Annotated in this window: 102 protein-coding genes and 2 pseudogenes (1 of these 104 cut by a window edge); 74 read left to right on the top strand and 30 right to left on the bottom strand. The window is 72.6% G+C overall.

The window, feature by feature from the left end; translation table 11 throughout:
* Both HUT12_RS07785 and recG read left to right on the top strand, forming a co-directional pair.
* Positions 1–1,333: the 3' portion of a DAK2 domain-containing protein gene (locus HUT12_RS07785; protein WP_176092950.1), read on the top strand. It extends 350 nt beyond the left edge of the window; 1,333 of the gene's 1,683 nt are visible here — the last part of the coding sequence; its start codon lies beyond the left edge, outside the window; its stop codon occupies positions 1,331–1,333.
* Positions 1,330–3,540, top strand: coding sequence for an ATP-dependent DNA helicase RecG (recG, locus tag HUT12_RS07790; protein WP_131054987.1), 2,211 nt, complete (start codon positions 1,330–1,332; stop codon positions 3,538–3,540). Before HUT12_RS07785 ends, recG begins: the two co-directional genes overlap by 4 nt.
* A gap of 291 nt (positions 3,541–3,831) precedes the next feature.
* On the opposite strand, the gene HUT12_RS07795 is transcribed toward recG, so the two are convergent.
* A complete protein-coding gene (locus HUT12_RS07795; protein ID WP_236145900.1) occupies positions 3,832–5,370 on the bottom strand; it encodes a cell wall anchor protein in 1,539 nt (512 codons plus the stop codon).
* 302 nt (positions 5,371–5,672) lie between these two features.
* Between HUT12_RS07795 and rsmD the strand changes: the two genes are divergently transcribed.
* The 8 genes from rsmD to mutM all read left to right on the top strand — a co-directional run bounded on the left by rsmD (position 5,673) and on the right by mutM (position 11,114).
* Positions 5,673–6,236: a 16S rRNA (guanine(966)-N(2))-methyltransferase RsmD gene (rsmD, locus tag HUT12_RS07800; protein ID WP_176092951.1), complete on the top strand. Its 564-nt coding sequence runs from the start codon at positions 5,673–5,675 to the stop codon at positions 6,234–6,236.
* The gene (gene coaD / locus HUT12_RS07805) at positions 6,233–6,715 is read left to right on the top strand and encodes a pantetheine-phosphate adenylyltransferase (protein ID WP_131054985.1); all 483 of its coding nucleotides are present in this window, start codon (positions 6,233–6,235) and stop codon (positions 6,713–6,715) included. The genes rsmD and coaD overlap by 4 nt, the downstream gene beginning before the upstream one ends.
* A 191-nt stretch (positions 6,716–6,906) precedes the next feature.
* Positions 6,907–7,404: a hypothetical protein gene (locus HUT12_RS07810; protein WP_131054984.1), complete on the top strand. Its 498-nt coding sequence runs from the start codon at positions 6,907–6,909 to the stop codon at positions 7,402–7,404.
* A gap of 207 nt (positions 7,405–7,611) precedes the next feature.
* The gene (locus HUT12_RS07815; protein ID WP_176092952.1) at positions 7,612–8,175 is read left to right on the top strand and encodes a DUF177 domain-containing protein; all 564 of its coding nucleotides are present in this window, start codon (positions 7,612–7,614) and stop codon (positions 8,173–8,175) included.
* 5 nt (positions 8,176–8,180) lie between these two features.
* The gene (rpmF, locus tag HUT12_RS07820; protein ID WP_091435485.1) at positions 8,181–8,354 is read left to right on the top strand and encodes a 50S ribosomal protein L32; all 174 of its coding nucleotides are present in this window, start codon (positions 8,181–8,183) and stop codon (positions 8,352–8,354) included.
* Positions 8,355–8,483: 129 nt separating this feature from the next.
* On the top strand, positions 8,484–9,437 hold the full coding sequence (locus tag HUT12_RS07825) for a phosphate acyltransferase PlsX (RefSeq protein ID WP_131054718.1): 954 nt from the start codon (positions 8,484–8,486) through the stop codon (positions 9,435–9,437).
* Positions 9,434–10,264, top strand: a complete 831-nt coding sequence (gene rnc / locus HUT12_RS07830) for a ribonuclease III (protein ID WP_176092954.1) — start codon at positions 9,434–9,436, stop codon at positions 10,262–10,264. Before HUT12_RS07825 ends, rnc begins: the two co-directional genes overlap by 4 nt.
* Positions 10,257–11,114 carry a bifunctional DNA-formamidopyrimidine glycosylase/DNA-(apurinic or apyrimidinic site) lyase gene (mutM, locus tag HUT12_RS07835; protein WP_176092955.1) on the top strand — a complete coding sequence of 286 codons (858 nt, stop codon included), beginning with the start codon at positions 10,257–10,259 and terminating at the stop codon, positions 11,112–11,114. The genes rnc and mutM overlap by 8 nt, the downstream gene beginning before the upstream one ends.
* A gap of 29 nt (positions 11,115–11,143) precedes the next feature.
* Here the strand turns inward: mutM and HUT12_RS07840 are convergent, their stop codons facing one another.
* The gene (locus HUT12_RS07840; RefSeq protein WP_254876745.1) at positions 11,144–12,043 is read right to left on the bottom strand and encodes an endo alpha-1,4 polygalactosaminidase; all 900 of its coding nucleotides are present in this window, start codon (positions 12,041–12,043) and stop codon (positions 11,144–11,146) included.
* A gap of 68 nt (positions 12,044–12,111) precedes the next feature.
* Positions 12,112–13,578, bottom strand: a complete 1,467-nt coding sequence (locus HUT12_RS07845) for a CAP domain-containing protein (protein WP_254876746.1) — start codon at positions 13,576–13,578, stop codon at positions 12,112–12,114.
* 371 nt (positions 13,579–13,949) lie between these two features.
* On the opposite strand from HUT12_RS07845, the gene HUT12_RS07850 reads away from it, so the two are divergent.
* The 3 genes from HUT12_RS07850 to HUT12_RS07860 all read left to right on the top strand — a co-directional run bounded on the left by HUT12_RS07850 (position 13,950) and on the right by HUT12_RS07860 (position 18,582).
* The gene (locus tag HUT12_RS07850; protein WP_092373577.1) at positions 13,950–14,144 is read left to right on the top strand and encodes a hypothetical protein; all 195 of its coding nucleotides are present in this window, start codon (positions 13,950–13,952) and stop codon (positions 14,142–14,144) included.
* A 203-nt stretch (positions 14,145–14,347) separates the two neighbouring features.
* Positions 14,348–17,962 carry a chromosome segregation protein SMC gene (gene smc, locus HUT12_RS07855; protein ID WP_176092957.1) on the top strand — a complete coding sequence of 1,205 codons (3,615 nt, stop codon included), beginning with the start codon at positions 14,348–14,350 and terminating at the stop codon, positions 17,960–17,962.
* Complete coding sequence (locus tag HUT12_RS07860) at positions 17,962–18,582, top strand: HAD family hydrolase (protein ID WP_131056682.1); 621 nt, start codon at positions 17,962–17,964, stop codon at positions 18,580–18,582. Before smc ends, HUT12_RS07860 begins: the two co-directional genes overlap by 1 nt.
* A 111-nt stretch (positions 18,583–18,693) precedes the next feature.
* Here the strand turns inward: HUT12_RS07860 and HUT12_RS07865 are convergent, their stop codons facing one another.
* A complete protein-coding gene (locus tag HUT12_RS07865; protein WP_176092958.1) occupies positions 18,694–20,400 on the bottom strand; it encodes an alkaline phosphatase D family protein in 1,707 nt (568 codons plus the stop codon).
* Positions 20,401–20,549: 149 nt separating this feature from the next.
* On the opposite strand from HUT12_RS07865, the gene ftsY reads away from it, so the two are divergent.
* The 6 genes from ftsY (at position 20,550) to ffh (ending at position 28,644) form a co-directional block, all read left to right on the top strand.
* Positions 20,550–21,737, top strand: coding sequence for a signal recognition particle-docking protein FtsY (gene ftsY, locus HUT12_RS07870; protein ID WP_176092959.1), 1,188 nt, complete (start codon positions 20,550–20,552; stop codon positions 21,735–21,737).
* A 6-nt stretch (positions 21,738–21,743) separates the two neighbouring features.
* The gene (locus HUT12_RS07875; RefSeq protein WP_176092960.1) at positions 21,744–22,607 is read left to right on the top strand and encodes an aminoglycoside phosphotransferase family protein; all 864 of its coding nucleotides are present in this window, start codon (positions 21,744–21,746) and stop codon (positions 22,605–22,607) included.
* Between the two features lie 180 nt (positions 22,608–22,787).
* A complete protein-coding gene (locus HUT12_RS07880) occupies positions 22,788–24,155 on the top strand; it encodes an ammonium transporter (RefSeq protein ID WP_131052229.1) in 1,368 nt (455 codons plus the stop codon).
* Positions 24,156–24,180: 25 nt separating this feature from the next.
* Complete coding sequence (locus tag HUT12_RS07885) at positions 24,181–24,519, top strand: P-II family nitrogen regulator (RefSeq protein WP_176092961.1); 339 nt, start codon at positions 24,181–24,183, stop codon at positions 24,517–24,519.
* 10 nt (positions 24,520–24,529) lie between these two features.
* Entirely contained in the window at positions 24,530–26,938 is a 2,409-nt protein-coding gene (locus tag HUT12_RS07890; protein WP_176092962.1) for a [protein-PII] uridylyltransferase, read from the top strand.
* 161 nt (positions 26,939–27,099) lie between these two features.
* Positions 27,100–28,644 carry a signal recognition particle protein gene (gene ffh / locus HUT12_RS07895; RefSeq protein WP_131052227.1) on the top strand — a complete coding sequence of 515 codons (1,545 nt, stop codon included), beginning with the start codon at positions 27,100–27,102 and terminating at the stop codon, positions 28,642–28,644.
* Here the strand turns inward: ffh and HUT12_RS07900 are convergent.
* The 4 genes from HUT12_RS07900 to HUT12_RS07915 all read right to left on the bottom strand — a co-directional run bounded on the left by HUT12_RS07900 (position 28,613) and on the right by HUT12_RS07915 (position 34,246).
* Complete coding sequence (locus HUT12_RS07900) at positions 28,613–29,977, bottom strand: hypothetical protein (RefSeq protein WP_176092963.1); 1,365 nt, start codon at positions 29,975–29,977, stop codon at positions 28,613–28,615. The two genes, ffh and HUT12_RS07900, sit on opposite strands and share 32 nt — an antisense overlap.
* Positions 29,967–31,748 (bottom strand): hypothetical protein, encoded by a 1,782-nt coding sequence (locus HUT12_RS07905; RefSeq protein WP_176092964.1) that lies wholly within the window; start codon positions 31,746–31,748, stop codon positions 29,967–29,969. Before HUT12_RS07905 ends, HUT12_RS07900 begins: the two co-directional genes overlap by 11 nt.
* Positions 31,745–33,649 (bottom strand): NB-ARC domain-containing protein, encoded by a 1,905-nt coding sequence (locus HUT12_RS07910; RefSeq protein WP_176092965.1) that lies wholly within the window; start codon positions 33,647–33,649, stop codon positions 31,745–31,747. Before HUT12_RS07910 ends, HUT12_RS07905 begins: the two co-directional genes overlap by 4 nt.
* A 270-nt stretch (positions 33,650–33,919) precedes the next feature.
* On the bottom strand, positions 33,920–34,246 hold the full coding sequence (locus HUT12_RS07915) for a hypothetical protein (protein WP_131052223.1): 327 nt from the start codon (positions 34,244–34,246) through the stop codon (positions 33,920–33,922).
* Positions 34,247–34,502: 256 nt separating this feature from the next.
* On the opposite strand from HUT12_RS07915, the gene HUT12_RS07920 reads away from it, so the two are divergent.
* The 13 genes from HUT12_RS07920 to HUT12_RS07980 all read left to right on the top strand — a co-directional run bounded on the left by HUT12_RS07920 (position 34,503) and on the right by HUT12_RS07980 (position 43,987).
* Positions 34,503–35,582 (top strand): amidohydrolase family protein, encoded by a 1,080-nt coding sequence (locus tag HUT12_RS07920; protein ID WP_176092966.1) that lies wholly within the window; start codon positions 34,503–34,505, stop codon positions 35,580–35,582.
* A 147-nt stretch (positions 35,583–35,729) separates the two neighbouring features.
* Positions 35,730–37,136 (top strand): proline--tRNA ligase, encoded by a 1,407-nt coding sequence (gene proS, locus HUT12_RS07925; protein ID WP_131052221.1) that lies wholly within the window; start codon positions 35,730–35,732, stop codon positions 37,134–37,136.
* 16 nt (positions 37,137–37,152) lie between these two features.
* Positions 37,153–37,800 carry a DUF402 domain-containing protein gene (locus HUT12_RS07930; RefSeq protein WP_176092967.1) on the top strand — a complete coding sequence of 216 codons (648 nt, stop codon included), beginning with the start codon at positions 37,153–37,155 and terminating at the stop codon, positions 37,798–37,800.
* A 254-nt stretch (positions 37,801–38,054) separates the two neighbouring features.
* Positions 38,055–38,519: a 30S ribosomal protein S16 gene (gene rpsP, locus HUT12_RS07935; RefSeq protein ID WP_131052219.1), complete on the top strand. Its 465-nt coding sequence runs from the start codon at positions 38,055–38,057 to the stop codon at positions 38,517–38,519.
* Position 38,520: 1 nt separating this feature from the next.
* The gene (locus HUT12_RS07940) at positions 38,521–38,754 is read left to right on the top strand and encodes an RNA-binding protein (RefSeq protein ID WP_013732101.1); all 234 of its coding nucleotides are present in this window, start codon (positions 38,521–38,523) and stop codon (positions 38,752–38,754) included.
* 2 nt (positions 38,755–38,756) lie between these two features.
* Positions 38,757–39,320, top strand: a complete 564-nt coding sequence (gene rimM / locus HUT12_RS07945; protein WP_176095687.1) for a ribosome maturation factor RimM — start codon at positions 38,757–38,759, stop codon at positions 39,318–39,320.
* A gap of 17 nt (positions 39,321–39,337) precedes the next feature.
* A complete protein-coding gene (gene trmD / locus HUT12_RS07950; RefSeq protein WP_176092968.1) occupies positions 39,338–40,111 on the top strand; it encodes a tRNA (guanosine(37)-N1)-methyltransferase TrmD in 774 nt (257 codons plus the stop codon).
* A gap of 143 nt (positions 40,112–40,254) precedes the next feature.
* Positions 40,255–40,611, top strand: coding sequence for a 50S ribosomal protein L19 (rplS, locus tag HUT12_RS07955; protein WP_131052231.1), 357 nt, complete (start codon positions 40,255–40,257; stop codon positions 40,609–40,611).
* A gap of 183 nt (positions 40,612–40,794) precedes the next feature.
* A complete protein-coding gene (gene lepB / locus HUT12_RS07960) occupies positions 40,795–41,679 on the top strand; it encodes a signal peptidase I (protein ID WP_131052216.1) in 885 nt (294 codons plus the stop codon).
* On the top strand, positions 41,676–42,311 hold the full coding sequence (gene lepB, locus HUT12_RS07965; protein WP_131052215.1) for a signal peptidase I: 636 nt from the start codon (positions 41,676–41,678) through the stop codon (positions 42,309–42,311). Before lepB (HUT12_RS07960) ends, lepB (HUT12_RS07965) begins: the two co-directional genes overlap by 4 nt.
* A gap of 61 nt (positions 42,312–42,372) precedes the next feature.
* Positions 42,373–42,861, top strand: a complete 489-nt coding sequence (locus tag HUT12_RS07970) for an NUDIX hydrolase (RefSeq protein WP_176092969.1) — start codon at positions 42,373–42,375, stop codon at positions 42,859–42,861.
* The gene (locus tag HUT12_RS07975) at positions 42,855–43,667 is read left to right on the top strand and encodes a ribonuclease HII (protein WP_176092970.1); all 813 of its coding nucleotides are present in this window, start codon (positions 42,855–42,857) and stop codon (positions 43,665–43,667) included. The genes HUT12_RS07970 and HUT12_RS07975 overlap by 7 nt, the downstream gene beginning before the upstream one ends.
* A complete protein-coding gene (locus tag HUT12_RS07980) occupies positions 43,664–43,987 on the top strand; it encodes a DUF2469 domain-containing protein (protein WP_007075222.1) in 324 nt (107 codons plus the stop codon). Before HUT12_RS07975 ends, HUT12_RS07980 begins: the two co-directional genes overlap by 4 nt.
* On the opposite strand, the gene HUT12_RS07985 is transcribed toward HUT12_RS07980, so the two are convergent.
* A complete protein-coding gene (locus tag HUT12_RS07985) occupies positions 43,923–44,531 on the bottom strand; it encodes a hypothetical protein (protein ID WP_254876747.1) in 609 nt (202 codons plus the stop codon). The two genes, HUT12_RS07980 and HUT12_RS07985, sit on opposite strands and share 65 nt — an antisense overlap.
* A gap of 512 nt (positions 44,532–45,043) precedes the next feature.
* On the opposite strand from HUT12_RS07985, the gene HUT12_RS07990 reads away from it, so the two are divergent.
* Positions 45,044–45,778, top strand: a complete 735-nt coding sequence (locus HUT12_RS07990) for a M23 family metallopeptidase (protein WP_176095688.1) — start codon at positions 45,044–45,046, stop codon at positions 45,776–45,778.
* Here the strand turns inward: HUT12_RS07990 and HUT12_RS07995 are convergent.
* The 5 genes from HUT12_RS07995 to HUT12_RS08015 form a co-directional block, all read right to left on the bottom strand.
* On the bottom strand, positions 45,666–46,847 hold the full coding sequence (locus HUT12_RS07995; RefSeq protein ID WP_176092971.1) for an aminotransferase class V-fold PLP-dependent enzyme: 1,182 nt from the start codon (positions 46,845–46,847) through the stop codon (positions 45,666–45,668). The genes HUT12_RS07990 and HUT12_RS07995 overlap by 113 nt on opposite strands.
* A gap of 44 nt (positions 46,848–46,891) precedes the next feature.
* Positions 46,892–48,154: a tyrosine recombinase XerC gene (locus tag HUT12_RS08000; RefSeq protein WP_176092972.1), complete on the bottom strand. Its 1,263-nt coding sequence runs from the start codon at positions 48,152–48,154 to the stop codon at positions 46,892–46,894.
* Positions 48,155–48,180: 26 nt separating this feature from the next.
* The gene (gene dprA / locus HUT12_RS08005; RefSeq protein WP_176092973.1) at positions 48,181–49,362 is read right to left on the bottom strand and encodes a DNA-processing protein DprA; all 1,182 of its coding nucleotides are present in this window, start codon (positions 49,360–49,362) and stop codon (positions 48,181–48,183) included.
* Positions 49,359–50,876 carry a YifB family Mg chelatase-like AAA ATPase gene (locus HUT12_RS08010; RefSeq protein ID WP_176092974.1) on the bottom strand — a complete coding sequence of 506 codons (1,518 nt, stop codon included), beginning with the start codon at positions 50,874–50,876 and terminating at the stop codon, positions 49,359–49,361. Before HUT12_RS08010 ends, dprA begins: the two co-directional genes overlap by 4 nt.
* Positions 50,877–51,045: 169 nt before the next feature.
* Positions 51,046–51,405: a YraN family protein gene (locus HUT12_RS08015; RefSeq protein WP_131057206.1), complete on the bottom strand. Its 360-nt coding sequence runs from the start codon at positions 51,403–51,405 to the stop codon at positions 51,046–51,048.
* Positions 51,406–51,597: 192 nt separating this feature from the next.
* Here HUT12_RS08015 and HUT12_RS08020 point away from each other — a divergent pair, with 192 nt between their 5' ends.
* The 8 genes from HUT12_RS08020 to HUT12_RS08055 all read left to right on the top strand — a co-directional run bounded on the left by HUT12_RS08020 (position 51,598) and on the right by HUT12_RS08055 (position 60,724).
* Positions 51,598–52,665: a hypothetical protein gene (locus tag HUT12_RS08020; RefSeq protein ID WP_176092975.1), complete on the top strand. Its 1,068-nt coding sequence runs from the start codon at positions 51,598–51,600 to the stop codon at positions 52,663–52,665.
* Between the two features lie 335 nt (positions 52,666–53,000).
* Positions 53,001–53,915 (top strand): 30S ribosomal protein S2, encoded by a 915-nt coding sequence (gene rpsB / locus HUT12_RS08025; RefSeq protein WP_176092976.1) that lies wholly within the window; start codon positions 53,001–53,003, stop codon positions 53,913–53,915.
* A 136-nt stretch (positions 53,916–54,051) separates the two neighbouring features.
* Entirely contained in the window at positions 54,052–54,879 is an 828-nt protein-coding gene (gene tsf / locus HUT12_RS08030; RefSeq protein WP_176092977.1) for a translation elongation factor Ts, read from the top strand.
* Positions 54,880–55,029: 150 nt separating this feature from the next.
* Positions 55,030–55,797 (top strand): UMP kinase, encoded by a 768-nt coding sequence (pyrH, locus tag HUT12_RS08035; RefSeq protein ID WP_217705962.1) that lies wholly within the window; start codon positions 55,030–55,032, stop codon positions 55,795–55,797.
* An 84-nt stretch (positions 55,798–55,881) separates the two neighbouring features.
* Positions 55,882–56,439, top strand: coding sequence for a ribosome recycling factor (frr, locus tag HUT12_RS08040; RefSeq protein WP_131057263.1), 558 nt, complete (start codon positions 55,882–55,884; stop codon positions 56,437–56,439).
* A gap of 295 nt (positions 56,440–56,734) precedes the next feature.
* On the top strand, positions 56,735–58,126 hold the full coding sequence (locus HUT12_RS08045; protein WP_176092978.1) for a phosphatidate cytidylyltransferase: 1,392 nt from the start codon (positions 56,735–56,737) through the stop codon (positions 58,124–58,126).
* A gap of 104 nt (positions 58,127–58,230) precedes the next feature.
* Positions 58,231–59,382, top strand: coding sequence for a 23S rRNA (adenine(2503)-C(2))-methyltransferase RlmN (rlmN, locus tag HUT12_RS08050; RefSeq protein ID WP_131057527.1), 1,152 nt, complete (start codon positions 58,231–58,233; stop codon positions 59,380–59,382).
* A gap of 31 nt (positions 59,383–59,413) precedes the next feature.
* Positions 59,414–60,724 carry a DivIVA domain-containing protein gene (locus HUT12_RS08055; RefSeq protein WP_176092979.1) on the top strand — a complete coding sequence of 437 codons (1,311 nt, stop codon included), beginning with the start codon at positions 59,414–59,416 and terminating at the stop codon, positions 60,722–60,724.
* A gap of 93 nt (positions 60,725–60,817) precedes the next feature.
* Here HUT12_RS08055 and HUT12_RS08060 read toward each other — a convergent pair whose 3' ends face one another.
* Positions 60,818–61,039: a DUF2631 domain-containing protein gene (locus tag HUT12_RS08060; protein ID WP_131052788.1), complete on the bottom strand. Its 222-nt coding sequence runs from the start codon at positions 61,037–61,039 to the stop codon at positions 60,818–60,820.
* A gap of 227 nt (positions 61,040–61,266) precedes the next feature.
* Between HUT12_RS08060 and HUT12_RS08065 the strand changes: the two genes are divergently transcribed.
* On the top strand, positions 61,267–62,844 hold the full coding sequence (locus HUT12_RS08065; RefSeq protein ID WP_176092980.1) for a Rieske 2Fe-2S domain-containing protein: 1,578 nt from the start codon (positions 61,267–61,269) through the stop codon (positions 62,842–62,844).
* Positions 62,845–62,996: 152 nt separating this feature from the next.
* Positions 62,997–63,944 (top strand): pyridoxamine 5'-phosphate oxidase family protein, encoded by a 948-nt coding sequence (locus HUT12_RS08070; RefSeq protein ID WP_176092981.1) that lies wholly within the window; start codon positions 62,997–62,999, stop codon positions 63,942–63,944.
* A 102-nt stretch (positions 63,945–64,046) separates the two neighbouring features.
* Here HUT12_RS08070 and HUT12_RS08075 read toward each other — a convergent pair whose 3' ends face one another.
* The gene (locus HUT12_RS08075) at positions 64,047–65,642 is read right to left on the bottom strand and encodes an NAD(P)/FAD-dependent oxidoreductase (protein WP_176092982.1); all 1,596 of its coding nucleotides are present in this window, start codon (positions 65,640–65,642) and stop codon (positions 64,047–64,049) included.
* Positions 65,643–65,685: 43 nt separating this feature from the next.
* Positions 65,686–66,552 carry a YhjD/YihY/BrkB family envelope integrity protein gene (locus HUT12_RS08080; RefSeq protein WP_131052784.1) on the bottom strand — a complete coding sequence of 289 codons (867 nt, stop codon included), beginning with the start codon at positions 66,550–66,552 and terminating at the stop codon, positions 65,686–65,688.
* A gap of 94 nt (positions 66,553–66,646) precedes the next feature.
* Here HUT12_RS08080 and HUT12_RS08085 point away from each other — a divergent pair, with 94 nt between their 5' ends.
* The 5 genes from HUT12_RS08085 to ispG all read left to right on the top strand — a co-directional run bounded on the left by HUT12_RS08085 (position 66,647) and on the right by ispG (position 72,242).
* Complete coding sequence (locus tag HUT12_RS08085; RefSeq protein WP_131052783.1) at positions 66,647–67,201, top strand: GNAT family N-acetyltransferase; 555 nt, start codon at positions 66,647–66,649, stop codon at positions 67,199–67,201.
* A gap of 15 nt (positions 67,202–67,216) precedes the next feature.
* The gene (locus HUT12_RS08090) at positions 67,217–67,933 is read left to right on the top strand and encodes an endonuclease V (protein WP_176092983.1); all 717 of its coding nucleotides are present in this window, start codon (positions 67,217–67,219) and stop codon (positions 67,931–67,933) included.
* A 665-nt stretch (positions 67,934–68,598) separates the two neighbouring features.
* Positions 68,599–69,810, top strand: coding sequence for a 1-deoxy-D-xylulose-5-phosphate reductoisomerase (dxr, locus tag HUT12_RS08095; RefSeq protein ID WP_176092984.1), 1,212 nt, complete (start codon positions 68,599–68,601; stop codon positions 69,808–69,810).
* Entirely contained in the window at positions 69,810–71,060 is a 1,251-nt protein-coding gene (locus tag HUT12_RS08100; RefSeq protein ID WP_176092985.1) for an RIP metalloprotease, read from the top strand. The genes dxr and HUT12_RS08100 overlap by 1 nt, the downstream gene beginning before the upstream one ends.
* A gap of 9 nt (positions 71,061–71,069) precedes the next feature.
* The gene (gene ispG, locus HUT12_RS08105) at positions 71,070–72,242 is read left to right on the top strand and encodes a flavodoxin-dependent (E)-4-hydroxy-3-methylbut-2-enyl-diphosphate synthase (RefSeq protein WP_131052779.1); all 1,173 of its coding nucleotides are present in this window, start codon (positions 71,070–71,072) and stop codon (positions 72,240–72,242) included.
* A gap of 435 nt (positions 72,243–72,677) precedes the next feature.
* On the opposite strand, the gene HUT12_RS08110 is transcribed toward ispG, so the two are convergent.
* Positions 72,678–73,256 carry a PadR family transcriptional regulator gene (locus HUT12_RS08110; protein ID WP_176092986.1) on the bottom strand — a complete coding sequence of 193 codons (579 nt, stop codon included), beginning with the start codon at positions 73,254–73,256 and terminating at the stop codon, positions 72,678–72,680.
* 185 nt (positions 73,257–73,441) lie between these two features.
* On the opposite strand from HUT12_RS08110, the gene HUT12_RS08115 reads away from it, so the two are divergent.
* Complete coding sequence (locus HUT12_RS08115) at positions 73,442–74,281, top strand: DUF4081 domain-containing GNAT family N-acetyltransferase (RefSeq protein ID WP_176092987.1); 840 nt, start codon at positions 73,442–73,444, stop codon at positions 74,279–74,281.
* A gap of 124 nt (positions 74,282–74,405) precedes the next feature.
* On the top strand, positions 74,406–78,059 hold the full coding sequence (locus tag HUT12_RS08120; protein ID WP_176092988.1) for an ABC transporter ATP-binding protein: 3,654 nt from the start codon (positions 74,406–74,408) through the stop codon (positions 78,057–78,059).
* 45 nt (positions 78,060–78,104) lie between these two features.
* Here the strand turns inward: HUT12_RS08120 and HUT12_RS08125 are convergent, their stop codons facing one another.
* The 3 genes from HUT12_RS08125 to HUT12_RS08135 form a co-directional block, all read right to left on the bottom strand.
* Complete coding sequence (locus HUT12_RS08125) at positions 78,105–79,172, bottom strand: NADH:flavin oxidoreductase/NADH oxidase (RefSeq protein WP_176092989.1); 1,068 nt, start codon at positions 79,170–79,172, stop codon at positions 78,105–78,107.
* Positions 79,173–79,244: 72 nt separating this feature from the next.
* Complete coding sequence (locus HUT12_RS08130; RefSeq protein ID WP_254876748.1) at positions 79,245–80,036, bottom strand: DUF998 domain-containing protein; 792 nt, start codon at positions 80,034–80,036, stop codon at positions 79,245–79,247.
* Positions 80,029–80,994 (bottom strand): glutathione S-transferase family protein, encoded by a 966-nt coding sequence (locus tag HUT12_RS08135; protein WP_176092990.1) that lies wholly within the window; start codon positions 80,992–80,994, stop codon positions 80,029–80,031. The genes HUT12_RS08130 and HUT12_RS08135 overlap by 8 nt, the downstream gene beginning before the upstream one ends.
* A gap of 106 nt (positions 80,995–81,100) precedes the next feature.
* Between HUT12_RS08135 and pcaF the strand changes: the two genes are divergently transcribed.
* The 8 genes from pcaF to HUT12_RS08175 all read left to right on the top strand — a co-directional run bounded on the left by pcaF (position 81,101) and on the right by HUT12_RS08175 (position 93,733).
* Complete coding sequence (gene pcaF / locus HUT12_RS08140; protein ID WP_176092991.1) at positions 81,101–82,303, top strand: 3-oxoadipyl-CoA thiolase; 1,203 nt, start codon at positions 81,101–81,103, stop codon at positions 82,301–82,303.
* Between the two features lie 100 nt (positions 82,304–82,403).
* Positions 82,404–83,222 carry an SAM-dependent methyltransferase gene (locus HUT12_RS08145; protein WP_176095691.1) on the top strand — a complete coding sequence of 273 codons (819 nt, stop codon included), beginning with the start codon at positions 82,404–82,406 and terminating at the stop codon, positions 83,220–83,222.
* A 4-nt stretch (positions 83,223–83,226) separates the two neighbouring features.
* A complete protein-coding gene (locus tag HUT12_RS08150) occupies positions 83,227–85,407 on the top strand; it encodes a bifunctional diguanylate cyclase/phosphodiesterase (RefSeq protein WP_176092992.1) in 2,181 nt (726 codons plus the stop codon).
* Positions 85,398–85,898 (top strand): DUF456 domain-containing protein, encoded by a 501-nt coding sequence (locus HUT12_RS08155; RefSeq protein ID WP_131054620.1) that lies wholly within the window; start codon positions 85,398–85,400, stop codon positions 85,896–85,898. The genes HUT12_RS08150 and HUT12_RS08155 overlap by 10 nt, the downstream gene beginning before the upstream one ends.
* Before the next feature lie 355 nt (positions 85,899–86,253).
* A complete protein-coding gene (locus HUT12_RS08160; protein WP_176092993.1) occupies positions 86,254–87,618 on the top strand; it encodes a glutamine synthetase family protein in 1,365 nt (454 codons plus the stop codon).
* A gap of 169 nt (positions 87,619–87,787) precedes the next feature.
* Complete coding sequence (locus HUT12_RS08165; protein ID WP_176092994.1) at positions 87,788–89,149, top strand: aldehyde dehydrogenase; 1,362 nt, start codon at positions 87,788–87,790, stop codon at positions 89,147–89,149.
* A 3-nt stretch (positions 89,150–89,152) separates the two neighbouring features.
* Complete coding sequence (locus HUT12_RS08170) at positions 89,153–89,917, top strand: 3-oxoacyl-ACP reductase (protein ID WP_176092995.1); 765 nt, start codon at positions 89,153–89,155, stop codon at positions 89,915–89,917.
* Positions 89,918–90,091: 174 nt separating this feature from the next.
* Positions 90,092–93,733: a SpoIIE family protein phosphatase gene (locus HUT12_RS08175; RefSeq protein WP_176092996.1), complete on the top strand. Its 3,642-nt coding sequence runs from the start codon at positions 90,092–90,094 to the stop codon at positions 93,731–93,733.
* A gap of 18 nt (positions 93,734–93,751) precedes the next feature.
* On the opposite strand, the gene HUT12_RS08180 is transcribed toward HUT12_RS08175, so the two are convergent.
* Positions 93,752–94,066, bottom strand: coding sequence for an STAS domain-containing protein (locus tag HUT12_RS08180; protein ID WP_176092997.1), 315 nt, complete (start codon positions 94,064–94,066; stop codon positions 93,752–93,754).
* A 94-nt stretch (positions 94,067–94,160) separates the two neighbouring features.
* On the opposite strand from HUT12_RS08180, the gene map reads away from it, so the two are divergent.
* Complete coding sequence (map, locus tag HUT12_RS08185) at positions 94,161–95,018, top strand: type I methionyl aminopeptidase (protein WP_131056193.1); 858 nt, start codon at positions 94,161–94,163, stop codon at positions 95,016–95,018.
* Positions 95,015–95,731 carry a VIT1/CCC1 transporter family protein gene (locus HUT12_RS08190; protein WP_176092998.1) on the top strand — a complete coding sequence of 239 codons (717 nt, stop codon included), beginning with the start codon at positions 95,015–95,017 and terminating at the stop codon, positions 95,729–95,731. Before map ends, HUT12_RS08190 begins: the two co-directional genes overlap by 4 nt.
* A 12-nt stretch (positions 95,732–95,743) precedes the next feature.
* Here the strand turns inward: HUT12_RS08190 and HUT12_RS08195 are convergent, their stop codons facing one another.
* The 7 genes from HUT12_RS08195 to HUT12_RS08225 all read right to left on the bottom strand — a co-directional run bounded on the left by HUT12_RS08195 (position 95,744) and on the right by HUT12_RS08225 (position 102,298).
* Positions 95,744–96,463 carry a nucleotidyltransferase domain-containing protein gene (locus HUT12_RS08195; protein ID WP_176092999.1) on the bottom strand — a complete coding sequence of 240 codons (720 nt, stop codon included), beginning with the start codon at positions 96,461–96,463 and terminating at the stop codon, positions 95,744–95,746.
* 66 nt (positions 96,464–96,529) lie between these two features.
* Complete coding sequence (locus HUT12_RS08200; protein WP_131057647.1) at positions 96,530–97,048, bottom strand: nitroreductase family deazaflavin-dependent oxidoreductase; 519 nt, start codon at positions 97,046–97,048, stop codon at positions 96,530–96,532.
* A 62-nt stretch (positions 97,049–97,110) separates the two neighbouring features.
* On the bottom strand, positions 97,111–99,858 hold the full coding sequence (locus HUT12_RS08205; protein WP_254876749.1) for an FtsX-like permease family protein: 2,748 nt from the start codon (positions 99,856–99,858) through the stop codon (positions 97,111–97,113).
* Entirely contained in the window at positions 99,855–100,580 is a 726-nt protein-coding gene (locus tag HUT12_RS08210) for an ABC transporter ATP-binding protein (protein ID WP_217706066.1), read from the bottom strand. Before HUT12_RS08210 ends, HUT12_RS08205 begins: the two co-directional genes overlap by 4 nt.
* Before the next feature lie 80 nt (positions 100,581–100,660).
* Positions 100,661–101,242, bottom strand: a complete 582-nt coding sequence (locus HUT12_RS08215; RefSeq protein ID WP_131057331.1) for a PadR family transcriptional regulator — start codon at positions 101,240–101,242, stop codon at positions 100,661–100,663.
* A gap of 85 nt (positions 101,243–101,327) precedes the next feature.
* Positions 101,328–101,789, bottom strand: coding sequence for a ferritin-like domain-containing protein (locus HUT12_RS08220; RefSeq protein WP_176093000.1), 462 nt, complete (start codon positions 101,787–101,789; stop codon positions 101,328–101,330).
* Positions 101,786–102,298, bottom strand: a complete 513-nt coding sequence (locus HUT12_RS08225; RefSeq protein ID WP_176093001.1) for a hypothetical protein — start codon at positions 102,296–102,298, stop codon at positions 101,786–101,788. The genes HUT12_RS08220 and HUT12_RS08225 overlap by 4 nt, the downstream gene beginning before the upstream one ends.
* A gap of 174 nt (positions 102,299–102,472) precedes the next feature.
* Here HUT12_RS08225 and rimP point away from each other — a divergent pair, with 174 nt between their 5' ends.
* From rimP to HUT12_RS08275, 11 genes and pseudogenes are all read left to right on the top strand, one after another.
* Positions 102,473–103,141 carry a ribosome maturation factor RimP gene (gene rimP, locus HUT12_RS08230; RefSeq protein ID WP_176093002.1) on the top strand — a complete coding sequence of 223 codons (669 nt, stop codon included), beginning with the start codon at positions 102,473–102,475 and terminating at the stop codon, positions 103,139–103,141.
* Positions 103,138–104,181 carry a transcription termination factor NusA gene (gene nusA / locus HUT12_RS08235; RefSeq protein WP_131057434.1) on the top strand — a complete coding sequence of 348 codons (1,044 nt, stop codon included), beginning with the start codon at positions 103,138–103,140 and terminating at the stop codon, positions 104,179–104,181. The genes rimP and nusA overlap by 4 nt, the downstream gene beginning before the upstream one ends.
* 16 nt (positions 104,182–104,197) lie before the next feature.
* On the top strand, positions 104,198–104,527 hold the full coding sequence (locus tag HUT12_RS08240; protein WP_131057432.1) for a YlxR family protein: 330 nt from the start codon (positions 104,198–104,200) through the stop codon (positions 104,525–104,527).
* Positions 104,528–104,620: 93 nt separating this feature from the next.
* Positions 104,621–104,761 (top strand): annotated as a pseudogene (locus tag HUT12_RS33345) (translation initiation factor IF-2 N-terminal domain-containing protein); the annotation flags it as partial.
* A 744-nt stretch (positions 104,762–105,505) separates the two neighbouring features.
* A pseudogene (infB, locus tag HUT12_RS08245) lies at positions 105,506–107,620 on the top strand (translation initiation factor IF-2); the annotation flags it as partial.
* 90 nt (positions 107,621–107,710) lie between these two features.
* The gene (locus HUT12_RS08250; RefSeq protein ID WP_131055781.1) at positions 107,711–108,004 is read left to right on the top strand and encodes a DUF503 domain-containing protein; all 294 of its coding nucleotides are present in this window, start codon (positions 107,711–107,713) and stop codon (positions 108,002–108,004) included.
* 142 nt (positions 108,005–108,146) lie between these two features.
* Positions 108,147–108,644, top strand: a complete 498-nt coding sequence (gene rbfA / locus HUT12_RS08255; protein WP_131055783.1) for a 30S ribosome-binding factor RbfA — start codon at positions 108,147–108,149, stop codon at positions 108,642–108,644.
* Between the two features lie 182 nt (positions 108,645–108,826).
* On the top strand, positions 108,827–109,822 hold the full coding sequence (locus HUT12_RS08260; protein ID WP_236145942.1) for a bifunctional oligoribonuclease/PAP phosphatase NrnA: 996 nt from the start codon (positions 108,827–108,829) through the stop codon (positions 109,820–109,822).
* Positions 109,823–109,887: 65 nt separating this feature from the next.
* Complete coding sequence (locus tag HUT12_RS08265; RefSeq protein WP_131055785.1) at positions 109,888–110,295, top strand: hypothetical protein; 408 nt, start codon at positions 109,888–109,890, stop codon at positions 110,293–110,295.
* A complete protein-coding gene (locus HUT12_RS08270; RefSeq protein ID WP_176095694.1) occupies positions 110,295–110,504 on the top strand; it encodes a DUF6186 family protein in 210 nt (69 codons plus the stop codon). The genes HUT12_RS08265 and HUT12_RS08270 overlap by 1 nt, the downstream gene beginning before the upstream one ends.
* Positions 110,505–111,065: 561 nt before the next feature.
* Positions 111,066–112,415 (top strand): MATE family efflux transporter, encoded by a 1,350-nt coding sequence (locus tag HUT12_RS08275; RefSeq protein ID WP_176093005.1) that lies wholly within the window; start codon positions 111,066–111,068, stop codon positions 112,413–112,415.
* 7 nt (positions 112,416–112,422) lie between these two features.
* On the opposite strand, the gene HUT12_RS08280 is transcribed toward HUT12_RS08275, so the two are convergent.
* Entirely contained in the window at positions 112,423–112,665 is a 243-nt protein-coding gene (locus HUT12_RS08280; protein ID WP_236145931.1) for a hypothetical protein, read from the bottom strand.
* A gap of 220 nt (positions 112,666–112,885) precedes the next feature.
* Between HUT12_RS08280 and truB the strand changes: the two genes are divergently transcribed.
* The 3 genes from truB to rpsO all read left to right on the top strand — a co-directional run bounded on the left by truB (position 112,886) and on the right by rpsO (position 115,192).
* Positions 112,886–113,770 (top strand): tRNA pseudouridine(55) synthase TruB, encoded by an 885-nt coding sequence (gene truB, locus HUT12_RS08285; protein WP_176093006.1) that lies wholly within the window; start codon positions 112,886–112,888, stop codon positions 113,768–113,770.
* Between the two features lie 52 nt (positions 113,771–113,822).
* Positions 113,823–114,752 carry a bifunctional riboflavin kinase/FAD synthetase gene (locus tag HUT12_RS08290; protein WP_176093007.1) on the top strand — a complete coding sequence of 310 codons (930 nt, stop codon included), beginning with the start codon at positions 113,823–113,825 and terminating at the stop codon, positions 114,750–114,752.
* A 170-nt stretch (positions 114,753–114,922) separates the two neighbouring features.
* Positions 114,923–115,192 (top strand): 30S ribosomal protein S15, encoded by a 270-nt coding sequence (rpsO, locus tag HUT12_RS08295; RefSeq protein ID WP_117226670.1) that lies wholly within the window; start codon positions 114,923–114,925, stop codon positions 115,190–115,192.
* Positions 115,193–115,343: the final 151 nt, after the last annotated feature.

Below are 115,343 nucleotides of genomic sequence, written 5' to 3' on the forward strand. Positions count from 1 at the left end.
CGTCGCCCTGCGTGCGGCGAGCGACGCGGCGTACGCGGCGGTGGCCCGGCCGGAGGAGGGCACCCTGCTGACGGTGGCGTCCGCCGCCGCGGACGCCGCCGAACGGGCCGCCGACGGCGAACTGCCCACCGTGACGCGAGCCGCCGCGTCCGGCGCGGCCACGGCCCTGGCCCGTACGCCCGAGCAACTGCCGGCGCTGGCCCGGGCCGGTGTGGTCGACGCCGGTGGGCGGGGGTTCTGCCTGCTGCTGGACGCACTGGTCGAGGTGGTCACCGGGGCGCGTCCGGTGACCTGCACGCCGACTCCCCGGCAGGTGCGGCCGCCGGCCGCCGCGCGGGAGACCACGTCCACCGGGTACGCCTACGAGGTGCAGTTCCTCCTCGACGCCGACGCCGAGGCGGTCCGCCGGATGCGCGACGAGTTGGACGCGCTCGGCGACTCCCTGGTGGTGGTCGGTGACGGCAGCCCGACCGGCGGCACCTGGCAGGTGCACGTGCACGTCGACGACATCGGGGCGGCGATCGAGGCGGGCGTGGTGGCCGGCCGCCCGTACCAGATCTCGGTGACCCGCTTCGCCGACCAGCGCGCCCCCGGGGCGGCCCCGGCAGCCGACCGGGGCCCGGCAGCCGACCGGGGCCCGGCAGCCGACTCAAATCGGGCGACCGGGCCGGGACCGGCCTCCGCCGGCCGGGGTGCCGTGGTGGTGGCCACCGGGCCCGGTATCGCCGCGCTGCTCGCCGGTGAGGGGGCGGTGGTGGTGCCCGGCAACCCGTCCACCGGTGAACTGCTCGACGCGGTCCGGGCGACCGGGGCGGTACGGGTCGTGGTGCTGCCCAACGACCCGAACGCGCAGGCGGTGGCGAACCAGGTCGCCGTGGAGGCGTACCGGTCGGGTGTGAAGGTCAGCGTGGTGCCCACCCGGTCGCCGGTGCAGGCGCTCGCCGCGCTCGCCGTCCGTGACCCGGGGCGGCGCTTCGAGGACGACGTGATCGCGATGGCCGAGGCCGCCGGGGCCTGCCGGCACGCGGAGGTGTGCCGGGCCGGGCGGGACGCCCTCACCGTCGCCGGCCCCTGCCGCGCCGGTGACGTACTCGCCCTGGTGGAGGGGGAGGTGCACCTGATCGGCACCGATCTGGTGGAGACCAGCGTCGCCCTGGTCGACCGGATGCTCGGCGGCGGCGGCGAACTGGTCACCCTCCTCGTCGGCGCGGACGCGCCGGACGGGCTGGCCGAGGCGGTGCGTACGCACATCGTCGGCCGGTGGCCCTTCGTGGAGGTGCACACGTATCCGGGCGGACAACCGCACTATCCCCTGCTGGTAGGTGTCGAATGACCTCGGACGCGACCACCGTGGACACGCCGCTCACGAAGCTCGTCGGTGACAAGACCGCCAAGGCGCTCGCCGGTCACCTCGACCTGCACACCGCCGGTGACCTGCTCTACCACTTCCCGCGTCGGTACGACGAGCGCGGCGAGCACACCGACATCCGTACGCTCGACGTGGGGGAGCAGGTCACCGTGCTGGCCCAGGTGCAGCGCACCGCGGTGCGCCCGATGCGCCAGCGCCGGGGCAACCTGCTGGAGGTGACCGTCGGCGACGGTTCCGGCGGCACGCTCACCCTCACCTTCTTCGGCAACCAGGCCTGGCGGGAGCGGGAGCTGCGCCCCGGCCGGTGGGGCATGTTCGCCGGCAAGGTCACCGAGTTCCGTGGCAAACGGCAGCTCAACGGACCCGAGTACGTGCTGCTCGGCGACCAGACCGACGGGGAGGCGGCGGCCAACGAGCAGGTGGAGGAGTTCGCCGGTGCGCTGATCCCGGTCTACCCGGCGGCTGCCGCCGTACCGACCTGGGTGATCACCCGCTGCGTACGGGTCGTGCTGGACACGGTCGAGCCGCCGGAGGACCCGCTGCCCGCCACCGTGCGGGCCACCCGCAACCTGATCGGTCTCGGCACCGCCCTGCGTGAGATCCACCGCCCGTCCAGCCGCGAGGACCTGTACCGCGCCCGGCACCGGTTGAAGTGGGACGAGGCGTTCGCCGTGCAGCTGACCCTGGTCCGCCGCAAGCAGCGGGCCGCCGCCTCACCGGCCCGGGCCCGTCCGGCACGGCAGGGCGGGCTGCTCGACGCGTTCGACGCCCGACTGCCGTACGAACTCACCGGCGGCCAGCGCGACGTCGGCGCGGAGATCGCGGCCGACCTGGCCACCGACCACCCGATGCACCGCCTGTTGCAGGGCGAGGTCGGCTCCGGCAAGACGGTGGTGGCGTTGCGGGCCATGCTCCAGGTGGTGGACGCGGGCGGGCAGGCCGCGCTGCTGGCCCCGACCGAGGTGCTCGCCGCCCAGCATCACCGGGGCATGCTCGACCTGCTCGGCCCGCTCGCGCAGGCGGGACAACTCGGTGCCGCCGAGGACGCCACCCGGGTGGAGCTGGTCACCGGCTCGCTCGGCGCGGCGGCCCGGCGGCGGGCACTGGCCGAGGTGTCCAGCGGGGCGGCGGGCATCGTGCTCGGCACCCACGCCCTGCTCTACGAGGGCGTCGACTTCGCCGACCTGGGCCTGGTGGTGGTCGACGAGCAGCACCGGTTCGGTGTCGAGCAGCGGGACGCGTTGCGGGCCAAGGCCGACCAGCCGCCGCACGTACTGGTGATGACCGCCACGCCGATCCCCCGGACAGTGGCCATGACGGTCTACGGCGACCTGGAGATCTCCACGCTGTCCCAGCTCCCGCAGGGCCGTTCGCCGATCGCGTCGCACGTCGTGCCGGCCGCCGACAAGCCCGCCTTTCTCGACCGGGCCTGGCGTCGACTGCGCGAGGAGGTCGCCGCCGGCCACCAGGCGTACGTGGTGTGTCCCCGGATCGGGGAGGCGGATGCGAAGTCCGGCGGCGACGAGGAGCCGCCGGAACTGGACGACAACGGCCGGCGTCCGCCGCTGGCGGTGACCGAGGTCGCCCCGCTGCTTGCCGAGGGACCCCTGCACGGGGTACGCATCGGGGTCCTGCACGGTCGGCTGCCCGCCGACGAGAAGGACGCCGTGATGCGCTCCTTCGCCGCCGGGAACCTGGACGTCCTGGTGGCCACGACCGTCGTCGAGGTCGGGGTGAACGTGCCCAACGCGACGATGATGGTGGTGCTGGACGCCGACCGGTTCGGCGTCTCCCAGCTGCACCAGCTCCGGGGCCGGGTGGGCCGGGGCAGCGCTCCCGGGCTCTGCCTGCTGGTCACCGAGGCCACCGAGGGCAGCAGCGCCCGGGAGCGGTTGGACGCGGTCGCCTCCACCACCGACGGATTCAAGCTCGCCGAGCTCGACCTGGAGCAGCGACGGGAGGGCGACGTGCTGGGCGCCACGCAGTCCGGCCGCCGTTCGCACCTGCGGCTGCTGTCGCTGCTGCGCGACGCGGATCTGATCCGGGACGCGCGGGCGGAGGCGATCGAGATGGTCGAGGAGGACCCCGACCTGGCGCGGCATCCGGCCCTGGCCGCCTCGGTCGCCGCCCTGGTCGACGCCGACCGCGCCGAGTACCTCGAAAAGGGCTGATCGCGTGCGTTGATCGCGTGCGTTGACCACCTGCGCTGACCGCGTGCGCCGAGGACCTGCCTTGATCACGCTCGATCCAGGATCGAGTGGCCTCGGCGCGACGTGGAAGGCACTCGATCCTGGATCGAGCACGATCACCGGGCCGCGACGGGGGCCGCGAGCGGACGGACGTGCCTACGCCGAGGGCGTGCCTACGCCGAGGGCGCGCCGACCGGGTGGTCGACGCGCCCTCGGGACTCACATCTCGTCGGGGTCCCGCCTCAGTCGCGGGAGGGACCCCTCAGACTCGGCTCAGGCGGTGAAGTGGATCCGACGCCGCCGGGCCATCACGAACAGCACCGCGCCGACCGCCAGCAGGGCGATCGCGCCTGCGGCGATGCCGCCGGCCGCCGCACCGGTCACCGGCAGGCCCGGGGGCTCCTCGCCGCCGCCGCCACCGCCGCAGTCCTCGGGGGCGTAGACGACCTCGAGCTCCAGGTCGAGCTCGGGCAGGACGACCAGTGCGGTCTCCTCGTCACCGGCCTTGAAGCTGACCTTCTCCGACGTGCCCGGCGCGACGGTCCGCGTCTCGGTCTTGTCGCCGTAGGTGAACTCCACCTTGACCGGCACGCCACCCTCCGGGTTCGAGGCGGTCAGCGCGAAGGTCTCGCAGTCGGCGTCGGTGGTGACGGTCGGCAGCGGGCAGTCCTCGGGACGCTGCCACGTGTACGTGCCGCCCTCGATCACCTTGCCGTCGACCAGGACCTCGATCGCGCCGGCGTTCTCGGCGGGCACCACGGTCTCGTTGTCGGCCTTGCCCGGCTCGACGGTGACCTTCTTGGACCAGCCGTTCTCGCCGCGCACCTCGAACTCGACGGCGTACCGGGAGAGCGTGCCGTCGTTGCTCAGCGACACGGTCACCGTGCCGTCGCAGGCGGAGGCGAAGGTGGAGGCGGGGGTGGTGCAGTTCTTGCTGCCGCCGTTGTACCAGCCCTGCGGGCCGGACGAGCGGTTGCCGGGGGCACCCTTCTCGCCGAGCTTCTTGTCACCGTAGCGCTTGCCGTTCTCGACCAGCGGGTCGATGACCTCGTCCACGCCGCCCCAGATCAGGTCGACCTGGGTGTGGCAGTCCGGGACGCCGACGTTCAGCGCGATCTCGGTCTGGGTGCCGCCGAGGAAGTCACTGGCCGGCGCGCCGTAGACGTACTGCGGGGTGGCGAACTTCGGGCGCGGCGCGAAGTACGACACCAGCGTGAAGTACTGCTTCGCGTCACCGCAGAGCGGCAGGTCGCCCTCCAGCTTCACGGTCGCGGTGCCCTTCGGGCCGTCGAACGTGTGGCTGTACTTGGCGTCGCTGGCGTCGACGCACTTCGGCGCGGGGGCGCACGCAGCGTCGGCGGCCAGGTTGATGCTGCCCTTGTTGGTCTGCTCGCGCCGGTTGTCCCAGCGGCCCTCGACGACGAGCTCGGCGGTCGCGGTCTCGCCCGGCACCCGCTGCACGGCCTCGACGAAGCCGCCCTTCGGGATCGCGACGCCCTGCAGGTCGACGGCCTCGGCGCCCGGCACGAGCACCTGGACCTTCGTCGACGGGGTGGTCGTCACCTTCTTGATGGTGGCGGCGGACCTGCGCTCGCTGTTGACCACCTTCCACGTGATCACCCGCTCGCCGCTGAGCTGGTCGCAGACGGCGGTGGCGGTGATGGTGGTGTGGTGTGCACTGGCCGGGGTGGCCACTGCCGCTGCTCCGGTCATGCCGATGAGGGCGGCTGCCAGGACAGCCAGCGGTCGCCGGAGCGACAGCTTGGGTCGGATCACGCGTACTCCCGGGGTGAAGAAGCGTTTGGTCGTCACGGATGGACGGACGGCGCCGGCGGAGGCTGCCGCGCCGGAGGAAGGTGCCACCCGTGTCGATGGCCGGCGATGATAGGTGGCCGGCACCGGGGCAGACCCTAGCGAGATCGTGTGGAACGGGACAGTCCTCAGCGAGGGCTAAGAATGATGTTATTAATGTGAGATCATTGATATACGGCCAGTGATCGATCGAGGGCTTTTCGCGTCCGGATCGGACGGTCGGCGCGCCTCCGAGGCCGCGTACTCGTCGCGAGGGTCATCGTGTCCTCGCGTAGCGTCAGGGGCATGAGCAGGAGCGAAGGGTGACCCGGATCGTGGCCGGGAGCCTCGGCGGCCGGCGGATCGCCGCGCCGCCGGGTGCCGGCACCCGGCCGACCTCGGACCGGGTCCGGGAGGCGTTGTTCAGCGCGGTGCAGGCGGAGGTCGACCTCGGCGGGGCGCGCTTCGCCGACCTGTACGCCGGCTCCGGCGCGGTGGGCCTGGAGGCGCTGTCCCGGGGGGCCGCGCACGTGTTGCTGGTCGAGTCCGACGCGCGTGCCGCGCGGGTGATCCGGGAGAACATCGCGGTGCTGCGGGCGGGGCCTGCGGCGCGGCTGGTCACCGGCAAGGTCGCCACGGTGCTGGCCGGCGGGCCGGAGGGTGACCCGTACGACGTGGTCTTCGCCGACCCGCCGTACGCGCTGCCACACGAGAGCGTCACCACGATGCTCGCCGGGTTGGTCGACGGCGGCTGGCTCGCGCCGGACGCCCTGCTCGTGATCGAGCGGTCCAGTCGCGGCAACCCGGTCGAGTGGGTGGAAGGCGTCACTGGCCTGCGCAGTCGTCGGTACGGCGAGACCACCCTTTGGTACGGTCGCCGATCATGAGACGTGCGGTGTGTCCCGGCTCGTTCGACCCGGTCACCAACGGTCACCTCGACATCGTCGGTCGGGCCAGCCGGCTGTTCGACGAGGTGATCGTCGGTGTGCTCATCAACCAGTCGAAAACGGGCGTGTTCACCGTCGAGGAGCGGATCGAGATGCTCCGCGAGGTGACCGCCTCCTACGACAACGTCCGCGTGGAGTCCTTCCGTGGACTGCTGGTGGACTTCTGTCGGGCCCAGCGGGCGACGGTGTTGATCAAGGGCATCCGGGCGGTCAGCGACTTCGACTACGAGTTGCAGATGGCCCAGATGAACATCGGCCTCGCCGGGGTCGAGACGTTGTTCATGCCGACCAACCCGCTCTACTCCTTTCTCTCCTCCAGCCTGGTCAAGGACGTGGCCAAGTGGGGCGGCGACGTCAGCCCGCACGTGCCTGACCTGGTCCGCGAGGCGTTGAAGGCCCGCCTGACCCCACCTGCCTGACGCGTACGCGCCGTGCCCCGGCCGCCGTCGGCGTCCGTGCCACGGGGCCGCGAAGGGGCCGGGCGCGACGCGCCGGGGGAGGGGGTGGGGTGTCGCGGGGGTGTCGGGACGACATCATTGGATGAAGCGGGAACGTGGCCGCAGCCCGCATGATGTAGGTCGGCCCGACGAACGACAGGAGTGAGGTACCGGTGGACCCGCTCGACCGTATCGACGAAATGATCGCCATGGTGGAGCAGGCGCGCTCCGTGCCCATGTCGCGCAACAACTGCATGGTCGATCGGGGCGAGATGATCGCGGCCCTGGACGAACTGCGCGCCGAACTCCCCGCCGACCTGCGCCGCGCCGCCGCCCTGCTGGAGGAGCGGGACAAGATCATGGAGGCGGGCAAGCGGGAGGCGGACCGGATCATCAGCGAGGGTGAGGCGGAACACGCCCGCCTGGTCTCGGTGAACGAGATCACGGTCTCCGCCGAGCACGAGGGTGCCCGGATCATCGCCGAGGCGCGGGCCGAGGCGCAGCGCCTCCGCGAGGAGGTCGACGACTACGTCGACACCGCCCTGGCCAACTTCGAGCAGTTCCTCACCCGGGCGCTGGCCTCCATCGAACGCGGCCGGGACAAGATGCACGCGCTCCGCGAGATCGGCACCTTCGGCGGTGACGAGGCGGAGCGTCCACTGCCCTTCTGACCCCACGGTCGGTACCCGCCGGTGCGGGACTGCCGCCGCCGAGCCCGCCGCCGACGCGGCCCGGCGACCGGCGGTCGTCCGTCCCGGCAGGTGCCGCCGCTGGCATCCCCGCCGACGCCGGGGTAGCCCAGGCCGGCCCCGGTTCGACGGTGGGCCGCCGGTGCAGGTAACCTCGTTTGTCGGCCTCTCACCGGCCGGAGTCTGACTATGCCCAAGAACTCACCCATTTCACTCGACCCCAGGTCGCCGCTGGTCCTCGACACGAGGGAGCTACCGCGCCGGCCTGGTGCGTTGCGTACCGTCACACGGGTGGTCCCGGCACCGGCGGACCTCGGCGTGGAGTTGATCAGCGTGCCGGAGGGCGCGGACCTCGACCTCGATCTGCGGATGGAGTCGGTGTCCGAGGGCGTGCTCGTCTCGGGGACCGTCAGCGGTCAGGTCCGGGGCGAGTGCGGTCGCTGCCTGCGCGAGATCAACGACTCGGTGTCGGTGACGATCCAGGAGCTGTACGCGTACGAGAACAGCACCACGGACGTCACCACCGAGGATGACGAGGTAGGCCGGATGCAGGGAGACCTGATCGACCTGGAACCGGCGGTGCGGGACGCGGTGGTGCTCGCACTGCCGACCAACCCGCTCTGCCGCCAGGACTGCCCGGGCCTGTGCCCCGAATGTGGGGTACACCTGGACGATCTGCCGGCCGATCACAGCCACCAGCAGATCGACCCGCGTTGGGCGGGCCTGTCGCAACTGACCCGTACAGAGGAGTAAGAACCGTGGCCGTCCCCAAGCGCAAGATGTCGCGCAGCAACACCCGGTCCCGCCGGGCGAACTGGAAGGCCGCGGCGGTCGCGACCGTGGCCTGCCCGCAGTGCAAGTCCGCCAAGCTGCCGCACGCCGCCTGCTCCGTCTGCGGCACCTACAACGGCCGCCAGGTCCTCGAGGTCTGACCCGGACGCCGAGTGACGTCTCCGACCACGGGTCGGGCGACGCGCACACCCCGGCGATCGCCCGGCACTCCCGCCGACGCCGGCCGGCTCTCACCGGCCGGCGTCGCGACGGAGCCGGGCACCGCACGGATCGCCGTTGACCTCCTCGGCGGGGACGACGCTCCCGCCGTCGTGGTGGACGGCGCTCTGCGGGCGGTGCGCGCCGACCCTCACCTGCATCTGCTGCTCGTCGGCCCGACCGAGGTGGCCGGCGCGCTGATCCATGCCCTCGACCCGGCCGAACGCGCCCGGATCACCGTCCGGCCCGCACGGACCGCCGTCGACATGGCCGACGAGGTCGTCACCGCACGCACCGACTCCACCGTCCGTACGGCCGTCGCCGCCGTGCACGCCGGCCAGGCCGACGCGCTGGTCTCCGCCGGCTCCACCGGCGCGACCGTCGCCGCCGCCGCCCTCGGACTGGGTCGCTGGCCCGAGGTGCGACGCCCGGCGCTCGCCGCCGTCCTGCCCGCCGTCTCCGGACCGGTGGTGCTGCTCGACGTCGGTGGCTCGCTGGAACCCAACCCCGCCACGCTGGCCCGGCACGCCGTGCTCGGGGCCGCCTACGCCGCTGCCGCCCACGGTGTCGTCGCACCCCGGGTGGGTCTGCTCTCGGTGGGCACCGAGGCCGGCAAGGGCGACCGGGCCCGCCGGCTCACCGATCCCGTGCTCAGCACCGTGACCCTGCCCGCAGACGCCCGCTACGTCGGTCTCGTCGAGGGGTACGACGTCTGCGTCGGCACGCGTGCCGATGTGGTGGTCACCGACGGGTTCACCGGTAACGTGCTGCTCAAGGCCATCGAGGGCGCGTACGCGATGGCCGGTGGACCGCCGCCCGGCGGGGGTGCGCCCCGGGCGGCCGCCCTGCTCGGCGTGGGCGGGACGGTGGTCGTCTGTCACGGCGCCGCCCGTCCCGACGACATCTCCTCCGGCATCGCCCTCGCCGCCCACCTCTGGCGACGCGATGCCACCGACCGGGTCGCCGCGCTGCTCGCCGGCCACCGCACCGACCGCACCACCGACACCGAGGTACGCACATCATGAGCAACGACAAGCGGCGGAGGCCCTCCGTCGGCCATCTGGAAGCCGCCTTCGGCGTGACGCTGGACCCGGACCTGCTGGAGCGCGCCCTCACCCACCGCTCGTACGCGTACGAGAACGGTGGCCTGCCCACCAACGAGCGGCTGGAGTTCCTCGGCGACTCGGTGCTCGGCGTGGTGATCACCACCGCGCTCTTCCACAACCATCCGGACCTGCCCGAAGGGCAGTTGGCCAAGTTGCGGGCCAGCGTGGTGAACATGCGCGCCCTCGCCGAGGTGGCCCGTGGCCTGGGCCCGGACGGCCTCGGCCCGTACCTCCTGCTGGGCAAGGGCGAGGAGACCACCGGCGGGCGGGACAAGGCGAGCATCCTCGCGGACACCCTGGAGGCGCTGCTCGGCGCGATCTATCTCCAGTACGGGCTCGACACCGCCGGGATCGTGATCCACCGGCTGTTCGACCCGCTGATGGCCGAGTCGGCCGGCCGGGGTGCCGCGCTGGACTGGAAGACCAGCCTCCAGGAGTTGACCGCCGCGCTCGGGCTCGGGGTGCCGGAGTACCGCATCGAGGGCACCGGACCGGACCACCTCAAGACCTTCACCGCCTGGGTGGTGGTCGCCGGGAACCGGTACGGCGGTGCCGACGGACGCAGCAAGAAGGAGGCCGAGCAGCGGGCGGCCGAGTCCGCCTGGCGGATGTTGACCGCCGACGCCGACGCCGAGGCGGAGTCGGGCCCGGCCGAGGTGACCGCCGACCCGGCCGACGAGCAGGACGTGGTGACCGTCGACGGCCGGGCCGAGACCCTCGGCGAGGTCCAGGCGCACCGTGCCTGAACTGCCCGAGGTGGAGACGGTCCGGCAGGGCCTGGCCCGCTGGGTCACCGGCCGCCGGATCGACGTGGTCGAGGTTCGGCATCCTCGGGCGGTACGCCGGCACGAGCCGGGCGGCGTCCACTTCGCCGACGTCCTGGCCGGTCGGACCGTGCTCGACGTACGGCGGCGGGGAAAGTACCTGTGGCTCCCGCTGGACAGCGGTGACGCCGTGATCGGGCACCTCGGCATGTCCGGTCAACTGCTGCTGCAACCGGCGGGCACCGCCGACGAGGCGCACCTACGGGTGCGGTTCCGGTTCACCGACGACGGACCGGAGCTGCGCTTCGTCGACCAGCGGACGTTCGGCGGACTGTCGGTGAGCGAGGGCGGTGCCGGTCTGCCGGCCGAGATCGCGCACATCGCCCGGGACCCGATGGACCCGGAGTTCTCCGACGACGAGTTCGTGGCCGCGCTGCGGCGACGGCGTACCGAGGTCAAGCGCGCGTTGCTGGACCAGACACTGATCTCCGGCGTGGGCAACATCTATGCCGACGAGGCACTGTGGCGCGCGGGCCTGCACGGCGTCCGACCCACCGACGCGCTGACCGGTCCGGCCGCCCGGCGGCTGCTCGGCCACGTCCGGGACGTGCTCGCCGAGGCGATCACCGCCGGGGGGACCAGCTTCGACGCGCTCTACGTGAACGTCAACGGGGAGAGCGGCTACTTCGACCGGTCGCTGAACGCGTACGGCCGGGAGGGGCAGCCCTGTCACCGGTGCGGTGCGCCGATCCGGCGGGAGGCGTTCATGAACCGCTCGTCGTACAGCTGTCCCCGCTGCCAGCCACGTCCCCGGGGCGCGCTGCGCGGCTGACCGCCGGGCCGTCGGCGCGCGGGCAGGGCTCACGACGCCGGGCAGGGCAGCCGCCAGGCGTCCAGCGTGCGGTGCTTGCGGATGGAGGCGAAGCCGTAGCCGACGCTGGTGACGCAGAAGTCCGTGGTGTCGCCGGTGTACTCGACGTGGAACACCGGCTTGCCGGCGTCGACGAGGGGCAGCAGCTTCTCGCACCGTGCCAGCCGGACGCACTCCTCGTCGACTGCGAAGTCGAGGTCGGGCGCCAACGCGGCGACCTGCGGCAGGGCACCGAGCAGGCCGGGGGAGAGGTCGAGGGTGCGGGCCAGCGCCGCCACCTGGCGGTTGAACCGGAGCTGGTGGTCGAAGTCCAGCGGGAACCCGGAGCGCTGGGCGTACCCGTCGGCGTCGGCCAGCAGCACCGCCCCGAAGCCCTTGCCACGGCAGAGCCGGAACCGGTCGGCCAGCACCGGCCGCAGGACGTCCCACCGGCGTACGTCCAGCCAGGTGCGGTCGGTCCCGGTGGACGTGGCACCGCGTACCTCCGCCGGGTACCGGCTGGAGTCCGGATCGTCGGGGTGGACCGACCCGACGTGCACCTGGCAGACCAGACGGCTGTCGCGGGCGCGCAGCACGGCGGTCTGCGCCGCGGTGGTGGCGACCGGGTCGAGCACGAACACGTTCGCCGGGACCTCCGGGTCCAGCTCGCCGCGCAGTTGCCACTGCCACTGCCAGTGACGCGCCGAGGCCGCCGGCCAGCTCGTGGGCGCGCCGGGCGGCGGGAGCGGGGGTCGGCAGGCGACCGTGGCGACGAGCACCGTGAGCACCAGGCCGGCCGGGAGCACCCGGCGTACCCGCCGCGTCCGGCCCACCCCGATCCGCATCGCCGTCTCCGCACGTCGCGGGGCGGCGCCACACCGCCCGAGCAGGTACGCGTCGGCGTACCTCACCCGGTCAAACGAGGACAGACCCGATCAGGACTCGCAGTCCGGCCGCGACCGCCCCCGCCGCGACCGCCTCAGCGGGGTGCGGCGAAGACCTGCGTCCAGTACGGCCCGTTGCTGCTGGCCACCCCGACGCCGATCTCGGTGAAGGCGCAGTTCAGGATGTTCGCCCGGTGCCCCTCGCTGTTCATCCAGGCGTCCATCACCGCGGCCGGGGTGCGCTGGTTCCACGCCACGTTCTCGCCGTAGGTCCGCCAGGTGTAGTCGACCCGGTCGAGCCGGGTTCCGGGGTTGCTGCCGTCGCTGCCGGTGTGCGACATGTTCTGCGTGTCGGCCTGGTCCTGGCTGTGCCGCTGGGCGGCGGTCATCAGCTTGTCGTCGATGCTGAGCGCGCCACAGCCCTCCTTGGCCCGCTCGACGTTGACCAGCCGCACGACCTCCGCCGCCTGCGAGGTGGTGCCCGAGGAGGGGGTGGCACTGGGCGTACTGGCGCGGTTGGGGCTGCCCTGCCGGTCGGCGTTCTGCCGCGAGGGCGCGGTGGTGCGCGACGCCGCCGGGGTGGGGCTGCTGGTCCGGCTCGGTGACGGCGACGGTGACGCGGTGCTCGGCGAGACGCTCGGGCTCGGGCTGGGACTCGGGGAGTCGCTCGGGTCGAGCGCCAGGTCCGTCGTCTCGTCCGGCAGCGCCGGCGCGGAGGCGGGAGGGATGTCGGCGGCGGTGCGATCGGTCGGCGTGTCGTCACCGGGCAGTGCGAGTGCTGCCACGCCGATGCTCACCACGAGGGTCGCCGCCGCGGCGGCGCCGCCCAGCACCAACGGACGCCGCAACCGGCGTCGTGCGCCGCGCTCATCGGACCCGGCCGGCTCGTCCCGCTGGCCGGCGTCGTTCCGCTGGTCCGCCGGCAGGCCGTACCGTCCGTGGTCGCCGGTGCCGCCGTAGGGGCCGGCAGCCGTGCCGTATCCGCTCTCGACGGCCGGGTCGTCACGGTCCCCGGCCGTGCCGTATCCGCCTTCGACGGTCATGTCGTAGCGGCTCTGGTCGGCCGTCGCACCGTACCTGCCGTAGCGGTCCTGGTCCGGTCCGGTCGCAGAGCCCGACGCGGGCCCGGCCGGGGCGCTGTACCCCCGGACCTGGGTGTCCCAGTCGGCGCCGTGGTGGCCGGTCTCCGGCGCCGCGTGCCGGGCGGTCCGGTCGTGGTCGGCCGATGCGGGCCACCCGGGGATCCCCCGCCCGGCGGGCCCGTCCGGTGTCCCGCCACGGTCGGTCGGCTCGTAGTACCCGGTCTCCGGCTCGATGGCGTGGTGGTGCTGACCGGACCGCCAGTCGGCCTCACCCCCACGGGGCGAGTGCGGGGCCTCCGGTTGCCACTGCTCGGTCGGCTGGTCGTCGTACCACCGGTCGGTCGAACTTCCCGGTTCGTCACCGAACAGGTAGGCCGACCTCGGTGCGGGACGGTCGGTCAACCAGGCCGGGTCCTCGGTCGGGAGTTCCGGGCGACGAGGGTCGGCCTCCGGGTCACGCGGGTCGTTCCAGCCGTGCACGCCTGTCGCCTCCACGGGTCGGGTACCGGGCCGAGGTGACGCTACGTGTCGCTCATGGGGGCAGCAATCCGGCTAAGGAAGAGTTAAGAGGACCCTGTACATCCGGGTGAGGTAATCCACCGGACCGGCGCGTAGAGTCGAGGCGTCCGGACAGAGCGTGTCCGCGCCTGGGGGCAGCCGCCGGTGACCGGTCGGGCCGACGTCGAGATGATCTACGGCCTGCGGGAACTTGACGAATCAGGGGCTCCCGGCTCAATATGTATGTGTCGCCAGTCGCGCCCGGCCATGCCCAGAATTCGTGGGAGTGGTAGCCGCGTACACCAGGGCGCGCGTTGGCCGGCCTCTCCGGCAGCGCATATCAAGGAGTCAAAATGGCGAAGGCCCTCTATGGCCACGTAGGTGCGGCGCCCGACCGGCGCCTCCTCGACGAGGTCACCCGACTGCGTTCCAGGGTTCAGTCACTGGAGTTCGAGGTCACCCGACTGCGTGCCGAGAACGATCGGCTCGCGGCGGCTGCGGCGGAGGCGGACGATCTGCTCCGTCTGGCCGAGCCGGCACTGACCTGATCCACCTGGTCGCCACAACCGAATAGCTCCACCGCACAGCAGCGCGCCGACACGATGTGTGCCGGCGCGCATCTCTGCCCGGCCCCGGACGCCGGCAGGCGGGTCGCGTGGGGTGGGCCACCCGGTGCCGGGTTACTCTGCGGGTTGACCAGGGTCCGCGCAGCCGGGCGACGGTACGGCGGCCACCGGACGAGGATCGGGACGTGCATCTCAAGAGCCTGACGGTGAAGGGCTTCAAATCCTTCGCCTCCGCGACGACGCTCAAGCTGGAGCCGGGGATCACCTGTGTGGTGGGCCCCAACGGATCCGGCAAGTCCAACGTCGTCGACGCCATCGCCTGGGTGCTCGGCGAGCAGGGCGCGAAGGCGCTGCGGGGCGGCAAGATGGAGGACGTCATCTTCGCCGGCACCGCCGGTCGGGCCCCGCTCGGCCGGGCCGAGGTGACGCTGACCATCGACAACACCGACGGCGCCCTGCCGATCGAGTACACCGAGGTCTCCATCACCCGCCGGATGTTCCGCTCGGGCGAGAGCGAGTACGAGATCAACGGCGATTCCTGCCGGCTGCTCGACATCCAGGAACTGCTCTCCGACTCCGGCATCGGCCGCGAGATGCACATCATCGTCGGTCAGGGCCGCCTCGACGGCATGCTGCACGCCAAGCCGGAGGACCGGCGGGCCTTCATCGAGGAGGCCGCCGGCGTCCTCAAGCACCGCAAGCGCAAGGAAAAGGCGCTGCGCAAGCTCGACGCGATGCAGACCAATCTGAACCGGCTCACCGACCTCACCGCCGAACTACGCCGCCAGCTCAAGCCGCTCGGCCGGCAGGCCGAGGTGGCCCGGCGGGCCGCCGTGATCCAGGCCAACCTGCGGGACGCGCGGCTGCGGCTGCTCGCCGACGACCTGGCCACCCTGCGCACCACGCTGGACAAGGAGATCGCCGACGAGACGGCGCTGCGCCGACGACGCGAGCAGGTGGAGGCCGAACACGCCGAGGTGCAGTCCCGCCTCGGCGAGCTGGAAGAGGCGCTGGCCGAGGACGCGCCGCTGCTGGCCGCCGCACAGGACACCTGGTACAGGCTCTCCGCCCTCCAGGAGCGGTTCCGCTCGATCGAGCAACTCGCACTCGAACGGCTGCGGCACCTCAGCGCGACGCCCGACGACGAGCGCCCCGGTCGCGACCCGGAGCAGTTGGAGGCCGAGTCCGAGCGGATCCGCGAGCAGGAGGAGGACCTGCGGGCGGCGCTCACCGACGACCAGATCCGGCTCGCCGAGGCGGTCGAGCACCGGCAGGAACTGGAGCGGCAGCTCGCTGCGGCCGAGCGGGAGCTGGTCGCCGCGGCGAAGGCGATCGCCGACCGGCGGGAGGGGCTGGCCCGGCTCACCGGGCAGGTGAACTCCGCCCGTGCCCGGACCACCAGCGCCGGTGAGGAGATCGAACGACTCGCCACCGCGCACACCGACGCGCTGACCCGCGCCGAGCGGGCCCAGGCCGACCTGGACGCGGTCGCCGAGCAGTCCACCGAGGCGGACCGCGACAACGCCGACCTGGACACCCGGCACGCCGAGGCGGTCAGCGCCCAGGAGAAGGCACAGGCCACCGTCCGATCGCTCTCCGACGCCGAGCGGGCGGCGGAGAAGGACGCCGCCACCTGGAAGGCACGCGAGGAGGCCCTCGCCCTGGGCCTGCGTCGCAAGGACGGTGCCGGCGCGCTGCTGGCCCGTGCCGACCAGGTGCCCGGGCTGCTGGGCAGTCTCGCCGGCCTGCTCACGGTCGCTCCCGGTCACGAGGCCGCACTGGCCGCCGCGCTCGGTGGGCTCGCCGACGCGGTCGCGGTCAGCGGGGTGGACGAGGCCGTCGAGGCGATGCGCCTGCTGAAGATCTCCGACGCCGGGCGGGCCGGTCTGCTCGTCGGCAGCCCGGCCGGGCCGGGGATGTCCGGTTCGGTCGATGCGCTGCGTCCCAAACTGCCCGACCGCGCGCACTGGGCCCCCGACCTGGTGGACTGCGACGCGCAGATCCGTCCGGCGGTGCACCGGGCGCTGCGCGACGTGGTGCTGGTCGACGATCTGGCCGCTGCGGCCGAGGTGGTCACGGGCAACCCCGAGCTGCGCGCGGTCACCCGGGAGGGGGACGTCGTCGGGGCGTACGCGGCGGCCGGTGGCTCGGCCAAGGCGCCCAGCTACATCGAGGTGCAGGCAGCGGTCGAGGAGGCCCGGGCCAACCGGCTCGCCGCCGAGGGGGGCAGTGCCGACCTGCGTGAGCAACTCGTGCAGGCGCGGGCCGAGGTGGCCGCCGCCAAGGAGGTGGTGCAGCACGCCGCAGCCGCCAAGCGGGAGGCGGAGAGCCACCGCAACGCCGCCGCCCGACGCCTGGCCGAACTGGGGGCCGCCGCCCGGTCGGCCAAGGCGGAGACCGACCGGCTCGGTGAGTCCCGGTCGCGCGCCGAGGCGGCCCGCGAACGGGACCTGACCGCACTGGCCGAGTTGGAGGAGCGGCTGCGGCTGGCGGAGGCGACGCCGCTCGACGCCGAACCGTCCACCGAGGAACGCGACCAGCTCGCCGCGATGGTGCCGCAGGCCCGGCAGAACGAGATGGAGGTCCGGCTCGCGGTGCGTACCGCCGAGGAGCGGGTGGCCTCCATCGCCGGGCGGGCCGACTCGCTGCGCCGGCAGGCCGCCGCCGAGCGGGCCGCGCGGGAGCGGGCGGCGGCGCGACGGGCCGCGCGTACCCGGGGCGCGGGCATCGCCCGTGCGGTGGCCGGCGGCGCACGGGCGGCACTGACCCGGCTGACCACCAGCATCGCCCGGGCGGAGGAGCACCGCGACGCGGTGGCGCGCGAACGGGCCACCCGCGAGGCGGAACTCCAGGAGGTGCGGGCCGCCGCGAAACGGCTCGGCGGTGAACTGGACCGGCTGACCAGCCAGGTGCACCGGGACGAGGTGGCCCGCGCCGAGCAGCGGCTGCGCATCGAGCAGTTGGAGGCCAAGGCGGCCGAGGACTTCGGCCTGACCGTGGAGACCCTGGTCGCCGAGTACGGTCCGGAGCAGCCGGTGCCGCCGACCGAGGCGGAGGTGGCCGCCGCCGAACGGGACGGCCTGCCGGTGCCCGAGCCGGTGCGGTACGAGCGACCGGTGCAGGAGAAGCGGGCCGCCAAGGCGGAGCGGGAACTCACCCTCCTCGGCAAGGTCAATCCGCTCGCGTTGGAGGAGTTCGCCGCGCTGGAGGAACGGTTCAAGTTCCTCTCCGAGCAGTTGGAGGACCTCAAGGCGACCCGCCGTGACCTGCTCACCGTGGTCAAGGACGTGGACGACCGCATTCTGGAGGTCTTCGCCAGCGCCTTCGCCGACACCGCGCGGGAGTTCGAGCAGGTCTTCGAGGTGCTGTTCCCCGGCGGTGAGGGCCGGCTCATCCTCACCGAGCCGGACGACATGCTGACCACCGGCGTGGAGGTCGAGGCACGCCCGCCCGGTAAGAAGATCAAGCGGCTCTCGCTGCTCTCCGGCGGCGAGCGGTCGCTGACCGCGGTGGCGATGCTGGTGGCGATCTTCCGCGCCCGGCCCAGCCCGTTCTACATCATGGACGAGGTCGAGGCGGCGCTGGACGACGTCAACCTGGGTCGGCTCATCACGCTGATGGCCCAGTTGCGGGAGAAGAGCCAGCTCATCGTCATCACGCACCAGAAACGGACCATGGAGATCGCCGACGCGCTGTACGGCGTGACCATGCGCGGCGGGGTCACCCAGGTGATCAGTCAACGGCTCAACCGGGCCGACACCGACGACGAGCGGCACGACCGCGGCGAGGAGAACGGGTAGTGGCTCGGGAACGCGCGACGGCGCTCCTGCTGGACTTCGACGGAGTACTGCGGCGCTTCGACCCGGCGGTGGCCGCCGGGGTGGAGCGGGAGTACGGCCTCACCGAGGGGGTGCTCGGCGAGATCGCCATGCACTGGGAGCTGCTGCAACCGGTGCTGACCGGCCGGGTCAGCCACGCCGAGTGGGTGTCGAGTGTGGCCGACGCGCTGGCCGACTCGGCGGGTGGCCCGCAGCGGGCCCGGGCCGCCGTCGAGCAGTGGCAGCGGTACCGGGGCGAGGTGGTTCCGGCGGTGCTCGACTTCGTCCGCGAGGTGCGGGGTCAGGGCGTCCGCGTCGGGCTCGCCACCAACGCCACCGACCTGCTCGACGAGGACCTGGCGACGTTGGGGCTGACCGGCGAGCTGGACGTGGTGGTCAACTCCTCGGTGGTCGGGGTGCACAAGCCGGCCCGCGAGTACTTCCAGGCCGCCTGCGAGGCCCTGGAGACCGCGCCGGGCCGGGTGCTCTTCGTCGACGACGAGGACCGGGCGGTCAGCGGTGCCCGGGTGGCGGGCCTGTCGGCGCACCGCTGGAGCGGCCCGGAGGACCTGCGCTACCTGCGGGCGGCGTTGGCCGCCTGAGGGGGACCTGCGGGCACGTGACCGGTCGCCCGCTCCGCAGGTCGGCGCGCCGTCAGGATGTTAGGAGGGGACCCCTGCTCTACCGCAGGCGTTAACAGGGGGCCCTTCCTTTCACGGGGTGAGCCGCTGCCGGGCCACCTCGCGCAGGCTGCCGTCGCTGCTGGTGCCCTCGATCACCACTTCCGACCCACGGCCGGCGTTGGTCAGCGTCGACACCGCGTTGCCGAAGTACGGGCCGGCCAGCTTGCGCCACTTCACGAAGGACCGGCGCACCCCGGCCGTACGGGCCATCGCACGGGCCGCCCCGGCCGGACCGCGCGCCCAGCCCAGCCGCATCACCGGTCGCATCCCGGCGGGCACCTGGTTGTGGATCGGCGAGCAGGTCAGCTGGTGCACGGGGGTGCGTACGTCCGGGTCGGCGAAGCGGACCCGGGCCACGTACGAGTGGTGCACGTCGCCGGAGAGCACGCTGATCGACGCCGGTGGCGGGTACGCCGGTCCGGCGCCCTTGCGTTCGTCGGGACCGCCGGGTGTGCCGGTGCCGAGGCGGGCGAACAACTCGGCGAGGCCCTCGAAGGAGCGCCGGAACGCACCCCAGTGCTCCAGGTCGAGCGCGCGGCGCAGCTTCTCGGCCAGCCCGGCGACCCAGGGGCGGGACGAGTCGGCCAGCTTCTCGTTCCACGCCTCGACGTGGTGGATGCCGGGCGGCAGGAGCCACGGCAGCGAGGTGCCGACGACCAGGTGGTCGTAGCTGCCGTGGGCCTGGTCGACGAACCAGGACCACTCGGCGGCCGGCAGCATCGTCCGGCGGCCCGGCACCAGCACCCGGCTGCACCGGCTGTCCAGCATCACCAGCCGGGTGCGGCCCAGGTCGAGCGCGTAGCTCCACTGGTACTGCACGGCGCTCCAGCGCTCGGCGTCGTGCGACAGGTCGGCCTCGGTGTCGACCCGCGTGCCGAACTCGCGCAGCACCTCGGTGGCGTCTTCGGCCGCGCGGACCTTGGCGTAGACCGGGTCGGCGGCGATCTCGTCCGGGGAGAGGTTGCCCAGGTGCTGGTAGACCCAGTACGACGCCAGTCCGCTGGTGATCCGCTCGGGCCACCAGGGCTGGTCGCGCATGTCAGCCCGCCAGGAGGCCGAGGTGTTCCAGTCGTCGATGATCTCGTGGTCGTCGAAGATCATCACGCTCGGCACGGTGGAGAAGAGCCACCGGATCTCCGGGTCGCTCCACGACTCCAGATAGAGCTTGGTGTACTCGTCGTAGCTGACCACCTGGTCGCTGGGAGCGTCCTTGGGGCGCCGCCGCCGACGCCGCAGCAGCCGCTTGATGGTGGGCGAGGTCTCGTCGGCGTACACCTGGTCGCCGAGGAGCACCACCAGGTCGGGCAGGGCCGCCGGATCGGGGTCGTCCAACACCCGCCGGGTGTACGCGTCGAGCGCGTCCGGCGGGAGCCTGCGGGTGGTGGCGTGCTGGGTGGTCTCCCGGCACGACCCGAAGAGCAGCCGTACGGGCTGGTCCCGGTCGTCCTGGGCGCGGGTGCGGATCACGCTGGGCGGGAAGCGGCTCTCCGGCGGGGGCCAGGCCACCTCGTCGTCGATCAGCACCTCGTAGGTGGTGGCGCTGTCCGGCGTGAGCCCCTCCACGACCACCAGCGCGTAGTGGTGCTCGTACGCGGAGAAGGTGGCGGCCGTGCCGGAGGCGCCGCCCGCCGTGCGGACGGTGACCGTCGCGGGGGCCGTGGTCTCGACCCACACGGTGGCCCGGGTGCCGACGACCCGCCGGAGAAGCGGACCGATGAGCAGTCGGGCGGTGGGCATGGCGAACCTCCGAGGTGAGGGGGGACCTCTTCTTACTACCCCGCCGGCGGCCGTGGCATTGCTGGCTGGGCGAGCCTACCGCTCCTGCGGTGGATGACCGGGGGAGCGGTGGATGAGACGCCGTCGCGAGCATCTGACAGGATTTCGGCATGATGGATTACCTCCTCGTCGCACTCGCCCTGCTCGGCGTGCTGATCCTCGCCGGCGTGGGGCTGGTCGTGCCGCGGCTGCGCCGACGGCCGGAGCCGCCGCTGCCGCGTACGGAGGTCGACACCCGGGCCGAGGAGGACCTGGCCGGACCGCCGGTCGAGGCCCCGGAGTCCGATCTGTCCACCGGCGTCCTGGTGGAGCCCCCGGTCATCGAGGCGCCGGCCCCGACCGTCGAGGTGCCCGAGCCGACCGCCGGCCGGCTGGTCCGGCTGCGCTCCCGGCTGTCACGGTCGCAGAACGCCTTCGGCAAGGGCCTGCTCGGCCTGCTCAGCCGCGACCGGCTGGACGAGGACGTCTGGGAGGAGATCGAGGACAGCCTGATCACCGCCGACGTGGGTGTCGACGCCACCCGGGAGATCGTGGACCGGCTGCGGGAGCGCACCCGGGTGCTGGGCACCCGGTCGGTCGCCGAGCTGCGGACCCTGCTCGCCACCGAGCTGGTCAACGCGCTCGACCCGGCCCTGGACCGGGCCCTGCACACCACACCCAAGGAGGGTGTGCCTGCGGTCCTGCTCGTGGTCGGCGTCAACGGCGCGGGCAAGACCACCACCTGCGGCAAGATCGCCCGGGTGCTCATCGCCGACGGACGTACCGTGCTGCTCGGCGCGGCCGACACGTTCCGGGCCGCCGCCGCCGACCAGTTGGAGACCTGGGCCGGCCGGGTCGGCGCGGAGACCGTCCGCGGCCCGGAGGGGGCCGACCCGGCCAGCGTCGCCTTCGACGCCGTCCGGCGCGGCATCGACACCGGCGTGGACACCGTGCTCGTGGACACCGCCGGCCGCCTCCAGAACAAGATCGGCCTGATGGACGAGCTGGGCAAGGTCAAGCGGGTGGTGGAGAAGCACGGCCCGATCGACGAGACACTGCTGGTGCTCGACGCCACCACCGGCCAGAACGGCCTGGAGCAGGCCCGCGTCTTCACCGAGGTGGTCAACGTCACCGGCGTCGTGCTGACCAAGCTCGACGGCACGGCCAAGGGCGGCATCGTGATCGCGGTACAGCGCAAGCTCGGCATCCCGGTCAAGCTGGTCGGGCTCGGCGAGGGACCGGACGACCTGGCGCCGTTCGACCCCGCGCAGTTCGTCGACGCGTTGCTGGGTGCCGATTCCTCCGGTCCGACCGCGTAACCTCGGGTGACCAGAGACGATCGCGCGTACGCGGGCTGGCGCGACCCGAGCCACCCGTCGCAGCGCCTCGGGAGACCGTACGTGACTTCGCAGGAGATCCCGCTGCACGGCGGGAACGTGAGCACCGTGGTACGGGTGGGCGACACGGTCCGGCGCAACGCCGGACCGTGGACACCGGCTGTGCACGCCCTGCTGCGTCACCTGGAGTACGTCGGGTTCACCGGCGCGCCCCGCGCCCTCGGCATGGACGAGCGCAACCGTGAGGTGCTGTCGTACCTGGAGGGGGAGTGCGGGGAGTATCCGTTGGCCCCGCACTGGGTCACCGACGAGGCACTGGTCACCGTCGCCACCATGCTGCGGATGTTCCACGACGCGCAGTACGGTTTCGCCCCGCCTCCGCAGGCGGTGTGGCGCTCGTTCGGCCCGCCCCCGCCGGACACCGAGGTCATCTGCCACCACGACGCCGCGCCGCACAACGTGATCTGGCGGCCGGACGGCACCCTCGGGCTGATCGACTTCGACCTCGCCTCGCCCGGCGCGCGGATCTACGACGTGGCGTACGCGGCCTGGACCTGGGTGCCGATCTTCTCCGACCGGGACTCGATCACGCTCGGCTGGAAGCACCCGGACCGCCCGCGCCGGCTGCGGTTGTTCGCCGACGCGTACGGGTTGATCCCGCGTGACCGGCACCGGCTGATCCGGACCATCCGCAAGCGGATCGTGGACCACGTGGAGGGCATCCGCCGGATGGCCGCCGCCGGGGAACCGGCCTTCGTGCGGATCGTGCACAAGGGGCACCTGCGCCGGCCGATGCGGGACCTGCGCCTGCTCGACTACGAACGGCACGCCCTCGAGTACGCCCTGCGCTGATCCATCGGAGGATCGGGGTACGCCGGACGGCCGATCCACCCCCCGCCGTGTCACCGAGGCGTCCGGCGTTCTTCACACGTACGAAACAAGCCGTCACGGTTCGGAAACCACTCGGGGACCCTGGGCGAAACAGCCGACAATCAGGCTTCCGCGCAACCGGCGTACGGGCGATGCTGCGCGATGCCGGGAGGGAGGGAATACAACCCGAGAGGAGGCAGCGTGCCGGAGCTAGATTCTGGTGCCACCGCCTGGATTTTGACTTCTGCCGCGCTGGTGTTGCTCATGACGCCCGGCTTGGCGCTGTTCTACGGCGGCATGACGCGATCCAAGTCCGTGCTCAACATGATGATGATGAGCTTCGGAGCGATCGGCCTGGTCAGCCTGTTGTGGGTGTTCTACGGATACAGCATCGCATTCGGCGATGACATTGGCGGGATCACCGGAGATCTCTCCTACGTCGGCCTTCGCGGAATGCTGGAGAGCGGCACCGAGGGCGGCATTCCCGACCTCCTGTTCGCCGGTTTCCAGTTGATGTTCGCGGTGATCACCGTCGCGCTGATCAGCGGCGCGATCGCCGACCGGGCCAAGTTCGGCCCGTGGCTGCTCTTCGCCGGCCTCTGGGCGACCCTGGTCTACTTCCCGGTCGCGCACTGGGTGTGGGGCGGCGGCTGGATCGGCGAGCTGGGCGTACTCGACTTCGCCGGTGGCACCGCGGTGCACATCAACGCCGGTGCGGCGGCCCTGGCCCTGGCACTCGTGCTCGGCAGGCGGGTCGGCTGGCCCAAGGACAAGTTCAAGCCGCACAACCTGCCGATGGTGCTGCTCGGTGCGGCGCTGCTCTGGTTCGGCTGGTTCGGCTTCAACGCCGGCTCGGCGGGTGCGGCCGACGGCGCCGCCGCCGTCTCGCTGATCAACACGCAGGTCGCCACCGCTGCCGCGGTGCTCGGCTGGATCGTGGTGGAGTGGCTCCGCGACGGCAAGCCGACCACGCTCGGCGCGGCTTCCGGTGCGATCGCCGGCCTGGTCGGCATCACCCCCGCCTGCGCGTTCCTGGAGCCGCTGGGCGCGATCGCCCTCGGCCTCATCGCCGGTGCGGTCTGCGCGCTCGCCGTGGGTCTGAAGTACAAGCTCAAGTACGACGACTCGCTCGACGTGGTGGCCGTGCACATGGTCGGCGGCATCATCGGCTCGCTGCTCATCGGCTTCCTGGCCATCGAGGTGCTGGCCGGCGAGGGCAACGACGGTCTGCTCTACGGCGGCGGCATCAAGCTGCTCGGCCTGCAGACGATCGGTGTGGTCGCGGTGCTGGCGTACTCGTTCGTGGTCGCGTACATCATCGGCTTCGCGATCGAGAAGACCATCGGCTTCCGGCTCAGCGCGGAGGCCGAGGTCGAGGGCATCGACAACGCCGAGCACGCGGAGAGCGCGTACGAGTTCAGCTCCACCAGTGGCGGTGGCGGCGGGGCATTCGCCGCTGCGGGTATCGCTCCGTCGGCCAAGCCGAAGAGTGAGCCCACCGAAGCGGTAAGCGAAAAGGTCGCCGGCTAACGTTCTCGCAATGGAGGGGTTGGACATGAAGCTGGTGACCGCGGTCATCAAGCCGCACCAGTTGGACGCCGTCAAGGAAGCCCTGCACACGCTGGGCGTGGCCGGGCTGACCGTGAGCGAGGTCCAGGGCTACGGACGGCAGAAGGGCCACACCGAGGTCTACCGGGGTGCCGAGTACACGGTCGAGTTCCTGCCCAAGATCCGGGTCGAGGTGCTCACCGACGAGATCGACGTCGACAAGATCGTCGACGCGGTGGTCGGTGCCGCCCGGACGGGCAAGATCGGTGACGGCAAGGTCTGGGTGACCGGAGTCGAGGAGGTCGTCCGGGTCCGCACCGGTGAGCGCGGCCTCGACGCCCTGTAGGACACCGTTGATGACCTCGTCGACCGGGAGGACAGCCGTGGAGACCGACGGCGGAACGACACTCCCGGTCGACGAGGTCGTCGGCGTACCGGCCGGGATCGGCGCCGCCGCGCGCCGGGCCCGGGCCGACGCGTACGACGCCTGGCTGTCCCGGCTGCTGCCGGACCGACCGGGTGTCGCGCTGCTCGCGGTCGGGGGACTGGGCCGGCGGCAGTGCGCCCCGCACGGCGACCTCGACCTGGTGCTGGTGCACGCTGGGGTGCCCGGCGTCGACGAACTGGCCGCCTCGCTCTGGTACCCGATCTGGGACGCCGGGCTGCGGCTGGACCACTCGGTTCGCACCGTGGCCGAGGCGCTGTCGGTCGCCCAGGACGACGTGAAGGTGGCCCTCGGCCTGCTCGACGCCCGCCTCGTCGCCGGTGACCCGGAACTCGCCGACACGCTGGTCAGCAGCGCCGTCGACCACTGGCGGCGTACCGCCGTACGCCAACTGGCGCCGTTGCGGGAGAGCGCGGCGACCCGCTGGCAGGCCCACGGCGAGCTGGCGTTCCTGCTCGAAGGCGACCTCAAGGAGGCGGCCGGCGGCCTGCGTGACGTCGGCATCCTCAAGGCCATCGCGCTCGCCGGGATCACCGACGCCCTGCGGCCCGCCGTACACGCCGCCCACCTGCGCCTGCTGGACACCCGCGACGCGCTGCACCAGCAGCTCGGCCGGCGGGTCGACCGGCTGCTCGCCCAGGAACGGGCCGGCGTGGCCGCACTGCTGGGGCTCCGGCAGGCCCCGGTCGAGAGCGAGACACACCCGACTCCTGCCGACGCCACCGACGCCGCTCCGGTCTCGGACCGACGCGCGCAGGCCGAGGAGGGCGACGGTGACGCCCTGCTGCGCCGGGTGGCCGGCGACGCGCGCACCGTCAGCCACGCTCTCGACGACGCGTTCCGCGCCGCCGACCGGCTGCGTTCCGGCCGCCGCCGGGGTGCCGACGGCCGCCCGGCACGCCGGCCGGTCGCCCGGGACGTGGTCGAGCACGACGGGGAACTGGTGCTGGCCCGCACCGCCATCGGCGCCCGCCCCGACGCCAGCCTCTCACTGCGGGTGGCCGCCGCCGCAGCGGTCACCGGGCTGCCGATCGCGCGGGCCACCTGCGAGTGGCTGGCCGCGTACTGCCCGCCGTTGCCGACGCCCTGGCCGGCCGAGGCACGGGCGGCGCTGACCACGCTGCTGGGTGCGGGCGCGGGCCTGCTCCCGGCCTGGGAGACCTGCGACCGGTACGGGCTGATCGACGGCTGGCTGCCGGAGTGGACCCGGCTGCGCAGCCTGCCCCAGCACAACCCGGTGCACCGGTTCACCCTGGATCGGCATCTGGTGCAGACCGCGCACGAGGCCAGCCGGCACACCCGCGACGTGGACCGACCGGACCTGCTGCTGCTCGGCGCGTTCCTGCACGACATCGGCAAGGGCCTGCCAGGCGAAGGTGCCGCCGGGCGGACCGGCAGGCACGAGCCCGCCGGCACCCCCGCAGATCATTCGACCGTGGGCGCGCCGATCGCCGAGGCGATGGCCACCCGGATCGGACTGCCCGAGGCCGAGGCGGCGCTGATCGCCACGCTGGTCCGGTTGCACCTGGTGCTGCCCGAGGTGGCCACCCGGCGGGACCTCGCCGACCCGGTCACCATCTCCCGGGTGGCCGAGGCGGTCGGCGACGTGGCCACCCTCGACCTGCTGTACGCGCTGGTCCGCGCGGACGCCGCCGCCACCGGACCGGGCGCGTGGTCGGACTGGAAGGGGCGACTGGTCGCCGAGTTGGTGGCCCGGGTCCGGACGACGCTCCACACCGGCACCGTGCCGCAGCCACCGGCACCCGATCCGGCGCTGGTGGCGGGGCCGCTGCCGGTCGTACACCTGACCGGGGACCGGGTGGCGGTGGCCGCGGCGGACCGGCGGGGACTGCTCGCGACGGTGGCCGGGTGCCTGGCGCTGCACCGGCTGGAGGTGCTCGCCGCCGACGCGTCGACGGTGGACGGCAGGGCGCTGGTGGAGTGCCGGGTGCAGCCACGGTACGGGTTGGCGCCGGATCCGGTCGCGCTCACCGCAGACCTGCGCCGGGCGGTCGGTGGTGACGTGTCGGTGACGCAGCGCCTGCGCGGCCGGGCCGGACGGGGCACCGGGGCCGAGCCCCGGGTGGTCTGGCACCGCGACGCGGCCACCGACGCGGTGCTGCTGGAGTTGCGCGCCGCCGACGCGGCGGGCCTGCTCTATCGGGTGACCACCGCGTTGGACGCGGCCGGCGCGCAGGTGCGGGCCGCCCGGATCGCCACCCTCGGTGGGGACGTGGTGGACGTGTTCTATCTGGTCGGCTCGTGGCCCTCGGACGCCGAGCGCGACCGCCTCGAAGCCGCCGTGCTCGCCGCGGTGTAAGGAAGGGCCCCCTACTAACGCCTCGTGTATAGGAGGGGTCCCCTCCTTACATCAAGGCGGCGTGGAGCGGGGGTTCCGGTGGCCGGATACGCTAACGGTGGTCGGAGCGCTCGTTCGGCCCCACTCGTGCTCGCCGGAACACTGACAAACGGGATGTTCGTGTGTTTGACACCTTGAGTGACCGCCTCTCCGGGATCTTCACCAAGCTCCGGGGCAAGGGACGCCTCACCGACGCCGACATCGACGCCACCGCACGCGAGATCCGTCTCGCGATGCTGGAGGCCGACGTCGCCCTGCCGGTGGTCAAGGGCTTCATCGCGAACATCAAGGAGCGGGCCCGGGGGGCGGAGGTCTCCCAGGCGCTCAACCCGGCGCAGCAGATCATCAAGATCGTCAACGAGGAACTGGTCGCGGTCCTCGGTGGTGAGGGGCGTCGGCTCCAGTTCGCCAAGCAGCCGCCGACGGTGATCATGCTCGCCGGCCTCCAGGGCTCCGGTAAGACCACCCTCGCCGGCAAGCTGGCCCGCTGGCTGCGGACCCAGGGGCACCAGCCGCTGCTGGTCGCCGCCGACCTCCAGCGCCCCAACGCCGTCGGGCAGCTCCAGGTGCTCGGTGGCCGGGCCGGTGTCGAGGTGTACGCCCCGGAGCCCGGCAACGGCGTCGGTGACCCGGTGCAGGTGGCGAAGGCCTCCATCGAGCACGCCCGGCGGTCGGCGCGGGACGTGGTGATCGTCGACACCGCCGGTCGGCTCGGTATCGACGCGGAGATGATGCAGCAGGCCGCGAACATCCGGGACGCGGTCGAGCCGGACGAGGTCATCTTCGTCATCGACGCGATGGTCGGTCAGGACGCGGTGCGGACCGCCGAGGCGTTCCGCGACGGCGTCGGCATCACCGGCGTGGTGCTGTCCAAGCTCGACGGCGACGCGCGCGGCGGTGCCGCGCTGTCGGTCCGCGAGGTGACCGGGCAGCCGATCCTCTTCGCCTCCACCGGCGAGAAGCTGGAGGACTTCGACGTCTTCCACCCCGACCGGATGGCCAGCCGGATCCTCGGCATGGGCGACGTCCTCACTCTGATCGAGCAGGCCGAGGCGGCCTTCGACACCGATCAGAAGGAGAAGATGACCGCCAAGCTGATGGGCGGTGAGCAGTTCACCCTGGAGGACTTCCTCGACCAGCTCATCGCGGTACGCCGGATGGGGCCGATCGCCAACGTGCTGGCCATGATGCCGGGCATGGGGCAGGTCAAGGACCAGCTCGCCGAGCTGGACGACAAGCACTTCGACCGGATCACCGCGATCATCCGCTCGATGACCCCGGCCGAGCGCACCAACCCGAAGATCATCAACGGCTCCCGGCGGGCCCGGATCGCCAACGGTTCCGGCGTCACCGTGATGGACGTCAACCAGCTGCTCAACCGCTTCACCGACGCGCAGAAGATGATGAAGCAGATGGGCGGCATGATGGGCCTGCCCGGCGGCGGCCGACGCAAGGCGACCAAGAGCCCGAAGAACAAGCGCAAGGGCACCAAGGGCGGCAACCGGCCGCGCACCGGCGCCGGGATGCCGGGTGGCTTCCCGGGCGGCATGCCGCAGCTCCCGCCGGGGATGAACCCGGACGACCTGGCCGGCGGCCAGGGCCTGCCGCCGGGCTTCAAGCTGCCGAAGATCGACTTCAACAAGCTGGGTAAGCGGGACAAGCCGTAGGTTCTGCGGCACGGTCCTCGGTGGATCCCCGACCTGCCGTGGACCGGCCGGGGACGCCGGACCTGGACCTGGACCCGGATCCGGACCTGGTCGCGTCCGGTGGTTGGCCCGGCCGGGGCGAGGCACCCGGCCACCGGTCGAAGTAGAACGGCAGCCACCGCTGGCAGTGCCGCGCGAACGGCGTGGCAGCGGGGCAGACGCGCCGGCTGAAGCCGGAGAGCCGCACCGTGTCCGGCGGGTCGGCCCGGTGGAACAGGCCGACGGTGATGCTGAAGACGCCGCGCCGGATCGCCGCCTCGACCCCGGCGGCCAGCACCCCGGAGTCCAGCGCGTGCTCGTCCGCCTGCCGCCCGACGAGCTCACCCGCCACGGCGGGCAGGACGTTGTGGCACAGCACGGTGACGAGCTTCGGGTTGGGCGACAGGTCGATCACCGGCGACCGGTAGCCGGTCCGGTTGACGTACGCCTCGGTGAAGGGCAGCAGGACACGCGTCGTACCCCAGTCCGCGGCGAGTCGGGCTGCCGTCGCCGACGACTCGGCGACGAGACGCAGATGCGTGGCGAGCAGCGCGTACTGGAGGCGGGGGAGGCGGGCCAGCCGCTGTGCCAGGCGCAGTTCCCCGTCCGAGAAGCAGAGCCGCCCGAGCATGTAGAGACGCGCCAGTTCCCGTGCCTCGGCGTCGGTGAGGCGGGCGTCGGCCGACTCGGCAGGTGGCGGAGCGTCGGGTACGGACTGCGGCGGACGGCGCCCGAGGCGGCCGGAGACGAGGGCCTCGTGGAACGCCGCCAGGACGGTGCCGACCTCGGGGCGTACGCCCCCGGGGCCGGCCGGGCACTGCGCGACGAGATCCCGCCAGTGTGTCGAGAGCAGGTCCAGCACCTGCCGGCACGACTCGGCCGGCGACGTTCCCGAGCCGGTCAGCCGGTCGATGCTCCGGAACAGGTGGCCGGCGGGGGAATCGGCCGCGATCGTGTCGCGGGCCCGCGCTGTCGCGGCCGAGGTGCTGCGCTCGGCGGACACGGTGAAGTAGGCGTCCAGCTCGTCATGGTCCGCCGCCCCGAAGTGCACCGCCGTCGGCTTGGCCCGGGTGACCCGCTGCCAGTAGTGCTCCCGCAGCGCCGCCGGGTCGTCGAGGAACGGATCGAGAGGATCCGGACCCGGGTCGCCTCGGGCCAGTGCGCCGCGGACGAGCGACCGGACGAAGCGGTCGTTCTCGGCGACCAGGTGACCCGGTGCGCTGCGAAGCCACACCTCGGAGGCCAGTTTGGCGGTCTGCATCTCCTCGTTGACGTGCCGCAGGTAGCCGTCGAGCCGCCGCCGGTCAGCCCGCATCGACGTGCCGATCCGCCCGTCCGGCCGCGTCGGCGTCCCGATCCGCTGGTCCGGCCGCGTCGACGTGTTGGTCCGGCGGTCCGGCGGAATCCGCGAACTCCGGCGCCACCAGACCCGCGTACAGCGTGAACAGCCGTGCCGTGGCCTGACGCGCGTCGTCGTCGAGCACGAGCAGGTCACCGGCGAGTGCGGCGGCGAGCGCGCCGAAGGCACCGGCGGTGACCAGCGAGTCCGGATCGTCGACCCGACGCGCGGTGCGTTCGAGGTCCAGGACGAAGCGGTGCAGCGAGTCGGCCACCCGGCGCCCGTCGGTCGGTCCCCAGGCCGGGTGCACCCGGCCGGACCGCGCGGCACGCGGCATGGCCGCTTCGAGGACGCCGAGACAGCGGCACAGCTCCGCCACCGTGTCGTCGGTCGATCCCGGCAGGGGTGCGGGTGCGCCCTGCCGGAGCCAGTCGGTCCGCAACCGCGTCAGGCAGTCGAGGATCTGCTCCGGTGCCATCTCCCGGATGACGATCCGGGCGCGTTTGCGGACCTCCTCGCGCATGTCCGCGTACAACGGCATGTTGAGCGGGCCCTGGAGGTCGTACCGCATCCGCCGGACCAGGCGCTCGCCGGCGGGCCCGTCGTCCTCGCCGGCCAGGTCGGCCTCGCGCAGCCGGTTCAGCGTGACGCCCGCGCTCTGGCGGTCGTACCAGGTACGCAGTGCCGCACCCGTCAGGAGCCGGCGGTCGGTGTCGACCACGAGGTCGGGGCGGGCGAGTGACAGTCGCAGCGCGTCGACGATGCGGGCGACCTCGCCCCCGAGGGCGTCCAGGAAGCTCGGCCCGGCGGCTCCCCCCAGCAGGAACCGATCGAGGTCCGAGCCGGCCAGGTCCGGCACGCCGAGCCGGCCGGTTCCGTCGTCGACCCGGTGGAAGGACGCCATGATCGCGCTGCGCGGCGCACCGGTGGAGGTCCGGTAGCGGTGATGGACCACCCGACTCGCCGCGAAGATCGTGTGACAGGGGGCGGCCAGGTTCTCCAGGTGCACGACGCGTGGCTGCCGGTCGTCGAAGAAGCGGGCCTGGGCGGCCAGCGCCTCGTCGACCCGGGCCCGGGACGGGAAGATGCAACTGTCCTCGTCGCTCGACACGTCGCCGTCCGCGTCGACGGCGCACTGCCGGAACAGCCGGTTCGTCCGGGGCAGGTAGGTGAGTCCCTGCCCGGCGGGGCCACGCTCGGTGCCCAGCGTCCAGGTCACGATCACCTTGAACTCGTCCATGAACGGGTTGTTGTCGATGTGCAGGGTGTTGTCCCGGGCGACCACGTCGAGCGGCAGGGTGTCCTTGGCCCGCAGGTCCACGATCCCCACCGGCCCACCGAGGGCATGGGCGACGAGCGCGACCAGGAGCGGGTGGGCGAACGTCTCCCGGAAGTGCGGATCGTCGAGCAGTCGGCGGGAGTGGCTCGCGTTCAGGTAGTTGTGCAGGGTGCCCCGGCTGCCCCTGGTGCCCATCTCCGCGTCGTACGCCGCGCGGGCCGCCGCGAAGCGGGGCGTGGAGAGCAGCCCGGCGAAGCTGAGCGCGCCCTCACCGGCGAGGTCGCGCCCGAGGGCGACGAACGCCGAGGCGAGGCGTGCGCCGTCCTCCTCGCCCCGACACGCCTGCCCGACGAGCGCCTCGACGTCACGCCGGAAGGCCTCGGCGGCCTCCGGTCGGCGCAGCTGGCGGTACGCCTGCGGACGCGCCAGCTCGTCGACGGAGACGAGGGGCGCGTGCCGGGTGTTCACGGCGCGACCGTCCCGACCGTGAGCGTCGACCGGGTCAGGTCGGGATGGCGTTCCAGGCGTGCCAGGGCCCGTCGGACCTCGTCGCCGGCGCTCTCGTCACCCAGGTCGGCGTAGGCGCTCTCCAACTGCGCCAGGATCGTCCGCACCGACCGGACGTTGCCGAGTGAGTCCTCCACCCGCCACGCCCGTTCCAGCCAGGTGCACGCCTGTGCCAGGTCACCGGTGCGCAGACCCACGTCCCCGAGCAGGCGCAGGGCCAGGGCCCGACCGTAGGCGTTCTGGGCGTCCTCGCAGATCGACAGGCTGCGTACCCCGAGGTCGCGCGCCCAGTAGTGGTGACCCAGCTCGGTGAGGGCGCGGGCGGCGTCGTACAGGCCACGCGCCTCGCGTACCGGCTTGGCCGTCCGGCGCGACTCGCGGGCCGCCCGCAGGCCCCACCGCAGCGCCTCGGCGTACTCGCCGGAGCGCAGCGTGAGCTCGGCCATGGCGTGCTGGGCGGAGGCCACCCCGCTGTCGTCACGCTGCGCGGCGTCCAGTGCCATCGAGGCGCGCAGCTCCGCCTTCGCGGCCTCCAACCGTCCGACGTCGGCGAGGGCCCGGCCGAGCGCCCGGCGGGACAACGCCTCCATCGCCGGGTCCCCGGCGACCGACGCGGCGACCGCCGCCTCCTGGAGGGCGAGCGTCCGGGTCACGTCCTGCCGCCAGTACAGGAACGTGTTCACCGCCCGGGCGAACCGGGTGACGAACGCGAAGTCCCCCTCGGCCGTCGCCTCCTCGACGAGGAAGGTCAACGACGGTGTCAGCGCCTCGAACCAGGCGAGGGCCTCGGTCACGTCGAAGCGGGCGGCGTCGGCGAGGTCGGCCGTCTCCCGGTCCAGCGGCGACGGATGCCGGTTGGGGTCGATGGCCCGGTCGGCGGCGTGGCTGAGCGCCAGGTGGACGACGCGGATCCGGCGGGCGTACGCCTGCTGCTCCTCGTCGCTCATCACCCGGGCGCGCGTCTCGGTCAGGTACGCCTTGATGATGTCGTGCATGCGGTACCGCCCCACCCCGATCTCGTCGACCAGGGAGGCCAGGCAGAGGGACTGGAGCAGACGGTCGCAGTCGCGCCGGGGCAGGTCCAGGATCAGCGAGAGCATCGAGAGCGAGCAGTCGGTGCTCGGCAGCATCGAGGCGACGTAGAGCACGCGCCTGGCCGGTGCGTCCAGGTCCTCGACCGACCAGGAGATCACCTTTCCCACCTCGATGCCCAGCCCGGCCCCGTCGAGGAAGCGCAGCGGGTTGCGGTCCGACTCGATGCCCAGCATCGCGTCGCGTACCGTCCAGCTGCTGTGGATGGCGAGCTTGGCCGAGACGATGGCGAGCGCCAACGGGTGTCCCTCCAGGAGTTCGACGATGCGTCGGGCGCTGCTGTCGCCCCGTTCGACCCGGACGAACCCGACCCGTTCGGCGAGGAGTTCGACGCCCTCGTCCGTGGTCAGCAGCGGGAGCTTGAGCACCTTGGCCTCGTGCCGGACGCTCATCTCCGGGACGGCGCGGCGGCTGGTGACCACCAGCCCCGACCCGTACCCGGGCACGAGGTCACGCACCTGGTCGTAGGAGCCCACGTTGTCGACGATGACGAGGCACCGCCGACCGGCGGTGGCGGACCGGAACACGTTGCCCCACTCGTCCTCGTTGTCCGGCAGGTCGCTTCGGGTGATCCCGAGCGTGGCCAGGAACGTGCGCACCGCGTCCCGGGACTCGACCGGTGGCGTGCCGGAGTACGCCCGCATGTCGACGAAGAACTGACCGTCGGGGTAGTTGTCGATGCGCGAACTCGCCCAGGCCAGGGCCAGGGTCGTCTTTCCCGAGCCGGCCAGTCCCCAGAGCATGCAGGACCGTGATCCGGGTTCGCTCATGGCCTCGTCCATTGCCTGGAGGAGATGATGGCGGCCGACGATTCTTCCGATTCCACCGGGAAGCATGCGTGGAATTTCCGCCGACCACATCGTCGACCGTGTTTGCTGGACGTAGATCGCCCCCGACGTACCCACCTGCAGCACCTGGTTGGCGGTGAGTTCCTTGGCGACGTTGCGTGGCGTGTTCTCGTCGGCGGGGACCATACCTTCGCCCTTTCCGGCAGACGGATTCCTGGCGGCGATCGGGAGGCTTCCGGCTCGGCCCGCTGATCACATGGTGACGTCGCCGACGTTCTGCGCCTGGACGAGCTTGCCCACTGTGCTGGAGGTGACCGAGTTGACCGCGCCGGTCGACACCGACACCTGCCGGAGCGCCTCCAGCAGCCGTGGATCCTCGGCCGCGTACGCCGAGAGCACCTCGACCAGTCGCGCGGTGTCCTCGTCGGAGGGAACCCGGTGTGCCGTCCGGTCCAGGGCCCCGACGACCTCTTCCGGCTCGTTCCGGCGGAGGAATCGCTGACGAATGGCGTCGACGATCGCTCCTCCGGACCCTTCGGCGATCTTGAGTAGTGCGGCGGAAACGATGGCCTCGATCATTTTCGCGGCTCCTATGGTCGAGGAACGGCCGTCATGCGGCGAGGCAAAGATTACCTATCGACGTGACCACAAGAAAGCCTCGCCCGTGCCGATCCCCGGTCGGGAGAAACAATTTCCCGTAATGTGATCCGATGTGTCCCGTACACGGGTCGTCGGGCAATGTCCGTCGTCCCCCGGCGGGGCGGCAGGACCGTCGCACAGGCTCTCCACCTGCCCTGACGGCCGCGGGGACCCGATGATCGGGTAGGACTGTCACATGGCTCTGCACGTGCGTGGTGTGCTCCTGCCCGACGACGAGGTGCGCGACCTGTGGCTGGTCGGCGACCGGGTCACCTTCGACCCGGTGCCCGGCGCCGAGACGGTGGTCGACGGCGGCTTCGTGCTGCCGGGGCTGGTCGACGCGCACTGCCACATCGGCATCGCCCGGGGCGGTACGCCGATCGCCTCGCTCGACCACGCCCGCGCGTTGGCCCGTACCGACCGGGACGCCGGTGTCCTCGCGATCCGGGACGCCGGTTCGCCCTTCCCGTACCCGGAGCTGGAGGACGAGCCCGACCTGCCGAGACTGGCCCGCGCCGGCCGGCACGTCGCGCCGCCCAGGCGGTACCTGCGGGACATCGGGATGGAGGTCGACGCGGCCGAGGTGACCGCCGCCGTGGCGACGCAGGCCGCCGCCGGGAACGGCTGGGTCAAGCTGGTCGGCGACTGGATCGACCGGGGCGTCGGCGACCTGGCGCCGGCCTGGGACGCGGAGACGATGGCCGCCGCGGTGGCCGCCGCGCACGCCGCCGGGGTACGCGCCGCCGTGCACACCTTCAGCGAGTCGGCCGTGGAGATCATGGTGCGGGCCGGGGTGGACTCGGTGGAGCACGGCACCGGGCTGAGCCTCGACCTGATCGACCTGATGGCCCGGCAGGGCACCGCGCTGATCCCCACCATGATCAACATCCGCACCTTCGGCGGCATCGCCGACCAGGCCCGACCCAAGTTCCCCGGGTACGCCGACCACATGATCGCCCTGCGCGACCGCTTTCCGCAGGTGGTGCGCGCCGCGTACGAGGCGGGGGTGCCGATCTACGTGGGCACCGACGCGGGCGGTGGCATCGACCACGGCCTCGCCGTCGAGGAGATGCTGCTGCTGCACGAGCAGGCCGGCATGTCCCGGACGGACGTGCTCGCCGCCGCCTCCTGGGGCGCCCGTGCCTGGTTGGGCTTCCCCGGCCTCGTCGAGGGCGGCCTCGCCGACCTCTCCGTCTATGCCGAGGACCCCCGCCGAGACCTGAACGCCCTGCGCACCCCCACCCGCCTCGTCCTCCGCGGCGCCGTCCTCCGCTGACCTCTCCGGCCACCCGGTGGGGGTCGCGGTTGATCAAGAAGTTTGGGCCAGGTTCCGCCCCGACGGCGACCCGAACTTCTTGATCAACTCGGGGTGGTGGGGTGGGAGCCGGGGAGGGGACGGGAGGGGCGCATAGGATGTGCGGTCATGGCGCGTGTGCTGACTCCCCGGGCGGAGGACTTTCCCCGCTGGTACCAGGACCTCATCGCAAAGGCGAAGCTGGCCGACAACGGGCCGGTGCGGGGGACCATGGTGATCCGACCGGCCGGCTATGCCATCTGGGAGCGGATGCAGGCCGAGATGGACGACCGGATCAAGGCGGCCGGGGCGGAGAACGCGTACTTCCCGCTGTTCATCCCGGAGAGCTACCTCAAGCGTGAGGCCGAGCACGTCGAGGGCTTCTCGCCGGAGCTGGCGGTGGTCACCCACGGTGGTGGCAAGCAGTTGGCCGAGCCGGTCGTGGTCCGGCCCACCAGCGAGACGGTCATCGGCGAGTTCATGGCCAAGTGGATCGACTCGTACCGGGACCTGCCGCTGCTGCTCAACCAGTGGGCCAACGTGGTCCGGTGGGAGTTGCGGCCCCGGGTCTTCCTGCGGACCAGCGAGTTCCTCTGGCAGGAGGGGCACACCGCGCACGCCACCCGCGCCGACGCCCGCGCGTACGCCCGCAAGATTCTGCACGAGGCGTACGAGGACCTGATGGTGAACGTGCTCGGCATCCCGGTGGTGGTCGGGCTCAAGACGGCCCGTGAGCGATTCGCCGGGGCGACCGCCACGTACACCTGCGAAGGCATGATGGGCGACGGCAAGGCGCTCCAGCTCGGCACCAGCCACGAGCTCGGGCAGAACTTCGCCAAGGCGTTCGACATCAGCTACTCCTCCGCCGAGGGCGGCCGGGAACACGCCTGGACCACCTCCTGGGGCACCTCCACCCGGATGCTCGGCGGTCTGATCATGTGCCACGGCGACGACAACGGGCTGCGGGTGCCGCCGAGGCTGGCGCCGGTCCAGGCGTACGTGATGGTGGTCAAGGACGGCGACGGCGTGGGTGCGGCGGCGGCCAAGCTCCGCGACGCCCTGCGTGACGCCGGTGTCCGGGTGACGCTCGACGACCGGACCGACACCCCGTTCGGCCGCCGGGCCGTCGACGCCGAGCTGCGTGGCTATCCGGTACGCGTCGAGGTCGGTCCCCGCGACCTGGCCGCCGGGAACGCGGTCGTGGTGCGGCGCACCGACGGGTCGAAGGCACCCACGGCGGTGGCCGACGTGGTCGGTGCCGTGCTCGCCGCTCTGGATGCCGACCAGCAGGCCCTGCACGACCAGGCGCTGGCCTTCCGCCAGTCGCGCACGGTCGACGTGGCGACGCTGGACGAGGCACTGGAGGCGGCGGGCACCGGTTGGGCCCGGGTGCCGTGGTCGGCGGTCGGTGTGGAGGGCGAGGCGAAGGCCAACGGGCAGGGCGTGACGGTCCGCTGTCTGGTCCGTGCCGACGGGTCGGTGCCGGACACCGAGGACGAGCCCGACCTGCTCGCCATCCTGGCCCGCGCGTACTGAGGCGCCGGACACCACGGTGAGGTTCGCACCGGGCCGCCTGATCGTGCACCGCAACGTCCGGCGAGGCCGGATCGGTTGGGTGCGCCCGATGCGCGTGGTCAGCGACGATGAGCGGGGCCTGCTCCTCTGGCTGGCCCGGGACACGGCGGTGGCCGGCGAGGTGACCGAGGCCGGCGTGGGCATGCGGGGCGTCCCGTTCGCCGAGTGGGTCGTCTCGACGTACCGGCTGGCGACCGGCCGGTGGATGGGACCGCCGCTGCTGAAGTTCCTGCCGACGGGTGCCGCCCACTCGGTGTGGTGGTTCCAGGACGCGCAGGGGTGCTTCGCCCACTGGTACGTCAACCTGGAGGAGCCCGGGGTCCGCTGGGACGACGGCGACCTGGCCGGCGTCGACATCGTGGACCAGGACCTCGACGTGGTGGTGCGTCCCGACCGGAGCTGGCAGTGGAAGGACGAGGACGAGTTCACCGAGCGGCTCGCCTTCCCGGATCACTACTGGGTGTCGGACGAGGCGGCGGTCCGGGCCGAGGGCAAGCGGGCCATCCGGATCGCCGAGGCGGGCGAGTTCCCGTTCGACGGCGTCTGGTGCGACTTCGTCCCGCCGCGGGAGTGGACCGTCCCGCCGGAGTTGCCGCCCGGATGGGACCGTCCGCCGGTCCGCTGACCCCGCCGGCCGGATGTGTTTCCGGTCACGTTCGGATGATGGTCGGTGACGGAGGCAGGTCCGGTGTGAGGGATCCTGGACCGATCTGGCAGAATGGCTGGCTGGTATCCGGCGCGTGTCCGGCGCCCTCTAACCCGGGCGCGTCGCCAGTCCACCCGAGCGGTCTCCGGCCCAACCCCACTGTGCCGGTCGGCGTTCACCCATGCACACCGCCCATACCGGGCCGGTGATATCGCAACAGGAGCGAAACAACCGTGGCCGTAAAGATCCGGCTCCTGCGGATGGGCAAGATCCGCAACCCGCAGTACCGCATCGTCGTCGCCGACTCGCGCACCAAGCGCGACGGCAGGGCGATCGAGTTCGTCGGGATCTACCAGCCGAAGGAAGACCCTTCGGTGATCGAGGTCAAGTCGGAGCGGGTCCAGTACTGGCTGTCCGTCGGCGCCCAGCCGAGCGAGGCGGTGCAGCGGCTGCTGGAGCTGACCGGTGACTGGCAGAAGTACAAGGGCCTGCCGGCCCCGCCGCCGCTGAAGGTCGCCGCCGAGCGGGCCGACCGTAAGGCGGCGTACGAGGCCGAGGCGAAGGCCGCCGCCGGCCTGGCCGAGACGCCGGCCAAGCCGGCGAAGAAGGCCGCCAAGGCCGCCGAGGCCGAGGCCCCGAAGGCCGACGCGCCGAAGGCCGAGGAGCCCGCCGCCGCCGAGTCCGGCGAGCAGGCCTGACATGGCGCTGCGGCCGGCGTTGGAGCACCTGGTCAAGGGCATCGTCGACCACCCCGATGACGTGCGCGTCCGGATGGTCGACTCCCGTCGGGGCAAGCGGCTCGAAGTCCGCGTGCACCCCGAGGACCTGGGCACCGTGATCGGGCGGTCCGGCCGGACCGCCAAGGCGCTGCGCCAGGTGATCGGCTCCATCGGTGGGCGCGGCGTGCGCGTCGACATCGTCGACTCGTACTGATGCTGCTCATCGTCGGCAGGATCGGCAAGCCGCACGGCATCCGCGGTGAGGTCACCGTGGAGGTGCGGACGGACGAGCCCGAGACGCGGTTCGCCCCCGGCATGGTGTTGACCACCATGGCGGGGGCGAAGGCCGCGAACGGGCGAGGCGCTGCGCCTGCCGATCCCGGGGTGCCCTTCGAGGTGCCCGACGAGCTGACCGTGGAGTCGGCCCGTTGGCACCAGGGGCGGATGCTCGTCGCCTTCGAAGGGGTGCTGGACCGCGACGTCGCGGAGGTGTTGCGCGGCACCCTGATCGCGGTGGACAGCGCCGGCGTCGCCCCGCCGGAGGACCCGGAGGAGTTCCTCGACCACCAACTGGTGGGTCTGGCCGTGGTCACCACCGACGGCGAGCACCTCGGCGAGGTGGCCCGGATCGACCACGCTCCCGCCTCCGAGCTGCTGGTGCTGCGCCGCCCCGAGGGGGGCACCGCGCTGATCCCGTTCGTCAAGGAGATCGTCCCCGAGGTCGATCTCGCCGGAGGTCGTGTGGTGGTCGACCCGCCCGGCGGCCTGCTCGACCTGTAGATCCGGGAGTACCCCTGATGCGCGTCGACATCGTGTCGATCTTCCCGGAGTACTTCGCCCCGCTGGACCTGTCCCTGGTCGGCCGGGCCCGGTCCCACGGCACGCTCCGGCTGGCCGTACACGACCTGCGGACCTGGACGCACGACGTGCACCGCACCGTCGACGACACCCCGTACGGCGGCGGTCCCGGCATGGTGATGCGGCCCGAGCCGTGGGGCGCGGCCCTGGACGCGCTGGCCCCACCGGAGGCAGCCCCGCCCCGCCTCCTGGTGCCCTCCCCGGCCGGTGTGCCGTTCACCCAGGCGCTGGCGCACGAACTGGCCGCCGAGCCGCGCCTGCTGTTCGCCTGCGGCCGGTACGAGGGCATCGACCAGCGGGTGCTCGACCACGCCGCGACCCGGATGCCGGTGACCGAGGTCAGCCTCGGCGACTACGTGCTCTTCGGCGGCGAGGTCGCGGTGCTGGTGATCCTGGAGGCGGTGACCCGCCTGCTGCCCGGCGTCCTCGGCAACGCCGGCTCGCTCGACGACGAGTCGCACGCGCACGGGTTGCTGGAGGCGCCGATGTACACCAAGCCGGCGACCTGGCGCGATCTGGAGGTGCCAGCGGTCCTCCGCTCCGGCGACCACGGCCGGATCGCCCGGTGGCGTCGGGACGAGGCGCTGACACGGACCGGTCGGCGTCGTCCGGACATGCTCGCCGCGATCGACCCGAGCAGCCTCGACAAGCGGGACGTCGCGGCGCTGGACCGGGCCGGATTTCAGGTGCCCGGGGCGGATGTGGCAAAGTAGGGGGGTTGCCGCAGTCGCCCACGCCGTGAACGGCTGCGAGGATCCCCGACCGGGGTCGGTTCCGGCCGGCCACCACCGGAGATCAGTATCACCCATCCGCGCGCCGAGTGACGGTGCGCCGTGAGCCTCACGAGGACTACACGATGAACATCCTGGACGCCCTTGACGCCCAGTCGAAGCGCACCGACCTGCCCGACTTCCGTGGCGGTGACACCGTCAAGGTGCACGCCCGAGTCGTCGAGGGCAACCGGTCCCGGGTCCAGATCTTCCAGGGCGTCGTCATCCGCCGCCAGGGCGACGGGCTGCGCGAGACGTTCACCGTCCGCAAGCTCAGCTTCGGTGTGGGTGTCGAGCGGACCTACCCGGTCAACAGCCCGGCGATCGACCGGATCGAGGTCGTGACCCGTGGTGACGTCCGCCGCGCCAAGCTCTACTACCTGCGCGAGCTGCGGGGCAAGAAGGCCAAGATCAAGGAGCTGCGCGAGAAGCAGCCCAGCTGACATCGCGCTACGCCACGCCGCCCGAACTGCGCGTATGCCGTACCGGCCAGACCGCACTACCCTGGTCGGTACGGGCGCAGCGGGCCGGTGATCCGCCGGACAGGCGGATGAACCCCACTGCCGCCCGGGAGGTCTCGATGAGACTTCCGGGCGGTAGTCGTTTCTGCGGACCGGGGAGTGGGCGTGGTACAGGCGCTTGACGACAGCGGCGCGGTCGATCCGTGGCGACGACGCACCCGGCGCAGCAAACCGCAGATGCCACTCTGGCAGGAGCTGCCGCTGCTGCTCGTCGTCGCGTTCTGCCTCGCGGTGCTGATCCGCACCTTCCTGCTCCAGGCGTTCTTCATCCCCTCCGGGTCGATGGAGGACACGCTGCTGGTCAACGACCGGGTGCTGGTCAACAAGGTCGTCTACACCATGCGCGACCCGGAACGCGGCGAGGTGGTCGTCTTCCGTGGCACCGAGCAGTGGGTGCCGCAGGTCGACCCGCAGCCGCCCACCAGCTTCGCCGACAAGCTCGGCCGCACCATCGGTGACCTGGTCGGCGACGGCCGACCCGGCGAGAAGGACTTCATCAAGCGCGTCATCGGGCTACCCGGCGACCGGGTGAGCTGCTGCGACGACCAGGGTCGGGTACTCGTCAACGGCACCCCGCTGGACGAGTCGGCGTACGTGCTGCGGGACTCGCCGCTGGACCTGCCGCCGAACCCGGAGGAGTGCCGCTCCCGGCGGTTCGAGGAGATCGTCGTACCACCGGGGCAGATATTCGTGCTGGGTGACCACCGCCTGGTCTCGCAGGACGCGCGCTGCCAGGGCCCGGTGCCGATCGACAACGTGGTGGGGCGGGCGTTCGCGGTGGTCTGGCCGTCGAACCGCTGGCACTCGCTGCCGATCCCGGAGACGTTCGCCGGTGTCGCTCCGGCCGCCGGTGCCGACGGCGCCGCGCCGCCGGTCCGACCCGCACCGGTGGGAGACGTCGTCCTGATCCTCCCCATCGCGGCCACGCTGACCGTTCTCGCGCGTTCCGGACGGTGGTCCTCGACCCGGCAACGTAGGCTCCTTCCGTGATTGACGAGCAGACCGACAAGTCGCGCCATTCGTTCTGGAAGGAACTGCCCATCCTTCTGGGGGTGGCGATCGTGGTCGCGGTACTGGTGCGTGCCTTCGTACTGCAGACCTTCTTCATCCCCTCGCCGTCGATGGAGAACACTCTCAAGATCGACGATCGGGTGCTGGTCAACAAGCTGGTGTACAACTTCCGGTCACCGCACCGGGGCGAGGTCATCGTCTTCAAGGCGCCGGTCGAGTGGAGTGGCAACCCGGCGGGGGAGGACTTCATCAAGCGCGTGATCGGCGTCGGCGGCGACCGGATCGTCTGCTGCGACGACCAGGACCGGCTGACGATCAACGGCACGCCGCTGGACGAGCCGTACATCTTCTCCTTCGACGGACGGCGCGACAAGCCGGCGGACCAGGAGTTCGACGTCCAGGTGCCGCCGGGCCGGCTCTGGGTGATGGGCGACCACCGGTCCGCCTCCGGCGACTCGCTGGAGCACTACCAGCAGTCCGGGCAGAACATCGACACGGCCACCATCCCCGAGCAGGACGTGGTGGGTCGGGCCTTCACGATCTTCTGGCCGGTCGATCGGGCCACCCTGCTGACCGTGCCCGAGCAGTTCGAGTCGATCCCGCAACCCTGACCCCGGGTGCCCGGCAACGGGTGGCGTGGGAGTTGTCGGCGGGGTCTGGCAGGCTATTGCCGTGACGGTCTATACCCCGAGGCGCGCTGCCCGCGTGCTCCTGGTCGACGCGGAGGGCAGGTTGCTGCTCTTCCGTGGCGTCGATCCGGCCCGACCGGAGCACGGACGCTGGTGGTTCACCGCCGGCGGTGGGCTCGACCCCGGGGAGACGTACGCCGAGGGTGCCGCCCGTGAGCTGGCCGAGGAGACCGGATTGCGGCTGTCCGTGGCCGAGATCGGCGAGCCGGTGCACGCTGATCTGATCGAGTTCCCCTTCGACGGGGTGTGGTATCGGCAGGAGCAGCAGTTCTTCCTCGTGCGGGTGGCGGCGCACGAGGTCGACTCCGCGGGCTTCAACGAGATCGAGCGGGGCAGCGTGGACGGCCACCGGTGGTGGTCGGCGGCGGAGTTGGCCGACACCGACGAGCGGTACTACCCGCAGGACCTGCCGCAGCTGCTGGCCCGGGTGCTCGCCCCCGGCTCGCCCCGGACCTCGGGTGCGCCATGCTGACCCCGCCCCGCACCGTGGTGCGCCGCGACGCCGGTCTCTACGCGCTGGAACGCGCCCTGCAACGACGGGGCTTCCGGCACGTCGCCGGTGCCGACGAGGCCGGTCGGGGAGCCTGCGCCGGGCCGCTGGTGGCCGCCGCCGCGATCCTGCCCGAGGGGCGACGCGGCGAGATCGACGGACTGGCCGACTCCAAGCTGCTCACCGCGGCCAGTCGGGAGCGGGTGTACGACGAGGTCGTCGCGCGTGCCCTGGCGTACGCGGTGGTGGTCGTCCCGGCCGAGGAGGTCGACGCCCGGGGGCTGCACGTGTGCAACCTGGCCGCCATGCGTCGGGCGCTGGCCTCGCTGACGGTACGCCCGGAGTACGTGCTGACCGACGGGTTCGGCGTGGACGGGCTGGGTGTGCCCGGGCTGGCCGTGTGGAAGGGCGACCGGGTGGCCGCCTGCGTGGCGGCGGCGAGCGTGCTCGCCAAGGTCACCCGGGACCGGATCATGGTGGAGCTGGACGCGGTGCATCCCGGCTACGGATTCGCCGAGCACAAGGGGTACGTCACCGCGGAGCACAGCGCGGCGTTGCGCGACCGTGGGCCGTGCCTCCAGCACCGGTTCTCGTATGTCAACGTGGCCGCCGTCTCGGGGCGGGACGGTCGGCCGCCACGCTCCCGGCGACCGATGGGTGCAAGCCCGGACGAGCCGATGGAGCGCTCAGCCGCCGTAGGGGGTACCGTCGGCGTGGCGTTGGGCGAGCAGCCTCAGCCTCCGGCGTCGGTGGGGGAAGATGTGGTCATGGAAGGCGGAGTGCGATGAGCGCGGAAGATCTCGAGAAGTACGAGACCGAGATGGAGCTCCAGCTCTACCGGGAGTACCGCGACATCGTCCGTCAGTTCTCCTACGTGGTGGAGACCGAGCGCCGGTTCTACCTGGCGAACCAGGTCGACCTGCACGTGCGTAACTCCGACGGCGAGGTCTACTTCGAGGTCGAGATGCACGACGCGTGGGTGTGGGACATGTATCGTCCGGCCCGGTTCGTGAAGAACGTCCGCGTCATGACGTTCAAGGACGTCAACGTCGAGGAGCTGGAGAAGCCGGACATCTCCCTCCCCGCCGACTCCGGCTTCGGCGGCTGATCCGTCCGTCGCCGCCCGGACGGGCATCGCCGGTGGCCCCCACCGCCGCGATCCGTCCACCGTGTCCGGTCAGCGGTCGACGTCCCCGGTCGGCCGCCCGGTGAACTCGAACATCGTCACCCCGCTCGGCAGCGGTCGGGGAGTTGGACCGGACGTCCGACTCGGTGATGTTGCCGAAGACGCCGCAGGCCAGCACCAGGTCGGCCGGGACCATCCCCGCGTACGCGTCGGTGCGTGCCGCGTCACCCCGCACCACCTCGACCCCGGACAGCCCGGCCCGCGCCACCGCCGCCCGCGCCACCTCGACGTTGCGCGGATCGAGTTCCACCAACCGGGCCGTCACGTCGGCGCCGCGCGGGTGCGCCGCCAGCACCGGGATCACGTCGCGTCCCTGACCGGCGCAGAGACTGACCGCCCGAAGGCGTCCGGGCCGTGCCTCGTCCAGCGCCGCGCCGACGCGGGTACGCACCTCCGCCAGCCGCCGGGACAGCGGTGAGGCCGGGTCGGCGTACTGGTCGTGCCAGGCGTACCAATCACGCGTCACCAGGTCGAGCCTAGGTCGTCTGTCGACGCCCGGCGCCGCCGCAGGCCGGGCCATAGCAGATCAGCTTCTCCGGCGCGGCCTGTCCACAAGAGGCTCCGCTGTCCACAGGCGACGAGTGTGGGGCGGCGGGTAGCGGTCCATCCGGTCAGGATCGCGGCATGTCCCTCCGGTCGTTGATCAGATTTGTTCCTCCCGCTTCGACGCGGCCTGTGTCTACGCGGCCTGTGTCTGCGCGGCCTGTGTCTGCGCGGCCTGTGTCTGCGCGGCCTGTGTCCGACTGGGCCGGCTCGATGGTGTCTGTTTCGGGCGGGGGCGGATCGGCTCGGGATGGCGAGGTTGTGCCATTTCTTGCCGTCCGCGCGCCATCGACCGCCACTGTGTGTCTTCTCGCCTGCCGGAGTCTCGTCGTACGGCCCGCCGGTGCGACTCGTCCGCGCTCGGCGGCCCCCAGCGGTGGCAGGCGGACGGTCCCGGCCGTTCTGCTCGCCGGGTGCGTCGCGCTGCTGTCGCTCCTGGCGTCGCCGGCGGTCGCGGCCAGGCCGCGCGGCTCTGCGGTGCGGGCGGCGCAGGTGGCTGCCCTGCCTCCCGTCGCGCCGCTTCCGGCTGAGCTGCTCTCGGCTGCGCTGCTTCCGGCTGCGCCGCTCACGGTCGCACCGGTGCCGGCTGCTCCGGAACGGCCGGCGGAGGCCGCACGGTTCAGGTGGCCGGTCGACGGTCGGCCGCATCCGGTGCGTCGCTTCGATCCGCCGCCCCGACCGTGGCTGCCCGGCCATCGCGGGGTCGACCTGCTCGCCCCGGCCGGTGCGACGATCCGGGCCGCCGGCACCGGCACGGTCCTGTTCGCCGGCATGGTCGCCGGCCGTCCGGTCATCTCGGTGGTGCACCCGGACGGCCTGCGCACCACCTACGAGCCGGTCTCGCCGGACGTCACGGTCGGCACGTCGGTGGCGGCGGGAACCGCGCTGGGCACCCTGCTGCCGGGGCACGCCGGCTGCCCGGAGGCGGCGTGCCTGCACTGGGGCCTGCGTCGGGGGGACGACTATCTCGATCCGCTGGCCCTGCTCGGTCTCGGGCGATCCCGCCTGCTGCCGCTCGATCCGGAACCACCCGCCGCGACCTCGCGGCCCGATGCGGTCAGCGTTGGGCGAGCAGCGTGGGCAGCCGGACGGCGAGCCGCTCGTACTCGTCCGGCGAGTTGTACACCTGCCCGCAGAGCCGCAACAATCCCCGTCCGCCGAAGGTCATGACCGCTACCTGGGTGGCGAGCCGCTCGGCGATCCGGGCCTGCAACGCCCGCGCCGCGTCGAGGTTCGTGGCGAGGCCCGCCGGCAACGGGACGATCCGCATGGCGACGGTCGGTCCGCCGGGGTCGAGCAGTCCGGCGGGCGGCACCGCGAGCGCGTCCCCGACCACCCGTTGCCCGTACGCGGCCAGTGCGGCGTTGTGCGCGCGTACCCGGTCCACACCGAGGCTGCGCAGTGCGTACAGCCCGGCGGGTGCACTGAGCCACGCGGTGTAGTCCGCCGTCCCCTGCCACTCCAACCGGCCCGGGAAGCCGGACTCCTGCTCCCAGGAGACCACCAGCGGCTCGATCCGGTCCCGCCAGGCCGGTGACACCACGAGCACCGCGGTGCCGCGCGGCGCGTACCCCCACTTGTGCAGGTTGCCGACCCAGAAGTCGGCGCCGATGCCCTGCACCGACGCGGCCAGCATGCCCGGCGCGTGCGCGGCGTCGACCAGCACGGGTACGCCCTGCTCCCGGGCGAGCCCGACGATCGCTGCGACCGGGAACAGTCGGGCCGTGGCCGAGGTGACCTGGTCCACCACCAGCAGCCGGGTACGCCCCGGACGCAGCCCGGACCGGACGACCTGCAGGATCTCCTCGTCGGTGGCGGTCAACGGGACCCGCAACACGCGGTGGGTCACCCCGGTCCGGCGGCACTCCCGCTGCACCGACAGCGTGACCGCCCCGTAGCCGTGGTCGGTGGTGACCACCTCGTCGCCCTCGCGCAGCCCGAGCGACTGGAGCACCACCGCCACACCGGTGGTGGCGTTCGGGATCAGGGCGGTGCCGTCCGGGTCCGCGCCGAGGAAGGTGGCCAGGTGGCGGCGGGTGTGGGCGATCCGGTCGGTCAGCCCCTGCACGAAGAAGCGCAGCGGGTCCGACTCCATCTCGTCGCGCAACCGCTGCTGGGCCCGCTGCGCGACGATCGGCACCGCCCCGAACGAACCGTGGTTGAGGTGACTGGTCGCCGGATCGAGGGAGAAGAGCAGACGGGCGCCCGCGATCGGCTCGGGCGGCGGCGGGACGCTCACCCGATGATCGTAACCGCTGATCGGCGTCGCCCGGCCTGCTCCGCTCAGGCGCGGGGATGTGCCTGCCGGTACGCGGCGCGCAGCCGCTCCACCGAGACATGGGTGTAGACCTGGGTGCTGGCCAGCGACGAGTGTCCCAGCAACTCCTGCACCGCTCGCAGGTCCGCACCACCTTCCAGCAGGTGGGTGGCGGCGGAGTGGCGCAGCGCGTGCGGGCTCGTCCGGGGCAGGTCGGCGGCCTCGGCGTACCCGGCGACGATCCGGCGGGCGGTCGTCGGGTTCAGCCGACCGCCGCGGGCGCCGAGCAGGAGCGCGTCGCGGGATCCCGGGACCGCCAGCACGGTCCGTCCGCGCCGCAGCCAGTCGTCGAGGGCCCGCTGGGCGGGCAGCCCGTACGGCACGGTCCGTTCCCGCCCACCCTTGCCGTGGACCCGGATCACGCGTCGGCCGTGGTCGACGTCGGCCACGTCGAGCCCGCACGCCTCGCTGACCCGTACCCCTGTGCCGTAGAGCAGTTCGAGCAGCACCCGGTCCCGCAGCCGTACCGCCTCGGCGTCCCGGTCCGGTTCGCCCGGACCATCGAGGGCGCTGTCTCCCCGGCCCGTCCGGTCGGTGCCGGCGGCCCCCGGCACGATGCCTGTGCCCGGCGCGCTCTCTGTGTTCGGCGCGGCGGCGGTGTCCGGGGCGGCGGCGGTGTCCGACGCGGTGCCCGTGTTGGCGGCGGCGCCTGCGTTCGGGGCGGTGCCGGTAACGGTGCCTGCGTTCGGGGCGGTGCCAGTGGCGGTGCCTGTCTTGGCGGCGGTGCCTGTGTTGGACGCGGTGCCTGTGTCGGCGGCGGTGCTGGTGTTCGGCGTGGTGACGCGGGTCGGGGCCTCCACGAGTTGGGCGGCCTGGTCGGCGCGGAGCACCGTGGGCAGGGTCCGTCGTGGGCGAGGACTGGCCAGGGTGGCGGCCACGTCGGTGGGCAACAGCCCCTCCCGGTGCGCCCAGGCACTGAAGGTCCGCGCCGCTGCCGCACGCCGGGCCATCGAGGTGCGGGCCGTGCCCGTCGTGCGTTGCCGGGCAAGCCAGCTGCGTACCGTGTCGAGGGTCAACTCGGCGACCTGGGTGCAGCCCATCCGTCGGGCGTGCTCCATCAGGGACACCAGATCCGCGACGTAGGCCCTGACCGTGTGCGTCGACCGGTTGCGGACCGAGGCGAGGTGGCGGGCGAAGTCGTCCACCGCGTCGCGCAACGGCCCCGGCAGCGCCGCGTGCACCGCCCGGGTGCCGCGGACGTCCCGGCCCTGTCCACCCGTACCCCGCACGGCTGCCAGCCTACGGCGGGCTGGCGTCACCCGCGACCAGCTGGGTCGGCCAGGGCGAACCCGTCCCTGCGCCGCACCACGAGGGACAGTTCCTCCAGCATCGGCAGGGTGCGCAGCACCGTGCGGACGGCCAGGCCGGCCCTCGCGGCGAGGTCGTCCACCCCGACGGTGCCGCGTCGGGGCAGCGATTCCAGGATCGACCTCGCGTCGTCGTCGAGCAGGTCGGCGGGGCGTTCCGGACCGCGCGGCACCGGCGCCAGCTCACCGATCGGACCCACCTCCTCCAACACCTGCGCCAACCCGGTCACCAGCCGTGCCGCCGGTTGTTCCCGCAGGATCTCGTGCGCGCCGACCGACATCGCGGAGGTGACCGGACCGGGCACCACCATCGCGGGCCTGTTCAGGGCGAGCGCGCGTCGGGTGGTCTGGGTCGCACCGCTGCGCGCCGCCGCCTCCACCAGCACGGTGCCTCTGGTGGCCGCCGCGATGACCCGGTTACGGATGAGGAAGCGAGGACGCAAGGGCTCGGCGCCCGGTGGCCACTCGCTGACCAGCAGGCCGGTCTCGGCGATCCGGTCGAACAACGCGGTGTTGCCCAGCGGGTACGGCCGGTCCACCCCGCACGCGAGCACCGCGACGGTCGACCCACCGGCGTTCAGGGCACCACGGTGCGCGGCGGCGTCGATGCCGAACGCACCGCCGGAGACGACCGTCCACTCCCGGTCGGCCAACCCGTAGGCGATGTCCGTGGCGACGTGCAGGCCGTACGCCGTGGCCGCCCGCGCCCCCACCACCGCCACCGACCGGTCCAGCGTCTCGTCCAACCGCCACGCGCCGCGTACCCAGAAGCAGAGCGGCGGCGCCGTCTCGATGTCGACCCGACGTTGCTTGCCGGGCAGTTCCAGTCGGAGGTGCCGCAACTGCTCGACGGTCATCGGCCACTCGTCGTCGTCGGGCGTGACGAGGCGGGCACCGAGCCGGTCGGTGCGGCGCAGTGCCTCGGCGGCGACCGCCCGGGGATCACCGACCCGGGTCCGCGCGGCCACACCGTCGCGCAGGTCCTCCTGCGGTGCCCCGCCGTCCAGCAGCAACTCCAGTGCGGCCACCGGCCCGATCTCGTCGACCAGCCCGTACACCGAACGGGTGCCCGGCTCGGCCAGCCAGGTCAGCGCCACCCGTGCCAGCCGCGACTCCTCGTGCGTGCTCACGTACCCTCTCCCGTCCTCAGTGTGATGGCCTCGGCGATGTCCTTCTTGTCCGGCTGGGCCCGCCCGTCCAGGTCGGCGATCGTCCAGGCGAGCCGGATGACCCGGTCGAAGCCGCGAGCGGACAGCGACCCGGAGTCCAGACGGGTCCGCAGGTCGGCGGTGACCGGGTCGGGCAGCCGCCACGGTGCCCGGCGCAGGTTCGGCCCGGGTATCTCGGAGTTGAGCCGGCGCCCCAGCGCCGTCCACCGTTCGGCCGCTGCCTGCCGTGCGGCGTCGACCCGCGCGGCCACCACCGCCGAGGACTCGTGCGCGGCGGGTTCCATCAGCTCGGCCGCCCGCATCGGTGGCAGGCGGACCTGGAGGTCGATCCGGTCGAGCAGCGGACCGGAGAGCCGGGCGAGGTAGCGGCGACGAGCGGCGGGGGCGCACTCGCACCGGTCGTCGCCCGCCGGGTTCGCACACGGGCACGGATTGGCGGCCAGCACCAGTTGGGCCCGGGCCGGGTACTCGGCACCGCCCCGACTGCGGGTCAGCAGCACCCGACCGTGCTCCAACGGCTGGCGCAGCGCCTCCAACGCCGGCTTGCTGAACTCCGGCGCCTCGTCGAGGAAGAGCACTCCACGGTGCGCGAGGGAGATCGCACCCGGCCGGGCGAGTCCCGCGCCGCCCCCGACGATGGAGGGCACGGTGGCGGTGTGATGCGGGGCCTGGAACGGCGGCCGGCGGATCAGTCGGCCGCCGGCCGGTAGCAGACCCGCGACCGAGTGCAGCGCGGTCACCTCCAGCGCGGCACCGTCGTCCAGCGTCGGCAGGATCGACGGCAGGCGTTCGGCCAGCATGGTCTTGCCGGCGCCGGGTGGCCCGATCAACGCCAGGTGGTGTCCACCGGCGGCGGCGACCTCCAAAGCCCGCCGGCCGAGCCCCTGCCCGGCGACGTCGGCGAGGTCCGGGCCGGTGATCACCTCCGGTGCGTCGTCGACCGGCGGCTCGATCAGTGGTCGGCCGTCGCGGACGAAGCAGACCAGCCGGTGCAGGCTGTCCACGCCCCGCACCCGCAGGCCGGGCACCACGGCGGCCTCGGCCGCGTTGCCCGCCGGCACGATCACCCGGTCGACGCCGGCCCGGGCCGCCGCGGCCACCATCGGCAGGACGCCCCGGACCGGGCGCACCGCGCCGTCGAGACCCAGCTCGCCGAGGATCGCCACGCCGTCCAGCGGCAGCAGCGGCAGTTCGCCCGAACCGCCGAGCAGTGCCACCGCGATCGCCAGGTCGAACGCCGAACCGAACTTGGGCAGCGTGGCCGGCAGCAGGTTGAGGGTGATCCGTCGGTTAGGCCACCGCTGGCCGGAGTTCACCACCGCCGCGCGGACCCGGTCGCGTGCCTCGTGCAGCGCCGTGTCGGGCAGACCGGAGATGACCACTCCGGGCAGGCCCGGCGCGAGGTCCGCCTCCACCTCCACCAGGTGCCCCTCCACTCCGACCAGGCCGACGCAGAGCACCCGGGCGTAGCTCATCGCCGACCCACCGGGCACTGGCGTGGCACCACGAACCCGTCCGGTGGGCGTACCTGACCGGCGGTCGGTCGCGGTACCGCACGGCCGGTCGGACGCACCTGGGGGCCGGTCGGGTGAACCCCACCACCGGTCGGCGACGACGTCGCACCGCGTCTGCCGTGGCGGGGCATCAGAAGGCGCCCTTGAGGTGTTCGACGCGGGCCCGGCCGGCTGCGGGCAGCAGGACCGAGAGGACGTCGAAGCGGATCTCGTCGGCGGTGGTGCCGGTGCTCGCGAGCCAGGCGGCGGCGAGCCGGCGCAGGCGGCGTGCCTTGCGCGCCACCACCGCCTCGGCGGGCGTGCCGAAGCGTGTGGTGCGACGCGTCTTCACCTCGCAGAAGGCGAGCACCGGCCCGTCCCAGGCGATGATGTCGATCTCTCCGGAGGGGCAGCGCCAGTTCCGCTCCACCGGCCTTAGGCCCGTCTCGATCAGGTGGCGGACGGCGCACCGCTCCCCGTAGCCGCCGACCGCCTGGTTCCGCTTGGTCATGCCGGCACCCTGCGCCCGTACGCCGTGCCGAGGCGACCCCGTCGAGGCGACCTGTGGACAACCGCGAGGGCTGTGGACGACCAGACGATCATGCCTTTCGTGTGCTAGGCGTGCGCTAATCCACGAATCCGGCCGTTACTCTGCGTACCTGGTCGAATTGGCGCATGGCCTGTGGCCAGGCGCGGGATCGGAATGGCGTACGTCCGGCCGGTCGCATACGGTGCCGACGTGGACGGACGACGCAGCTTTTCCGATGACCAGGAGTCGCCCTGGTATCCGGGTGAACGGGACCGTGGCTACGGTGAACCGGACTGGCGCAGTACCTCGGAGGCGCGGTACCGCGACGACGACCCCCTGGCCGTTCCCGAGCAGCGGGTGGACGACGACGACCGGTACGGCACACCGCGACGCTTCGGCACCCCGGATCCGCTCGGTGACGCCCCGGCAGAGACGGAGCGCTACCGGGCGTCGCGCTTCCGGCGACCGGACGCTTCCGGCGACCCGGAGATCTCCGGTGAACTGCCGTCCGACCGTCCCGGTCGCCGGGCCGCCCGGGAGGCGACGCCGACCTCCGGCGGAGCGTTGCCGGTGACCGACCCGATCCGGCCGGCCCCGCTGGGCGGGTACCCGATCGTCGAGGCCAAGCGGTCGGTGGAGACGGCGAACCCGTTGGAGATGCCGACCGGGGCGATGCCGCCCGTGGCACCCCGGACGGACCTGGCGGGCGCCGAGCATCCCTATCCGGCAAGCGACACCGAGCACCCGGCGGCCGGCGTGGGCGCACACCAGGCCGGCACGAGTGCTGTACACCAGGCCGGCGCCGTGGGTGCCGGCGTGCAGGTCGGCGCTGCGGGTACCGGCTTCCCGGCCGGCGGGACGGGGTCCGCGTACCCGGTCGACGCGGCCACTGCCGGCTACCAGGCGCTGGCGACGCAGCCGGGGGTTCCGGCCGGTGACGGTGTCTACCGGTCGCGTCGTCCGGTGCTCGCGGTGCTGTTCGCCGTGCTGGTCGCGATCTTCGAGGTGCCCGCGCTGCTGGTGCTGCTGCACGGCGTCACCGCGGATCCGGTCTCCGCAGCCGACGTGCTGACCGGCACGTTCCTGATGATCGGCCTGCCGATCTTCGCCGCCGGCCTGTACGGGCTGCGGACCAGCGGCTTCTCGCTGACCGACGGGGCACGAGGCTGGCTTCGCCCGCCCACCGCGTACCTGACCGTCGGCCTGGCGCTCTTCCTCACCGCCGCGCTGGCCGCCGGCTGAACCACCGGCGGCGGCGTCTGCCCGGGGGTGCGGCGGCGTCTTCCGGGGGGTGCGGCGGCGTCTTCCGGTGCGTTAGGAGGGGCCCTTCCTATACCGGAGGCGTTAGTAGGGGGCCCTTCCTTACACCCGGGCGTGGCGGGGTGGGGAGGGCGCGTACACTGGGCGACTGGCGACCGCCTCGCGCGGTCGACCTCGCGTGCCCTCTCCACGAATCGTCGTGGGGCGACGGCCTCCCTGGTCCCGATCCTTCGGGCCCGTCATGGCCGGCGACCGGGCGCCAGGACGCCCGACCGCCGGTCGGGCGAGACAACCAGGGACCGCAAGGAGTACAAACCATGGCCGTCGTGACCATGCGTCAGCTGCTGGAGAGCGGTGTTCACTTCGGGCACCAGACCCGGCGCTGGAACCCGAAGATGAAGCGCTTCATCTTCACCGAGCGTAACGGCATCTACATCATCGACCTCCGTCAGACTCTCGACTACATCGAGAAGGCGTACGAGTTCGTGCGCAACACGGTGGCCGAGGGTGGCAGCATCCTCTTCGTCGGCACCAAGAAGCAGGCCCAGGAGGCGATCGCCGAGCAGGCGACGCGGGTCGGTCAGCCGTACGTCAACCACCGCTGGCTTGGTGGCATGCTGACCAACTTCCAGACGGTGTACAAGCGGCTGCAGCGGATGAAGGAGCTGGAGGCCCTCGGTGACCTCAGCGGCACCGCCGCCGGTTACACCAAGAAGGAGACCCTGCAGCTCTCCCGCGAGAAGATCAAGCTGACCCGCACCCTGGGTGGTCTGCGGGACATGCAGAAGCTCCCGGCTGCGGTCTGGGTGGTCGACACCAAGAAGGAGCACATCGCCGTCGACGAGGCCCGCAAGCTGGGCATCCCGGTGATCGCCGTGCTCGACACCAACTGCGACCCGGACGAGGTCGACTTCCCGATCCCGGGCAACGACGACGCGATCCGCTCGGCCGAGCTGCTGACCAGGGTCGTCGCCGCGGCCGTCGCCGACGGTCTGATCACCCGCTCCGGCCGTCGCCGGGGTGGCGACGAGAAGCCGGAGGCCGGCGTGGCCACCGACGAGCCGCTGGCCGAGTGGGAGCGCGAGCTGCTCGAGGAGCCGAAGAAGGCCGACGACGCGCAGCCGGCGACCGAGCCGCAGCAGGCCGCCGAGGCTCAGCCGGCCGCCGAGCCGGAGCAGGCCACCGAGGCGCAGCAGCCCGCCGAGCAGCCGGCCGCCGTCGCCGGTCAGTGACCGCACCGCCGTCCGGCCACCGTCCGTCCCTGACGACGGTGGCCGGCGGCGGGCAGACCGGGCACGAACCTCTCGGAACCGGGTAATCGTCACCTCAGTCCATTTCACCCGCAGTCCCAACACCGAAGAGAGAGCCATGTCCCAGATCACCGCGGCGGACGTCAAGAAGCTCCGCGACCTGACCGGCGCCGGCATGATGGACAGCAAGAAGGCCCTGACCGAGGCCGAGGGCGACTTCGACAAGGCCGTCGAGATCCTGCGCGTCAAGGGCGCCAAGGACGTCGGCAAGCGGGCCGGGCGGACGGCCGCGAACGGCCTCGTCGCCCACTCCGGCCGGGCCCTGCTGGAGCTGAACTGCGAGACCGACTTCGTCGCCAAGAACGACGCCTTCATCGCGCTCGCCCAGCAGTTGGTCGAGCACGGTGAGCGCTCCGGCGCGAGCAACGCCGAGGAACTGCTGGCCAGCGAGCTCGACGGCCGTCCGGTCGCCGACCTGGTCCAGGAGCAGTCCGCCAAGATCGGCGAGAAGCTGGTGCTGAACCGCTTCGCCAAGCTGGACGGCACGGTCGCGGTCTACCTGCACCGCAAGGCCCAGGACCTGCCCCCGGCGGTGGGCGTGCTGGTGCAGTACGCCGGCAAGGCCGACGAGGCCGGCGACGCCGACGCCCGTGGCGCGGCCATGCAGATCGCCGCGATGCGTCCGAAGTACCTCACCCGGGACGAGGTGCCGGCGGAGATCGTCGAGTCCGAGCGGCGGATCGCCGAGCAGACCGCCCGCGAGGAGAACAAGCCCGAGGCCGCTCTGCCGAAGATCGTCGAGGGCCGGGTCAACTCCTTCTTCAAGGACTTCGTGCTGCTGGAGCAGTCGTCGGTCACCGACAACAAGAAGTCGGTGAAGCAGGTGCTGGCCGAGGCCGGCATCGAGGTCACCCGCTTCGTGCGGTTCGAGGTCGGCCAGTCCTGACCTCCGGCCGGGCGTACGCGCCCGGGCTGGGCAACGACACGACGAGGAGGCCGCCGGTGTACGCGACACACACCGCGGTCTCCTCGTCCCATAAGGTCGGCAACGGCAGATGTGCGCACCCGGGCGCGGCAGTGGGGGAAGGACGGGCGGATGACGCAGGTTGTGAGTGACCCGACGCTGGCGGTGGACGACCCGTTGGCGCCGCCGCCCGGACGGGCCCGCCGGGTGGTGCTGAAGCTCTCCGGCGAGGTGTTCGGCGGCGGCGAGATCGGTGTGGACCCGGACGTCGTCCAGGCCATCGCCCGGCAGATCGCCACCGTGGTCCGTCGCGGTGTGCAGGTCTCGGTGGTGGTCGGCGGCGGCAACTTCTTCCGGGGCGCGGAGTTGCAGAAGCGGGGCATGGACCGGGCCCGGGCCGACTACATGGGCATGCTCGGCACCGTGATGAACTGCCTCGCCCTGCAGGACTTCCTGGAGAAGGAGGGCATCGAGACCCGCGTGCAGAGCGCGATCACGATGGCCCAGGTGGCCGAGCCGTACATTCCGCTGCGGGCGATCCGGCACCTGGAGAAGGGCCGCGTGGTCATCTTCGGTGCCGGTGCGGGTATGCCGTACTTCTCCACCGACACGACGGCCGCCCAGCGCGCGCTGGAGATCCACGCGGACGTGGTGCTGATGAGCAAGAACGGTGTGGACGGCGTCTACAGCGCCGACCCCCGGATCGACCCGACCGCCAGCAAGTTCGACTCGATCACCTTCTCCGAGGTGCTGCGCCGCAACCTGCGGGTCGCCGACGCGGCCGCCTTCAGCCTCTGCATGGAGAACGGACTACCAATGCTGGTCTTCGGCGCGCAGGGTGACGACACCATCGTCCGTGCGGTGGGCGGCGACAAGATCGGCACGCTGATCACCACCTGAGCTGACCGTCGACGGTGACCTCGGCGGTCCGTCCCGGTGACCCGACAAGCCCACGACGAGCACAAGAAGGAGGCGAGGAGAGCGGTGATCGACGACACCCTCCTCGAGGCCGAGGAGAAGATGGAGCGTGCGGTCGAGCACGCCAAGGAGGAGTTCGGTGCCATCCGCACCGGTCGCGCCACTCCGGCCATGTTCTCCAAGATCATCATCGACTACTACGGCAGCCCCACGCCGCTGACCCAGATGGCGTCCGTGGGCGTCCCCGAGCCGCGTATGGCCATCATCAAGCCGTACGACAACTCGCAGATCAACGCCATGGAGAAGGCGATCCGCGACTCGGACCTCGGGGTGAACCCGAACAACGAGGGCAACCAGCTGCGCATCCTCCTCCCGCAGATGACCGAGGAGCGCCGTCGCGACATGATCAAGGTCGCCCGGAACAAGGGCGAGGAGGCGAAGATCGCCATCCGCAACATCCGTCGCAAGGGCAAGGAAGAGCTGGACCGGCTCGTCAAGGACGGCGAGGTCGGCGAGGACGACGGTCGCCGGGCGGAGAAGGAACTGGACGACGTGACCCAGCGCTACGTGGCGCACGTCGACGAGTTGGTCAAGCACAAGGAAGCCGAGTTGCTGGAGGTCTGATCCGCAGCGGCTCCCGGCTCGTACGCCCCACCTCGTCGATCATGAAGTGCCGACATCCGGCCCTCCGGCCGGTACGGCAGGCTCATGATCGACGAGGTGGACGGTGGGTACTGGTGCGTCCTGCGGAAGCTCCGGGTGCAGTAGGCTCGGCACGATTCCCGGCGACCCGGGGGTGAACGGTGGAGATCAGCCGGCCTACCGGCCGGCGAATCAGACGGAGCGCCTCGCGCGGGTAGGGGATGGTAGTGGCTGTGCGTCAAGTGGTGGATCTCGTACCGCTGTCGTCCGGTGCGTGATGTCCCACCTCGACCCCTACGGTGGCGCCGAGGCCCGCGGCTGGGACCGCCCGGATCGGCCGACCTCGTTGCCCTGGCCCGACCCGGACGTCGAACCCGGCCCGTGGTCGCGCGGCCCGCGCCCCGGCGCTGAGCTCTCCGCCGAGCCGCGTACCCGCCCGCGCCCGCCGGCCGACAACCCGTACGCCCGACCCGTCGACGACCGGGACGAACCGGCCGGGACCGGCTTCGCCTCCCGACCCGAGCCGTTCGACGACCGGGACGTCCCCGGGCGGTACGACGAATCGGCCGGTCCGTACGACGACCGGAACCGCCCGCGTGACCTCCCCGACGGTGGCCCTCGGCGACCCGAGGAGAACGGGCGTCGCGACCTGGCGCACGAGGACGCGCCGACGGCGCAGTTCGCCCCGGTGCCCTCCGACGACGGTCCGGACCACGACGACGCGCCGACCACCCTGCTCGCCCCCGTGCCCGCCGAGGACACGCCGGAACCCGACGCGGATCCGGCGCAGTCCCGACGCCACCGGGGCCGACGGCGGGCCGGTGCCGGTCGCCCGGCCACTCCGCAGACGCCGAGCCGTGCCGGCCGGAACCTGCCGGCCGCCATCGCCGTCGGGGCCAGCCTCGGCGCTGCCACCCTGCTGCCGCTGTTCCTGTACACCCCGGCGTTCCTGTTGCTGATCGCGGCGGCCTACGGCGTGGGCATCTGGGAGATGTCCCGGGCGGTACGCCGTGGCGGCGCCCGGGTCCCGTTGATCCCGATGATCGCCGGTGGCGTGCTCACCGTCACCCTGGCCTGGTTCGCCGGCCTGGACGCGCTCCTGCTCGGCCTGCTGGTCACCCTCGCGGGCACCCTGGTCTGGCGGCTCGGGGACGGTGTCGCCGGCCTCCGGCGGGACATGACCGCGGCCACCCTCATCGCGGTGTACGTGCCCTTCCTCGGCGGCTTCGCCGCGCTGCTCGCCGCCTCGCCCGGGGACGGCCCGCTGCGGGTGCTGGTCACCCTGGTCGCGGTGGTGCTCTCCGACACCGGCGGCTACGCGGCCGGCGCCAACTTCGGCAAGCACCCGATGGCGCCGACGATCAGCCCGAAGAAGTCCTGGGAGGGGCTGGTCGGCTCGATGGGCGCGGCAGCGCTGGGCAGCGCCGTGCTGCTCTGGTTGCTGTTCGACGTGGCCCCCTGGTGGGGTGCGGTGTTCGGGATGGCGATCTCGGCGGCGGCGGTCCTCGGTGACCTTGCCGAGTCCATGATCAAGCGCGATCTGGGCGTGAAGGACATGAGCAACCTGCTGCCCGGGCACGGCGGGCTGATGGACCGGCTCGACTCGGTGCTGTTCGCGGTGCCGACCGCGTACCTGCTGCTCGTCGTCTTCGTGCCGGCGGTGAACTGAGGCATGGACCACGCCGGGGTGCCCGGGTCGCGCAGGGGGTGGGAGCGTCTCTGCTCCCTCCGGACGGGTGCGTTCCTCGGCGGGCGTGCCAGACTGGACGTGCCATGACGAGTCTGCCCCTGATCCCGGTCGACCCGGACGCGCCCGGCGCGCGCCGGGCGGCGATGCCCCCGCAACACCTCGCCGACCTCGACCTGAACGGTCGCAAGGAGTTGGTGACGGAGCTGGGGGAGCCGGCCTTCCGGGCCCGCCAGATCTCCACCCACTACTTCGGCCGCCTGGTGCGGGACCCGGCGCTGATGACCGACCTGCCGGCGGCGTCCCGTGACCGGCTCGCCGACCGGCTGCTGCCCCGGCTGCTCAACCCGATACGCGAGATGGCCTGCGACGACGGGGCGACCCGAAAGGCGCTCTGGCGGCTGCACGACGGCTCGCTGGTGGAGAGCGTGCTGATGGGCTACCCGGACCGGGTCACCGTCTGCATCTCCAGCCAGGCCGGATGCGGCATGGCCTGCCCGTTCTGCGCCACCGGCCAGGCCGGGCTGACCCGCAACCTGTCCACCGCCGAGATCGTCGACCAGGCGGTGTACCTGGCCGGGGTGGCCGCCTCCGGCGCCGTCGCCGGGTCACCGCCGAGACTCTCGCACGTGGTCTTCATGGGCATGGGGGAGCCGCTGGCGAACTACAACCGGGTGATCGCGGCGATCCGTCGGTTGGTCGCGCCGGCCCCCGAGGGCCTCGGTCTGTCGCAGCGCCACATCACCGTCTCCACCGTCGGCCTGGTGCCGGCCATCAACCGGCTGGCCAGCGAAGACCTGTCGGTGACTCTTGCGTTGTCGCTGCATGCGCCCGATGATGAGCTGCGCGACGAACTCGTGCCGGTCAACCAGCGCTGGAAGGTTTCCGAGGTGCTGGCGGCGGCCTGGGCCTACGCGGCCCGGACAGGGCGTCGCGTGTCGATCGAATACGCGATGATCAAGGACGTGAACGACCAGCCGTGGCGGGCGGATCTGCTCGGGCGGCTGCTGGCCGGCAAGCTGGCCCACGTGAACCTGATTCCGCTCAACCCGACTCCGGGCAGCCGCTGGGACGCCAGCCCGAAGCCGGTCGAGCGGGAGTTCGTCCGGCGGTTGCGCGACGCCGGGGTGTCCACCACGGTGCGGGACACCCGAGGTCGCGAGATCGACGGGGCATGTGGGCAGTTGGCCGCCGCTGAGGACAGGGGCACCGGCCCGGCCGGGGAGATGTCAGCGTGACCGGGCGTGGCGAACGAGACCAGGAGACATAGTGGCGAGTCAGGGTCAGCGTTTCCGGCGTAAGGCGCTCCGCCGGGGCTACAAGGTTGACGAGGTGGACACTTTCCTGGACCGGGTCGAGGCGACTCTCGCGGGTCAGCCCGTCGGTGCCCCGGTGCTCTCGCAGGAGGTCCACGACGTCGTCTTCCGGGTCCGCTTCAACGGCTACGACGAGTGGCAGGTCGACCTGCACCTCGACCGGGTCGAGCGGCAGCTGGCCGAGTTGGAGGAGCGCGGCGGTACGGGTGGCGTCCGGGGCAGCGACTCCGGGATGGGCTCGTCGGACCGGATGGCGCCGCCGGACCGGATGGGCCCGCCCGACCGCATGGGTCCGCCGGACCGGATGGGCCCGCCGATGCGCGACGAGCGGGGCATGGCCCCGGTGCCGCCGATGCCGCCCCGGTCGATGCCCGCACAGGCCGGCCGCTACGACGAACCGACCGGTGCCTTCGCCGGCGGGTACGACTCCCCGCGCGGCGGGTACGACGGGCCGCGTGGTGGCGGTCCGATGGGCCCCGGTGGCCCGATGGGACCGCCCGGCGGACAGATGGGTCACGGCGGCCCGCCGCCGCGCGGCCTGCCCGCCGGTTCCGGCGGGTACGGTCCGCCCGAGGGGCGCGGCGGGTACGGCCCGCAGGACGGCCCGGGTGGGTACGGCTCACCTGACGGTCCCGGCGGATACGGTCCGCCGGACGGCCCAGGTGGGTACGGTTCGCAGGACGGCCCCGGTGGGTACGGCGCACCGGACTACGGTCCGCCGGACGGTCCGGGCGGATACGGTCCGCCGGAAGGTCGGGGCAGATACGGCCCACCGGAGGGTCGGGGCGGCTACGGTCCGCCGGACGAGCAGCGGTTCGACGGCTTCGAGGCGGGACGCCACGGTCGGGCCGACATGACCGCGGAGATCCGAATGCCGGACCGCGAGCCGCGTCGTGGCCCGCAGGGAGGCCCACCCGGCCTGCCGCAGCAGGCGATCGGCGGCCCGTCGATGGGCGTGCCCTCCCTGGGTGCCCCGCCGGCCATGACCGGCCCGCCGATGGCCGGGCCGCCCGGCAGCGACCTCTACCGGGTGGACGAGATCAGGCGCAGCTTCCAGGTGCGTCGCTTCGGCAGCGGGTACGACCCCGACCAGGTGGACCGGTTCTTCGACACCCTGCTCGGTGGGATGGCCGGCCGGAACCCGATGCCGGTCAACCCGAAGGACCTGGACACGCTTCGGTTCGGGCTGGTGCAGGGCGGCTACTTCGAGGCCGAGGTCGACTCCGCGCTGAAGAACGTGCAGGACATCCTCTTCGGCCGCTGAGACACCACGACGAGAGCCGCCCTGCCTGGCGGCACGACGAGGGCCCGCCCCCTGGGGGACGGGCCCTCGTCGTACGTCGTGTCTCCGGTCGGCTCAGGAGCGCAGGCCGTTGCGCCGCAGCACCGAGTCGCCGATCACGATGAGCAGCAGGAGCGCGGCGACCCCGATCAGCCAGAGGTCCTCGACCCTGCCCTCGTGGTTGCCGCAGAGCATGGCCAGCATCGCGAACGCGGTGAGGACCGCGCCGATCCGCCCGGCCTTGCGGTGCCCGGGCTTGTGCTGGTCTGGCGACGTTACCGGCTCGCTTCCCGCCACTGTCGGTCCTTCCTCGCGTTCGGATCTCCGGCTAGTCTGGCACGCCACCCGGGAGGGGACCTGCGGTGGGGCGGATACGCGGGGCCGGACGGGCCGCTCCTACCTCGGGACCTTCGGCCCGGCCGGGTGGGGCGGGCGACTATGGCGGCGTCGCGGGGCGCAGACCAGACTGCCTCCGGTAGCGTTCTGACGTACACCTTGATTGTCTTTTTTGAGGGGGAACTGCGGTGCGAGTGACCGGTACCGGGCACGCGAGCATGCGGATCGACACGGCTGCGGGCAGCATCCTGTGCGACCCGTGGGTGAACCCGGCCTACTTCGCCTCCTGGTTCCCGTTCCCGGACAACTCGTTGCTCGACTGGGAGACCCTCGGCGACGTTGACTACCTGTACGTCTCCCACCTGCACCGGGACCACTTCGACGCGGCGCACCTGAAGCGGTACGTGTCGAAGAAGGCCACCGTGCTGCTGCCGGAGTTCCCCACCTCGGAGATGGAGGACGAGTTCCGGGCGTTGGGCTTCACGAAGTTCCTGAAGACCCGCAACGAGGAGGTGTACGAGCTGGACGGTGGCCTGAAGATCATGATCCAGGCGCTGACCAGCCCGACCGACGGCCCGATCGGAGACTCCTCACTCTGGGTGGAGTACGACGGTGTCCGGCTGCTCAACCAGAACGACGCCCGTCCCACCGACCTGACCACCTTCGCCGAGCTGGGACACGTGCACGCACACCTGCTCCAGTTCTCCGGCGCGATCTGGTACCCGATGGTCTACGAGCTGCCGCAGTCGGCGAAGACGGCGTTCGGTAAGCAGAAGCGGGACCGGCAGTTCGACCGCACCTGGCGCTACATCGACGACCTCAAGGCCGACCACGTCTTCCCGATCGCCGGCCCGCCGTGCTTCCTCGACGACGAGCTGTGGCAGTTCAACGACATCTTCGGTGACGAGGGGAACATCTTCCCCGACCAGTCGGTCTTCCTGAGCGAGTACGCCAAGGTCGGCGGCACCAACGGCATCGTGCTGCTGCCCGGCAGCGTCGCCGAGGTGACCACCGAGGGGGCGACCACCACCCACCCGGTCCCGATCGAGGAGTTCTTCGCGAACAAGGTCGCCCACCTGGAGGAGATGCGCGAGCGCAAGCGGCCGGTGATCGAGGCGGAGAAGGCGTCCTGGCGGCACCCCGAGGTGGACGTGCTCAAGGAGATGAAGCGCCGGATCGAGCCGCTGCTGGACGAGTCGATCTATCTCGCCAAGGGTGTCGGTGGTCCGGTCCGCTTCGACCTGGTGGGCTACGACGGCGAGAGCGTCGAATCCATCGTGGTCGACTTCCCCGGCAAGCAGGTCCGGCCGTACGCGGACGAGAAGGTGCGCTACCGGTTCCGCACCGAACGGGCGCTGGTGGAGCACCTGCTGCACATCGACGAGGTGGACTGGGTCAACTCGCTCTTCCTCTCCTGCCGCTTCTCGGCCGCCCGGATCGGCCAGTACAACGAGTTCGTGTACGCCTTCTTCAAGTGCCTCTCCACCGAGCGCCTCCAGTACGCCGAGGGTTGGTACGACGAGCACGAGCGGGCGGTGGACGCCGAGGACATCACCCTGGGCGACTGGGTGGTGCAGCGGCGCTGCCCGCACCTGAAGGCCGACCTGAGCCGGTTCGGCATCGTCGAGGGCGACCAGCTCACCTGCCAGCTGCACGGATGGCGTTTCGACCTGCCCAGCGGCCGTTGCCTGACCAGCGTGGGGCACAAGGTCCGCGCTCACCGGGTCGGCGAGGAGGCTCCGGAGAGCCCGCAGCCCGCAACCTGACGGATGTAAGGAAGGGCACCTTATTAACGCCTCGTGCATAGTAGGGGGCCCTTCCTAACATCTCGGGCCGGCGGCCGAGCATCTCGGGCCGGCCGCCGAGGTGCCATGGGTGGCGTAACCGTCGAATTGCGACGCTGACTACGATTCCGGGCATGCAATCGTCCCCCGGCGTCATCGTGTCCGAATCCGCGCTCGGCTCAACGATCTCCGCGTACCGCACCTGTGAGCTGGCGACGCTCGCCAAGGACGGCACACCGGTCGCCTGGCCGACGTCCGGGCTGCTCCGTCCGGACGGCACGATCATGCTCACCACCTCGTTGGGGTATCCGCAGAAGGCGTTCAACGTGCGCCGCGACGGCCGGGTGGCGCTGCTCTTCTCCGACCCCACGGCCAGCGGCCTGACCACACCCGAGCAGATCCTGGTACGCGGCACGGCGCACTGCCCCGACGAGGTGCACACCGATCCGGCCGGGGACCTGGGCGTCTTCTGGACCCGGATGTTCCAGCGTCAGCCGAACTGCCGCAAGTACCTCGACTGGCCGGCGACCATGTTCACCGACTTCTACTTCATGCGACTGCTGATCACCGTCACCCCGACCGAGGTGACCACCCGTCCGCTGCCGACCACCACCGAAGCCGGTGCGGTATCGGCTGAGAGCGGGGCGGCTGCTCCGCTGATCGGCGCGGAGGTGCTGGCGGCGTACCCCAGTGTGGTGCTGGCGGCCCGGGACGGTGCCGGCGCACCGCTGCTGGTGCGGACCACCGCGACTGCCGGGTCGGACGGCTACCGGGTGGTGGTGCCGGACGGGGTGGACCCGGTCGAGGGCGCGGCGAGTCTGCTGGTGCACCGGCACGACGCGCAGTTGTGGAGCCTGCACAACGCCAACGTGCGCGGTGAGCTGGTCCGTAGCGCCGACGGCTGGACGCTGCGCCCGCACAGACTGGTCGAGCCGGCGGCCCGGCACAAGGCCCGGATGACGGATTCGCTGCGTACGGTGCGGACCACCCGGGCCGCGACCCGTCGCTACCTGGACCGGCGAGGCTTGCCGCGTCCCGCCGTCCCGTGGGCGGCCTACCGCGCCCTGCGCCCGGCTGACTGAGCCGTGCAGGTGTGCAGGTGTTAGGAAGGGACCCCTCCTATACACGAGGCGTTAATAGGGTGCCCTTCCTTACACCGCACCCCTCGGTGTGGGCGGGGTGGCTCAGCCGCCCAGGTCGGCGAGGATGCGTTGGGCGGCGTTGTGTCCGGCGGCACCGATCACGCTGCCCGCAGGGTGGCAGCCCGCGCTGCCTGCGTACACCCCGTCGACCCCCGTGGCGTACGGCATCCGGTCGGTGAACGAGACGGTGTTGTCGACGTGGTGGATGTGTCCGCCGGTGATGCCGAAGTGCGCCTCGATGCCGGGCGGTGGCAGGGGCACCGCGTCGGCGATCAGATCGCCGGTGCCGGGGGCGTACCGTTCGCAGATCTCCACCAGCCGGTCGACGTACCCGGGTAGGGCCGCGTCCCAGGTGGTGCCGGTCAGCTCGTACGGCACGGACTGGACGAACAGTGCCGACGAGTGGTGCCCGTCCGGGTCGGCCAGGGACGGGTCGACGGTGGTGTGCAGGTACCACTCGATGGTCGGCTCCTGCGGTAGCCGTCCGGCCTGCACGTCGGCCCACATCGCGCGCAGCGCCGCCATCGGCGACTCGCCCCCGCCGCCGGCCAGCGACGCCGATCCGGGCAGCAGGTGGATGGTGGACCCGAACGGGCTGGGCGCGTCCGGCGGCAGGCAGGAGAAGCGGGGCAGATCGCGCAGGGCCAGGTTGAGCTTGAGCGTGGTGCCGGTGCGCCGGACCGCCGTCATCCGCGCGCCGAGTTCGGCCGGCAACGCGCCGTCGGGCAGCAGCGCCATCAGCCGGTACGGGTCGCAGGCGCCCAGCACCACCTCTGCCTCGACCTGCCGCCCGTCGGCGAGGACGACTCCGGAGGCGGCACCGCCGTCGAGGGTGATCGCGGTGACCGGGGCGCCGGTGACGATCCGGGCGCCGGAGGCACGCGCCGCGTCGGCGAAGGTACGCGACACGGTGCCCATCCCGCCCTCGGCGATCATCCAGGTGCCGTCCGAGCCGGGGAGCCGGCACATGTTGTGCACCAGGAAGTTGTGCCCGGTGCCGGGGTCGTCCGGGCCGGCGTTGAGGCCGGACAGGCCGTCGGTGACCGCGTACATGCTGACCAGCAGTTCGGAACGGAAGTCGAAGCGGGCAAGGTAGTCGGCGACCGAGCCGCGTACCAGGTCGACGAAGACCTGCCGCAGTTCGGGCCGCACGTAGCGGTCGGCGGTCTCCTCGGCGGGCAGCGGTTCGGCCAGCCAGGCGGGGGCGAGGTCCGTGCGCAGGGCGGCCAGTTCGGCCTGCAACGCGTCGTCGGCGGCCACGTCGGCGGGGGAGAAGAACTCGGCGAGCTGGGCCCGGGTGGCGGCGTCGTCGGTGCCGAAGAGGAGGTACGGCGATCCGACGCCGCCCGGGGTGGGCAGGAAGTAGTGCGGGTCGCGGCGACGCACCGGGATGCGCACGTCGAGCGCGGACAGCAGCTCCGGCGGCATCAGCCCGAGCAGGTACGAGCCGGTGGAGTGGCGCAGCCCGGGCACCTTGGGGAAGGGGTTCTCGGTGCGGGTGGCTCCGCCGATCACGTCGGCGGCCTCCAGCACGAGCACGTCCAGGCCGGCCCGGGACAGCAGGATGGCGGAGACCAACCCGTTGTGTCCGGATCCGACGACCACCACGTCCGTGCGCCCGGGAACCTCACCCCTCATCCCCGCACCCTAACCCGTCCGCACCTGGTCCGGGCTCAGTTGATCATGCCGGTGACGGGGCCGGTGAGCCGTCGTCGGCGCGGGCGGCGCGGCGGGTACGCCAACCGGCCAGCGCCAGCGTGGCGGAGTAGCCGGCCAGCACGATCACGTGGAAGAGATAGAGCCAGAGCAGCACCGCCACGGCGGCACCGACCTCGACCAGGCCGCCGAAGGGCACGCCCAGGTCGAGCGGGAGCGAGGCGAACAGCACGAAACCGTGCAGGAAGCCGGAGAGGTTGGCGGCGGTGAACGACCCGACCGCCAACGTGGAGAGCCAGTCCGGCGACGCCGGGCCGACCACCCGGAAGACCCAGACCAGCACCGGCGTGAGCACCAGCCACACCGCCAGGAAGGAGAGCACCACGCCGAGCGCGCCGGCCCAGCCGCCCCGCCGGACCAGCTCGGTGGTGGTCGGGAGCGCCAGCAGGATCGACAGCAGCAGGGCCGGTGCCGGGGCGAGCAGCGGCAGCAGCAGCACCCGGCCCCGCCAGCCGACCAGGTGCTCGTCGGAGCGGGGCGCGGCGACCGAGACGAACGCCCGACGCAACCCCTCGCCGTAGAGCGACGCGGGCAGCAGCGCGGCCAGCGCCAGCCACGGCGTCAGACCCACCCCGGCGTCGACCAGGGCGGCCACCGCGTGGGGCGCGCCGATGGCGTCCGGCAGGGCCTCCACGGCGTACGAGGTGAGCCGGCGCACCCGGTCGCCTCCGGCGAGCAGCGCGGTGAGCCAGATCGCCAGCAGCGCCACCGGCACCACCGCGATGCCCCCGTAGAAGGTGATCGCGGCGGCATGCAGGGACAGGTCCCGTCCGCGTACCGGGCGGAAGGCGGCCCGGGTGATCCGTCTGGTTCGTTGCCACGCACCGCCCATCCCGCTTCTCTTCCCCCTCGCGGCTGCGCCCACGCCTGGTGTCGCCGGCAGCACACCCAACGCGCGGCGGTCGGCGTCGTTACGATCGGCGGCCATGACCGTGGACGTGACCGAGCGCCTGCTGCTGCGCGAGTGGCGGGACACGCCGGACGAGCTGAGCCGGCTCTACGACCTCTACTCCCGCGAGGACGTGATGCGTTGGCTGGGCGGGGGAGCGGGACGACTGACCGAGCCCGACCAGGCGGCCTCCCGGCTGGCCGCCTGGCGGGAGCGGTACGCCCCGTACGCCGGCCGGTACGGCCTCTGGGCGATCGAGGTCCGGGAGACCGGAGTGGTGGCGGGCAGCGTACTGCTCAAGCCGTTGCCCGGGGCCGACGGCATGACGCCGACCGACGACATCGAGGTGGGCTGGCACCTGCACCCCGACTCGTGGGGGCACGGCTACGCCACCGAGGCGGCCCGGGCGGTGTTGTCCCGCGAGTTCGCCACCGGCACCGAGCGGGTGTACGCCGTGGTGATGCCGGGCAACGAGCGGTCCACGGCGGTCTGCCGCCGGCTCGGCATGACCCACCTGGGCCGGCGCACCGACTGGTACGGCGGCACCGAGGTGGAGACCTTCGTGCTGACGCCCCACCAACTGTCGACGTAGGACGGTCTCCGCATCATGGCGATCCTCCCCACACACCGGCTGTCGCGAGACCGCGTCGAGGTGCGCACCGTCGCCGAGGCCGAGCACGTCCAGCAGGAGTTGCGCCGGCACCTCGACCTGACCACCGACCCGGCGACCGAGCCGACCCTGGTGGCCGGCGTCGACGTCTCCTACGACAAGACCTCCACCCGGGTCACCGCCGCCGCCGTGCTCGTCGACCTGACCAGCGGCGTCGAGGTGGAGACCGTCGTCGTCCCCGGCGAGGTGACGTTCCCGTACATCCCCGGGCTGCTGGCCTTCCGCGAGGTGCCGATGCTGCTCACCGCGCTGGACAGGCTCGACCGTAGTCCCGACACCGTGGTCTGCGACGGGTACGGCATCGCCCACCCACGGCGGTTCGGGCTGGCCTGCCACCTGGGCGTGGTGACCGGCCTGCCCACCTTCGGCGTGGCCAAGACCCCCTTCGTCGGCACGTACGCCGAGCCCGGTCCGCGCCGGGGCGACCGGTCGGTACTGCGCGACGGTGACGAGGTGCTCGGCCACGCCCTGCGTACGCAGACCGACGTCAAGCCGGTCTTCGTCTCCGTGGGCCACCGCACCGACCTGGACCGGGTGACCGCGTTGACGCTGACGTTGAGCCCGCGCTACCGCCTGCCGGACGTGATCCGTCGCGCCGACTTCCTGTCCCGCGAAGCCCTTCGTCAGGACACGTCCGGTCCCTACACCTCGTGAGACATCGGCGGTGGCGTTTCCGCGCAGAAATGGAGCCATGCCGGCTGGCGGGTCGACGTGATCGCGCCGACAGGTGACCTTCCCGGTGCGCGGTCCCGACCGGCTCTCCCGCGCCATTCGCGGCACCCCGTCACCACCCTCGTCGATCATGGAGTTGTGCACGCCGCAAAAGCCGTGAACCAGCGCGAAGTGTCGCCCACAACTCCATGATCGCGGGCAACCACAGCTTCGCGAACCCTGGACCTTTGATCGTCGGGCTCACCCGGGGCGTCGTCGGGTGAGGTGGGTAGATCTGTTGTCGCTGGGACGACAACAGATCTACCCACCTCGCCTTGGCAGGTCGCGTCTCCTCGTGCTGAGCGCGCTCCGCCGACGGCACCCACGCAGCCCGGTCTCGGGCACCGGTCGGTCGAGTGCGCCGAACGGCGGTGGTCGGACAGTTCGCGCGATGGCGTACGGCGCGGTCTGCGATGGCCGACCTGTGCGAGGCGTGCGGTGCGGGCTGCGGCGGTCGGCGTGCGGTGCGGTCTGCGATGGTCCGGCAGAGTCGAGTGGCGAGCGGTGCACCGCTGGGGTGTAGGTGTTAGCAGGGGACCCGTGCTCTACCGGAGGCGTTAATAAGGTGCCCTTCCTTGCACCAAGGCGGCGTGGTGAACAATGGCGGCGTGAACTCCCCCCGCGATCTTGTGCTGTTGGGTAGTACGGGTTCGATCGGTACCCAGGCCATCGACATCGTGCGGCGTAATCCTGACCGGTTCCGGGTGGTGGCGCTCGGTGCCGGTGGCGGCAACGTCGCGCTGCTCGCCGCCCAGGCTCTGGAACTCGGTGTCGAGGCGGTCGGGGTGGCCAAGGCGTCCGCCGCGCAGGATCTCCAGCTCGCGTTCTATGCCGAGGCGAGTCGACGGGGCTGGACCAGCGGTGACTTCAAGCTGCCCAAGATCGTGGCCGGGCCGGACGCGATGAGCGAGCTGGCGCAGTGGCCGTGCGACGTCGTGCTCAACGGGGTGGTGGGGTCGCTGGGGCTCGCGCCGACGCTGGCCGCGCTGCGCGCCGGGCGTACGCTCGCGCTGGCCAACAAGGAGTCCCTGGTGGCCGGCGGCTCGCTGGTCAAGGCGGCGGTGACGCGGCCGGAGCAGATCGTCCCGGTGGACTCGGAGCACTCGGCGCTGGCGCAGTGTCTGCGCGGCGGCAGTCGGGGTGAGGTGCGGCGGCTGGTGGTCACCGCCAGCGGCGGGCCGTTCCGGGGGAAGCGACGCGACGAGTTGACGGCGGTGACGCCGGACCAGGCGCTTGCGCACCCGACCTGGAACATGGGGCCGGTGGTCACGATCAACTCGGCGACCATGGTCAACAAAGCGCTGGAGGTGATCGAGGCGCACGAGCTGTTCGACGTGCCGTACGCCGACATCACCGTGATGGTGCACCCGCAGTCGGTGATCCACTCGATGGTCGAGTTCGTGGACGGCTCGACGCTGGCCCAGGCCAGTCCGCCGGACATGCGGCTGCCGATCGCGCTGGGTCTGGGCTGGCCGGACCGGGTGGCCGACGCCGCCGCTGCCGTCGACTGGACCACGGCCCACACCTGGGAGTTCGCGCCGCTGGACGACGAGGCGTTCCCGGCGGTGGCGCTGGCCAAGGCGGCCGGCGAGACGGGGCGCTGCCGACCGGCGATCTACAACGCGGCCAACGAGGAGTGCGTCGCGGCGTTCGTCGCCGGGCGACTGCCGTTCCTCGGCATCGTGGACACGCTGAAGCGGGTGTTGGAGGACGCTCCCGATTTCGACGAACCGGGTACCGTCGAGGACGTACTCGAAGCCGAGTCGTGGGCGCGCGGGCACGCGCAGGAGATCATCGCTGCTGCGGTGGAAGGAGCTTGATGTCGTTCGCGTTCGGGGTGGTGCTGTTCGCCCTCGGCATCCTCATCTCGGTGAGCCTGCACGAGGCGGGCCACATGGTCACCGCCAAGGCCTTCGGGATGAAGGTCACCCGCTACTTCGTCGGTTTCGGCCCCACCATCTTCTCCTTCAAGAGGGGCGAGACCGAGTACGGCCTCAAGGGCATCCCGCTCGGCGGCTTCTGCAAGATCGTCGGTATGACACCGCAGGACGACGACGTCGAGCCCGGTGACGAGAAGCGTGTGATGTGGCGCTACCCGGTGTGGAAGCGCACGATCGTGATGTCCGCCGGCTCGATCACCCACTTCGGGTTGGCGATCTTCGCGGCCTGGCTGGCGGCGATGACGTTCGGCCTGCCCAACCCCAACTTCCCGAGCACCGAGGAGCAGATCCGCGCCGAGCCGGCGGTGATCGCGATCCAGGAGTGCGTCCTGCCGGACACCACCTACCGGGTCTGCGAGGCCGGTGACGCGCCGAGCCCGGCCGGTGCCGGCGGGTTGCAGAACGGTGACCGGATCACCTCGATCAACGGCACCCCGATCACCAGCTACGGCGACCTGCTGACCACGCTGCGGACCACCACGCCGGGCAGCACCGCCACCCTCGGGTACGTCCGCGACGGTCAGCCCGGCACCGCCGAGACCACCCTGGCCACCACCAAGCGCCCGCCGATCGACGACCCGAACGGGCCGGTCACCGAGGTCTCCGCGCTCGGCGTGGGTCTGGTCGTCTCGACCCCGGGTCTGATCTCCCATGGCCCGATCGACGCGATCGGTGCGACCAGCACCTTCATCGGTGACATGGCGGTCGCCACCGCGCAGGCGTTGCAGCGGCTCCCGGAGAAGATCCCCGCCCTCTGGACCGCCATCACCGGCGGCGAGCGGGACATGGACACCCCGATCAGCGTGGTCGGCGCCAGCATCCTCGGTGGCGAGGCGGTCGCCAACGACGCCTGGGAACTGTTCATCATGCTGTTCATCTCGTTGAACTTCTTCATCGGGGTGTTCAACCTCTTGCCGCTGCTGCCACTGGATGGTGGGCACATCGCCATCGCCTGGTTCGAACGCGTCCGGTCCTGGGTGTACGCGCTGCTGCGCAAGCCCGACCCGGGCCGCGTCGACTACTTCAAACTGATGCCCGTCACGTACGCGGTGATCCTGATCGGTGGCGCGTTCACGCTGCTCACGATCACCGCGGACGTCGTCAACCCGATCTCGATCTTCTCAAGGTGAGTGCTTGAAGTGACCGCTGTCAGTCTCGGTATGCCCGCCGTGCCGCCGCCACCGCTCGCGCCCCGACGGGCGAGCCGTCAGATCATGGTCGGCTCGGTGCCGGTCGGTGGTGGGGCACCGGTCTCCGTGCAGTCGATGACCACCACGCTCACCTCCGACGTCAACGCGACCCTCCAGCAGATCGCCGAGCTGACCGCCTCCGGCTGCCAGATCGTCCGGGTGGCGGTGCCCAGCCAGGACGACGTGGAGGCGTTGCCGGCGATCGCGCGCAAGTCGCAGATCCCGGTGATCGCCGACATCCACTTCCAGCCGAAGTACGTCTTCGCCGCGATCGACGCCGGATGTGCGGCGGTGCGGGTCAACCCGGGCAACATCCGGCAGTTCGACGACAAGGTCGCCGAGATCGCCAAGGCGGCCTCCGCTGCCGGTACGCCGATCCGGATCGGCGTCAACGCCGGCTCGTTGGACAAGCGTCTGCTGACCAAGTACGGCAAGGCCACCGCGGAGGCGCTCGTCGAGTCGGCGCTCTGGGAGTGCTCGCTCTTCGAGGAGCACGGCTTCCGGGACATCAAGATCTCGGTCAAGCACAACGACCCGGTGGTGATGATCCGGGCCTACCGGCAGCTCGCCGAGCAGTGCGACTACCCGTTGCACCTGGGCGTGACCGAGGCCGGTCCGGCGTTCCAGGGGACCATCAAGTCGGCGGTCGCCTTCGGGGCACTGCTGGCCGAGGGGATCGGCGACACCATCCGGGTGTCGCTCTCCGCGCCGCCGGTCGAGGAGATCAAGGTCGGCGCGCAGATCCTGGAGTCGCTGGGGCTGCGCGAGCGCGGCCTGGAGATCGTCTCCTGCCCGTCCTGCGGCCGGGCCCAGGTGGACGTCTACAAGCTGGCCGAGGAGGTCACCGCCGGGCTGGAGGGCCTGCCGGTGCCGCTGCGCGTCGCCGTGATGGGGTGCGTGGTGAACGGCCCCGGCGAGGCGCGTGAGGCCGACCTGGGTGTCGCCTCCGGCAACGGCAAGGGGCAGATCTTCGTCAAGGGCCAGGTCATCAAGACCGTGCCCGAGGGGCAGATCGTGGAGACCCTGATCGAGGAGGCGCTGCGCCTGGCCGACGAGATGGGTGCCGAGCTGCCCGAGGAACTGCGCGGCCTGCTGCCCGGCGCCACCGTCAGCGTCCACTGACCCATCGGCGACACCGACGGGCGGTCACCCTCGGGTGGCCGCCCGTCGACGCGTCCGGCACGTGCCCCACGACCGCCCAGGGACTGCACTGTCGCGTGTCGCCGCCGGTCCCGCCCGTCCCGCCCGTCCCGCCCGTCCCGCCCGTCCCGCCGGTCCCGCCCGTCCCGGGCGACACGGCGAGATCATGCTCGATCCGGGATCGAGTTGTCTCGTCGCGACGCTGAAGCCACTCGATCCAGGATCGAGCATGATCTTGAGGGCGCCTCCGGGCACATCAGGGCGCCTCCGGGCACATCAGGGCGCCTCCGGGCACATCAGGGCGCCTTCGGGCGCGGGCGGGCGCGGCACCGGTGTGTTCGTGCTGCTCGTCGGCGGCCCGAGAGCAATCCTCTCGGGCCGCCGACGGGGCGGCGGATCCGCGTCGGGCGCGGGCGGTCACTCGGATTCGGCGAGGATCGCGTACAGCTTGCGGCGGGTCTCGTCGAGCACCTGGGCGGCCCGCTCGCGCTGGTCGTCCGTACCCGTCATCATCACCTGGCGCAGCGCGTTCATGGCCTGCGCGCCGGCCTCGCGGATGTCGTGCCAACTGTTGATCGTGTCCTCGGCGACCTCCGCCCAGGGGGGCGTCTGCGCCGCCGTCTCGGCCTCGGGTCGACCCTGTTCGGTGAGGGTGAACCGCTTGCGGCCACCGCCGGACTCCTCGGTGGCGGCGATGACGCCCTCGTCCTCCAGGAGTTGGAGGGTCGGGTAGATCGAGCCGGGGCTGGGCCGCCAGCCGCCCCCGGTGCGGGAGTCGATCTCCTGGATCATCTCGTAGCCGTGCATCGGCCGCTCGGTGAGCAGCGCGAGCACCGCGCCCCGGACGTTCGGGCGGCGTCCCCGCCCCCGTCCCCGTCCGCCCCGGCCGTGACCGTGCCCGCCGTGCGGGAAGGGCGGACCGGGCGGGAAGGGTGGGAAACCGAAACCGCGCATCCGGGCCTCGTGCAGGGCGTGTGCCCGTGGGTGGAACCTCATCAGACCGTCTCCTTCGTAGAACTGTCTCTGATGCATCGACGATATATCGGAAACGCATCGCCGACAAGTCGTCGGAGGAGGGGTGTGGTGCTTTGCGACACACCGTCCGGTAGCGGCCTGTCCGCCCGTCGGGCACCGGTCACTGTCCGCCACCGCGTTCCGGACGGATCTGGCAGGCTGTAACCGTGTTGACGGCGCCGGTGCGGCAACTGGGGGAGTCGGAACGTCGCGCGGTCGAACGGTTGCTCGACTCCGACCCGTACGCGAGCGCGCAGGTCGCGGAGCGGGTCGCCGCGCGCGGACTGGCGTGGTGGCGGGCCGAGGGCCGGGTACTCGGCTACGGCTCCCGCCGCCAGCTCGAATCGGTCTGCTGGCTCGGCGGCAACCTCACCCCGGTCCTCGCCTCGTCGCAGGCCGTCGCCGCCTTCGCCGAGCTGCTCGCCGGCGAGGAGCGGCTCTGCTCCTCCATCGTCGGGCGCGCCGACGCCGTCCTGGAACTCTGGGACCGGCTCGCCGGCACCTGGGGACCGGCCCGCGACGTCCGCCCCAACCAGCCGTTGCTGGCCACCGAGGCGATGCCGGAGGTCCGTGCCGATCCGCAGGTACGCCTGGTCCGCGGCAGCGAGATCGACCTGCTCTTCCCGGCCGCGGTGGCGATGTACACCGAGGAGGTGGGCGTCTCTCCGCTGGCCGAGGACGGCGGGCGCGGGTACCGCCGTCGGGTCACCGAGATGATCCGCTCCGGCCGCGCGTACGCCCGCTTCGTCGACGGCCGGGTGGTCTTCAAGGCCGAGCTCGCGGTCGTCACCCGGCGCACCGCGCAGATCCAGGGGGTCTGGGTGGCGCCGGAGTGGCGCGGCCGGGGGATTGCCACGGCGGCGATGGCGGCGGTGGTCCGCGACGCGCTGGCCCGGGTCGCCCCGAGCGTCAGCCTGTACGTCAACGACTTCAACCTGCCCGCCCGGCGGGTCTACGAACGCTGCGGATTCCGGCCCGTCGGCACCCTCGCCACCGTGCTCTTCTGACCTGGCCCGCTGCCGTCCGGCAGCCGCCGCCACCAGGTGATCTGCCTCTGGCAAAAATGCGTTGAGCTGCGCGGTCGCGCAACGCAGGCTGGAACCTCCGCCACGAAACCGGAGGAACCGACCCATGCGCCTGCTCCGTGATCTGTGGGTCACCTCTTCGCGCCGGATGACCCTGGTGGTCGCCCTGATCGTGCTCGGCGGGATCGGCCAGGCGGCCACCGCCGCGCTCGCCGGTCCGGTGCTGGTGCACCGCTCCGTCGGCTTCTTCGCGCTGCTCGCGGTGGCCCTGGTCGTGGTGGTCGCCAGCGACCTGGTGGTCAGCCTGGTGATGGCCGGGGTGACCGCCGACTGGGCCGCCGACCTGCGGCGTCGGCTGTGCCGGGTGGCGATGGGCCAGCCGATTCCCGCCCTGGAGACCACGCCGGTCGGCGAGATGCTCGACCGGATCGACGGCGACGTGTACGACGTCGCCTCCGGCGTCCGCGGCCCCGGGGTGCGGTTGGCCCAGTCGCTGGCGGTGGGCCTGCTCTCCACACTGGTCGCGATCACCGTCTGGTGGCCGGCCGGACTCGGCATGCTGCTGCTCTGCGTCCTGCTCGCGGTCACCATGCGCCGGCCCGCCGGCCGGATCGCCCCGGCCCGGATGCACGAGGAGGCGGCCTGGTCGGACCTGGCGGCGGTGATGGAGGAGTCCATCCACGGGCAGGACGACGTGCGCACCAGCCTGGCCCGCCCGTACGTGCTGCGGCTCTACGCCGCCCGGGCGGCCGAGGTGCTGCGGCGCGGCTGGCGGGTGTGGCGGTTGTCCGCCCAGGTCAACACCGTGGCCGCCGGGGTGACCCGGGTCGGTGTCGCGCTGGTCGTGCTCGGTGGGGTGTGGGCGCTGACCACCGGCCGGGTCGACTCCGCCCGACTCACCGCGATCTGGCTGCTCGCCCTCTCGCTCGGGATGACCGTCGAGCACGTCAGCCGGATGGTGCCTGAGGTGCAGTACGCCCTCGGCGCGTGGGGCCGGGTACGCCTGCTCCAGGGCGCCGCCCAGGAACCCGTCGGCGGGGACACCCCGATCGACGGTGACCTGGTCATCCGCGACCTGACCTTCCACTACCCGTCCGCCGACGCCGACCGGGGCCCGGCGTTGCGCGAGATCGACCTGACCTTCGCCCGGGGCCGCTCGTACGCCCTGGTGGGGCGGACCGGCTCGGGCAAGTCGACGCTGGCCAAGCTGCTCACCCGGGCGGTGGACGTGCCACCGGGGACGGTGCTGCTCGGCGGGCGTGACGTGCGCGACCTCGACGTGGACCTGCTGCGCCGGTGGATCGCCGTGGTGCCGCAGCGCACCGAGATCCTCGCCGGCACGCTCGCCGAGAACGTCGCGTTGTTCGACCCCGAGCTGCTCGACGCCGCCGCGCGGGCCCTGGACGAGCTGGGCCTGGCCGGCTGGATCGCCGAACTGCCCGCCGGGCTGGACACCCGGCTCGGCGAGGGCGGGCACGTGCTCTCCGCCGGGCAGGAGCAGCTCGTCGCGTTCGCCCGCATCCTGGTCCGCGACCCGCACGTGGTGATCCTCGACGAGGCCACCGCCCGACTCGACCCGGTCACCGAGGCGCGGGTGCAGCAGGCCACCGAACGACTGCTGCGGGACCGGATCGGCATCGTCATCGCGCACCGGCTCTCCTCGGTGCGCCAGTGCGACGAGGTGGTGGTGCTGGCCGACGGCGCGGTGGTCGAGGCGGCCCCGCTGGCCCGGTCACGGCGCTTCGCCGAACTCCTCGCCGCCGGTGACGCCGACCTGCTGGCCGACCCGCGCGCCGACACCGTCGGTACGGCCGCTCCGGGTACCGACCGCTCCCGTGGCGAACCGGCACTGGTCGGCGTCACCGGTGCGGTCACGGAGGGCCACCGCTTCACCGGGTCGCCCACGCTGACCACCGTGGTGGATCCCGCGCCCGTCGTCGGGCCCGAGCCGGTCGCGCCGACCGACGGGCGGGAGATCACCGCGTGGGAGGTCGGCGGGCGCGACGCCACCCGTACCACCACCGTCGCCGGCGGTGCGGACCCGGTCGGCGGTGCGGACCCGGAAGGCGAGCGGCGGCCGGCCTCCCGGGCGCGGACGCTGCGGGAGATCTTCCGGCTCTGTCTGAACGACCCCCGCTACGGCGCCGCCGCGGTGGGCATCTTCGCCGTGCTGGCCGTCCTGAGCCTGGACGGCCCGATCCTGGCCTGGCTCTGGGCCGACGTGGTCGACGGCACGGGTGACCCGTGGCTGCCCGCGCTGGGCATCGCGGCGGGGCTGATCCTCGCCATCCCCGCGCACTACTGGACGCACCTGTGGTTCCCGGCCTGGTGGGTACGGCAGATGCTGCGGATCAGCGCCCGCCTGGTGTACGGCCAGACCGGCCCGCGCCGGGTCAGCCGGCACACCCCGGCCGAGGTGGTGGCGCAGGGCGGCGACACCGAGCGGGTGGTGCAGCTCGCCGACAACGTGCTGGACCAGACCGTCGGCGTGCTCCTGCTGGTCAGCATGACCCTGATCACCGGCAGCGTGGTCCCGGGGATGTTCTTCCTCGGCACGATGCTGCTCTCCGGCTTCGCCGCCACGGCGTTCGGTCCCCGGCTGGAACGCGCGGCGCGGGAGACCGTCACCGCCCGCGCGGCGTTCGCCACCGCGCTGGTGTCGGCACTGTCGGCCGCCCGGACGGTGAAGCTCGCCGGGGCGACCCGGCCGGTGCTGACCCATCTCGCCGACCTGGACACGGTCCGCAGCGACCGGCAGCGTCGGGAGATCGCCGTGCAGGTCTGGGCCCGCTCCACCCCGTCGATGGCGAGCGGCCTGCTGCCGATCGCCGTCTGGGCGCTCTTCCTGGCCGGCACGATCAACGCCGGGGCGGCACTGGTCTCGGTCGCCACGCTGGGCGCGGCGCGCTGGTTCGCCTGGACGACCGCCTCGCTGATCTCCCAGGTGCCCTCGGCGCGGGTGTGGACGCGGCGGACGGCGGAGATGACCGGGATCGAGGCGTACTCGGCGCGGGTGCCCGGGATGGACCTGGTGGCCGGTACGGCTTCCGCCCCGCCGGTGGCCCCGCGTACCCCGTTGCGGCGGCTGGAACTGGTCGGCTTCGGCGTACGGCACACCGACGGCACGGTCGCCGTACGCGATGTCGACCTGACCGTGGAGCGTGGACAGCTGGTGCTGGTGGTGGGCCCGGTCGGGGCGGGCAAGTCCTCGCTGCTGCGCGCCCTGGCCGGCATCGCCCCGCACACCGGGTCGATGACCTGGAACGGGGAACCGGTGACCGAGCCGGAGTTGTTCCTGCGCCCGAACCAGGTCGGCTACGTCGGCCAGTTGCCCCGGGTGCTCTCCGGCACCGTCGCCGACAACATCACCCTGGGCCACCCGGTGGACCCGGCGCACGCGGTGGCGACCGCCCAGCTCGAACACGACCTGGCCGCCACCGGGAGCGGCCTGGCGTTGCTCATCGGGCACAAGGGCACCCGGCTCTCCGGCGGGCAGTTGCAGCGGCTGGCGTTGGCCCGGGCGCTGGCACCGCGTACCGAACTGCTGGTCGCCGACGACGTGTCGTCCGCCCTGGACGTCACCACCGAGCTGGCCCTCTGGCAGGCGTTGCGCGAACGCGGCGTGACCGTGGTCGGCTCCACCTCCAAACGGGCCGCCCTGGTGCGGGCCGACCACGTGGTGGTGCTCGTCGACGGTGCGGTGCGGGCGCAGGGGCCGTGGCGCGAGCTGGCGCCGCGCTGGGGCCACCTGGCCGGGTGACCAAGGCCGCGCCGGACCGACCGGTCCGGCGCGGCCGCTTCAGGGTCAGACCGCCCGGCGGTACTGGTGCGGCCAGTCCGTCTCGGCGCCCAGCTCGGCGGCGGCCCGGCGCGGCCAGTACGGGTCGCGCAGCAGTTCCCGGCCGAGCAGCACCAGATCGGCCGCGCCGTCGGCGAGGATCGCCTCGGCCTGTGCGGGCGCGACGATCAGGCCGACCGCGCCGGTGGGTACCCGTGCCTCGCGGCGGATCCGGGCGGCGGCCGGCACCTGGTAGCCGGGCCCGACCGGGATGTCGGCCGTCGGCGCGGCGCCGCCGGAGGAACAGTCGACCAGGTCCACCCCGGCGGCGGCCAACTCGGTGGCGAGCACCACGCTGTCGTCGACGGTCCAGCCGCCGTCGACCCAGTCGGTGGTCGAGATGCGGGCCAGCACCGGCACGTCCGGTCCGACGGCGGCGCGCACCGCGCGGGCGACCTCCAGGGTGAGTCGCATCCGACCGGCCCGGTCCCCGCCCCAGCCGTCGGTACGCCGGTTGGTCAGCGGGGAGAGGAACTCGTGCAGCAGGTATCCGTGCGCCGCGTGCACCTCGACGGCGGCGAACCCCGCCTCCAGCGCGCGGGCGGCGGCGGTCGCGAACGCCTCGACCACCCCGGCGATCCCGGCCGGGTCCAGCGCGGTCGGTTCGCGGTACTCCGGCACGAACGGCTCAGTGGTCGGTCCGACCGGCGTCCAGCCGCCCTCCGCGTCGGGCACGCCGCCGCGCCGGGGGGACCACGGCCGGTACGTCGACGCCTTGACTCCGGCGTGTGCGAGCTGCACGACGGGCACCGCGCCGTGGGTGGTCAGGAAACGGGTCACCGGACGCCAGGCGTCGACGTGCCGCCCGGACCAGAGCCCGGTGTCCTGCGGGCTGATCCGTCCCTCCGGCACCACGGCGGTCGCCTCGGTCATCACCAGTCCGGCGCCGCCCACGGCCCGGGTGCCGAGGTGCACCAGGTGCCAGTCGGTGGGCAGGCCGTCGGGCCCGGCACTGTACTGGCACATCGGCGCCATCGCGATCCGGTTGGGCAGGGTCACCGCGCGCAGCGCCAGGGGGGTGAACAACGAGCTCATCGCGCCATCTTCTCCCGGCCGTCGGGCGCGCGGCCCGGACACGGGCTGTGGGGTCGGGCACTCTCGCGTCGGTCAGCTCCGGTCGGTCCGCCCACCGGCGGCCCGGGTGCGGGCGGCCAGGGCGAGGGCGGTGGCGACGCCCCAGACGACGGCCACCGCCAGCAGCAGCCGTTCCAGCACCCCGACCAGCGAGCCCCGCCCGACGAAGAGCATGGCCAGGCCGACCGCCCCGGCGAGCGGGAGCGCCACCACCGCCGCGACCGTGGCCGGTCGGCGCAAACGCCGGTCGGCCTGTGGGGCGAGGGCGAGCGCGACCATCGCGAACACCACCGTCGCGGTGGCGGCGACGCTCGCCGCACCGTGCACCAGGTCCGCCACGGTGGCCGGCTCGAAGGGCGGCAGCGGGCAGCCGGCGCTACAGGTCACCGCACCGGAGAGCAGCGTGCAGAGCGCCGCCGCGACGAGCAGCGCCACCGCGCCGGGCAGCGTCGCCACCTGCCGCACCACCGTCGCGGCCCGACGTCCCACGAGCCGCCGCACCACGGCCGCACCCGGGTGCGCCACCCACGCCGGGTCCGGGTCTGTCACCGCCGCCGGTTCGGGCCGCCGGGCCTCGTCGCGCAGGGCCACCGCGAGCAGCAGTAGCGCCGTGGCCAGGGAGAACACCCCGATCCGGTACGTCCACGCGTAACCGCTCTCGGCCACCCCCGCCTCGCTGACGTACCCGGTCAGGCCCGGTCCCGGACCGGCGACCACGGCGAGGACCACCAGGGCCGTCCCGGTGAGTACGCCCAACGCGGCACCCGCCGCCGCGACCCCGCCCCGCGCCGACGCCCGGCGGTACGCCGTCGACGACTCAGTCACGTCCGTGCGGCGTCGTCCAGCCGTGCAGGTCCGGCCCGAGCGGCACCACCCCGGTCGGGTTGATCTGGTGGTGCGTCGCGTAGTAATGCCGCTTGATGTGGTCGAAGTCCACGGTCTCGCCGAGACCCGGGGTCTGGAACAGGTCCCGCGCGTACGCCCACAGCACCGGCATCTCGGTCAGCTTTTGCCGGTTGCACTTGAAGTGCCCGTGGTAGGCCACGTCGAAGCGGACCAGCGTGGTGAACAGCCGTACGTCCGCCTCCGTGATCGAGTCGCCCATCAGGTACCGCCGGTCGGTCAGCCGTTCCGACAGCGCGTCCAGCCGGGCGAAGAGCGTCTGGTACGACTCGTCGTACGCCTGCTGGGAGGTGGCGAAGCCGCACCGGTAGACGCCGTTGTTGACGTCCCGGTGGATCTCCGCCATCAGCGTGTCCATCTCCGGGCGCAGGGTCACCGGGTACAGGTCCGGCGCGTCCGGTGCGTGCCACCGCCGCCACTCGGTGGACAGGTCCAGGGTGAGCTGCGGGTAGTCGTTCGTGACCACCCGCCCGGTGAGCGTGTCGACCAGCGCGGGCACGGTGACCCGGCCGGAGTAGTCGGCGTCGGTCGCCAGGTACGCCTCGGACAGGAAACCGATGCCCAGCACCGGGTCGAAGCCGTCCTGGTCGAGCGCGAACCGCCAACCCCGGTCGTCCCGGATCGGATCGACGGTGCCCAGCGAGATGGCGTCACCGAGCCCGAGCAGGTTCCGCACGATCAACGCCCGGTGCGCCCACGGGCAGGCGCGGCACCAGATCAGCCGGTAGCGGCCCGCCTCCAACGGCCAGCGGTCCTGGTCGTCGGGCCCGCCGCCGGGCGGCGAGGTGGAGTGCGGGGTGACCCGCCCGGTGAACCGGTTGGGCTGCCGGACGAACGCGCCGCCGTCGCTGGTCTCCGCGCGGAACTGGGGTCGGGCCATGCCGACAACCTATCGGGATACGCCGGGGATATCCTGGCCGCCGGACGTCCGGCGGGACCCGACGGGCGGCCGGTGCCCGCCCTTCCCCACCCCCGAAGGACTCGCGATGACCGTGGCTTACCTGGTGGCCGGTGTGCGTACCCCGATCGGCCGCTACGCCGGTGCCCTGGCCGGCGTCCGCCCCGACGACCTGGCCGCGCACGTGATCCGTGAGCTGGTGGCCCGTCATCCGGCGGTGGACTGGGCACGCACCGACGACGTGATCCTGGGCTGCGCCAACCAGGCCGGTGAGGACAACCGCAACGTGGCCCGGATGGCGGCGTTGCTCGGCGGGCTGCCCGAGCAGGTGTCCGGCAGCACGATCAACCGGCTCTGCGGTTCCGGTCTCGACGCGCTGGCCACCGCCGCCCGCGCGGTGGTCGCCGGTGAGGCCGATCTGGTCGTCGCGGGCGGCGTCGAGAGCATGAGCCGGGCCCCGTTCGTGATGCCGAAGGCGACCACCGCCTACTCCCGGGCCGCCGAGGTCCACGACACAACCATCGGCTGGCGACTGGTCAACCCGCTGATGCGGCAGGGTTGGGGCGTCGACTCGATGCCGGAGACGGCCGAGAACGTGGCCGAGGAGTACGGCGTGGACCGGTCCGCGCAGGACGAGTTCGCGTACCGCTCCCAGGCGCGGGCCGCGAAGGCCCAGGCCGACGGGCGGTTGGCCGAGGAGATCGTGCCGGTGACCGTGCCGGCCGGGCGGCGCGAGACGCGCCTGGTGGAGGTCGACGAGCATCCCCGGCAGACGTCGCTGGAGAAGCTCGCCGCGCTGCCCACCCCGTTCCGCGACGGCGGCACCGTCACCGCGGGGAACTCGTCCGGCGTCAACGACGGCGCGGTGGCGCTGCTGGTCGCCTCGGAGGCGGCCGTCGCCGCGTACGGCCTCACTCCGCTGGCCCGGGTCTCCGGCGCCGCGGCGGCCGGCGTGCCGCCCCGGACCATGGGCGTCGGCCCGGTCCCGGCGACCCGGCGGCTGCTCGACCGGCGCGGGTTGGCCGTGGCCGACCTCGACGTGATCGAGCTGAACGAGGCGTTCGCCGCGCAGGCCGTCGCGGTGCTGCGTGAGCTGGGCCTGCCGGAGGACGCCGAGCACGTCAACCCGAACGGCGGCGCCATCGCGCTGGGGCACCCGCTGGGTGCCAGCGGCGCCCGACTGGCGCTCACCGCCGCGCTGGAGCTACGCCGCCGGGGCGGTCGACGGGCCCTGGCCACCATGTGCGTCGGCGTCGGGCAGGGCATCTCGCTGTTGCTGGAAGCGGCCTGACCGGCCGCGACACGGCGCGAACGGGAAAGGTGTTCGTGGATCTCCCTCGGCGTGACCGACCGGCCTAGAGTGGTCTGCATCACGACGAGCTGAGGTGCCAGTGCAGACCCCCGACGGACTCCCCTCCGAGATCGACCTCTCGCGGCCCAGCGCGGCCCGGGTGTACGACTACTTCCTGGGCGGCGCCCACAACTTCGAGATCGACCGCAGGCTGGCCGAGCAGATCGCCGCCACCACACCCCACCTGCCGGCGACCATGCGGGCCGGGCGGGAGTTCCTGCGTCGGGCCGTACGCGTGCTGCTCGACGCCGGCATCGACCAGTTCCTCGACATCGGCTCCGGCATCCCCACCGTCGGCAACGTGCACGAGGTGGCCCAGGCCGCGAACCCGAAGGCCCGCGTGGTCTACGTCGACATCGACCCGGTGGCGGTGGCGCACAGCCGGGAACTGCTGACCGGCGACGAGCTGACCGGCGTGCTCCACGGCGACCTGCGCGACCCGGAGCGGCTCCTGGCCGACGCCCGGGCGTTGCGGCTGCTCGACTTCGACCGCCCGCTCGGCGTGCTGCTCGCCGGGGTGGTGCACTTCGTGCCGGACACCGACCGTCCCGCCGACGTCCTGGCCACCCTGCGGTCCGCCACCGTCCCCGGCAGCCACCTGGTCCTCTCGCACTCCACCTTCGAGGACCAGCCACCGGAGATGTTGGACGCGCAACGGCTGTCCGCGCGGACCGCCACCGAGATCACGCTGCGCTCGCGGGCCGAGATCACCGGCTTCTTCGGTGACTGGACGCTGCTGCCGCCGGGAGTGGTGCACATGGAGCTGTGGCGTCCCGACGCGCCGTCCGAGGTGGCCGCGAACCCGCAACGGTTCGGCGCCTTCGGCGGCGTCGCCCGGAACGACCGGTCCGCCGGCTGACCTGATGTCCGCCGTCGGCGACTCCGGCGGGAACGCCGTGGACCAGACCGGTGCCCAGCGGTACGCGGCCGACTGGGCCCGTGCCGTACGCGGGTTCGGGTTCGTGCCGTTGAGCCCGACCGAGACCGAGCGGCTGCTGCTCGGACACACCGTGCGGCTGGCCCGTGCGCTGCTCTCCGGCGAGCCGGTGACCCCGACCGCCGAGGATGTCGGGCGCGCCCTGGTGGCGGCCCATCTGATCGCGCCGGGGGTGATCGGGTGGGCGGTGCGTACCCTTGCCGCCCGGTTCCCCACCGAGGTGCTGGACGTCCGGGCGGACCGGCCCGATCTCGCCGACCGGGTCTCGGCGGCGCAGGCGGGCCTGGCCGCCGGCTTCGCCGGTGCGCTGCGTGACCGCACCTTCGCCCAGCAGGAGGGGATCGCGCGCTCGGCGTGGCAGGCCCGGGACGACGTGGAGCGGGCGCTGCGCGACAGCGAGGCGCGGTTCCGGGCGGTCTTCAGCGGGGCGGCCATCGGCATCGGCATCGCCGGGATCGACGGCACGATCATCGACGTCAACCAGAGCTTCGCCGAGATGCTCGGCTACGACATCGAGGAACTGCGGCAGACGAACGTGGCGTCGCTGTTCCACGCCGACGACGCCGCCGGGATGTGGGAGCTGTACCAGGAGCTGATCGAGGGCAAACACGAGGCGGCCCGGGTCGAGAAGCGCTACCACCGTAAGGACGGCACCGCCGTCTGGACGGACCTGGCGGTCTCGCTGATCCGGCACGACGACGGCCGGCCCCGGTTCACCGTCGCCGTGGTCGAGGACATCACCGAGCGGTACGAACTCCAGCAACGGCTACGGTTCCAGGCGCTGCACGACCCGCTCACCGGCCTGCCCAACCGGACGCTGTTCTTCGAGTCGCTCGGTCGGCTGGTGAACCGGACGCACCCGTCCGGCCGGGTCGGCGTCTGCTTCCTGGACCTCGACGGGTTCAAGGCGATCAACGACAGCCTGGGGCACGACCTCGGTGACCGGCTGCTCGTGCTGATCGCCCGGCGGCTGGCCGACTGCGTGGCCGACCGCGGCTACCTGGTCGCCCGGATGGGCGGCGACGAGTTCGTCATCCTGGTCGACGGCATCGCCCGGATCGAGGACGTGACCGCGGTGGCCGAGACGGTGCTGGCCGCCGTCTCCGCCCCGGTGCACATCGGTGACCAGCAGCTCGCGGTCTCGGCGAGCATCGGCATCGTCGACTCGGACCTGGCCGGCACCAGCGCCACCGAGCTGATGAAGGCCGCCGACACCACGCTGTACTGGGCCAAGGGGGAGGGCCGGGGCCGGTGGGCGGTGTACGACCCGGAGCGCAGTGCCCGGGACATCGCCCGGTCGGCGCTCGCCGCCGAACTGCCCACGGCGCTGGACCGGGGCGAGTTCGTGGTGCACTACCAGCCGATCGTGTCCCTGCTGGACGGCCAGATGCTGGCCGTCGAGGCGCTGGTCCGCTGGCAGCATCCGGAGCTGGGTCTGGTCGGGCCGGACCGGTTCATCGGACTGGCCGAGGAGACCGGCCTGATCGTCCGGCTCGGCGAGTGGGTGCTGCGGCAGTCCTGCCGGGACGCCCAGCGCTGGCACGCCGAGTTCCCGCAGGCCCGGCTGGTGGTCAGCGTCAACCTGGCCGCCCGCCAGGCCGACGCCCCGGCGATCGTGGACACCGTGGCCGACGCCCTGGCCGAGAGCGGGCTCCCCGCCGCACTGCTGCAACTGGAACTGACCGAGAGCGCCGTGATGGGTTCCGCGGGCGAGCCGCTGCGGACGCTGTACCGGCTCGCCGCGCTCGGGGTCCGGCTGGCGGTGGACGACTTCGGGACCGGGTACTCGAACCTGGCGTACCTGCGCCGGTTGCCGATCACCTGCCTGAAGCTGGCCGGGCCGTTCGTGGAGGGCCTGCGGGGCGACGATCCCTCCGTCGCCGACCACCGTGACGTACGGATCGTGGACGCGTTGGTCCGCTTGGCCCACGCGTTGGAACTCTGGGTGACCGCCGAGGCGGTGGAGACCGAGGCGCAGGCCGAGCGGCTGCGGTCGCTACGCTGCGACTCCGCGCAGGGCCGGCTGTTCGACCCACCCGGCCCGGCGGAGAAGATCGTCGCCCGGCTGCGGGGCACACCGTCTGATGGGGAGTCGACGTGGAGCTGACGGACACCAACGGGGTGGTGGCGGTGGTCGCCGCCCTGGCCATCCTCGCCGGGCTGGCCGGGGTGGTGGTGCCCGGCCTGCCGGCGCTGCCGCTCTGCTGGGGCGGCGTGCTGGTGTGGACGCTGTTCGGCGGAGCCGGTGCCGGCCGGTGGCTGGTGCTCGCCGCCGCCACCCTGGTCGCGCTCGGCGGCACCGTGGTCAAGTACGCCTGGCCGGGCCGCAACCTCAAGCGGGCCGGGGTGCCCACCACCTCACTGCTCGCCGGCGCCGTACTCGGGCTGATCGGCTTCTTCGTGATCCCGGTCGTCGGCCTGGTGATCGGTTTCGTCGGCGGCATCTTCGCGATGGAACGGCTGCGGTTGGGCGACACCCGGCTGGCCTGGCCGGCGACGAAGCAGGCGGTCGGCGCGGCCGGCCTGTCGATGCTGATCGAGTTCCTCTCCGGCCTGGTGATCGGCATGCTCTGGGTGACCGGCCTGGTGATGACCTGATCCGTGTGTGGCCCGTGGCGGGTGGTCGCCGGGCGGCGCGGGACGGAGCCAGGGCAGGGCACCGCGCCCTGCCCGAGAGAGAGGTGACGTCGCCCGCGCCGCCGCGGCTGTCGGGCCGTTCCGAGGGCCCGTGGTCGGCCCGTCGCGATCGGGCCTGGTCACAGGCTCAAGGATGCGTCAGGTACGGCCCGACCGGCAACGCGATTAGTCGGCCGGCGGACGACGGGCCGGGTACGCCCCCGTGGTGCGCCGGACACCGGACCGGTTTGCCGGGGACGCGGAACGGGGTACGAGCGGAGCGTCCCGTTGACGGTGATCAGCTCGGCGGGTAGACCTTGGTGATGGAGGCTCGCGGATGAGGAATGCGCCGCTCACGCTGGAGCAACTGCGGGTCGCGGTCGCCGAGGGCGAGATCGACACGGTGGTTCTGGCCCTGGTCGACATGCAGGGTCGGCTACAGGGCAAACGGTTCCACGCGCCGTTCTTCCTCGACCAGGTCGTCGGGCACGGCAGTGAGGGCTGTGACTACCTGCTCGCGGTGGACGTCGACATGAACACCGTCGACGGATACGAGATGTCGAGCTGGTCGCGCGGCTACGGTGACCTGGCGATGACGCCGGACTTCGACACGCTGCGCCGGGTGCCGTGGCAGCCCGGGACCGCCCTGCTCCTGGCCGACCTGCACTGGCCCGGGGAGACCGGTCCGGTGACCGTCTCGCCCCGGCAGATCCTGCGCCGGCAACTCGACCGGCTGGCCGCGCACGGACTGACCGCGTACGCGGGCACGGAGCTGGAGTTCGTGCTGTTCCGTGACTCGTACGAGCAGGCATGGCAGCGCGGCTACCGCGAGCTGACCCCGGCCAACCAGTACAACGTGGACTACTCGCTGCTCGGCACCGCCCGGGTGGAGCCGCTGCTGCGGCGTATCCGCAACGAGATGGCCGGCGCGGGACTCACCCCGGAGAGCGCCAAGGGTGAGTGCAACCTCGGCCAGCACGAGATCGCCTTCCGCTACGACGAGGCGGTGCGCTGCGCCGACCACCACGTGATCTACAAGAACGGGGCTAAGGAGATCGCCGCCCAGGAGGGCATGTCGATCACCTTCATGGCGAAGCCGAACGCCCGGGAGGGCAACTCCTGCCACATCCACTTCTCCCTGCGGGACGCCTCCGGCAGGTCGGCCATGTTGGGCGACGGACCGGGTCACCTGAGCGTCACCGGGCAGCGGGTGCTGGCCGGGCTGCTCGCCACGATGCGGGAGTTCAGCCTCCTCTTCGCGCCGAACATCAACTCCTACAAGCGCTACCAGCCGGGTTCCTTCGCCCCGACGGCGTTGCGCTGGGGCACCGACAACCGCACCTGCGCGCTACGGGTGGTGGGCCACGGTCAGGGGATGCGGGTGGAGAACCGGGTGCCGGGGGCGGACGTCAACCCGTACCTGGCGATCGCGGCACTGGTGGCGGGTGCGCTGCACGGCATCGAGCAGGAGCTGGAGTTGGGCGAGGAGTGCACCGGCAACGCGTACGACGACGCGGCGGCCGAACGCGTCCCCGGCACCCTCCGGGACGCCCTCACGCTCTGGGAGTCCTCCACGGTGGCCCGGACGGCCTTCGGCGACGACGTGGTCGCCCACTACACCAACATGGGCCGGGTCGAGCTGGCCGCCTTCGACGCGGCCGTCACCGACTGGGAACTCGCCCGTGGTTTCGAGCGCCTCTGACCGAGCCCGGGTCGTCCCGTCTCGCGTGCGTCGATGTGCGCCGATCATGGAGTCGTGGCGCCCGACCTGTCCTCTTTCGCGACGTTCACGGAGTACCACAACTCCATGATCGCGGCGCAGAACACGGGCGGGGCAGGCAAGGTGGGCAGCGTGGGTGAGGGGAGTGTGGGTGGGCGTGGGTGAGGTGCGGAATCCGGCCAGCGGGGCGGTGCTGCGCGAGGTCGCGGGGGCGTCTGCGGACGAGGTCGACGCGGCGGTGGCGCGGGCGGCGGTGGCGTACGAGCGGTGGCGGTGGGTGGCGCCGGGGGAGCGGGCCCGGCTGTTGCGGCGGTTCGCGGCGGTGGTCGACGCGCATGTGGAGGAGCTGGCCCGGCTGGAGGTCGAGAACGCCGGGCACACCATCGGCAACGCCCGCTGGGAGGCGGGCAACGTACGGGACGTGCTGGACTACTACGCGGGGGCACCGGAGCGGCTGACCGGGCGGCAGATCCCGGTGGCGGGCGGGTTGGACGTCACGTTCCACGAGCCGCTCGGCGTGGTCGGGGTGATCGTGCCGTGGAACTTCCCGATGCCGATCGCCGCCTGGGGGCTGGCTCCCGCGCTCGCCGCCGGCAACACGGTGGTGCTGAAGCCCGCCGAGCTGACCCCGCTGACCGCGTTGCGCCTGGGCGAGCTGGCCCGGGAGGCGGGGCTGCCCGAGGACGTGTTCACGGTGCTGCCGGGGCGGGGCGATGTGGTGGGCGAGCGCTTCGTCGACCATCCGGCGGTCCGCAAGATCTGCTTCACCGGCTCCACCGAGGTCGGCACCCGGATCATGGCGGGCTGCGCCGCCCAGGTGAAGCGATTGACCCTGGAGCTGGGCGGCAAGTCGGCGAACCTGGTCTTCGCCGACGCCGACCTGGAGAAGGCGGCGGCGACCGCGCCGTCGGGAGTCTTCGACAACGCCGGCCAGGACTGTTGCGCCCGGTCCCGACTCCTGGTGCAGCGCTCGGTCTACGACCGCTTCCTGGAGCTGCTGGAGCCGGCGGTGCGGGCGTTCCGGGTACGCCACCCGGCCGACGAGGCCGCCGAGATGGGGCCGCTGATCTCCGCCGGGCACCGGGACCGGGTCGCCGGGTACGTCGACGGCGCGCGGGTCGCCTTCACCGGCTCCTGCCCGGACGGCCCCGGCTACTGGTACCCGCCGACGGTGCTGCTCGCCGACTCGCCGGCCGACCGGCACTGGCGCGAGGAGGTCTTCGGCCCGGTCGTCTCGGTGCTGCCCTTCGACGACGAGGCGGACGCGATCCGGCTCGCCAACGACACCGAGTACGGCCTCTCCGGCTCGGTCTGGACGCGGGACGTGGGCCGGGCGGTGCGCGTGGCGCGGGCGGTGGAGGCGGGCAACCTGAGCGTCAACTCGCACTCCTCGGTGCGGTACTCGACGCCGTTCGGCGGGATGAAACGCTCCGGTCTCGGTCGCGAGCTGGGTCCGGACGCCCTGCACGCGTTCACCGACGTCAAGAACGTCTTCATCAGCACGGAGGAGTGAGCGATGCGGCGGTTGCAGGACCGGGTGGCGGTGGTCACCGGCGCGGCCAGCGGGATCGGACTGGCCACCGTTCGGCGGTTGGCCGCCGAGGGAGCCCGGGTGGTCTGCGTCGATGTCGACACCGAGGGGGGTGCCCGGGCCGCCGAGGAGGTCGACGGGACCTTCGTCGCCGTCGACGTGACCGACGAGGGTGCCGTCCGTGACCTCTTCGACGGGGTGGTCGAGCGGTACGGGCGGGTGGACGTCTCGTTCCACAACGCGGGCATCTCCCCGCCGGACGACGACTCCATCCTGGAGACCGGGCTGGACGCCTGGGAGCGGGTGCTGCGGGTGAACACCACGAGCGTCTACCTGTGCTGCAAGTACGTCATCCCGCACATGCGCCGGCAGGGCCGGGGCTCGATCATCAACACCGCCTCGTTCGTGGCGCTGATGGGTGCGGCGACGTCGCAGATCGCGTACACCGCGAGCAAGGGCGGGGTGTTGGCGCTGAGCCGGGAACTGGGCGTGCAGTTCGCCCGGGAGGGCATCCGGGTCAACGCCCTGTGCCCCGGTCCGGTGGCCACGCCGCTGCTGCGGGAGCTGTTCGCCGCCGATCCGGAGCGGGCCGCGCGCCGGCTGGTGCACGTGCCGATGGGGCGGTTCGGCGAACCGACCGAGATCGCCGCCGCGGTGGCCTTCCTGGCCAGTGACGACTCCTCGTTCATGACCGCCGCGCAGTTCGTGGTCGACGGCGGGATCACCGGCGCGTACGTCACGCCGCTGTGATGTAACCGACACTTCCGGTGAACGGTGGGGCGATTCGTATCGGTTGATCGACAAGTGTCGTGGGGTAATCAGCGTCGCGATCAGCTGATGCGTTACGTTCCTGGTTCGGCGGGGTAGAAGTCCGGTCACGGCAGCGATGATCAGGGCACGTCGCGCACAGGCCGGGGAGGCTGCATGAACTCGGCCCAGGGGGGCGTGGACGGGGGCGATCCGTCGGCGGCGCGTCGTGGGGTTCCACCGCTGCTCGCGGCGGCGTTCGCGGGCGGTGGCGAGATGGGCGCGCTGTTGCGTGACCGGGACTGGTCGACCAGCCCGCTCGGCGCACCGGAGCAGTGGCCCAGCGCGCTCGGCAACGCGGTCAGCACGATGCTCGCCTCGAAGGCGCAGATCGTCATCTTCTGGGGCGAGGACCAGCGCGCCTTCTACAACGACGCCTACCGCCCGACCATCGGGGACAAGCATCCCGCCGTCGTCGGGCAGCCGGCCCGCGAACACTGGGTCGAGACCTGGGACGTGCTCGGGCCGCTGCTCACCGATGTCCTGCGGACCGGTGAGGCGTACCAGGCGCGGGACCACCACTTCCTGCTCGACCGGTACGGCTTCATGGAGGACGTCTACTTCGACGTCTCGTACGACCCGATCCGGGACACCGACGGCTCGATCAGCGGCGTGCTCTGCGTCTGTAGTGAGACCACCGGTCGGCTGCTCAGCGAGCGGCGACTGCGTACGCTCGCCGAACTCGGCTCCGAGTTGGCCGACGTGGGCAGTAGCGCGGAACTCTGCCACGCGGCCGTGGACGTGCTCGACCGGCACCGGCAGGACGTACCGTTCGGGCTGCTCTACCTGTACGGCCCCGACGGTGGTCTGCGGCTGGCCGGGACGAGCGGCCCGATGACCGGGCCCGAGGAGCCCGCCGCCGGGCTGGCCGACCTGGCCGCCGCCGGGGGCGGCACGGTGTCCACCGCCGACCTGTTCGGTGAGGTGCCGGCCGATGCCGCCGACGAGGCGCTGTTGCTGCCGATCACCGCCACCGCCGAGCAGGCGGGCGCGCTGGTGCTGGGGGTGGCCCGCCGGTTGCCGCTCACCGACGACTACCGCACCTTCCTCGAACTCGTCGCCGCGCAGGTCTCGCGGGCCGTCGGCAAGCAGCGCGCGTACGAGCAGGAGCAGGCCCGCGCCGCCGAGCTGGCCGCCCTGGACCTGGCGAAGACCAACTTCTTCGCCAACGTGAGCCACGAGTTCCGTACCCCGCTGACCCTCGTGCTCGGCCCGCTGGAGGACCTGCTCGCCGACCCGGCCCTGCCGGAGGTGTACACCCAGCGGCTGACGATGATGCACCGCAACGCGTTGCGGCTGCTCAAGCTGGTCAACACGGTGCTCGACTTCTCCCGGCTGGAGTCGGGGCGGCTGGCCGCGTACTACGAGCCGGTCGACCTGGCCGACTACACCGCCCGGCTGGCCAGCACGTTCCGCTCGGCCACCGAACGCGCCGGGTTGCGGCTGACGGTGGACTGCCCGCCGCTGCCCGAGCCGGTCTACGTCGACCAGGAGATGTGGGAGAAGATCGTTCTCAACCTGGTCTCCAACGCGGTGAAGTTCACCCTCGACGGGGAGATCCGGATCGAGGTCCGGGCGGTCGACGGAGTGGCCCGCCTGGAGGTCGCCGACACCGGTGTCGGCATCGTCGCCGAGGAGCTGCCGCACGTCTTCGAGCGCTTCCACCGGGCACCCGGGGTGCGGTCGCGAAGCCACGAGGGCACCGGGATCGGCTTGGCCCTGGTGCGGGAACTGGTCGAGATGCACGGCGGTCAGGTCAGCGCGACCAGCCGCGTCGACGAGGGCAGCCGCTTCGTCGTCACCGTCCCGTTCGGCTCCGGGCACCTCCCGGCCGACCGGGTGGCCGAGACGGGCACCGAGCGTGAGCCGGTGCAGAGCGCCCTCTTCGTCGCCGAGACCGAGCGCTGGAGCGACGACCGGGCCGCGACGGGTGAGGTCCGTGGCACGGGGTCGGCGGCGGGCCGCATCCTGGTCGTCGACGACAACCCGGACCTGCGCGAACACGTCGCCCGGCTGCTCGCGCCGACCTGGGAGGTGTTCACCGCCACCGACGGCGTGGACGCCCTGCGGTTGGCCGTCGACACCGACTTCGACCTGGTGCTGACCGACGTGATGATGCCGCGGCTGGACGGCTTCGGGCTGGTCGCCGCGCTGCGCGCCGACCCGCGCACCCGGTACGTGCCGATCGTTCTGCTCTCCGCCCGCGCCGGCTCGGCCGAGGAGGTGGCCGGCCTGGCGGTGGGTGCCGACGACTACCTGACCAAGCCCTTCTCCGGGCAGGAACTGGTCGCCCGGGTACGCGCCAACGTCGAACTCGGCCAACTGCGCGGCCAGCTCATCCGGCGGTTGGCCGCACTCGCGGACGCGGCCGTGGCGGTGAACACCGCGCGCTCCACGGACGAGGTGCTCCAGGTCGCGGCGCGGCACGCGTTGAGTCTCGCCGAGGCGGTCCGGGTGTCCGTCACCGCCGGAGACGCGCGGTTCGAGGCCGACGGCGGCGGCACCAGCGCCGCCGATCCCGCCTTCGTCCTGCCGTTGACCGGGGTGGGCGGCAAGCGCCTCGGTGAACTGCGGGTGTGGCGTGCGGTCACCGAGCCGGCCGGCACGGACGAGGCCGCGTTGACCCAGCTCGCCCGGCTGGTCGGCGTGCGCCTGGAGAACGCCCAGCTCTACGAGGTGGAGCATCGCATCGCCACGACCCTGCAACACAGCCTGCTGCCGCGCACCCTGCCCCAGTTGCCCGGTGCCGTGGTGGCCAGCCGTTACCTGCCCGGCAGCGCCGACGTCGAGGTCGGCGGCGACTGGTACGACGTGGTGACCCGCGAGGACGACGAGATGGTCCTGGTCATCGGGGACGTCGTCGGCAAGGGGGTGCCGGCCGCGGCGGCCATGGGTCAGCTGCGCAACGCGCTGCGGGCGTACGTGCTGGAGGGGTTCGATCCGGGAGAGTCGTTGACCCGGCTCAACCGGCTCGTGGGGTCGACCGGCTCCCGGTCCTTCGCCACGGTCTTCTGCCTCTGGTTCAGCCCTCGTACCGGGCGGCTGCGGTACGCCAACGCCGGTCATCCGTCCCCGCTGCTGATCCGAGGAGGCGACGTGGCGTTCCTGCACGACCGGGCGCTGGGGCCACCCGTCGGCGCGATCCCCGGGGCGGAGTACGAGACGGTCTCCGGCGAGCTGTGTGCCGGCGAGCGGCTGCTGCTCTACACCGACGGCCTGATCGAGGACCGGAACGTCGACATCGACGACGCGTTGGCCCAGCTCCGCGCCGATGCGGCCCGGCCGGGGGAGCATGTGGTGGACCTGGTCGAGGCGGTGGTGCAGCGCGTCGTGGACCGGCCCCGCCGGGACGACGTGGCGGTGCTCGCGCTGGAGGCGGCCGAGCTGAACCGGTTCGCGCTGCGGCTGCCCGCCGACCCGACCCGACTGAGCGTGCTGCGGAAGCGGCTGGAGGACTTCCTGGTCGCGCACGGGGTGAACGAGACCGACCTGTTCGACCTGACGGTGGCGGTGTCGGAGGCGGCGGCGAACGCCATCGAACACCCGGTCGACCCGGTGGAGCCGACGATCGGCGTCGAGGTGACGGTGGAGGGCCGGACGGTGACCGCGACCATCCGCGACAGCGGACGCTGGCGGGAGTCGACCGGGTCGGGCTTCCGGGGCCGGGGACTGTCGCTGATCGAGGCACTCGGGGAGTTGTCGGTCACGCGTACCACGGAGGGCACGGAGGTGACGCTACGTCGGGAACTGGGTGCCTGAGCCGGTGGGCCCGGCGGGTCAGATCGGCCGCAACCAGCGCTGCTCACCCAGGCCGGCGATGTGCAGCACGCGGCTGACCTGCCGGGACGGCAGCACGTCGAGGGTGTCCGGATAGTGACCGGCGAGCCGCACCACGGCGTGGATCGCCGCCGAGTCGAAGAAGCTGACCGCGCGCAGGTCGAGGAGCAGCCGGACGGCCGGCTCACGCAGCGCGGTCTGCAGCATGATGTCCGCGGTCGCCATGTCCACCTCGCCGGTGACCACCACGCGGAGCTGGTCACCGTCGATCTCCGCGCTGGCGGAGAAGACGGGTGGTGCTCCCCCTTGATCCACGCTGACACCTTGACACAGCGGTTGTTGTAGGGCAACAACCGTGGGCCACCGACGGTGGTGGGGGTCACCCCGGGGGCGGCGATAGGCTTGCCGCATGACCGTCCGTGCGCCGTTGACCCCAGGCACGATCTCCCCGTGGCGGCCGGTGCCCGCCCACATCGTCCGACCGGAGTACGTCGGCAAGAAGGCCCCCCGGCCGTGGCAGGGGTCGCACGTGCAGACGCCGGAGACGATCGAGAAGATGCGGGTCGCCGGGCGGCTCGCCGCGCAGGCCACCCAGCTCGCCGGCGAGCACTGCAAGCCCGGTGTGACCACCGACGAGATCGACCGGGTGGTGCACGAGTTCCTCGTCGACCACGGCGCCTACCCGTCGACGCTGGGTTACCGGGGCTTCCCGAAGTCCTGCTGCACCAGCCTGAACGAGGTGATCTGCCACGGCATCCCGGACACCACCGTGCTGGCCGACGGCGACATCATCAACGTGGACGTGACCGCGTACATCGGCGGGGTGCACGGCGACACCGACGCCACCTTCTGCGTCGGCGAGGTCGACGAGGAGGTCCGGCTGCTGGTCGAGCGGACCCACGAGGCGATGACGCGGGGCATCAAGGCCGTCGCGCCGGGCCGGCAGATCAACGTCATCGGCCGGGTCATCGAGTCGTACGCGAAGCGGTTCGGCTACGGCGTGGTCCGCGACTTCACCGGCCACGGCATCGGCGAGGCGTTCCACAGCGGCCTGTACGTGCCGCACTACGACAGCCCCCGGCCCACCGACGTGATGGAGCCGGGCATGACGTTCACCATCGAGCCCATGATCACCCTCGGCACCCACCAGTACGACATGTGGGAGGACGGCTGGACGGTGGTCACCAAGGACCGCAAGTGGACCGCCCAGTTCGAGCACACGGTGCTGGTGACCGAGAACGGGTACGAGATCCTGACGCTGCCGTGACCGACACCCCTGCGGCACTGCGGGAGCACCACCACGCGGACGTCTCCGGCGGGTGGCTGCGACCCGCCGTCTTCGGTGCCATGGACGGGCTGGTGACCAACATCGCCCTGATCGCGGGCGTCGGCGGTGGCGGCGTCTCGCCGCAGGCCATCGTGCTGACCGGCACCGCCGGTCTGGTCGCCGGCGCGATCTCGATGGCGCTCGGGGAGTACACCAGCGTCCGCTCGGCCAACGAGCAGATCGCCGCCGAGGTGGCCAAGGAGCGGCGCGAGCTGGAACACCATCCCGAGGAGGAGGCCCGGGAACTCGCCGAGATGTGGATGGCGCGGGGATTGCCAGAGGATCTTGCCGTCCAGGTGGCCGAGGCGGTCCGCCAGCATCCGGAGCAGGCGTTGCGGATGCACGTCCAGGAGGAGTTGGGCGTCAACCCGGACGAGCAACCCAACCCGTGGGCGGCGGCACTGTCGTCGTTCCTCTGCTTCTCGGTCGGCGCGCTGGTGCCGCTGCTGCCGTACCTTCTCGGCGCCACCAGCCTGGTGCTGGCCCTGGCGGTGGGCGGGCTCGGCCTCTTCGTGGCCGGCGCGGTCGTCTCCCGGTTCACCAACCGGCGGTGGTGGACCGGCGGGACGCGGCAGTTGCTGCTCGGTGCCGCCGCGGCGGCGGCGACCTACCTGGTCGGTGCGTTGATCGGCGTGCAGGGCGGGCTGGGCTGAGCCGACGCGCGGTCAGCCGGTGAGCAGGTCGTCGACGGTCCCGTCGACCGGCCGGCCCCGGGCGGTCAACTCGGCCGACTGGCGGGCCAGCACCGCGCCGACCTCGGTCATGTCCGCCCCGGCCAGCCCGGTCCGCCGGACCGCGTCGCCGGGGTCGCGGAAGTAGGTGCGGCTGAGCAGCCCGGTGACGGTCGCGGCGGCCAGCCGTGACTCGCCGAGCATCAGCAGGGCCTGGTCCGTCTCGTACCACTCGGCGAGCCGGGCCGCCCGCGCGTGCGCCGCGCTGCCCCGGTACCAGGCCCGGCGGGCGGCGCTGCTGAACTCGGCCGGGCGGGCCCTCGCCAACCGCCCGAGGTGCGCGTCCCGCTGGGTGCGCAGCCACCCGGTCGGGTCGTGCAGCGGCCGGGTCGTCACGTACCGGTCGGCGGTCAACGGCCACCGCGAGGTGAGCTGCCGGGCCTGGCGCAGACGCTCCTCGGCGGCGGCAACGGTCAGGTCGACCAGCACCCCGTCGACCCGCCGGGTGGCCGAGGGCGGCCCGGTGTCGGGTCGGTAGGTGACCACCAGCAACCCGACCTCGCTGTCCCCGCCGCCGTCGTCGTCGCCGTGCGCGAGCGGCCCGTGCACCGCGACGGCGAGCACGTCGGCGGGGAAGCGCCGACGGACCGCCTCGGCGATCCGTCCGGCCACCTGCCACCGGGGATCGTCCCGGTGCTCCTGGACACCGTCCACACCGACCACCCCATCGCGCCACCGTGCGGACCGTCGCCGGTAGCGACGGCCCGGTCACCGCACACCCTAGTGCGGCGCGGGCGGCCCGTCCGGCGGGTCCGTGCCGTCGGGCGTGCCGGAGGCCGTCGGCACCAGCCGGAAGACCCGGATCTCCCGGTCACCGGCCCGCCGCACGTACGCCTCGTACGCGGGCCAGGCGTCGACCAGCAACCGCCACAGTCGCTCGCGTTCGGCGCCGGTCGCCGGTTCGCCGCGTACCGCGAGGCGACGCCCGGCGACGTCCACTTCGGCGTGTGGCTCGGCGAGCAGGTTCAGCGACCAGGCGGGCTGCTGGGTCTGGCCCCAGTTCGAGCCGACCACCACGTACCCGTCCCCGTCGGGCACGTAGAGCAGCGGGTTGCTGCGCGGTTTCCCGGAGCGGCGGCCGGTGGTGGTGATGACCAGGGACGGCACCAACCCGAGCGCGACCACCCGGCCCCGGGTCAGTCGCCCGACCGCCCGGTCGAGCGGCACCAGCAGCCGGGCGGTGGCGCCGAACCAGGGGTGGTGACCGATTCGGCGGGTCACGTCGCGCAGTACGGACATCCGGACATTCTGCATCCACCGGCGTCGGTCCGACACCCGCCGTTCAGCCGGGCCGGTCGGCCCTAGTCCAGGCGGCGTTCCACCGGCAGCCGGGACCGGGTCAGCAGTGCCGCCCCGGCCATCGCCACCAGCGGCACCACGACCAGCACGCCGAGGGTGAGCCAGGGCACCAACAGCGGGTACGGCGGCTCCACCGGCCACCCCTCGGCCAGCCGTCGATTCGTGAAGGTCAGGATGATCATCGCCGAGCCGAGCCCGGCGACGATGCCCAGCAACGAACCGAGCACCGCGATCACGCCGGCCTGGCAGAGCGACAGCAGCTTCCGTACGCCCGGTCCGGCACCGACCGAGGCGAGTGTGGACAGGTCGGCCCGCCCCTCGGCGGCGGCGAGTCCGGTGGCGATCCCGGCGGCCCCCACGGTCACCACCGCGGAGACCCCGGCCAGCAGGAGCAGCAGCGGCTCGGTGCCGGTGAAGCCGTGACCGAGCTCGAACTGCGCGCCGACCGGGCCGAGGTACTCCAGCGCGTCGACGAACCGGTCCCGCTGCCGCTGTCCCGGCGGCTCGGCGGCCTCGACCACCCAGCCGGTCTGTCGGACGGCGAGGTCGAGGCGGTCGGCTGCGGCGGGCGAGATGAGCAGCCAGGACGGTCTCAGGTGGCTCCGCACCGCGTACCCGGGCACGGTCGTCGTGGTCGCCTCCCCCGTCTCGCGTTTGTCGTCCTCGACGCGGAGGTGGACGCGGCCGTCGACGAGGTATCGCGAGTCCGTCACCACCGCGCCACCCGCGCGCAGGACGGCCGTGGCGGCGGTGACCTCGGCCGGCGTGGCGCCGGTGAGCATCGGCAGCGCCGCACCGTCGTCGACCGCCACCTGGACGTAGCCGTCGAGGTGGTCCTCGGCCGGCCACTGACAGCGGCGGTCGGCGCGGGCCCGCTGCTCGTCGGCTTCGCTGATCGACTCGTAGGGTCGCCATGGGCAGACCTGGTCCGGCGGCGCCACCGCGCTCACCACGCAGGCATCGAAATTCGTCCGGCAGCCGGCCGCGACCAGTGGGGCGACCGACCCGGCACCGAGATGGTCACGGGCCGCCGCGGTGACGGCGGCCCGGTCCGGTGGCCCGGTGGCGTCCGGGTCGTCGGCGGTGACCAGCACCGTCTGGCGCGGCAGCAGCGGACGGTACTGCTGGTCGGCGCGGACGTCGTCACTGGCGAGGAAGGCCCCGAGGGCGACGCTGCCGGCGACCGCCGCCATCACCGCCGAGATGGCCGGCGCGGTCGAGGAACGGTTGCGACTGGCGTCGCGTACCGCGATCCGGGGCGCCAGCGGGAGGAACCGGCCGAGCCGGGCCAGCAGTCCGACCAGCGTCGGCGTGGCGAAGACCAGCCCGAGTTCGCCGAGCACCAGCCCGGCGAGGATGACCGACGAACGGACCATCGCCGCACCGATCCCGGCGATGACCAACCCGGTGACGGCCAGCAGCACACCGAGCGCCAGCCAGCGCCGCCGGTGGGTGGGCGCGCCGCGTCGGCCGGCGAGCCCGGCGACCACGTCCTGCCGGGCGGCGGTCCAGGCCGGCGCGAGCGCGGCCAGCACCCCGGCGAGTACGGCGACGAGTGCGATCACGCCCAGCGCCGCCGGCCAGACGCGGTACCCGGCGAAGCGGTGCTGGAAGACGAACTCCTCGACCAGCGGCCGGGCGGCGAACGCGGAGAGCACACCGAGGGCCACCCCGGCGGCGGCACCGATGCATCCGAGCAGCACGCCGTCGGCGAGCACCACCCGGCGGAGCTGAGCCGCGTCGCCGCCGGCCACCGCGACGAGTGCCAGCTCCCGCCGCCGTCGCCGGACCCCCACCGCGAAGGCCGGGCCGACCAGCAGCACCACCTCCAGCAGACCCAGTCCGCCGACCAGCACCCCGGTGCCGATCTCCTCCGCGCCCAGGCTGTTGCCGAGCGGACGGACCGCCTCCACCGGGCTCGACGGAGCGGAGACGCGGGCACCGACCACCACTCCGTTGCGGTTGAGGTGGCGGAACAGGTCCTCGGTCACCGGCCCGGGGAGGTCGACCAGGAACACGGTGTCGTGGTCCAGCGAGCCCGACGGTTCACCGGCGGAACGCAGGAACGCCATCGGCTCCAGCGACTCCGGGAGTTCGACCACACCGACGACGGTCCAGCTCCTCGTGCCGTCCCGGGCGTTGAGCACGCCCCCGACGTCGACGCCGAGGGTACGCCGAGCGGCCCGGTTCAGCGCGACCTCGTCGGCCGTTGTCGGCACCCGACCATCGTGGACCCGAACGAGGCCGGCGGCGAGCGGATCGGCGAGGTCGACCTCGGTGGCGGGTACGTCGTCGCGGGTCCGGGTGCCGTCCCGGAGAGGAAGCGGCAGCCAGCGGCGTACCGGGAGGACCCGGCTGTCCGCCGGGAGCAGCCGGAGGATGTCGTCCACGGTGACCGTCTCGGGGATCCGGTCCTCCGGCGCGTTCCACACGCTGCCGTCGGCGTTCTGGGTGACCGGCCCCTGGCTGACCACCCGCAGCTCCGCGTCGGCGTTGCCGAGCCGCTGCTCCATCTTCTCGGCGGGGTCGAGCCGGGCCATGTCCGCGCTGACCGCGACGAAGGACAGGGCCAGGACGGGCAGGACGATCATCGCCAGCACCAGAGCCGTACGCCCACGGGCCCGCGTCACCTCGCGGCGGGCGATCCGCAGCGCGGCCCGCCAGGAGCCCACCGTCTCGGCCAACCGGGTCCGGCGGGGCCGCTCGGGTGGGAGGTCGTGCACCGGCCGCGACTGGGGGCGGAGGGTCACCGAAGACTGCCGGAGAGCAGCGCGTCGACACCGGCCAGCGGGGCGGTCGAGTCGACCGTCACACCGTCGCGCAGGAACACCACCCGGTCCGCCCAGGCGGCGTGCCGCGCCTCGTGGGTGACCAGCACACCGGCGGCTCCGGCGTCGACCCGGCGGCGCAGCAGCCGCAGGACGGCCTCACCGGTCTGCGAGTCCAGCGCTCCGGTCGGCTCGTCGGCCAGCACCAGACGTCTTTCGCCGACCAGCGCCCGGGCGATCGCGACGCGCTGCTGCTGGCCGCCGGAGAGCTGGTCGGGGAACCGGTCACCGAGTTCGGTCAGACCCACCTCGGTCAACGCGTCGAGCGCCAGCCGGCGGGCCCGCCGGACGCCCGCGCCGTCGAGTTCGAGGGGGAGGGAGACGTTCTCGGCGGCGGTCAGACTGCCGATGAGGTTGAGGTTCTGGAAGATGTACCCGATCCGGCGGCGGCGCAGCCGGGCCAGGCCACGCCGGTCCAGGGTGTGCAGCGGCTGTCCCTCGACGAGCACGTGACCGGTGGTCGGGCTGTCCAGCCCGCCGGCCAGGGTCAGCAGGGTCGACTTGCCGGAGCCGGAGGGACCCATCACGGCGACCAGTTCGCCGGGGCGGACGACCAGGCTCACCCCGCGCAGCGCGTGCACCGCGGCCGGGCCGCTGCCGTGGGTCCGGTGCACGTCCCGCAGCTCCAGCACGGCCTCCAGCACGGGCCCGGTGTCGTCGGGAATGCCGGAGTCGGATGTCGCGGCGGTGTCACGGGTACGCGACGTCTGCCGCTCGTCCGCGCTCACCGCCAGGCCTCCTCACCACTGCGGCCCGCCGCCTCGGGCAGTGGCGTCGGGCCGGGTGCCGGGGGGCGGTGCCGCACCAGGCTGCTCTCACAGTGGTCGAGCCAGCGCACCTCCGCCTCGGCCTGGAAGACCATCGCGTCCAGCACCAGTCGCCATGGCAGGTCCTCGGGCCGGTCGCTGGAGTACTTCAACCGGGTCAGCTCCTGGAGTGTCCGCATCGTCGCGGTGCGCTGGGTCTGCACCACGGTACGAACGTCCACGCCCGGTGTGGTCAGCGCCAACGCCAGCTTGATCGCCAGTTCGTCACGGGGCCGGTCGTTGCGGCTGATCGGGGTGGCGAACCACAGCGTCAGGTCCGCCCGTCCGGCTTCGGTGATCTCGTACGGCCGCTGCCCGGCCTCGCTCTCCGGCAGCGACCGCACCAGCCCGTCCCGCTCCAGCCGGGACAGGGTGGTGTAGACCTGCCCGATGTTGAGCGGCCAGGTGGAGCCGGTCGACTCCTCGAAGGCGGCCCGGAGCTGGTAGCCGTACATCTGGCCACGTTCGAGCAGGGCGAGCAGGCCGTGACGGATGGACATGGAACGGGAGTATGCATACCTGGTATGCCATCCGCAACCGGTGCGGACCGTGACGCTGCCTACCCATCGACCGGGGTGGCGTCCCTCAGGCGGGGCGACCCGGGAACGGCACGGTCAGCGGGGTGGTGCCGGCGCTGCGCCGCCACCGTGTCGCCCGGACCGCGTAGTCGACCAGGGCGGCCAGGGCCCGCTCCCGCTCGGCGCCGGTGCTGACCGGCAGTGCCGCCCGCCAGAACGCCGCCGTCCGCTCCTCCACCTCGATCGCGAGCCGCAGCGCGCTGGCCCGGTCGGTCACCGGGAACGGCAGGGAGTAACCGGCCCGGTCCGGCGGCACCGTTCCGCCACCGGTGCTGATCTGCATCACCAGCGCGTCCCGCCGGCCCCGGTGGGCCGCCTCCGCGTCGGCGGCGGCCTTCCGATCGTCGCCGGTCAGGCGTACACCGATCGGGCCGTAGGCCCAGATGGCGGCGTACTCGGCGGTCAACGCCCCGGCGAGCGCCTCGCCCGGCCCGGCCGGCGCACCGCGCCCGGTGAACCGCCCGTTCATCGCAGCGCCTCCAGGTGGCTGGCGCGGGCGGCGGCGACGGAGCCCAGCACCGCGGCGCGGTCGGCCGGCGCGGCGGCGCAGGCGGCCTTGGCCGACTCCCGGCCGGTCCGCTCGGCCTGGCGCAACGCGGCCAGCGTGGCGGCCGGCTCACCCGGCCGGACGGCGGGGGAGGACCAGGTCGCCCCGCTCGGAACGGCCGGGCCGGACGATGTCGCGGCACCGGTCAGCCGGGCCAGTTCGGCCGCGTGCGCCTCGTGCGACTCGGCGAGCGGGACGAGCCGGGCGGCCAGGTCGGGGTGGGCGGTGGCGGCGGCGCGCAGCCCCGCGGCGAGACCCAACGACTCGTCGACCAGCGGGGCCAGCGGGTCCGGCTCCGGTGGCTGCTCGTCCCCGCCGAAGAGACCGCAACCGCTCAGCGGCACGGCGGACCCACCCAGCGCCAGCAGCGCACCGGCCCGCAGGACCCTGCGCCGGGACAGCTCGGCGGACCCGTCCGGCCGACTCGTCATGCCCATCACCACCGGACAAGTCAACACCATCGCCGTGGGCCGTGTGGCGCGGTGGCGCCGGTGCGCCGCCCGGGCTCTCCTTCGCCGGGCGCGTTACGCTCTGCGCAACCACCGGCGCGCCCGCACCGGTGGCGTGCCGGCATGGCGGCCGACGAGCAGTGGAAGGTCCAACAGATGACGCAGCGTGGCCGTGCCACCAGAACGACGGGGCGACCCCGTGGCGGTCAGGCTCCGCGAGGTGGTCCCGCGCCGCGCACTGCTGCGCAGGGGGGCCGGGGTGACCTGGCCGCCCGCCGTGAGCGGCTGCGCGCGGTGATCGCACCGGTCGTCGCCGAGGCCGGCTACGACCTGGAGGACCTGGCCGTCTCCCGGGCCGGACGACGACACGTGGTACGCGTGATCGTCGACGCCGACGGCGGCATCAACCTGGACGCGGTCGCCGACGTGTCGCGGGCGGTCTCGGCAGCGCTGGACGCGGCCGAGGAGACCGGCGGCGACATCGTCGCCGGGGAGTACCAACTGGAGGTCAGCTCGCCGGGGGTGGACCGCCCGCTGACCCTGCCCCGGCACTGGCGGCGCAACGTGGGCCGGCTGGTCCGGGTGACCGTGCGCGGCGGGACGACCGACGGCCGACCGGCCGGCGACCGGCAGGTCACCGGGCGGGTGGTCGAGGCCGACGACGAGCGCGTGGTGCTGGAGACCGACACCGAAAGCGCCGGGTGGGCGTACGCCGACCTGGGGCCGGGCCGGGTGCAGGTCGAGTTCAGCCGCCTCGACGACCTGGCCGAATCAGAAGACCTCGACGACGATGACGATGACGATGTGGAGGACGAGGAGAGGTGAACATCGACCTCGCGGCGCTGCGCGCACTCGAGCGCGAGCGGGAGATCCCGTTCGACACGATCCTGGCGGCGATCGAGACCGCGCTGCTGACCGCGTACCGGCACACCGAGGGTGCGCAGTCGCACGCCCGGGTGGAGATCGACCGCAAGACCGGCGTGGCCCTGGTCTACGCCCAGGAACTGGGCGACGAGGGCACCGTCGACCGGGAGTGGGACGACACTCCGCACGACTTCGGGCGGATCGCCGCCATGACCGCCAAGCAGGTCATCCTCCAGCGGTTGCGGGAGGCCACCGACGAGGTGCACTTCGGCGAGTACGCGGGCCGCGACGGTGACCTGGTGACCGGGGTGGTGCAGGCGCACGAGGCCCGGGCCGAGAAGGGCATCGTCACGGTCGACCTGGGCAAGCTGGAGGGGGTGCTGCCCCAGTCCGAGCAGGTGCCCGGCGAGCGGTACACCCACGGCGAGCGGATCCGGTGCGTGGTGGTGCACGTGGCCAAGGGGATGCGCGGCCCGCAGATCACGCTCTCGCGTACCCACCCGAACCTGGTGAAGAAGCTCTTCGCCCTGGAGGTTCCGGAGATCGCCGACGGCACGGTCGAGATCGGCGCGATCGCGCGTGAGGCCGGTCACCGGACGAAGATCGCGGTCCGCTCCACCACTCCCGGGGTCAACGCCAAGGGCGCCTGTATCGGCCCGATGGGGCAGCGGGTCCGGGCGGTGATGAGCGAGCTGCACGGCGAGAAGATCGACATCATCGACTGGTCCGACGACCCGGCGACCTTCGTCGGCAACGCGTTGTCGCCGGCGAAGGCGCTGCGGGTCGAGGTGGTGGACCTGGGTGCCCGCGCGGCCCGGGTGACCGTGCCGGACTTCCAGCTCTCCCTGGCGATCGGGCGGGAGGGGCAGAATGCCCGGCTTGCTGCCCGACTGACCGGTTGGCGGATCGACATCCGGTCCGACGCGGAACAGACTGGCTCCAGTGGGCGGCCCGGAGCCGACCCCGTCCGGGAGCCAGGCGGAGCGGTCTCGGGAAGCTAGGGGTAGACTTCTTCCAGTGGCACGACGCGCGCTGCCGGAGCGCACCTGTGTGGGCTGCCGACGGCGGGCACCGGCCAGTGAACTACTGCGGATCGTCGCGGTCGGTGACGAGGCTGGGTTCAGCCTTCGACCCGATCCGGCCCGCAGACTGCCGGGTCGGGGAGCGAACATGCACCCAGATCCGGCCTGCTTCGCGCAGGCAGTGCGGCGTCGCGCCTTCGGGCGCGCGCTGCGCCTCGCCGGGGTTCCGGATGACGGCACCCTCGCGGAGTACCTGACGCGTCAACCACCACGTCCGGTCGTCCGACCGGGTGTGGCCGCTAGCAAGGTAGGACGACCGACATGAGCACACGATGAAGTCCCAGAAATGACCAGGCTTCAAGTGCACGAGTGAGGTCGCTGCGGGTGCTGCCCGCACGACCTCGGAGTGAGGAGTGCAGTGGCAGGCAAGGCCCGCGTACACGAGCTTGCGAAAGAGCTCGGGGTCGAGAGTAAGACCGTTCTCGCCAAGCTGAAAGAAATGGGCGAGTTCGTCAAGTCCGCGTCGAGCACGGTCGAGGCGCCCGTCGCCCGACGGCTGCGTAACGCCTTCGTCGCCTCCGGCGGCTCTGGTGCCCCGGCGGCTGCGCCGTCGGCCGCACCGGCTCCGGCGGCAGCGCCCACCCCGCCGGCGACCCCCGGCGAGCCCCGCGTCACCGCCAAGCCGATGCCGCCGCGGCGTCCGGCGATGCCCGGACCGAAGCCGAAGGCCCCGGTTCCCGGCCCTCCGCCGGCGGTGACCCCGGTCGCCAAGCCGGCGAGTGCCCACGACATCGAGGTGGCCGCCGCCGAGGCGCGCGCCGCCGCGCTGAAGGCCGAGCAGGAGGCCGCGGTCAAGGCCGCACAGGCCGCCCGCCAGCAGCAGCGTGACAACGTCCGCCGGGAGCCTCCGGCAGACGGTGGCGCCCGTCCAGGTCCGGGCCCGCGGCCCGGTCCCGGCACCATGCCGCCCCGCCCGGGTTCCCCGGCCGCGGGTCGTCCCGGTGGCCCGAACCCCGGCCCGGGTGGCCGGCAGGGTCGCCCGCCGGCGCGTGGCGCCGGTAACAACCCCTTCGGTATCCAGGGCAGCCAGCAGCAGCGGCCGCCGGCCGCCGGTGCCGGTGGTCCCCGGCCCAGCCCGGCCTCGATGCCGCCGCGGCCGAGTCCCGCCTCGATGCCGCCGCGGCCCAGCCCGGCGTCCATGCCGAGTCAGCGTCCCGGTCGTCCGGGTGGCCCGGGTGCCGGTCGCCCCGGTGGCGGCGGCGGTGCCGGTCGTCCGGGTGGCGGCGGTGGCGGTGGCTACCGTGGCGGTCCCGGTGGTGGCGGCGGTGGCGGTGGCTACCGTGGCGGTCCCGGTGGTGGCGGCGGTGGCGGTGGCTACCGTGGCGGCCCCGGTGGCGGCGGCGGTGCCGGTGCCGGTGGCGGCTTCCGGCCGGGCGGACCGGCCGGTGGCGGCGGTCGTCCGGGTGGCGGTGGCCGTGGCCGTGGCGGCGGTGCCGCCGGTGCCTTCGGCCGTCCGGGTGGCAAGCCGACCCGTGGTCGCAAGTCCAAGAAGCAGCGCAGACAGGAGTTCGACAACCTGTCGGCCCCGACCATGAGCTCGGGTGCTCCCCGGGGTCAGGGGCAGGTGGTCCGGCTCTCCCGTGGCGCCTCGCTGTCGGACTTCGCCGACAAGATCAACGCCAACCCGGGTTCGCTGGTCCAGGAGATGTTCAACCTGGGCGAGATGGTCACCGCGACACAGTCGTGCTCCGACGACACCCTGCTGCTGCTGGGTGAGCACCTCGGCTTCACCGTGCAGATCGTCAGCCCGGAGGACGAGGACCGCGAGCTGCTCGCGCAGTTCAACATCGACCTCGACGCCGAGGTCGCGGAGGACCGCCTGGTCAGCCGTGCGCCGGTGGTGACCGTCATGGGTCACGTCGACCACGGTAAGACCAAGCTGCTCGACGCGATCCGCAAGGCGAACGTGGTGGCCGGCGAGGCCGGTGGCATCACCCAGCACATCGGCGCCTACCAGGTCCACGTCCCGCACGAGGGCGAGGACCGGGCGGTCACCTTCATCGACACCCCGGGTCACGAGGCGTTCACCGCCATGCGTGCCCGTGGTGCCCAGGTCACCGACATCGTGATCCTGGTGGTGGCGGCCGACGACGGCGTGATGCCGCAGACCATCGAGGCGCTCAACCACGCCAAGGCGGCGGACGTGCCGATCGTGGTCGCGGTCAACAAGGTCGACAAGCCGGAGGCGAACCCGGACAAGGTCCGCCAGCAGTTGACCGAGTACGGCCTGGTCGCCGAGGAGTACGGCGGCGAGACCATGTTCGTCAACGTGGCCGCGAAGCCCGGCATCGGCATCGAGGAACTCCTCGAGGCAGTGCTGCTCACCGCCGACGCGTCGCTGGAGCTGACCGCTCCGACCGACGGGCCGGCGCAGGGTGTGGCCATCGAGGCGCACCTGGACAAGGGTCGCGGTGCGGTGGCGACGGTGCTGGTGCAGAAGGGCACCCTGCGGGCGGGCGACTCGATCGTCGCCGGTGGGGCGCACGGCCGGGTCCGGGCGATGCTCGACGAGAACGGCAACCAGGTCACCGAGGCCGGTCCGGCGCGTCCGGTCCTGGTCCTCGGCCTGACCGCGGTGCCCGGCGCGGGCGACACCTTCCTCGCCGCGGCGGACGACCGCACGGTGCGGCAGATCGCCGAGCAGCGCCAGGCACGGCGGCGGGCGGCGGCGTTCGCCAACTCGCGTGGCCGGGCCACCCTCGAGACGCTCATGGAGCAGCTCAAGGAGGGCGAGAAGACGTCGCTCAACCTCATCCTCAAGGGCGATGTCTCCGGTTCCGTGGAGGCCCTGGAGGACGCGTTGTTCAACCTGGACATCCCCGAGGAGGTCCAGCTCAAGGTCCTCGACCGGGGCGTCGGCGCGATCACCGAGAGCAACGTCATGCTCGCGAGCGCCTCGTCCGAGCCGGTCACGATCATCGGCTTCAACGTGCGGGCCTCGAACAAGGTCCGCGAGATGGCCGACCGCGAGGGCGTGGAGATCCGGTACTACACCGTCATCTACCAGGCCATCGAGGAGATCGAGGCGGCGCTCAAGGGCCTGCTCAAGCCGGAGTACGAGGAGGTCGAGCTCGGCAGCGCGGAGATCCGCGAGGTCTTCCGCTCGTCCAAGATCGGCAACATCTCCGGTTGCATCGTCCGGTCGGGCATCATCCGACGCAACGCGAAGGCGCGCCTGCTGCGCGACGGCACGGTCGTGGCGGACAACATCACGATCAGCTCGCTCAAGCGCTTCAAGGACGACGCGACCGAGGTCCGCGAGGGCTTCGAGTGTGGTCTGACGCTGGCCGGTTACAACAACGTGCAGCCGGGCGACATCATCGAGACCTTCGAGATGCGGGAGAAGGTTCGCGCCTGATCCGGTAGTGACGCACTGATCGAGGGGTTTACGCCGAATGGCGTAAACCCCTTGATCATGCGGGGTGGGGTGCGGGTAGTGTCCGCAGCGATGTTCACCGCAACCGCAGTGTTCGACCTGCTGCTGCCGGGCGACTCCCGGTCGCTGAAGGCGAAGAGATCGTACGTACGGCCGATCGTGGCGGCGCTGCGCCGCTTCGAGGTCTCGGCCGCCGAGGTGGGTGCGCTCGACCTGCACGGGCGAGCTGAGATAGGAGTGGCGGTCGTGGCCGCGGAGGCGGCGCACGCCCGTGAGGTGCTCGACTCGTGCGAGCACCTGGTGGCCGGTCGACCGGAGGTCGAGTTGCTGTCGGTACGCCGCCGGCTGCACGGCGAGGACGACTGACCGGTGGCGGGTGCGGCCCCCTGCCGCCCCGCGCGCCGGAGCACGTGGCGCGGGTAGGGTTTCCAGTGTTGGGGTCGGTGCGGGCTCCGGTGACGGCGTCGCCGGTTCCGGCCGGCAGCGGGACGCCGTGGAGGTGGCGGAGATGACGGATCCGGCCAAGGTACGTCGGCACGCGGAGCGGGTGCGTGAACTGGTCGCGTCGGTGGTGCGGAGCCAGATCAAGGATCCGCGGCTCGGCATGATCACTATCACCGACGCCCGGATAACCGCCGACCTGCGCGACGCCACGGTCTTCTACACCGTGCTCGGTGACGCGGCGGCGCAGGCGGGTACCGCCGCCGCGCTCGACAGCGCGAAGGGCATGCTGCGCAGCACCGTCGGCAAGGCGCTCGGATTGCGTCACTCGCCGACCCTGACGTTCGTCCTGGACGACGTGCAGGACCAGGTGAAGCACATCGACGACCTGCTCGCGGCGGCCCGGACGGCCGACGCGGAGGTGCAGCGCCTCGCCGCCAAGGCCGCGTACGCCGGTGAGGCCCAGCCGTACCGGCTCGACGACGAGGACGACGAGCCCGACGAGGCCGAGAACGAGACCGGCACCGGTGACACGGACGACACCCGGAGCGGGGATCGGCGGTGACCGCCCCCTCCGGCGGTGCGCTGACCGAGTCGGGCCCGGGTGCGGCGTTGCCGAGTCCGGCCCGCCCCGGTGCGGCCGGGGGAGCGGCGGGTGCCGCCGACCCGGACGCGGCGACCACCGGAGCCTCGACGGCGACCTCCTCGGGCGGGTCCGCGCCGAGTGAGGCCGACTGGGCCGCTGCGGTGGCGGCGGTGCGCCAGGTGGTGCCCGCCGGCCGGGTGCTGCTGATCTGCCACGTGAACCCGGACGGCGACGCGCTGGGCAGCATGCTCGGCTTCGGGCTCGGGCTGCGGCAACTCGGCGTACGCCGATTGCAGGCGACCTTCCCCGGGCCGCCGGAGGTGCCTGATCCGTTCCGTGGCCTGCCCGGGCTGGATCTGCTGGTCCCCGAGACCGAGGCCGACCCGGAGCCGGACCTGGTGATCTGTTTCGACGCGGCCAGCGACTCGCGCCTCGGTGACCTGGCCGACCGGTTGGCCGGTCCGGGCAGCGCACTGGTGCTCGACCACCACGCCTCCAACGTCGGCTTCGGTGACGTCAACCTGGTCGACCCGGCGGCGGCGGCGACCTCGGTGGTCGCGGAGGAACTGCTGGCCAGGCTCGGCGTCCCGTTGGACGCCGGCATCGCCGAGTGCCTGTACGTGGCGCTGAGCACCGACACCGGCTCGTTCCGGTTCGACGCGACCACGCCGGCGGTGCACGAGATGGCGGCCCGCCTGATCTCCACCGGCATCCGGCCGGGGGAGATCTCCCGGCGGGTCTTCGACAGTCGACCGTTCGGCGCGGTGCGCCTCTTCGGCGAGGTGCTCGGCCGGGCCCGGCTGGAGCCCGAGGCGGCGTCCGGGCATGGCCTGGTCTGGACGTACGCGACCCAGGACGACCTGGCCCGGCACGACCAGCGGCCGTACGTGCTGGAGGCGCTGATCGATCCGGTGCGGTGCACCGCCGAGGCCGACGTGAGTTGTGTGGTGAAGCAGACCGGGCCGCAGGAGTGGGCGGTGTCGCTGCGTAGCAAGGGCGCGGTGGACGTGAGCCGGGTGGCGGTCGCGCTGGGCGGTGGTGGGCATCGACTCGCCGCCGGGTTCACCGGTCGGGGCAGCGTGGACGAGGTGGTCGACCGGGTACGCGCCGAGTTGGTGGCGCCCGCGCAGGGACGTGACGTCGACCCCGAGGGGTGATTTCAGGGGCGGCTCGGGGGAGTGTTGCCGTACCGCCGCCGGGAGATGACGGGGAGAATCGAGTGATGGAGCAGCCCCACGACCTCACGATCGACGCTCCCCGTACGTGGGAGAGACCGGTCGTCTGCGTACCGGTGCTGGTGGCCCTCTCGCTGGTCGGCGGACGGTTCCCGTCGTTCTCCACGGAGGCCAACCTCTACGTGTTCGGCACCGGCGGGCTGCTGATCTGGCTGGGCCTGACCAAACGGGTGCAGGCCCGTCCGGCACCCGAGCGCCTGGGTTCCGGCGCGGTCTGGTGGACGCTGCCGGTGGTGGTGTTCGGGGTGTTCGAGGGGGCCACGTTCGTCGCGGCGGCCGGTGACGACTTCCCCACCTTCTCGCTGCTGGCCGACCCGTTGCTGGAGGACAGGCTGGTCCGGTCCGCCGCGTGGCTGGTCTGGCTCTCGGCGTTCTGGGGGTTGGTTCGCCGATGATGCGGTATCTGGCGATCGGCGGGTTCCTGGTCGGTCTGGCGCTGTTCGCGATGGTCGAGTGGATGGCGCGGCGGGAGGGCTCGCGCATCCCGACGCTCGGCGAGATGTGCGCGTACGTGATGCGCTACGAGGTCGGTCCGGTTCCGGTGGGCCGGATCGGGATGTTCGGCTTCTGGTGGTGGGTGGGCTGGCACTTCCTGGCCAGGTGACCGGGATCCGACCGGTCCAGATGGCGGGAACAGCACGCACCATGTGGACCTGAACGATAACTTGGGAATAGACCTGTGCTGCTGTGGCGCGGGTCACGGGAGCGGAGCCCTACCCGGCGTCGCTTCCCCTCCAGGGTCGACCGACCCGGGCCGCCACCACACCACCCGTCCATAGCTCCGGTGATCCTGGGGCCGGTTTCGGGTGCCTGTCGTACACCGCCCGTGATGCCGTCGCGCCAGTCGGCGCGCGCCCTGGAAGGGGTCCGCCATGCCCGCCAAGCCCAAGCCCGAGACCACCGACGAGGCCCGCGAGCAGGCCCGCCGCGCCCTGCAGACCTCCATGGACACCCGTCAGTGACCGTACGCGACCGGCGGTGACGCCGAGCCGCACCACGCGTACGGCGTCACCGCCCCGGATCGCCTGACGGTCCCGACGCGGCCCGTGCCACCGGCCGCGTACCGCTCATCGCCTGTCCTCCCGCCGCCCTGGCGGACGTCCCCGACGGGTAAGTGGCGCAGGAGCTTGCTCTCCTTACACATCGCGTGCCAGGATCGGCGGCGATGAGCCAGACCTCCGTTGCCAGCCGTGTCGCCTCACCGCGCCGGTTCGCCGCGCTCGCCCTGCCGGCCCTCGTGGTGCTGGCCGCCGAGCCGATCTACGTCCTCGTCGACACCGCCGTCGTCGGCCACCTGGGCCGCGTGCCGCTCGCCGCGGTGGCGGTCGGCGGCACCGTGATGACCCTGACCGCCTGGCTGGGCACCGTGGTCGCCTACGGCACCACCGGGCGCGCCGCCCGCCGTTTCGGCTCCGGTGACCGGGGCGCCGCCGTGGCCGAGGGCGTGCAGTCCTCCTGGCTGGCCTTCGGCGTGGGGTTGCTGGTCGTGGTCGCGATGCAGTTCGGTGGCGGCGCGCTGGCCGGTGCCCTCGCGGGCGGCGGCGAGGTGGGCGAGGCCGCCGGGCAGTGGCTGCGGGTCGCCGCCTTCGGTGCGCCCGGTCTGCTGCTCGCCGCCGCCGGCAACGGCTGGATGCGGGGTGTGCAGGACACCCGCCGGCCGCTGTACTTCGTGGTCGGTCCGAACCTGCTCTCCGCGGTGCTCTGCCCGGTGCTGGTCTATCCGGTGGGGATGGGGCTGATCGGCTCGGCGGTGGCCAACGTGGTCGCGCAGACCATCGGCGGCGTGCTCTTCGTCGGCGCGCTGATCTCCGAGCGGGCGCCGCTGCGCCCGAACCTCCCGGTCATCCGCCAGCAACTCGTGCTCAGCCGTGACCTGCTGGTCCGGGGCGTGGCGTTCCAGGTCAGCTTCCTGTCGGCCACCGCCGTGGCGGCCCGGTTCGGGGCTGCCGTGGTCGGCGCCCACCAGATCGCCGTGCAGCTCTGGTTCTTCGCCGCGCTGGTGCTCGACGCGTTGGCCATCGCCGCGCAGGCGCTGGTCGGTGCGGCTCTCGGTGGTGGTGACGCGGCGGTGGCGCGGGCCCTGGCCCGTCGGGTCGCCTGGTTGGGCGCGGTCTGCGGCACCGCGTTCGGGGCGCTGGTGGCGGCCGGTGCCGGCGTGGTGCCGGCCCTGTTCACCCCGGACACCGCCGTGCACGCGCAGGCGATGGTGGCGTGGCCGTGGTTCGTCGCGATGCTCCCCCTGGCCGGTGTGGTGTTCGCCCTGGACGGGGTGCTGATCGGTGCCGGTGACATCCGCTACCTGCGCAATCTGACCGTGGCCGGTGCGCTGGGCGGCTTCCTGCCGGCGATCTGGCTCGCCTACGCCTTCGACCTCGGCCTCGGCGGGATCTGGGCGGGCCTGATGCTGTTCGTCGTGATCCGGCTGGTCGGCCTGGTGCTGCGGCTGCGCAGCGGTGCCTGGGCGGTGACCGGCGCGGTCCGGGACGAGGCACGGACGCCCGACGCCGTCGCGTGACGGCGGTTCAGATCAGGCTGAAGATCCCGTAGGCCGCCAGCACCAGGATCAGCGCCAGCGTCCAGGCGACGACCATCATGACTATCTTGGTGGTGACCGGAAAGCGCTGGTACAGCCGTTGTCGCCGCTGCCAGGCCCACCATCGGCCCCGCAGCCACCGCGCTCCGGGCAGCGCGGCGAGGCGGTCGCCGACCCGGGCCCCCAGGGTGCGTCGAGGCGGGGGCGGGTCGCGCATCCAGTCGGGCAACATGCTCGGCTGGTCGGGAGTCCGCAGGCTCACCGGGCGCTCGGGATCTCGCTTGCGGACGGTGCCGTCGCTCGTGGCCATCTCGTCTCCTCGCGATCCGCCGGTGGCACCTCGCCGCCATCGGCGCACCATCCTGGCAGGGCCGCGACCGGCGCGTACAGCCGATTTCCGGCCGGTCGTCCGGTGTCGGGCGCGCTCGGGCGGTCTGGCAGGCTTGCACGTCGTGAGCACTGACGGTCTGATCGTGGTGGACAAGCCCGGCGGCATGACGTCGCACGACGTGGTGGCGAGGATCCGCCGATTCGCGCGTACCCGGCGGGTCGGGCACGGCGGCACGCTCGACCCGATGGCCACCGGGGTCCTGGTGATCGGCGTGAACCGGGCCACCCGGCTGCTGACCTATGTGATCGGGGCGGACAAGAGCTACACCGCCACCGTCCGCCTCGGCCAGTCCACGGTCACCGACGACGCGGAGGGTGACGTGATCGCCACCACGCCCGCCGGCACCGTCACCGACGAGGCGATCCACGCCGCGCTGGCGGACCTGACCGGCGAGATCGACCAGGTGCCGAGCGCGGTGAGCGCCATCAAGATCGACGGACAGCGGGCGTACAAGCGGGTGCGGTCGGGGGAGAGCGTCGACCTGCCGGCCCGGCGGGTCACCGTGTCCCGCCTCGACGTGCTGGCGATCCGCCGCGAGCAGCCGGACGTCGTCGACGTGGACGTCGACGTGTCCTGCTCCACCGGGACGTACATCCGGGCCATCGCCCGCGACGCGGGCCGGGCGCTCGGGGTCGGTGGGCACCTGACCGCGCTGCGGCGGACCGCGGTGGGTGGCTTCACCCTGGCCGAGGCCGCCACGCTCGACGAGCTGGAGCAGCGTGCGCCCGAGGTGGTCGGGGTGCCGCTCGCGGCCGCCGCCGACCGGTTCTTCCCCCGTCGGGACGCCGACGCGGACGAGGCGAAGGTGCTCTCCCACGGTGGGCCGTTGGAGCCGGTCGGGCTGGCCGGGCCGTACGCGGTCTTCGATCCGGCCGGCGGGTTGATCGCTATCGTCAGCGAGCGGGGCGGCTGGGCCCGCGCGGAGATCGTGCTCGCCCCGGCCTGACGGCGGGTGCCGGCCCGGACGGTGCGGGCGGGCGGACTAGCGGAGGAACAGCATGCAACGGTGGCGGGGCTTCGACGCGGTGCCCGGCGGGTGGGGGCGGTCCGTCGTCACCATCGGCGTCTTCGACGGCGTGCACAAGGGGCACCAGGCGACCATCGGCCACACCGTCGCCCGGGCCCGCGAGCTGGGCGTGCAGTCGGTGGTGGTCACCTTCGACCCGCACCCGGCCGAGGTGGTCCGGCCCGGCTCCCACCCGGCGGTGCTCACCGAACCGGCCCGCAAGGCCGAGCTGATCGAGTCGCTCGGCGTGGACGTGCTCTGCGTGGTGCCGTTCACCGCCGAGTTCTCCCGGCTGCCCGCCGAGGCGTTCGTGCACGACATCCTGGTCGCGCACCTGCACGCCGCGCTGGTGGTGGTGGGGGACAACTTCCGGTTCGGGCACCGGGCGGCCGGGGACGTCGCCCTGCTCGACCGGCTCGGCCGTACGTTCGGCTTCGCCGTGGAGGACGCCCCGCTGATCTCCGAGGCGGGCACCGTCTTCTCGTCCACGTACATCCGCTCCTGCGTCGACGCGGGGGACGTGGCCGCCGCGGCGGTCGCGCTGGGACGCCCGCACCGGCTGGAGGGGGTCGTCGTCCGGGGTGACCAGCGCGGCCGGGAACTGGGCTTCCCCACCGCGAACCTGCTCTGCCACCGGTACGCGGCGGTCCCGGCGGACGGCATCTACGCGGCCCGGATGATCCGTCGGGGGCAGCGGCACCCGCTGGCCGCCGCGGTCTCGATCGGCACCAATCCCACCTTCTCCGGCCGCGAGCGGCGGGTCGAGGCGTACGCGCTGGACTTCGACGGTGACCTCTACGGCGAGCGGCTCGCCCTGGACTTCGTGTCCCGCCTGCGCGGGCAGGTCCGGTACGACGCGATCGAACCGTTGGTCGCCCAGATCACCGAGGACGTCGCGCAGACGCGCCGGGCGCTGGGCTGAGGGCTCGTCAGGGCGATCCCGACCAGGTGCTGGTAGGCTGGCATGGACGTCGGCTGACCGACGTGGGGCCTCGCTGCCTGCTCGACGCCGCGGGCGCGTAGGCCGTTCGTCGCCGGTGCCCTAGCCCGGCCCGACGAACCGTATCGACAACCCACCAGAACAGGGAGAACATGGCGCTCGACCAGCAGGCCAAGGCCAAGATCCGCGAAGAGTACGCGACCGCCGAGGGTGACACCGGGTCGCCCGAGGTGCAGGTCGCGGTCCTCACCAAGCGGATCGCCGAGCTCACCGAGCACCTGAAGGTGCACAAGCACGACCACCACAGCCGCCGTGGGCTGCTGCTGCTGGTCGGCCGTCGCCGTCGGCTGCTCAACTACGTGCAGAAGAAGGACATCAACCGCTACCGGTCGCTCATCGAGCGACTCGGTCTGCGTCGGTGACGTGACGGGGGGAGCGGCCCGACGGGCTGCTCCCCCCGTCCGCGTCCCACCCGAGACACGGGCCGCGCGCACCTGAGACAAGGGGAGCCGTCGGCGTACCGGTCTCCGGTAGTGGCCTCCGGAGGCCCCGGCATCTCGCCGGTGGTACCGG

The organism is Verrucosispora sp. NA02020, assembly GCF_013364215.1.
Lineage (GTDB): Bacteria > Actinomycetota > Actinomycetes > Mycobacteriales > Micromonosporaceae > Micromonospora.

Excerpts from the sequence above, each read along its gene's own strand:
- recG (WP_131054987.1), top strand. The coding sequence starts at position 1,330 with ATGACCTCGGACGCGACCACCGTGGACACGCCGCTCACGAAGCTCGTC.
- coaD (WP_131054985.1), top strand. The coding sequence starts at position 6,233 with ATGAGACGTGCGGTGTGTCCCGGCTCGTTCGACCCGGTCACCAACGGT.
- HUT12_RS07815 (WP_176092952.1), top strand. The coding sequence starts at position 7,612 with ATGCCCAAGAACTCACCCATTTCACTCGACCCCAGGTCGCCGCTGGTC.
- rnc (WP_176092954.1), top strand. The coding sequence starts at position 9,434 with ATGAGCAACGACAAGCGGCGGAGGCCCTCCGTCGGCCATCTGGAAGCC.
- HUT12_RS07850 (WP_092373577.1), top strand. The coding sequence starts at position 13,950 with ATGGCGAAGGCCCTCTATGGCCACGTAGGTGCGGCGCCCGACCGGCGC.
- HUT12_RS07865 (WP_176092958.1), bottom strand. The coding sequence starts at position 20,400 with ATGCCCACCGCCCGACTGCTCATCGGTCCGCTTCTCCGGCGGGTCGTC.
- ftsY (WP_176092959.1), top strand. The coding sequence starts at position 20,550 with ATGATGGATTACCTCCTCGTCGCACTCGCCCTGCTCGGCGTGCTGATC.
- HUT12_RS07880 (WP_131052229.1), top strand. The coding sequence starts at position 22,788 with ATGCCGGGAGGGAGGGAATACAACCCGAGAGGAGGCAGCGTGCCGGAG.
- HUT12_RS07885 (WP_176092961.1), top strand. The coding sequence starts at position 24,181 with ATGAAGCTGGTGACCGCGGTCATCAAGCCGCACCAGTTGGACGCCGTC.
- HUT12_RS07890 (WP_176092962.1), top strand. The coding sequence starts at position 24,530 with ATGACCTCGTCGACCGGGAGGACAGCCGTGGAGACCGACGGCGGAACG.
- HUT12_RS07900 (WP_176092963.1), bottom strand. The coding sequence starts at position 29,977 with ATGCGGGCTGACCGGCGGCGGCTCGACGGCTACCTGCGGCACGTCAAC.
- HUT12_RS07910 (WP_176092965.1), bottom strand. The coding sequence starts at position 33,649 with ATGAGCGAACCCGGATCACGGTCCTGCATGCTCTGGGGACTGGCCGGC.
- HUT12_RS07915 (WP_131052223.1), bottom strand. The coding sequence starts at position 34,246 with ATGATCGAGGCCATCGTTTCCGCCGCACTACTCAAGATCGCCGAAGGG.
- HUT12_RS07920 (WP_176092966.1), top strand. The coding sequence starts at position 34,503 with ATGGCTCTGCACGTGCGTGGTGTGCTCCTGCCCGACGACGAGGTGCGC.
- proS (WP_131052221.1), top strand. The coding sequence starts at position 35,730 with ATGGCGCGTGTGCTGACTCCCCGGGCGGAGGACTTTCCCCGCTGGTAC.
- HUT12_RS07940 (WP_013732101.1), top strand. The coding sequence starts at position 38,521 with ATGGCGCTGCGGCCGGCGTTGGAGCACCTGGTCAAGGGCATCGTCGAC.
- trmD (WP_176092968.1), top strand. The coding sequence starts at position 39,338 with ATGCGCGTCGACATCGTGTCGATCTTCCCGGAGTACTTCGCCCCGCTG.
- rplS (WP_131052231.1), top strand. The coding sequence starts at position 40,255 with ATGAACATCCTGGACGCCCTTGACGCCCAGTCGAAGCGCACCGACCTG.
- HUT12_RS07975 (WP_176092970.1), top strand. The coding sequence starts at position 42,855 with ATGCTGACCCCGCCCCGCACCGTGGTGCGCCGCGACGCCGGTCTCTAC.
- HUT12_RS07980 (WP_007075222.1), top strand. The coding sequence starts at position 43,664 with ATGAGCGCGGAAGATCTCGAGAAGTACGAGACCGAGATGGAGCTCCAG.
- HUT12_RS08010 (WP_176092974.1), bottom strand. The coding sequence starts at position 50,876 with ATGAGCTACGCCCGGGTGCTCTGCGTCGGCCTGGTCGGAGTGGAGGGG.
- HUT12_RS08015 (WP_131057206.1), bottom strand. The coding sequence starts at position 51,405 with ATGACCAAGCGGAACCAGGCGGTCGGCGGCTACGGGGAGCGGTGCGCC.
- HUT12_RS08020 (WP_176092975.1), top strand. The coding sequence starts at position 51,598 with ATGGCGTACGTCCGGCCGGTCGCATACGGTGCCGACGTGGACGGACGA.
- rpsB (WP_176092976.1), top strand. The coding sequence starts at position 53,001 with ATGGCCGTCGTGACCATGCGTCAGCTGCTGGAGAGCGGTGTTCACTTC.
- tsf (WP_176092977.1), top strand. The coding sequence starts at position 54,052 with ATGTCCCAGATCACCGCGGCGGACGTCAAGAAGCTCCGCGACCTGACC.
- pyrH (WP_217705962.1), top strand. The coding sequence starts at position 55,030 with ATGACGCAGGTTGTGAGTGACCCGACGCTGGCGGTGGACGACCCGTTG.
- HUT12_RS08045 (WP_176092978.1), top strand. The coding sequence starts at position 56,735 with ATGTCCCACCTCGACCCCTACGGTGGCGCCGAGGCCCGCGGCTGGGAC.
- rlmN (WP_131057527.1), top strand. The coding sequence starts at position 58,231 with ATGACGAGTCTGCCCCTGATCCCGGTCGACCCGGACGCGCCCGGCGCG.
- HUT12_RS08070 (WP_176092981.1), top strand. The coding sequence starts at position 62,997 with ATGCAATCGTCCCCCGGCGTCATCGTGTCCGAATCCGCGCTCGGCTCA.
- HUT12_RS08075 (WP_176092982.1), bottom strand. The coding sequence starts at position 65,642 with ATGAGGGGTGAGGTTCCCGGGCGCACGGACGTGGTGGTCGTCGGATCC.
- HUT12_RS08080 (WP_131052784.1), bottom strand. The coding sequence starts at position 66,552 with ATGGGCGGTGCGTGGCAACGAACCAGACGGATCACCCGGGCCGCCTTC.
- HUT12_RS08085 (WP_131052783.1), top strand. The coding sequence starts at position 66,647 with ATGACCGTGGACGTGACCGAGCGCCTGCTGCTGCGCGAGTGGCGGGAC.
- HUT12_RS08090 (WP_176092983.1), top strand. The coding sequence starts at position 67,217 with ATGGCGATCCTCCCCACACACCGGCTGTCGCGAGACCGCGTCGAGGTG.
- HUT12_RS08100 (WP_176092985.1), top strand. The coding sequence starts at position 69,810 with ATGTCGTTCGCGTTCGGGGTGGTGCTGTTCGCCCTCGGCATCCTCATC.
- HUT12_RS08110 (WP_176092986.1), bottom strand. The coding sequence starts at position 73,256 with ATGAGGTTCCACCCACGGGCACACGCCCTGCACGAGGCCCGGATGCGC.
- HUT12_RS08120 (WP_176092988.1), top strand. The coding sequence starts at position 74,406 with ATGCGCCTGCTCCGTGATCTGTGGGTCACCTCTTCGCGCCGGATGACC.
- HUT12_RS08125 (WP_176092989.1), bottom strand. The coding sequence starts at position 79,172 with ATGAGCTCGTTGTTCACCCCCCTGGCGCTGCGCGCGGTGACCCTGCCC.
- HUT12_RS08135 (WP_176092990.1), bottom strand. The coding sequence starts at position 80,994 with ATGGCCCGACCCCAGTTCCGCGCGGAGACCAGCGACGGCGGCGCGTTC.
- pcaF (WP_176092991.1), top strand. The coding sequence starts at position 81,101 with ATGACCGTGGCTTACCTGGTGGCCGGTGTGCGTACCCCGATCGGCCGC.
- HUT12_RS08150 (WP_176092992.1), top strand. The coding sequence starts at position 83,227 with ATGTCCGCCGTCGGCGACTCCGGCGGGAACGCCGTGGACCAGACCGGT.
- HUT12_RS08160 (WP_176092993.1), top strand. The coding sequence starts at position 86,254 with ATGAGGAATGCGCCGCTCACGCTGGAGCAACTGCGGGTCGCGGTCGCC.
- HUT12_RS08170 (WP_176092995.1), top strand. The coding sequence starts at position 89,153 with ATGCGGCGGTTGCAGGACCGGGTGGCGGTGGTCACCGGCGCGGCCAGC.
- HUT12_RS08175 (WP_176092996.1), top strand. The coding sequence starts at position 90,092 with ATGAACTCGGCCCAGGGGGGCGTGGACGGGGGCGATCCGTCGGCGGCG.
- map (WP_131056193.1), top strand. The coding sequence starts at position 94,161 with ATGACCGTCCGTGCGCCGTTGACCCCAGGCACGATCTCCCCGTGGCGG.
- HUT12_RS08200 (WP_131057647.1), bottom strand. The coding sequence starts at position 97,048 with ATGTCCGTACTGCGCGACGTGACCCGCCGAATCGGTCACCACCCCTGG.
- HUT12_RS08215 (WP_131057331.1), bottom strand. The coding sequence starts at position 101,242 with ATGTCCATCCGTCACGGCCTGCTCGCCCTGCTCGAACGTGGCCAGATG.
- HUT12_RS08220 (WP_176093000.1), bottom strand. The coding sequence starts at position 101,789 with ATGAACGGGCGGTTCACCGGGCGCGGTGCGCCGGCCGGGCCGGGCGAG.
- HUT12_RS08225 (WP_176093001.1), bottom strand. The coding sequence starts at position 102,298 with ATGACGAGTCGGCCGGACGGGTCCGCCGAGCTGTCCCGGCGCAGGGTC.
- rimP (WP_176093002.1), top strand. The coding sequence starts at position 102,473 with ATGACGCAGCGTGGCCGTGCCACCAGAACGACGGGGCGACCCCGTGGC.
- HUT12_RS08250 (WP_131055781.1), top strand. The coding sequence starts at position 107,711 with ATGTTCACCGCAACCGCAGTGTTCGACCTGCTGCTGCCGGGCGACTCC.
- rbfA (WP_131055783.1), top strand. The coding sequence starts at position 108,147 with ATGACGGATCCGGCCAAGGTACGTCGGCACGCGGAGCGGGTGCGTGAA.
- HUT12_RS08265 (WP_131055785.1), top strand. The coding sequence starts at position 109,888 with ATGGAGCAGCCCCACGACCTCACGATCGACGCTCCCCGTACGTGGGAG.
- HUT12_RS08270 (WP_176095694.1), top strand. The coding sequence starts at position 110,295 with ATGCGGTATCTGGCGATCGGCGGGTTCCTGGTCGGTCTGGCGCTGTTC.
- HUT12_RS08275 (WP_176093005.1), top strand. The coding sequence starts at position 111,066 with ATGAGCCAGACCTCCGTTGCCAGCCGTGTCGCCTCACCGCGCCGGTTC.
- HUT12_RS08280 (WP_236145931.1), bottom strand. The coding sequence starts at position 112,665 with ATGTTGCCCGACTGGATGCGCGACCCGCCCCCGCCTCGACGCACCCTG.
- HUT12_RS08290 (WP_176093007.1), top strand. The coding sequence starts at position 113,823 with ATGCAACGGTGGCGGGGCTTCGACGCGGTGCCCGGCGGGTGGGGGCGG.
- rpsO (WP_117226670.1), top strand. The coding sequence starts at position 114,923 with ATGGCGCTCGACCAGCAGGCCAAGGCCAAGATCCGCGAAGAGTACGCG.